A 115,343-nucleotide genomic window follows, 5' to 3' on the forward strand; every position below is an offset into this window, starting at 1 on the left:
CTGACGAGGCTGCTAAGTCCACCGACGCCAAGAGCAACTCCTCTGTCACCGAGCTGAAGGACAAGGCCAAGGGCAAGCTCGAGGGCTCCTCCGCCTTCCAGAAGCTCGAGGGCTCCTCCGAGGCTAAGGCTGAGGACAAGAACACCAAGGCTACCGCCGAGACCGAGAAGAAGGATCCGGAGACCAAGAACCTCTTCGGTTCCTCCGAGAACGGTGAGTTCAACTGGGGCAAGAAGCTCGAGGGCGACAAGGCTGTTGACGGCCGCACCGTTTACGGCTCCACCAAGGGCGAGTTCGACAAGCTCCCCGCTTGGGCTAAGCTGCTGCAGGTTGGCTCCATCGCCGGCGTGATCTCCGCTTTCCTCGGCCTGGTTGTCTTCCCGGTTTACAACTTCCTCAAGTACAACGGCTTCATCCGCTAAGCGGACCAGTCACCAACTCATACCTCTTCGAAAGGATTCACTTCACATGAAGATCCGTAACGTTGCCCTGGCTGGCATGACCGCTGCTGCCGTTGCCCTGGCCCCCGTCGCTGCTGCTAACGCTGCTGAGAACACCACCTCCAACCCGGCCGTCGTCGACGCAGGTGGCAACACCGGCGACTTCACCGCCGACCTGTCCTCCTACCTGGATCAGTCCAAGCCGGGTTCCTCCGCTTGGGGCGACCGCTACCAGGGCGACCGCGAGGTCAAGGGCATCGACCTGTTCGGTGAGCAGAAGAACTGGGACGCTCAGGCTGAGTGGGCTCGTATCGCATACGGCGTCACCGCTTTCGGCGTCATCGGCACCGTCATCGGCGCCATCATCGCTTACTTCAACCAGCTGAAGAACGTCGGCGCCATCATCTAAGTTGGCCCGAAGCTTCAAGGACGTGACCTAAAAGTCATATCCTCACGCTTGGTAGAGTCCTTCCCCGATTTTCGGGGAAGGACTCTTTTGCGTTCTTAACTCCCCTCCCCCACCACAGCTCGGCCCACAATGCCTGCAAGCTAGGGCTATAGGACAAAAAGTGTGTCTGTAAGTATGTTTTTTCAAGTGCTGACCTGCGATAAAGGCGTTTTTCATCTCCTGACAAGGAGCTAAACCAGCCTCAGGTCAAATATCCCCGTTTTTCAAACAACATGTGGTATGCGGGGTAAATGCCAACATCACCTACTTGCCCCATCTGCCAATCACCCACAAAGAAAAACGGCTCAACCAGCAAAAACCGCCAACGATGGCGCTGCAAACACTGCGGACACTCCTTCACACAAACAAATACAGCCCACACACAACTCGTTCGCTTCACACTGTTTTTGTCCTGGGTCCAATCCACCCAATCACTGGCAGACTTCGCCCGCCACCACCAACTCAGCCGACGCACACTACAACGCTGGTTCGAACCTTTCTGGCTCATCCCCATCCCCACCCCCACAGGCGACAACAACTACGACGAACAAGTCTTTATCGACGCCACCTACTTCAACAAACAGCAATGCCTGCTCATCGCATCAACCACCAACAAAGTACTGACCTGGCACTGGTCGCACAGCGAAAACACCCGGGCATACCAACACCTCCTCCACCGAATCCAACGCCCCCGACTGATCACCACAGATGGGTGCAATGCCGCACTATCAGCAATCAACGACGTCTTCCCAAACGATCCAGCCACCCCACAAGCCCACACCCACATCCAACGCTGCCTGATCCACATCAAACGCAACGTCCAGCGATACGTCACAACACGCCCCCAATCCAACTGCGGCAAAGCCCTACGCGCCCTATCGCTAAAACTGCTGAAAGTCACCAACAACCAACAAGCAGCACAATGGGTCACTCTCTTTCACCAGGTCAGCAACCAATACCGCGACTGGCTGGATGAAAAAACCTACATCGACAGCTGCCCCAAAGTGCTTATCCCCAACAACAAAAGGAAAAACAAGCACTACTGGTACACCCACGACCGTGCACGCAGCGCCCACCGCATCCTGATGGAACAAACCCGGCGAAACCACCTGTTCGCCTTCATCGAACAATCCATCGCGGTCATCGGCACAGACACCGACAGCCCCGACACCATCTACGAGGCGATCTACCAATCCAGCACCAACAGCCTAGAAGGCGGCATCAACAGCCCCTTGAAAGCACTGCTGCACGCACACAGAGGACTACCCGCAGAACGCCAAAGAAAACTCTGCGAATGGTGGCTGCTAAGCAGAACGAAAAAGCCTGGCGACCTCATAGAAATCGCCAGGCAACACGACTTCGGGACTAACCAACTCGCCAAAGTTAAAACAGTCACCGAAGCACTAACCGACAGCAACCCCACTGGAGCTCCTGCCGAATACGACACCGGTATCGACACCGGCTACACCCACTCTATAGGAATCCGTGCAGAGGCGCATGCCGGAGTAACGCGATTCGCACTATCTGGTAACACCGCATACGGACATGCATCACCCCCGCACCCGGTGAACTTTCACCGGTGGATGCGGGGGTGATGCATGGGGGTGGTGGGTTATTGCCTGCGTCGGTCCGTGCCGTTGATCGCGACAACGATCGGGGGCTTAAGCAACCTGCTGAGGATTGCTTCAGAAAAACCCGGGTTGTCGAACGCGCGGTACCAGTCCTGTGGCTGCAGTTGGCTGGCCAGCACGGTGGCGGAGCTTTCACGACGGTCGAGCACGTCAGCGATCGCGCGGGTGTGGGCATCGGCGTAGCTGCCCAACGCGAAGTCATCGATGATGAGGACATCAACGGTGCTGAGGTCGTCGATGAGCTGGTAGTAGGCGCCGGTGTCGTCGGTGACTTCTTCGATCGCCCTGATCAGCCCGTGGTGGGTGTAGTAGCGCACGTCGTAGCCGTTTTCGCAGGCAGCCAGGCCGAGAGCTTTGACGATGTAGGTTTTGCCCACACCGCAGGGGGCTTGGACAATGACGTTGGTGCCGTGGCGGACCCAGTCCAGTTGTGCCAGCCCATCGATGGTGGCTTTGTCCAGGTCACGATTCGAGTCGTAGTGAATGTTTTCCACGCATGCGGTCGAGGTGTCCAGGTGTGCGGCTTTGCGGCGTTTTGCCAGCCGGACGTTGTCGCGGTGGTGTTTGAGACTGTGCAGGCCGTAGCGGATGATTTGGGATCCGGTCAGACCTGCGGTGGCTGGGTCTTCCAGAAGGGTGCGGATCGCTTCGCCCATGGCGGTGATGCGGAACTGTTTAAACAGCTCGTAGTCGTCATCGCTCATGGCCGGGAACGCGGTGTTCGGGCTAGTCATCGTGGTTGTCCTTGGCTTGGTCGGCGGCGGGGTTGGTGTTTGCCGTCGGCTGTGTGGTGGGCAGTGTGAAGGCGTCGGCACCGCGCAGGCCATGGTGGAGGGTGCCGTGGCGGTTGGCTTTGCCAGCCTGGGGGCGTGGGCGCGCAGCCGGTGGTGGGGTGGTGCGTCGCATAAGTGCGTCGATGCGGGTAAACGACGCTGGGGTGTTGGTGGCGATGAGGTCTGCGCAGACGTCTTCAAGCCTGTGCAGCTTTTTGTTGCGGCCAAGCTTTAGGATGTTGTCGCAGGCGTGATACGCCTGTGCTTCGTGGTCGACACCATTGAGAAGTTGTGTGATCACAGCTTCGGTGTGGGGCCCGAAACGTCGTGCACGTCCGATAAGGCTTTTCCTAGACCAGTGGGAGCGAGTCTGTTGGTGAGCATCCGGCATGTGTGCGATGTCGGTGGTGAAGCTGCCTTGCCGGCCGGTGCAACGGCTGTGCCGGGCAACTTCACTGCCTTCGCAGTAGATGGTGATGGTGGTGTCGGTGGCTTGGATTTTCACCGTTTTGCCCACCAGTGCGTAGGGCACCGAGTAGTTCTGCTTGTCGTAGCGGATGTGATAGTTGTGTCCGACGATGGCTTTCGCCCAGGTGCAGTTGGTCCAGGCGATATCGGGTAGCCGGCCAAGGCTTTCGCGTTCGAAGTCGTCGAATAGTTCAGCCCTGCTGATGTTGTTGGTCATGGGCGTGGTGTTAAGGTCGTCGACTAGAATCCGCAGCCGGGTGTTGAGGTCGTCGAGGGTGGTAAACCACTGTTGTTGCAGGACGGCGATGATGCGTGTGGTGACGATTTTGACGGCGTTTTCCACGTGCCCTTTGTCGGTGGGGCGATGCGGCCTGGCGGGGGTAATGCCGAAGCCGTAGTGGGCGGCGAACGCTTGGTAGTTGGGGTTGATCACCCGTAGGCGTTTGTCCGCGGCCCACATCAAGGTGGCGGTGCTGGTGTTGTCTGGGGTGACGGTGGCAGGTACCCCGCCGATGTATTCCAGTGCTTGCCGGTGGCAGTCTAGCCAGGCGGGCAGTTTTTCGTCTTTCGTGGCGGTGGCGAAGATCAGGCCGGAGTGTGGGAGGCTGGCGACGAAGATGCTGGCTTTTGCAGGATCGTCGAGGTGTCCGTAGAGGATTTTCGTGCCGGCCCAGTCGACTTGGAGTTCAAACCCTGGTGCGTGGGTGAGGGTTTGGGTCAGTTTGTTGACGTCGACGAATGCGGTGACTTTGCGGCAGAACTGCGCGTAGCTATATGCCTTGCATCCTGCTTTTTCGGCTTGGTGGAGGTAGGTTTCCCACTCGTAGCGCAGGGTGAAGGTTTTGTCGTGCTTGGCCGCTTTGCGGTGGATGGCTTCGACGTCTGGGGGCAGGTAGCTGTCGTTGGTGCGGGTGCGGCGTTTGTCTGGCAGCAGCGCTGTGATTTCGGCGTCGCTGAGGGCGGCAATCTTGTCGGCGGTCAGGTTGTGATCGTCGATGAGTTGCTTGCAGTTTTGGATGGTGCGCGGCGAGCACTGGAATGCTTGTTGCATTTGCCTGTGGCTCATTGAGCCGTCGTAGACGGCGGTCAGTAGCCGCTTGATGTTGGATGCCATGATGAGCGTCCTTTGCGGTGTGCAAACGTGTCACCGGTGGCACAAGCCGCGCCACCGGCCGCTTGTCATTCAACCGGGTGCCGGACGTTTTGGCAGGGGGCTTGGCCTTTGATTCGGGCGTGATCCCACATCGCGGTGGATGCATTACCCCCGTTGTTGAGCGTTACCAGATAGTGCGAATCGCGTTATCCGATGATGCGATTTTGCAATCCGAAAAGGCCAACCCCGCTAAAACCGGACACACTTTTTGTCCTATATCCACGACACGCCGTGCAGACACACATTTTGTCCTATAGCCCGCAAGCTACACCTGACACGCAGCACACAAAAGCCCGCCCCCAAGAAGGGACGGGCAACGCCTTGTTTAAGCTGCGCTAGGCCTTGAAACCAAACAACTTCGCCAGCCACACAAATGGAGAGGCAAAAGCCTTCACCAAGCTTTCCAACGCCTCAAAAGGTGTCTTCAACATTGCGATCTGATCTTCGCGGGCTTTTCGGTCTTTAGCCGCCTCAACATCAGCCTTCGTGATCGGCTCAGTCACACACGGATAGTCATAACCGAAGTACTTATCGATGACCATGCGATCCTTGTAATAGTCGACGCACTTATCGATGTCTTCCTGGGTGGTCACGCCATAGTGCAAAATCGTGCGATCACGATGCTCCCGGGCGAACTTTTGCTCCGGGGACTCCGCCTGCGCGGGCGTAGAAACCGAAGAAATCACCGCTAGCGGACCAGAAAACACCGGCAGGGAATCCGCAGATGCCGGCGCGGTGAGCGAAACAAAACTCAGAGCAGTGCCCAAGGCAATAGCAGCCGTTGCTCGGGGTGTACGCCGTGCCATACCCATGATCCTGTTCTCCTCGATGTAGCCCACCAACTTCACCGGCCTGCTGCCCTTACATAGAGCAAGCAACACAGCCGCGACTGGTGATGACATTTAATTGCTCGTATCTTAGCGCGAAAAAGCCCCCGGCGGGAAGTGTTCACTTCACCGCGGGGGCAACGCAAAAATCAGCGGAGGTGGACAACCGCCACTTCAACCCGCACGCTTAAGGTCTAGGAGCTAGCCAAGAAGTTTTCGCGCGCACCCCGAATGCCATCCCACAACCAATTGATCGGCAGCATCAAAACGCTGAGCACACCAACAATGACGGCCACCGGGGCGAAGAAGGCGCGCTTGGCGAACTGGTCGCGCTTGGCGTTTGCAATGTCCCGTTCAGTAATCGGCTTTAACGGGCACGGGTAGTTGTAGGGGAACTCCATCGCCACAATTGGCTTGCCGGCGTATTTCGCCACGCACTTGTCGATATCTTCTTGGGTGGTGACACCGTAGTGCAGCACCGAGTGCATGCGCTTGTTTTCCTGGTAGGCCTCATCGCGGGCCTTTTGGTTTTCCGGGGAATCAGGGTCGTTGCCGCTGGCCGAAGACCCGGACTCAAGTGCCTCAAAGAACAAAATATCCAGAGACTTATCGAACTCGTTGGGAATATCGGCATGCGCTGGGGTCACGGCCCCAGCCAGCAACGCGCAAGAGCACAGCCCGGCAATCAGACGACGGCGTGTTTTCAACATTTCTTTTCCTTTTCCATTCAGCGCCACCACATCGGCGTGCACGGCTGCAATAGTGCTCGCCGCAGGCGCGGGATGCGGATTCACCATACTGGGGGATTACCCCCTATTTGCCCCTCAGTGTAGACCTTTCACCCCGAAAAAAAAAGGCATACTTATAGCGGAATTTACCCCAACCGCACCCCCGCACGCCTGCAAGGATAGTTATGAATAAAGCCATCGTCGCCAGCATCGCAACGCTTGTCAGTTTGAGCAGCCTCGGCGGCTGCCACGGCGAGCCTGAACACGTGGACGCGATCGGGAAGCTGGTGCGTGCAGGCGCCCCCTTCACCCTTAACGATGTCTATCCCGGCGTGGTCGCCAAAGGCTATTTCTTCTGCCAATACTCTGATCCCAGTGAGGCAGCCCCCTACGGCTTTAGCAAAGCCCAGTTCTACACCGCGGATAATGACGTCCACATGTGGGAGACCGCCACCGCCGTGGGAGTCACTTTCAACGATGGTTCAGCGCCGATCATCGAATGGTTTCCTGCCTCCGAGGTCGACGCCTGCGACGACACCAACAATCGCGGCAAGACAATCGAGCCCGATCAGGTCATCACCATCACCCAGGTGAACAAGGATCTGGGCCCGCAGGGAACCCGCATGGTGCCCACTTTGCGGCTCACCTAGCGGCCAGTGGCGGTTTTTGCGTAGTTGTCTCAGTGGGTGGGGTCAGGTCGTGGCACACAACTGTTGCTCGCAGCTGGTTGGTATAGGCATGCACTAGGCTTAACGCAGACCCTTTTCGCCTGCATGCTGCTTGGAGTGTGCGGGGAGAAGAATACTTTTTTGCCGCTTAAACGAGTTACGCGAGTTTGTCCTGTCATGACTAGTCCTTCCCCCACTCCAGCTATGGCTGTCTCTGCGCGCAGCGTGTCCGTCACCTATGGCCGGGGCCAGGCCGCTGTGAGCGCATTGAACAATGTCAGTGTCGCAATTCCCCGCGGCCAGTGGACAACGCTGATGGGGCCGAGTGGTTCCGGCAAGACGACCTTGTTGCACGTGCTATCGGGTCTTATCACCCCGGATTCCGGCAGCGTGACGCTGCACGCCTCCCCGGGCGGGCAACCGGCACTGCAGCTGCACAGCCTCTCGGAGGCGAAGCGTACCCAGCTTCGGGCCTCCCGCATCAGTTTGGTGTTCCAGGACTTCAACCTGGTTCCAGTACTAAACGTGGCGGACAACATTAGACTGCCCAGCCGCCTATCCCACCAGAAGATCGACAAGGCTTTCTACGAGCAGCTCGTGGAGCGTCTCGGGTTGGGTCCGCGATTGAAGCACCTACCCCACGAGCTTTCCGGCGGGCAGCGCCAGCGGGTGGCGATTGCGCGCAGCGTACTCAGCCGCCCAGATGTGATCTTTGCGGACGAGCCCACCGGGGCGCTTGACTCGGAGACCGGCCAGGAAGTGCTGTCGCTATTTCGGGAAATGGTGTCCCAGTGGGGCAACACGGTAGCAATGGTGACCCACGATGAAGACGCCGCCCGCCAGGGCGATGCGATTGTGCGTTTGAAGGACGGCCAGATTGTGAGCGCTTCGTGATTCGTGTCGCCCTCGCCCAGCTTCGTCGTCGCCCCGGCCGATACATTTCCCTGTTTTTCGCGATTGCAGTGGCGGTCGCACTGACTGTGGCGACTGCGGCTATTTCGCTGTCACTCCAGCACACGGTCAATAACCTGTTTGCTAAGCCCTACCAGGACACCGCAGCAGTAGTGATGGTGCGTGGCAACCAGGACGATATCCAGCGCACCATTGATGTGTCCTGCACTCAGCCCGGTGTGACTGACTGCTCCTACGATCGCCTGCTCCAGGTCGCCATGCGTGGCGAGTCCGGGGTGTACCAGTCGGTGTTTTTGCAAGCCATTGATGAGCATATGCAATGGCGTGAGGTTGAGGCGGGTCAGCTTCCCGTTGGCCCTGGCGAAGCAGCAACTGCCGACCCCACAGTTCCGTTGGGATCCCAAGCTAGCGTCGCCGTGCCTGGCCAAGCATACGATCACGTGGTGACCATCGTCGGGCATGTGGAGCCTTCAGCTCGGGAACGTTTGATGGGGGCGGATACCTTGTTTGTTTCCCCGGCCGCGTTCGTCGATTGGGGTATCGGCGGCGGTGCTGGGGAGTTGCGTGTGGCGGCACCCGCCGAACAAGCCACCACCATCGTCGACAACATCAAGCAACAGCTTCCCGATACCCAGGTAGTTGCTGGCAAAGCCTGGATCAAGGATCAGGCCAATCAGTACTTAGGATCCCGCGACCGCTATTTCCTGCTGCTGCAGCTTTTCACCCTGACCGTCGCAGCGGTGGCAGCCCTGGTGATTGTTTCCGCTTTTAGCGTGGTGGCGGGTTCCCGCCGCCGCGAGTTCGCGCTCCTCAAGAGCATCGGTGCGACACGAACCCAGCTGTACGGCAGCGTCTCCACGGAGGCGATTCTTCTGGGCCTCATCGGTGGCGTGATCGGTGCGCCCGCCGGCCTGTGGCTGGCGGGGATTGCTGGCCGCAACGCAGACAAGTTGGGTATCCGCGTGCCGCTTGAAAATGTGCACCTGGATCCGGTTGCAATGGTCCTGGTCGGCATCGCGGGTGTGCTGGTCACGGTGGCAGCTGCTCTTCCCGCTGCCCGCGGTGCTATCAGGTCCGATGTGGTCAGCTCCCTGACGGCAAATGCCGCCAATGGTCGTGGCTCGGCCGCAGCAACCACGGCGGGCATCATCGTTGGGGTACTGCTGATGGTTTGTGGCATCGGCGCGAATACCGTCTTTTCTTTCAGCGGCCAAAAAGCCATCGCCGTGGCGGTTGGTGCCGGCGCGCTGATCATCTTGGGCCTGGTGTTTATCGTGGCTGCCCTGCTACCGCGCCTGGTGGCGTTGGTCGCGCCACTAGCGCGGGCACTTCCAACTGTGCAGATTGGTTTGGCATTCGTCGGACGCCAATTGGGGCGTGCAGGCGCGATTGCCGGCATCATCGTCGCCGGCACCGCCCTGATTGCCTCGGTGTTGGCAGGCCAATCCACCATCAGCGAGCATCTCAACGCTAAAGCTCAAGGCCAGTCCTCCTCCGATGTCACGGTGAGCAGTCTCGAAGGTCCCTTGCCGGAGGAGCTCATCGGCCAACTGGCCGCCACTCCAACTGTCGGCTCTCTGGTGGCTCCATCGGTCGTTCCGGTTTCTCTTCCGGGCAACGATCGCCCCGCCGATAAGGCCTATGTGTTGTCTCGCGATGAGGCGGCAGCGTCCTTCCGCGGTACCGGTGGCGCGCTGCCCGGGGAGTTGGTGTTGAGCAAGTACTCCTCCTTGCGCGGGAAAGCCAAGGATGGGGATACGTTCACGATCGAGATTATGCGCACCCCGGTCACTGCCACGGTGCGCTACTCAGAGGGCACGAACACCTTTATCGATCCGGCGTTGATTCCCGATCTTGGTGTCCCCCTGCCGCCAGCAACGACTGCGTTCATGCAACTTGAGGGGCCGGCCGTACAGGCAGCTAATAATGAGGGGCTTCGCGCGGTGGAAGATACGATTCGTGCCAACGGGGCGCGGGTATCACTGGCGGAGAGGTTCACCGCCCGCCAGGACATTTTGGATTCCACCGATCGCATCCTGACGTTGTCGACGTTGATGACGGTGATCGCTGCTTTGGTCGCTGCGGTGGGTGTTACGAACACCGTCATTTTGGCGGTGCGTGAACGCGCCCGCGATCACCAGTTGCTGCGCAGCGTCGGAATGACCCGTGGGAAGCTTTCGGCCGCGCTGCTGGTCGAGCTGACCGCATTGTCGCTGCCGTCAAGCCTCATCGGGGTGCTGGCCGGCGGGGTGGTGGGCCACTCGGTGGCTACCACTGTCACAGGAACAAACGGCAGCACAGCTTCTGCCTTGGCCCAGTCGGCGACCCTGTTCGCAGCGGTTGTCGCTATTGCCATCGTCGGCGTTGCGACCATTGGGCTCTTCGTGAGCTTGCTTCGCCACAGGGAGGACTAGATATAGAACAAGTTTCTCCTTGGACTATGGCCAACAAAAGCTATGGTTACCACCGGCCGAGAAATCCAGGATTTATCACACCAGCTCTCAATAGCACATGCAAGACCCCTCCTAGGATTCCAAGAACACTCAACAAAACGAGCATCGCTTGCCCTGGAAGCGAAGATCCATCTTCCGCAGGATCCCCTCCATCCACAGAAGGCTCCGGGGCTTCTTCGAAAACACCGGGTTCACTATCTGACCGCTTCTCAACCTGAACAAGTACCTCATCGATGAGGAAGTGCTGCTCAGGGAAATCTTTTTGTGGATCAACGTGGGCCACCCAGGGCATGGCGCCGTCTCGTTCAACCAGGTTGTTCAAAATGAGATGCCACGGTTGATTTAAAACTGCCGAAAAGCGGCCCTCGTTGAGATAGTGCGAATCTTGTGCAGTGACAGGTAACCCAACGGGTTCCCCATCAAAGGTGTAAACAATTTGCCCATCGAAGACCTCAACGCCCCAAACATGCCAAGAATCAAACATGTTTTCCACACTTTTCCGGCGCATGATGTTTTCGGATCCACCTGAAGGCTTGTAGCACCCCAAATGTGTAGCAGAGTAATTCGTCGTTGCCCGCGATGTGTAGAACTCAGTGATATCTAATTCACCGTAGGGGCGCCGAATCCCCTGCGAACAGTAGGAGGTATCGTTCTGCATCCAAATACTTGGCCGCAGCCCGTCAATTTGCGATTCAGCTGTAGCTTTCGCACGCACCTGGACACGAAAGTTTCCTGCGGGAATCTTAGGTCCGTGGATCCGCGCACCCGAAAACTTCTCTACTTCGCCGGGGTCGCATGGACTTTCACTGACGTTTTCTGGCGCCTGCGTTTCCGAGCCGGAAAGGCAATGCCTACGCGTCACAATGTCGAGTACACCATCGTGAATGGTTACATTCTTCCTAGAGAGTTTTTGCGCGGGGTTTAGCCAGGAGTCCCGCTCAAAAAAGTGCCAATGATCGATATCGGATTCTGCATCGAAGTGAGAACTCGAAGCAGCATCTTTTTCCAGATACGGCTCTCGTTCGATGCGCTCCAAGGTGTACGAAGTTAACGGATGGCTTTCAAGGCGTCCGGGTGTAGCCCCCGAGCGATTGGCCAGTTCCCCGCCTAGATGTTCCCGTGTTTGGGCTTGCGCAGAGACAGGCCCCAAGGGGGATCCGGACATCAAGCCAAAAACACATGCCACAGCCGAAGCCGTCTTCAGACTCTTATTCATTATCTAACTTTTCTCGCCTCGTCATTGACGAGCACTAACCCTATTGGTTTAGGCGGCTAACGCAAAAAGGGAGCCGAGCCCTAGCCCGATCACCCTTTCACGTAACAAACAGTCGCGATTGAAAATATTCTGGACACAAACCCCTCAATCGCAAAGCCTCCAGTACCGGTTCACAGCAATTGACTACAGTGAGATCGACCTCCTCGAGGATCTCATCAGTAGCGTCATCCAGAACTCCACTGATCGCGCACTGACACTGCCCACAATGACGACGAGAGACATGGTCATCATTGCAGCGGCCGACATGACCCAACACGTTTCCTTAAGAATGGAAAATGTTCGGGAACCGAAGCCTTCGCGATGCCGGGATGAGTCCCAGCGAATTTCTGACAGCCTACCCGTTGATAGGTATGCCCCTTTCACATTTTCTAGTAATTTCGAAATATCAGCGCGCGTTTTCGAAACGACACACAGCTTGGAGCACTAGCAGCTCAGAGCCCGAATACCTTGCCTTCCGGAATCATTCCGCCCCCACCCGATCTACCTTCACTCCTTTTGCTTCAGCAGTTTTAGAATGTGCCCGTCCATACCACTTGCTACAACGTCGCATGAAATGACACTAAGTTGACTCCCCCATGCCACAACCACACGGCAAGGCGTCTTTGAACCCTAATCGTTCTCTAGAGAGGCCCCTCAAGGCTTATACTTATTTTTCGAGCTTTCTTGCGCCGTCGAAGCTGAAAACAACCCTAAAGAAAGGATCGGGGAAGTAATCCCACGCTATGCACATCCTTCTTATCAGCCACTATTGGGAGCCCGAGCAGGGCGTAGTTCAGCGTCGCTGGCAGTGGTTGTCTGAGGCTCTACGCGGCGCGGGACATCACCTCACAGTGATCGCTCCCCCACCCCACTATCCGGGGGGAAAACTCCTGACGGACGAGCCGCGGTGCCAGACCGGCGCTATCGATGACAGCAAGACCGGTCTAACCATCTATCGGACTGCATTCACGGAACACGACCAGTCGATCGTGAGCAGAGTTAGTGGCCAAGCGAAAGTTATGCAATCACAACTGGCTTGCGCAGCCAAAGCAATTCGCAGAGCTCGCCGTCAAGGACATCCCGTCGATGCTGTATGTTGCACAGTCCCAGCCCTTCCTTCCGCAGTCGTTGCCTATCTCGTAGCAAAACGTCATGCCTTGCCTTTTATCCTTGAGCTTCGCGACGCCTGGCCGGAGATCCTTGATTATCTAGATCAATGGTACGACCACGACAAGTCAGTGTCACTACCCATGCAAGCCAAACTCAGCTTGTTCCACATTCTTATGAAGTTGGGTGGAAAAGCCCTAGGGGTCATGATCAAAGACTCCGATGCAGTCATTACAACCACCAAGTCTCTAGCCCGACTGGAAAGAGCGAAGGGCTGTCGAAATGTGATTACCGTGCGAAATCGGGCAAACTCGGGCATTCCTAATTGCAACGAATACCCCCAACGAGAAACAGGTCCCCTACGAATTCTCTACGCCGGCACAGTTGGGCGCGCGCAAGGAATCGAAAGTGCCATTGAAGCCCTTTCACTTGCGCAGCAATCTGGAACCGAAATCGAGATGCGGGTTGTTGGCAGTGGCGCGCACCTAAAACCGGTACGCCGTAAAGCACTTGATCTTAAAGCACCCGTCGAATTCTTCGGCAGAGTGTCCTTCGATGAGGTCACCAACCATTACCGGTGGGCGGATTCTGTACTAGTGCATCTCCAGGACTGGGAACCCATGGAATACACAATCCCGTCAAAACTTTTTGAAGCGATGTGGGCCGAAAAACATGTAACAGCGGCAGTTGCCGGCGAGGCTGCACAAATCGTCGAGACGTCTCAAATAGGAGACGTGGTTCCCCCGATGAATCCCGAAGCACTGGCGCAGCTTTGGGCCAATCTTGCCCGCAACCGTGACAGACTGAATGTCGACGGCAACGGTTCCGCATGGTTTGCGACCAACCAAAGCCTGGAGCAGCTCTCAGAGGAGTGGATGAAAGCGCTTTCCATTGCAGTAGAAGAGCACCGCAGCCGTTCACATTCCCTAAAGAGTCGCGTTGTACGACTCCTCAAGAAGTAAAAACAGACGCCAACTAATTAGGTCGCCGGCACACTTTTATAGTCGAATAATGTTTGACTGGCTTACTAAAAGTTTCGCCAATTCGGCCGCTTCCTTTGGCGGAACCACCGCTTCCTATTTCCCTGCTGCCAAGAACTTTATCGCGACGAAGCTAGGCGGTGGTTCCTGTTAACCTCATTGATCTCCCGAATCATGTCGTTGCCCGCCCATCGCCAGAAAATCGTCTCGAAAATAACGTTTGTTCGATTGCGACCGTCGGGCAAATGCACCAATTCGTCTTCGATCCGTTGACTATCCCAGGTTATCCCTGAGGTACCCAGGCTTTCTTTGCAAGCGTCCATGAAGGCGTCCTTGTGAGAGTGTCAGATGGTTTGTGTGTGACGTGTTAAATCACCAGCCATCGAGGAGGATGCTCCACAATGACCACCATGACCACCCGCGACCCGCAAGACAAAGCCCGGCTTAAACAACTAGAGAAGCGACTGATGTCCAGCCCTGAACTCGCCGAGATCCTCAAAGAGTTCGCCACATCATCAACCGACATCAACGACATGGTGCGTTCGATGATCCAGACCGGGATCAACACCGCACTGCAAGCCGAAATGGACGCCCACCTCGGTTACCAAGCAGGAGACCGCACAGGCAAAGCCCGCCACGGCACGGCCGACAATCACCGCAACGGCTCCTACAACAAAACCGTCCAGTCCCAGTACGGGCCTATCGACATCACCGTGCCCAGGGATCGCAGCGGCAGCTTCACCCCACGGATGGTGCCCAAAGGAGCCCGCAGGATCACCGATGTCGACGACCTGATCATCTCTCTGTATGCCGCAGGCACCAGCCTTCGTGACATCCAGCACCACCTGGCCACCACGTTGGGTGTGGATTTGTCGCATGAGACGATCTCCCAGATCACCGACCAGGTCCTAGATGAGGTACTTGCCTGGCAGCACCGGGACTTAGAGGAGTTCTACCCGGTGATCTACCTGGATGCTTTGCGCATCAAAATCCGTGATGGTGCCCGGGTCGTCAACAAGGCCTGCTATATGGCGGTCGGCATCACCATGGAGGGTACCCGGCAGATCTTGGGGCTGTGGATCGCAAACAATGAGGGCGCGGCGTTTTGGGCCCAGGTCTGTGCGGAGTTGGCTAACCGTGGGGTCAAAGATGTGTTCATCGTCTGCTGTGATGGGCTGAAAGGTTTCGAACAGGCGGTGCAGGCCACCTGGCCTGATGCGATGGTGCAGACCTGTGTGGTGCACCTGATCCGCACCGCACTGCGGTGGGTGGCGGCAAAGGACCGTAGCGCGGTCGCGGCTGCTTTGAAGAAGATCTACACCGCTGCAACGGCAGAGCAGGCGCTTGCGTTTTTGGACGAGTTTGATGCCAGCGACATGGGGCTGAAGTATCCGCAGGCGGTGAAGGCTTGGCGGGATGCGTGGGAGCGTTTCATACCGTTTTTGCAGTTCCCGCCGCAGGCGAGGAAGGTTGTCTACACCACGAATGCGATCGAGTCGATGAATGCGCAGTTGCGTAAAGCGACAAGGAATCGGGGGCAGTTTCCTAATGATGCTGCCGCGGTCAAGGCGTTGTGGTTGATGATCTGCCACATCGAGGACCGGCAGGCGGAGAAAACGAAAAAGAAGGCCGGGCGTGCCCGTGCGGGAACGAGCCGGTTTGTTGAGGGGGTGCGTGTGACTGGGTGGGTTGCGGCCATCAATCAGCTGTCAGCACATTACCCGGATCGGTTCGAGCCTTACCTGTAAGCCGAAGTTCACACACAAAAAACTTGACACACTCGTCCTTGTTGATTTCCCAGTAGGCAGGCTTCAAAGTGACCTTATTTGTCAAAGACGGATCGGTTCCGACAGCAAGTTCATGAAAATAGGGCACTTCCGACCACTCAGGAATCATTTGGTTAGTCATATCGCGTAGAGGCTGCCCCGACTCTTTCGCCTTCGGGTCTTGCCAGAAAACAGCGCAAGCCATTGCCGCAGTTGCCATGGGAATAACCGTGTTTGGAGGTGGCGTAGGGGGCCTACGGCGCATCCTACTGTTCATGTATTTGAAATCAAGGGCGTAAAAGCCTGAAAACCCGTCAGCTAAAACGTTAAACAGATCCTCGACATGGATCGCCCGGCCCTTTTCTCGCAATTCGTTCGGAAGAAGACTGCGATACTTCATGCATTTATCGACATAGCGATGAAGTGCACGACTCGCATCGCCACCCTCAGCTTCCTGAGCTAGGTAATAGTGACCACGCGTAAAATCGCCCAGCGCACCCGAGGCATTCCTCCGCGCCTCACCTATTCTCACAGGCGGTTCGATCCCATAACGCATGAAGGTGGACCAGCAATCACCACCGACGTGCCTAAACCATGCAGCTGCCCTTGGCAAGATTGGAGTATCTGGCATTAAAGCCCCACGCGTAGACGTTGGGCCATCCTTCCGAATCTCTCTAGAAGTAGACCAGCGGTCTTCAAGCCCTGCAGATTTCACGAGCTTTTGAGCAATTTCGCCCTCGAGCTCCGGCGGAACGAAGGTAAATGCTTCGAAATCGACTCCTGAAGTCACGGCAGCTGCAGTAACGAATCGCGAGTCTCTTCCGCCCGAAAGCCCGATAAGGAGGGGCTCTTCGGCCCCCTCCACACAATCAGCGAGCGCACGCTGCGCTGCCTGAACAGCTACCTCATAATCAGGGCGTTCATTTTTTACGGCAAGCAATCGTTCTTTAATCGAATGCCCAACTCGCACCCTGAATAGATCTGGGGTCAGCGTCACCATGGCCCCTGGAGGCACTGTGGTAATTCCGTTGATTGCTGTGTAATTTCCAGCCGGATACCCCATAGCTTGCAAGGAAGACCAGTATTCATCTGACTCAGTGCAGCTACCACGCCACAACAAAGCCAACGCCTCAATACTGCTAGAGACCGCAGGGACCTGCCCCGGAACATCTAATACATATAAAGAACCAACGCCAAAACAGTCGTTAATAGCGTAGATGACTTGTTGGGATTTTTTATGGATGAGATAACTAATCGGCCCCGCAATCTCGTACAGCTCCTCCCTGCCTGCAGCGCTGATTACTCGCGAAAAACGCTTTATGCCAGCGGAATTCTTCTTATTCAGCGCAGCTTTTTCGTAGATAGCATGGGCCGTAATGCTGACTGAGGTTTCGTCATCGTAGTACCAGGACTTCCCTAGAGGCTCCTTAACCCCCTCAATGAATACCGTCGCAAGCGCACCCTCATCCCAAACCTTAATGTCCCGTTCGTGGACATGAAAAAAATCCGAGAGTCGATGTACATAGGTTTGCACGTCGTCTTGGCACTGAACCCGAAAAGAGCAAAATACTGGCTCACGCCGGTTGGCAAAAGCGAGTTTTTTAGGCAAGTGAACACCTTAAAAGTAACGGACACTCGAGCGAGTGTGGGCCTCGAATGAGGGGATCTGAGTGAGCCTCAGCAGAATCACTCAAACTCTAATTTAACCCACGCCCAGAGACTGATTATTCCGTTGTGAGGCCCACAACAAGCAGTCGAACGTCTCCCACAAAGATTTCGCAATCCGAGAGCCACCAAGACCAAAAGGAGCACATAGCTTCCCCCACGCTAACAATCTACGTGTTGTGTGTTCCAACCTTTCGATTCCATAACACTGTTAGCCATCAACTCTGCATCACTGACCGCCCAAGTGTGTTTCTGCAGACCTCGACGTTGCATGAAGTTAAACCGGTCTGCCGAATACAACTTTGCCCCTTGGCCCATCAGGCTTTCAAGAAACGCTGAATCTTCCCCAGTCGTGCGCGACTCAAAGGGAGTCGAAACAAAGGTTTCTTTCGGCCCAGTCAGGGTTGGGCCTGCTAAAAATGAAGTCCACTGGTGCTCAAACCCAGCGTTCCTCAGAACAATGGCGTCGAGCGCGGCAAGGTAGGCATACGAACTCCGTTTGCCTACGAGATCAGCACCCGAAAAGTAAAGAGCGTTCAACTGATCTCGGAGATAAAACTCACCATAATGATCATCGTCATCGAACTTCGCGATGATCTTTCCGTCAGCTTGTGAAACACCTAGGTTGAGACAATCACCCAATGCCTTTTCTTTTCCCGCATGAAGGATATTCAAATTCTCCACACCAAGTTCCCTTGCTCGGTGCCGAATGCTCGAATCGTCCACTTCCTGAGCATGAACTACTAAATTTAGTTGCAGATCAACATCTCTTTGGGATGCAACGTTTCTCAACAGCTGGTCAATATTTTCCTTGCGATTAGTGGAGCACACCACGGTCACAGGCTGCTGACGAATATCCTGCGCCACCGCCGGAATTTGAGCAGCAGTAAGCACCTGGACCGCGCGGTCTGTGTAAGTATGTTCATTCCAGATCTTCCGCTGAGCTCGATGCACCGTCCGGTCACGCAGCTGCTTGGAATTTAACAAACCCCGCAAAGTCCACTCAGCATGTTCCATACTTTTCACCGTCGGCAACTCATTGGGGTCAAATAGACCTGTAATTGCCCGGGAGGGGGTGGAAACAACTGCCGTGCCGGCGGCCGCAATTTCAAACACTCGCCGGGCACACATCGTGGGACTATCGACTACGGAATTTACGTTGAGGAAAATGTTGTATCCACGGTATGCCGACAGCATTTGAGAATAGGGCAAAGATCCCCGCACGAAAGGTTGGAATTTCGCCGGGAACTGATACCGCTTATCTTGTCCGGCAAAACGAGAAAAAATATCAAAAGTCGCCCCATGAACGCGCGCAACAGACTCAGCTGCCCCCAGGAGCGTGTCCATCTGCTCTCTACGCTCGGGATATTTTTCCGTAAAGTACATTCCCGCGAAAGCGATATCTCGCCTCTCGGCTGCCTGCTTGTCCATATTTACGGGACTGTGAAACTTTGGCTGCGCCGCAAAAGTCATGGTGCCCACGGATACGCCAGAGGGCAACGCAGCCTTATATGCCTCACATTTGTTCAGATCACTAGTGAAAACGTGATCAAAAATGCATGCAGTTGCCAAGAAATCGTTGAAATGTGGAGGATCCTCTTTGTTCCAAAAGACCGTCGGGATCCCTTGCTGACGACACCACTCAACAAGCGCCTTCAACTCTTCTGATGGCGCGTTCGATCCGGCCAGTTTGTACTGCCAGGCGCCGTTGTTTCCGTTCCAAGCACTTTCAACAAAAAGAAGATCTACCCCGCCCGCCGCAGAAATCTCTTCCCGCCACTGCTGTGGAGAAACGACTACTAACTCAAACTCGGGCTGCCAGGCAGCCAAAGAAAACTCGTCAGCAATGATCGCGACGCGAACGGCTTTGAACGCCCCCTCATAGTAGGCGTTACCGACAAACGTTGGGAACGCAGGCTTCCATTTTCCGGCCGCCTGCTGCGCTAAGACAACGCCCTTTTTTGCCAGGTAACGACGCGTATAGAACCACGCCTGCCCCACACCACCATCCTGGAGATGCCAAAGACCTTTTCGGATTTTCTTTTCTGCAGCAGAGAAAGATTTCATCACTCAAATTCCCGTCGATTCGCCTGGGGCTTTGCACCAAGGCACTAGGCAGATTATACGCACTCAGCTACCCCTACCGACGCTACTTAGCTCCGCTTCCCAGGGGTAGCGCGCTATGATTGGCCTTTAGCCGATTGCTGGAAGAAAGGATGCGGGACATGGAGGCCAACGAGGAGGCTCCCGAAGTCACCAAAGAGCCTTCAACTGATGGGCCGCCCCTGAGGCACATCACGCGTCGTCAACCTATACCGACATATATCGGCCAACTCTGGAAACGCAGATTTTTCATTAAGGCCGAGGCTCGAGCGAAGGCTTTTTCGAGCTACCGCAAGACACTCTTAGGGCGTATTTGGCTGGTCTTAGCCCCCCTTCTCGATTCTGCTGTATACGGTGTCATTTTTGGCTTAGTCCTCAAGACTTCTCGCGGCATTGAGCACTTCCTCCCATTCCTCCTTGTCGGCGTTGCATTCTTTGGATTCAGCAGCAAAGCCCTCAACGGAGGCGCAGGACTGATGCAAGGCCGCAGGAACATCATTCGAGCATTTGCTTTCCCAAGGGCAGCAATTCCCCTTTCCCATTGCCTCCGCGACTTCTACGATTCCCTCCCCGTTATTGTGATGACCATGGTCGCAATTACCTTAGTTCCACAGGGAGTCGCCCCAACGTGGACATGGTTTTTGATCGTCCCCCTAGTTTTGTTGCAATTCATTTTTAACCAGGGATTGACTTTCCTCGTCGCCTATCTCACTGACATCGTTCCCGACCTCAAAACCGTATTGTCGTACGCGACACGGTTTTGGTTCTACGGGTCAGGTGTTTTCTTCAGCGTAGAACGACTGCTTCATAACCCCGATGCTCTCGCAATAGCCCAGGCAAACCCGGCATATATCATTCTCGATCTAGCCCGCAGCGTCCTGGTCTACGAAAGAATTCCCGCGCTGAATCAATGGCTTGAGCTTGCGGCTTGGTCGTTCGGCACCCTTGCAGTTGGCTTTGTACTTTTCTGGACGCGTGAGGTGAAATATGCCCGAGGCTAAGCAAGAGGAAAAAATCACAGGCATCGAGGTCCCTCTCGGCGATACCTCAGTTTCTGTTCGCGACGTCAGAGTTCGCTACAAAGTTCAAAGCACAAGCAACCGCCACAACCACCGCCGGTCAGGTCGATTCGATAATTTGTCTTCCCGCGTTGCCGATTTAATGGGCTATAAGCGGAAAGTCGTGGTCCGCGCTTTGCGCGACGTTTCTTTCGACGTACGTTCCGGAGAAGCCGTAGGACTTGTCGGTCTTAACGGATCAGGGAAATCGACTCTCCTTCGTGTCATCGCTGGCCTAGAGACTCCCGCCTCAGGCGAAGTGCTGGCAACCCATCAGCCCGTTCTTCTTGGCGTTTCGGCGGCCCTTGAGCCATCACTTTCCGGAATCCAAAATGTGCGTCTCGGTTGCCTCGCGATGGGATTGACCCCCGCCGAAACCGAGGCTGCCATTCCAGATGTCATCGAACTGTCTGGAATTGGAGATGCTGTCTATCTGCCAATGGAAACTTACTCGTCAGGCATGAATTCCCGGCTTCGATTTGCCATCGCAACCGCAGCCCATCCAGAGATCCTCTTGATTGACGAAGCGCTAGCTACCGGTGACGCCGCCTTTAAAGCACGGTCAGAAGAAGCAATGGCAGATCTCCGACGTGATGCTGGAACGATGTTCCTCGTTTCGCATGCCGCCCAAACGATCGAAGAAATGTGCACCCGAGCAATTTGGATCCACAAAGGACGGGTTATTGCGGATGGGACAGCATACGACACCGCACGTGACTACCGACAGTGGGCATGGCACCTGGCTCAAGGCAAACAGCGGCAAGCTGACGAGCTCATGGCAACCATCGTCGCAGACAGGCTCTCATGAACCAATTATTCATTTACGGTTCATGCGTTTCTCGCGACACCCTCGAGTTCATGAGGGATCGCAACCAAAACTGGAGCCTCGAATACTATGTCGCCCGCCAGTCACTGATTTCTGCACAAACCACAATTCCCTTCGAGGCTCTCGGAATCGAGCCTCCGAAGAGTAAGTTCCAGTTCCTTAAGCTTTGGGAAGACTGCGTAGGACGTGGTTTTAGATCGATGCGGGAGCACTACGGAAAAGCTGACCTATTTTTGTGGGATCTGTGCGATGAGAGATTGGGCGTTTTTGAGTTCGCCGATGGGAATTTTGCCACTCGCACGGTGGAGTATCTCGCCGCTACCTCAGCGCAATCGGTGCCCGAAGGAGCCCGCCTGATTGAATTCGGAACAGACGAACATTTTTCGCTATGGAAAAATAAGCTGGAATTAATGAAAGAAAATCTCCAGTATGCGAACTTCACACGTCGCGCTCTACTCAAAATACCTTGGGCGTTAACGACCCGCGATCACCGCGAAACACCATCAAGCTTTGGACTTCTTCCAGAGGCGGCAAATCATCTCTATGACCGGTACTACCAGGCTGTAATAGAGACCATCGATATCGATGTTGTAGAACCAAAGGGAGTGCGCGTCTTTGCAGACGCCAATCACAAATGGGGTTTAGCACCTTTTCATTACGAAGCTAGCGTCTACGAATATGTAGCTTCGCAATTGGAACGAATAGTCTCCAGGTAGCCTCCAAGCGAGACTCATCTCAGCTATTCAGTGTAAGCGCCCACGACCATTCTTTCCAGTGCGAACAATAATCCCACCGAAGCCCATATCGACGCCAAGATTCGCTTTCTGCATCAAAGCTTTCACGGGATCGCACCGAGAGTACTTTTTCCACCGCCTCATCCAGGGTATTCACGACAGCTTTTTCACCAAAAATTTCTTTCGCGCCCGGACGATCCCAAACAATGGGAATAGCTCCAGAAGCGATTCCTTCAGCACAACTGAGGTGAAAAGTCTCTGCAACACTCGGCGATAGGATGAAGCCTATTCGGCGCATCCAACTGCCCATATCCGCACCGAATGGTTCGAAATGAACTGCTTCGGCTAGATCCGAATCTTCGCGCAGCCTTGCAAACGTATCCAGATAAAGCTGCCTCTGCAATGGATCTTTCCACTCCCAGGGATACTCCCAGGGCAGCCTGCCACGGACCACCAATTGGTAGCGCGAATCGTATTGCCGAAGACGCTTGAGCAAGTCGAGGGCACGATCAAGACGCTTTCCAAAGCCCACAATTCCTGCCATGCCTAGAACGAATCTAAAGTCCCCAACTTTAGGCCGTTGCAGATCGCTTGCATCAATGACGTTACTTATAACGGTAATCCGGTCTTCGAGCTCAGGAAGCTTCTTTTTCACCTCCTCGGCATAGAAATCCGACACAACGATGCATCGATCAATTTCGCGAAGCTTTATGCTGCTAAGCCAAGGGGCCCTAAGCTCGAAACCATGTAGACGTGTCACAAGTACAGTGTTCTGTTTCTTGTTTTTTGAGCAGTAGGCCAGAGCCGGTCCTGCCCATTCGCAAAAAACAACATCTGCCCATTCTAATAATTCTTCACTCTTATCAATATCGTGATCGTGGAGTGATTCCCATGCGTCAAATTTCAATTCGACGTCGTCACGCCCCCTGAGCCAGTCGACGACTTCTCCGAGGAATTTTGCATCGTGTGTGACAATCAAGACTTTCTTCTTAGGAAGGTTTCCGTCCTCATCAAACGCTCTAGCGAAATACCTGCGAAAACGTCGGGCCGCCGCATCCATGGAATAGTCTGCTACCGCAGCCCTCACTCGAGGGACTAACTCGTTTCTGCGTTCAAGCAATCGCTTGATAACCTCTGCCAGTTCTCGGATATCCGATGTAGCAGAAACAAATCCAGGGTAATCATCCCCAAAAATCACGCGATGGTCTGCCGTATCATTAACAACCGGCAATGTTCCTGCCGCCGCGTACTCCAAAGCCTTTGTGGAAACTTCCAAGCTGTCGTCGAGCTCCTCCGACCTCCAGCCGATTCCAATGTCGGCAGCCAGCGCCTCTTGCAGCGCCCGTTCCCGAGTCACCCCTCCCAACCACTCAACACCAGAGCCTGAATCTTGAGATAGGGTGTGGAGATTTCGCTCCATATCTGTCGCCCAGCCGGGACATTTCTTATCATCCTGAAACTTTGAACCCAGAACCTTCAGCTCAAGATCCAACCCGATCTCCCGGGCATTCGCAGGAAGTTCGAGCATTTCAAGGGTGCGCCACATCCGCGCAAATTTTCCCGAATACAAAACAACAGGCTTCTCCCCTGATGCTTTGCCTCTATTTCCTTCATAGAAATCGTCAGCAATCATTGGTGGCAAGAGAATCGTCTTGCCACAAGCTTCGGGCACTAATGCTTCCAAGTAGCTACGCGCAGCTTCGGTTTGCGCAAACATCCGACGAGCAGACTGCGCAACCTCTCCCAGTTCCACAAGATCTTCGTCTCGAACTGCTGTCACCGGGTGCGGTAGATCGGTGATGTACGCCCATAGTTTCTCAGCCAAACTGGAATGTCTGACCACAGAAAGACAAGCTCGCCGGCCCCTGACGATCAGCAAGTCAATTTGATTTGTGGAAGCGTACTTATCTAATGCATAAGCGGCTTGATCGGTAGTAAGTGGCATCCCATCAGCAGGTTCCAGCAGCGTCACGCTATCAATATCTTTACGGAGAGATTCGACAAGTACGTCGTTTTCCACCGGCGCTTTTAGCTGCACTGTCACATCACAACCAGCCTTTGCAAGCGTTTGTGCGATCGATACTAACCACACTGACGATCCGTCAATGATGTTCAGGTTTACGTCACCATAAAGCAGTACTCGCATTAGCTTTCTTTCTGACTTCCAAGCCTCTTGTTGCGGTTACTCGAAGCTGAGTGAACTAGCTCGGGCAATGCGTCACCGAATTTTTCATGCCACTCAGAACCTTGATAGTGAAGGGAAACCGCTTCCCGAATTGCTCCAGCATGGTGTCCTGCTTTGATTGGGCCAACGAACACCGTCAGAATCCCCCTCTCGGACGCCCGCTTCAACAAATCGCACAGACTGAGAAGAGCAGCAGTACCGCTCGCATCAACGACCACGTTCCATGGCGCCTGTTCGAAGGCTTCCTGTGAGATCATCAAAAGACCGACTCCTCGAGGCACCGTCTCAATACTCTCAAAGGGATCTACCTCCACGCAGTCTGCAATTCCAGCGAGGTCACTTTTCAGGTTGTCACCTCGTAGAACTGCAACCAGTGGTGGTGCAGCTTCTGCCTTTAGGAATCCCACAAGTTGATTCCTAGCTTTCAACCCCGAGCCGATATCAGCTGCACCTCGTCCAGGAAGATGGGCGTCGCGCCTCCCCCGTATCCGATCTGCCCGCAGCACCGAAGGATCATTAGCGGGCCTCAACCTCCCGTTCTCACCACGATAGTCAGAATCAGCTTCTTCAACAGTCTCGATGAGCCGATTTATTTCCAACTTGACTTGCTCAAATTTCCTAGGAAGTTCTTCTACCGACTGCAGGTGGGAAAGCCTCCCGGCCGTGGAGCGAGCAAACCTCTCGGTTTGATTTTCTAGACGATGCAATTCGGACAGAACATGCCATTGAAAAATCAATACCGCAACGGCAAAAATTCCACCGACAACTGCGTGGAGAACTCCATACTCAGCGAGTAAGAATACTGATAGCACCAGCAACGCAAATCCATTGCAGGCGAAGACAAAAGCTTTGCTATAGAGAAGACCACGCATTTTACTCATCAGCGCCACAGGCCCTTCGTGTCGATGACTTTCTTCCCCTCAAGCTGACCCAGAGTGACTGACTTGAAATCATTGTGATCAACCAAGAGCAACACCACATCGGCGTCACGAAGTGCGTCTTCCATAGTGGCCTTACGTATGTTGGCCCAATTCATAGACTCGGGCAGTTCTTCGACATGCGGTTCGACGACACGGATATCGGCACAGGGTAGCTTTTCTGCCAGATTCACCACGATGTCAACAGCAGGAGACTCACGAAGATCGTCGATGTCTGCCTTAAAAGCGACGCCCAGAGCTGCAATCTTGGGGTTTTCAACCTCTCCGATTGCTGCTACGACTTGCGATTCGACAAATTCGGGTTTCGAATTGTTCACTTCACGCGCAGTACGAATCAACCGGGATTTTGCTGGGGCCGCTGACACGATAAACCATGGATCTACAGCAATGCAGTGTCCACCTACGCCCGGCCCCGGCTGCAGAATATTGACGCGGGGATGATGGTTAGCGAGCTCGATCAACTCCCAAACATCAATGCCTAAGTCCTCACAAATGATGGAAAGCTCATTTGCAAAGGCAATATTGACGTCTCGGAAGGAATTTTCAGTGAGTTTCGCCATCTCCGCGGTAGTGGCATCCGTTTCGAGCATTTCACCCTCACAGAAACTTCCATAAAGGGTCACTGCCAACTTGGTGGATGCGGGTGTTAAACCACCAATGACACGCGCATTGTTGCGCATTTCTTCCATGATTTTTCCAGGCAAGACCCGCTCAGGACAGTGTGCATAGAAAATAGAGTCTTCTGCGGACAGATCGGGGCGCAGTTTCGAAACGAGTTCCGCAACATGCTTGGTTGTGCCCGGAGGAGAAGTAGACTCCAGCACAATTAGCTCCCCACCTTCCAAAAAGGGAGCCACCGACCTCGTGGCAGCATCAATGTAAGACAGGTCCGCTTCGTAATCACCCTTAAAAGGTGTAGGCACAGCTAAAATGAAAGCTTTCGCCGAGGTCACATTCGTTTGCGCTGCTAGCCTGCCACTATTCACCGCATCAGAAAGGAATTGTTCAAAATTCGGCTCATGGAAAGGAACAATAGCCTTATTAATTTGTTCCACGTAGCTGGGATTAATGTCAACCCCAATTGTTTGTAGTCCTGCATTCGCGAAAAATGCGGCCGTTGGCAAACCGATGTACCCCAGGCCAACTACACACACGTCAGCTTTCGCAGCTTGAACTTTTTTAACATCGTCCATGAGGGGCTCTTTTCTCTAAATAATTTTAACTGAAGGATCGCACTTTACTTTAATGGGTGCGACTTTTTAATAGCATTAAGGCGCTCTACCGTCCGAATGCAAGAATATTGCCAGAAAAGGAATTCGAAACTGTAGTTCGTCGCAGCACGACCGTCAGGAACTGTGTCGATAGTCGCTTCAAGCTCTTTATTCGACAAGTTAAGGAACGTATCCTTTTGCATCGCGCAAGTTGCGGCTTCGAGAAATTCCTCCCTATTAACTTCCCAATAGGTTGGCTGAATGGTCACCTTGTTAGTTTCTTCTCGAGCGTGATTTTTTGCAGCCTCTGCGTAATAAGGTACATTGCGCCACTCAGGAACCAGGCGGGCAGTGGCCTCCTTGAGAACCGCTGCCTGATATTTGTCTTGCGCTGATCCTTTAAATGTTTCCACGAACAGCTTGGGAAGCACCTTTAAGGCCATTGTATCTGCATCGGGGACTGGAAAACCCCTCCGAAAACGGGAGTTAAGCCATGCAATACCCAATGCTTGATAGCCGTCGAATCCCTTAAAAAAAGCATCTAACAAAACTTTTTCGTACAGCGAAGTACCTCGCTCCCTCACCGCTCGAGGCAAGTAGGCACGCTTCTCCATTCGCGTCGACACATAACGGCGCAATGCAAATTCAGGTGTCCCCGCCTCCATATCGGAAGCAATGATAGCCACCTGACGATCTAAACCGCCTCCGATACCAGTGATAAAGAAATTATCGGTAGGTTTCGGTTGGAGATGGGGTGACTCAAACCGCAACGATGTCGACCAGCAATCACCGCCCGTGTATCGAAACCATTCCTCCGCGCGGGCAAGAATCGGCGTATCCGGCATACTCGGAACACCACGGTAGAAGGGGGATTCTGCATCACGAGCTCCCAACGGGATCACACTGTGAGAATCTTCTTTACCGATGGTCGCCATCAAATCTTGAGCAATGGTTGCCTCTAATTGAGGTGGGACCCGAGTAAAAGTCTCAAAATCAAGGCCCGCGGCTAATGCGCAGGCGACAACGAAGCGGGAATCCATTCCGCCCGAAAGCCCGATATCTGTCTTTCCATCAAGGTGAGCCTTGCAATCGCCAAGGACGCCGACCGCCGCCTCTATGACTCCCTCAATATCAGCGGGTTCATCAACCTTTTCCTCCAGAAGGCGATCATACGATCGCACATCCGAAACAACAAAGGTTTTTTCACCTAAGGACACCCGACTTCCTGGAGGGACCTTCTCTACGCCTTTCATGGAAGTGATATTTCCGATACCACAACCAGCGACGTAATAAGCCGACCAGTAATCGTCCGAAATCTGAGTAGGAATGTCTTGGGCTACAGCTATCGCTTCAATTGAGGTTCCGAACGCGACGAAATCCGGAGCAGTGGATATGTAGAGGGAACCAAACCCGAAGACATCGTTCACTGCGTACGCGATGTCTTGAGGTATTTTGTGCAAGATATAGCTCAAAGGGCCCGAGAGCTCTTGGATCGTCGTGTTGCTGTCACTAACAGCAGGAGCAAATCTTAGAAGACCATTGACATCACGCTTGTTCAGCGTCGTCGAGGAAAAGATTGTATGCGCGCTGACAGCCACTTTCTCACTGGTTGTGGAGATCCAAGTTGCCCCAGCTGGTGGTTGGGCCGGCTCAATGTAAAAAGAGGAAAGACTTTGCCCTCTCCAATGCTGAACCGAACCGAGCTGGACTTCGAAGAAAGACGCTAGTCTTTTACGAATTACCTCTGCATGTTCTGCAGAGGAAAGCCTTGCCACCAAGAAGACGGGTTCTCGGCGGAAGGCCCTATCCATTTCGGGTTCAGCATCATGCATCCCGAGTAACTCCTCTGTGTTGAACTATCGCAAGTCCAACTTTAGAGCAGAGACCAACAAGTCCGTAACTTTTTCAACGCTGTGGTTCTGACGCGCATAGTCCAAGCTGGCCTGACGTCCAGAAGATAGCATCTGGGAATCGGATTGCAAGCTTTCCAAATCCTCTCGCAACCTTGAAACGGAAGAGTTGACCCAGGGGCCGTGGATGTCATCCATCGACGCGAGCGGTTCAGCTTTTCCAGTCATATCGTTACCGGCAGACCCCACAATGACCACTGCGCCAGCGGCCATCGCGCGCAAACCAGTCTCAGTCGGAAAATCCTCGCTGAGTGCATCCACCACGACGTCGCACGCTGCAAGGTCTTCCAGGGTCGAATCCTTGTTTAATTCGACAGCGTTGAAATTGCCCTGCAGGCTATCGATAGCGAGTTCTTCAACAACGCTCTGCTCCGGTGCACCTCTCCGAACGTCTCCAATAAGTCCGATGGTGATGTCGCCATCATGGTTCGGAACGGAATCGACAAAGTCCTGGACGAGATACGGCAGGTAGGCGGTGTTCTCTCCGAAACTGATGGCGGTAATCGGATCACGAGTCAGAAGCGACTGATGTCCTTTAGTAATCAGGTTGCGGCTACGGCGACACTGTCGGTTAAAACGATCGTATGCCTCCTTACCCAGGGAATTAACCCAGTGATCCGGGTAGCGCGCTGCAAGAGCATCTACATCGCGCAAGTTGCGATCTCGGAAAATGCGTTGGGTCTGGATCCCGGCACCAGTCAATAGCCCTGAGGAGTGAATGTTCGGCCAGCGTTCGACAATTTGCAGTTCACCGGTGTACACCACACCCGCAACGTCTGCATAGTTGGCTTCGAAGAAGCCTTGGAAAGCACGACCATCAGGGGTCTCAATAAAACGACCGTTTCCTAGGGACCCAGCCATCTTGGGCATTTGGGGCAGCTCATTGCTGACCTTCCAACCACGACGGGCCAACTCTTCTTCTATGGCTACGAGTTCGCCTGGATCAGCAAACATGCCCGGACGCTCAGGAGTATCTCGAGAGTGGTCCGCCACGAAGATTATCCGATCCGACATTGGAATCTTCTGTGGCTCAGGCGGCTCCATGCCTTCGGGAAGCAGCGCTTCCCAGTGCTCCTTCATGACATTCTCGAAAAATTCCCACGAGTTTTCGTAAATGACCTGATCCGTGTAACGGGCAACGATTTCGTCATGGTTATCAAGGCAGTACTGGAACGCATCTGCGAGAGCCTCTGCGTCTCCAGCCTTATACACCTGTCCAATGCCCAAATCTCGCACGAACTGAGACTGCACCCGCATATCACTGACGACACAAGGAAGCTTTGCATGGACGTATTCACGCACCTTGGTCGGTGCAGCCTGATGGTGTGCGGGTGTCGGCAGCAGAGGAGAAACGCCAATATCCGCAGTAGAAATGTACGTGGACACTGCCTCCGCAGAAACATAGTCCAAAATATGAACGCGATCAGAGACGCCGAGCTCGAGAGCCTTGTTTCGGATCATCTCACGAGAACGCGGATCCTTAGCGGCAAGGTAAGCCACGTGCATTTTCGGTAAATACTCAAGGGCTTCCACCATGGTCAGAACGCCACGACGCTCAGCGATAGCACCGACGTAGACGGCCAGAGGCTCCCCGTTTTCAATCCCACAGTCCGTACGAATATCCAAACGGCCCGCATCTCGAGTACCCCACGCTCCCTTTCGAGGAGCATTTACGACCACACCCGGAAGAGTCTTCAAGTTGTGTGTTTTTTGGAAATTATCCGCAAGTTCAGGCGACACTGTGATGATGGAATCAGCACCACGGAGCAAGTCTCGCTCAGAATTCACCCATCCCGCTGTGTGTCGAGACGGGGGACTGAACACCTGCCCAGGCAACCATTCGTGAGCATCGTAAACCCATTTAACCGGAGGCTTATTGGGATTGAGGGCGTTGTGCTGGGTGACATATTTCTGTGCACCGGCCATGGGGTGGCGATCATGAACGTGAATCAAATCCGGCTGCAACAGGGTGAAAGCATCAAAAAAGAGCTTTTCGTAATCCTCGATCTGCGGCCATAGTTTTCGCCATCCCTCGGGCAACATGGCAGTGAAGTTGTGCCGTCTCTTTTCGACTTCAGTCAAAACAGCGCTCTTCTTTTCGAAGGCGGTGTACTTCAGCTTCCTGCCTTTGAGGAGTACGGCACCAAAACGATCTTGCGGCAAGGGTTTGGATGAAACGCCATTTCCGGCTCGTTCAACGATGCCCTCGTACTCAGCAACGTCGCTTTTAAGTTCGCTGAGTTTTGTGTCATTTTCCCGTAGCTCTGCAATCTCTGCTTTAACGGTTTCCGCGATTTTGCTGTGGTTTGCCGAACCCAGCGCAATACGTACAACTGGGATATTTCCATCAATAAAAGAAACCGGGAAAACGGTGCGGTGAGATACACCAACAACCGTGACGCGGTAGCCGAGATCTCTTGCGGTCATCGCAGCCTTTTCCACGCGGGAATCACCCACAACGTGATTTCCAACTGCCATTACCATATGCGGACGATATTTCATCTAAAACACTCCTTGCTCTGTATTTGGTTTTAGTTTTTGAAAAACTTACTAACGGCTCTTAAGGTCATGTGCCACTGAGTCCAGCCTCGCTTCCCAACTCATCGACTGATGGATCTGATCCCACTGCAGAGGAACCGAATCCTGATTCGCCGACCAATTTTTAATCAACTGGGCTAATTCACCTGACTTATCCTCAACAGCGACACCCACATCGCTGGCTGTCACGAACGAGGAAACTGCTGTTCCGGAATAACACAAGGGAGTTATGCCCTTCTCGATGTAACTCATTACCTTGAACGGAAAACTGTTCCTGGCGTAGTCGGACTCTAGAAGAACCAGACCCACGGTGTGTTCCTTCAGCGGAATAAAGTCACCGAAGTTTCCAGTCCTGATAGAAACTCGCCCCGGGGGCAAATCCGACGTATCTTGTCGTACCTTTTCTTCATCTTCGGGCCGGATAATCATCGTCAGAGACCAGTTACCTGAATCTCCGCGTAGTTCCTCAAATAACTTGGGCATCGTGTAGATCCCGCCATAGCCACCTGAGTAGACCAATTCCACGCCCCCCTCTTTAGGCAGGGCAGCCGTATTCAACGCATTCGCTGCGGCAACTGCTGGTGGCAAGAATCGCCACTCAAACGCGGATTGGAATGAACTGGAATCTAGAAGCTCATCAAAAATCTGCGCAGATTCCCGCGATGGAGCATAGACAACATCAGCAACATCTTTTATTAACTGAAGCTCTGAAATCCCTCGCCCAATTAACGCACCGCGAATCTCCTCGTCGATGGGAGCTTCCTTAGACAGCCAATGCAGGTCACGGACGAACCATGCAATCTTGAGTCCTTGCGCCTTCCAGGACCGGAACAACGAGGAAACCAGTCGACTTTGTTGCTCCAACATAGGCGAAGTGGAGTTCTCTAAATAGGCCATCCCCAGTTGCGCACCTGACAGCAACATGGCGTTTATTGCTCGCCCACGGCGCTCTAGGATGCGCTCGTTCGAAGTCAGCCTGACTGCTGACCACTTCTGAGTAGCTGCTTCGGCCATTGAACGGATTCGCATCGGGCGCGCCCCGTTTGTACGGTTTTCGATCGGCGCTGCGGAGAAAAAGACGTTGATCTGCTCAAAGGATGGTTCACACTGCGTCTGCTCGTACCACCAAGGCAGGTTGTTTTCTTTCGCTTTCTCGATAGCCTGCAACAGCGATGTTGGCGCAGGGGTTTCTGAAACATCGCACGCATCTTCTAGCCCGTAGGAATATTCCGCAATCTTGATAGCAAGCCGTTGATCTAGAGCAGCGCCTCTACCCCTTTGTTCTTCTGGAATACCTAAGCGGTTTGCGACGTCTGCGTTGCCAAGGGTTTCCTCAACGAAAACTCGGTGGGGATGCGCCACATGGAAAGCCGCCAGCATGGTAGCCGAAGCGGGCGCGTCGCCGTAAAAAATCGCGTGGGTGCACTCTTTTGGCACCCGGTACTGCAAGGCTCCTGGAAACCCCCTTCCAAGGGATAAATCTCCGCGGGTATAACCGACGTTCATACGAAGGGCTGTTACGTCAACGGAAATATCTGACAACTCGAGCAGGTGGTTTCGGAGTTTTTGAACGCGATGCTCGACGGCATCCGGTGTCCAATCATCTGGGAAAAAAGCTACTACGCTAGGGGAGTCTGCACCTTTAAGCACTCGGCTCTTGAGCACTGCTATGGGGGTGAGCAAATGGGGTTTCGTGGACCCTTGCGCGACCGCTTTATCCATTTCATAGGTGTCGTCAAACCATAGACGATCAGCTCCGTCGACGACGCGATGAAAACGATCCGCTAAATTTTTACGCCGTGGGCTAAAGTCGCATTCACCTCGAGAGAGAACTACATCGATCTCAAGACCTAGCCCCAAATTAGTTGCGGCATCTGCAGCAGACAAACCTACTGCAATTACGCTGTCCAACTCGTTTTCAGCAATGAGCTGTTTGAAAAAACGCTTTTGAAGAGTAGGGAATCCGTTTTCCTGGTTAGCTGCCCACGACGGTAACTGGATATCTGCGTTGAGCGCTCGAAAATCGGGCGTCACTGCCAAAACTATGGCACCATTCCATGTTTCTCTGGCCAAGGTGGCAAAGTTACCAGCCACAGGGCCATAACGATCGATTACAACTAGCGGCTTTATCAACTCCTCACCCCCTCTGAAAAGCTCGGCGCGATAACGCTGACTTCACGGGAAATAGTCTGCAGAAATCCGCACTGAGACCTCACGCGTGCAGCAGCACGTTGAGACATCTTCAAAAAGGCCTCCGGGTTTGCCATAAGCGCCTCGGTCTTAGAAACCATCTCGTCGACATTCTCATGCCCTGCAAGTATCGCGCAGTCATCATCAACGAACTCTGGTACTGCAGCCACATTGTTGGTGATTGGTACCAATCCAGAACTCATTGCCTCATCCCGAGAAACACCCTGAGAATCAAGCCGCGTCGGAACTAGAAAGAAACCATGATTTTTGTGAAGCTCCGCGATTTCTTCTTGGGACGCGAATCTTCTTTCAACGCGTACGCGGCCGTCGTTCACGAATTCCTTTTCAAATAGGTCAAAGTGCTGTCCATCTCCAATGATGGTGGCGGTAATTCTGGGCCCATAGGGCCCCGCTAGAAGCCTTTTCAGAGTTTCCGTTGCCAGGTCAGCGCCGTACCATCGAGCAGCAGCAGAGCGAACCCACAAGATCCGGAACCGATCATCAGCGACCTTTGAGTGGTACTTGAAGACCTTTTCGTCGACTACGTTATGGATGATGTGTGTGGAATTCGCAGGAAAGACCACGTCCATATCTTCTTCCACCGCGCGGTGGAAGTATTTCGAAACGAAGACGAAGCTGTCGAACTCTTCCGCTTGCTCAACCACGGTTGACCAGAATTGTTGCAAAATCACTGTCCGCTCAATCGCAGCTCGCAGTTCATGCGATTCAGGCTGTGTCTGTACACGACGAATCCACCTGGATGCTTCGTATCCGTGTACAAAAGTCGTGAGGGGCAGTTTTTTATACTGCCTCGCGGCACGCAGCGTCTCGAATTGAATCGGATTCAAAAAATGTGCTGAAACCGAGTCATAGTTCCTGAGCTGTAGCAGTGCTGCTAAGTCATAAGCATTGCCAACATGAACTTGGACGCCGTCGTATTCGTACGAGTAGCTGTCCGTGCGTCGGGGCATCGCAAGTACGTCAACCTCGATACCCAAACTTTGGTAGGCCTTTACGCGTCGGTGAACGAAACCATTTCCGTATTCCGCGCCGTAATTCGGGTAGGTGTTAGCGATTACTAGGTGACGGGGTTTAGTCCCGCTTTTAACCGGAAAGAGCGTATGGAATCTCAGCGCTGCTGAGAAATGAGACTCTTCCCGAATCTCAGAAAATGACGGAGGCTGCACTGCCTCGGCGAACTGGGTAGGGCGTCTTTGTTCCCGCAGGATTTGATTTTCCAGATATAGAGCCGAAATCAATTCTTCTTGGGTATATGTCGACCCGATCAGTTCGATCGGAACAGCACAGCCATCCAACATTTACACTTGCCGATCTAGCCGGCGGCGCCGATGACTCGTCGCTCGACACCGGGCCACTTGTTGGCGTCGGTCACGTTGCGGCCGTCCACGATGGCCTTAACGCCAGCGAAGGTGTCGGGGCCGAATTCCTTGTACTCCGGGTGATCAGCCTGAATGATCAGGACATCAGCAGACTGTCCTTCTTCGGCCGCAGTAAAACCGAATTTCTTCAACTCGTCCGCGGTGAACATCGGATCGTGAACGAAGACTTCTGCGCCTTCAGCTTCGAGAAGCGAGACCGTCGGGAACACGCCAGAGAAGGCAGTTTCCTTCACCTTGCCTCGGTAGGAGGCACCGAGAACGATGACCTTCTTACCGGACAGGGATCCACCGATGGCGTCCTTGGCGAGAGCAACTGCGTGAGCAGGCATGGTCATGTTGGCTTCACGTGCGGTACGGACGATAGTGGCATCGGGATCCGTGTGCAGGTATAGGCGCGGGTAAACTGGAATGCAGTGTCCACCAACGGCAATACCCGGCAGGTGGATGTGGCTGTAGGGCTGTGAGTTGGAAGCAGCGATGACCTTGAAGACATCGATGCCCTTGGACTCAGCGAACTTGGCGAACTGGTTAGCCAGACCGATGTTCACGTCTCGGTAGGTGGTTTCCGCGAGCTTTGCCATTTCAGCGGCTTCAGCAGATCCCATGTCCCAGACACCGTTCTTTTCCGGTGCGAGGTCAGGGCGGTCATCGAAGTCAAGTACAGCTTCATAGAATTCGATGGCCTTCTTGGTGCCTTCTTCGCTCAAGCCACCAACGAGCTTCGGGTAGCGGCGAAGGTCCTCGAAAACGCGGCCCGTGAGCACGCGCTCCGGGGAGAATACGAGGTGGAAGTCTTCGCCTTCCTTGAGACCCGAGATCTCCTCGATCATCGGCTTCCATCGGTTGCGCGTGGTTCCTACGGGGAGGGTGGTTTCGTAAGAAATCAGCGTTCCCGGGGTGAGGTGCTCGGCCAACGAACGGGTGGCGGCATCCATCCAACCGAAGTCCGGCTCCCAAGTGTCATCGTTGACGAATAGCGGAACGACCAGCACGATGGCGTCTGCGCCGGGGATGGCCTCGGCGTAGTCAGTGGTCGCGGTAATGTTGCCAGCTTCGCGTGCTTCCTGAAGCAGTTCTTCGAGGCGATATTCGCCGGGGAATGGTTCTTTTCCTGCGTTGACCGAGTCAACAACAGACTGTTGTACGTCGACGCCAGTAACCTGGTGACCCTTCGAAGCGAACTGCACCGCCAGGGGCAGGCCAATCTTGCCGAGGGCGATAACGGTGATCTTCATATTTCTCCCAAAAAAGTTGGCGTTAGGCGCCGATAGAGATGGTTTTTGCTGTCTTGGCCGACTCAATCATTGCTTCACAAACGCGCAGTACGCTTGCGCCCTGTTCGGCAGTCACGATGTCAGCATCTGCTTTTCCGAGAACGGCATCGCGGAACTGTTCATGCTCCAGACGAAGCGGCTCGGGCTTCGGAATGGCGAAACGCGTCACATCACCTTCGGCAACGCCTCGGAAGTGTGACATCTCACCCCAGTCGCTGGGTACTGAAGCATTAGCGTAGAAGGTCAGATCCGCGGTAAGCGTGTCAGCTATAAACATGCCACGCTCGCCGATAACGACGGTCTGACGCTGCTTAACAGGAGACAGCCAGTTCACGGTGTGGTTAGCAATGACGCCGTTTTCAAGAGTTGCGGTTGCGATAACCATGTCCTCGTGAGGACGGCCGGACTTGTGCGCGGTACGGGCGCTGACGTCCTTGTAACCGGAGCGCATGACCCAAGAGGTCAGGTCGATGTCATGGGATGCCAAGTCCTTGACGACTCCGACGTCCGCGATGCGGGCGGGGAAGGGCCCCTGGCGGAACGTGGAAATTTGGTAGACGTCGCCAAGTTCGCCATCGTCGATGCGGCGACGCAGCTGCTGCAGGGATGCGTTGTAACGCTCGATGTGACCGACTGCTGCGATCAAACCGGCGTCAGAGAACACCCGAGCCAAATCTTCTGCGGATTTTGTGGTCTCGGCGAGAGGCTTCTCGATGAGTGCATGGACTCCGGCGGCAGCCAGCTTTGTACCGATCTCGTGGTGCAAGTGCGTCGGCACTGCCACGACACAGTAATCCAGCTTCTGCTCGATCAGTTCCTCAACGGAGCTGAACAGAGGAGCATCGCCGGCCACGCCGTGCGGATCTCCCTGCGCGTCGGCAACGGCAACGAGATCGACGCCATCTAGGGCATGGAGGTTTCGTGCATGGTGGCGACCCATCATACCCAGGCCAATGAGGCCAGCTCGCAAATTAGCCATTTTTAAGCACCGGCCTTGGCGACAGCGTTAACAGCAGTGATGATGCGGTCAAGATCCTGGTCGGTCAGAACCGGGTGAACCGGAAGAGACAGACACTCAGCAGCAGCCTTCTCGGTGACCGGAAGGTGCAGATCCGGAGCAAAGTGCTCCAGAGAAGGCAGACGGTGGTTCGGAACCGGGTAGTAAACGCCAGTGCCGACACCGTATTCAGTCTTCAAGGCTTCAGCCATGCGGTCGCGTTCTTCGGGGGAGGCGCCGTCGAATCGGATGGTGTACTGGTGGTATACGTGCACGTAACCTTCGGGAACGTGAGGTACCACGACGCCCTGCAACTCAGCAGAGAGGCGGGATGCGTTGGCCTGACGCTGTTCGGTCCAGCCGGAAACCTGCTCGAGCTGGGCACGGCCGATAGCTGCGTGAACGTCGGTCATGCGGTTGTTGAAGCCGACTAGTTCATTTTGGTAGCGCACTTCCATGCCCTGATTGCGCAGCAGACGCACGTTACGAGCGACCTTCTCGTCACCAGTGGTGACCATGCCACCTTCGCCTGCAGTCATGTTCTTCGTCGGGTACAGAGAGAACGCAGCGAAGGTGCCGAAAGTACCGACCTTGTTGCCGTCGATCTCTGCCAGGTGAGCCTGCGCAGAATCCTCGAACAGCATCAGACCACGCTTATCGCAGATCTCACGAAGCGCCGGCATATTTGCAGGCAGGCCGTAGAGGTGCACCGGCATGACAGCCTTGGTCTTATCGGTGATAGCAGCCTCAACAGCAGCCGGGCTGAGGTTAAAGGTATCCAGATCAATATCCGCGAAGACGGGGGTAGCACCGGTCAGAGCAACGGAGTTTGCGGTAGCCGCGAAGGTAAAGGAAGGAACGATCACTTCATCACCCGGCCCGATTCCAGCGGCGAGGAGACCGAGGTGAAGTGCAGAAGTACCGGAGTTCACTGCAACAGCAACGGCTCCAGGCGACATCAAGGCTGCGAACTCTTCTTCAAATTTTGCAACCTCAGGGCCCTGTGCAATCATGCCGGACTGAAGAACACGATCGACTGCGTCACGTTCAGGCTGGCCAATAATCGGGGATGCTGGGGGAATGAAGTGATTAGACATTATTTTTCTACCTCTACGAGTTTCTGGCCATCTTCGATTTCTTCGAAAAGATCACCGGTTTTGGGGTCACGGAACTTGCCGTCTTCGACAGCCTCGAGCGGGAAACCACTCTTTCCGACCCACTTGATACGACGCGCCGGAACACCTGCGACAAGCGCAAATGCGGGAACATCACGAGTTACGACAGAGCCTGCAGCGACGGTTGCCCACTCACCAATCGTTACGGGGGCAACGCACACAGAACGAGCACCAATAGAGGCACCCTTGCACACATGCACGCCGACGGCTTCCCAGTCATCACCGGACTTCTGGGTGCCATCCGGATTGATCGCACGCGGGAAAGTGTCATTGGTCAGGACCACTGCCGGACCGATAAAAACACCATCTTCAAGCTCCGCAGGCTCGTACACCAGCGCGTAGTTCTGAATCTTGACGTTGTCGCCGATCTTCACGCCGGTGCCAACATACGCACCACGGCCAACGACAACGTTTTCCCCGAGGGATGCCCCGCCACGCACCTGCGACAGGTGCCAAATTGAGCTTCCGTCTCCAATCTCGACGCCTTCATCGAGATCCGCTGACGGCTGAATGCGTGGTTCCATGCAAACTTCCTAACCTGAGGAGGACTGCCGTGCAAGGCAATCCTGGGAATCTAGCTTCAATCTACCCATCATTGGCCGAAGCGCGCAGACCATAAGTTCTGACATGGGCAAAGGGGGCTCAAAATTCCTGAATATTTCCTGAAAATCCTATCACTATTAGGAACCACGTGCAGATTCAAACAACTTCACTCACCGGCTTTACACCTAAAAGTGCAGCAAATTCATAAGCTAAACGAAGGACACAGGCTTGGCCCCCAAGTGCATGCTCATGAAATTAGATTACATTCCAGCAATGGATTGCCCTGGGGATTTTCCGGACCGAAAGAGCCCATCAAAATGGGGACAGCGAAATTTCACCCCTAGCCCTAAGCTAGAACCCAGGAAGGCAGCACCCCCTCACCCTTAACCCCAACACCTCGGTTCGGAAGGAATCAATGTCCAGCCCAAAGTTAATGACCGTTTACGGAACACGGCCCGAAGCCATTAAGGTTGCACCTTTTATTCGAGCAGCAGTAAACGACGAAAGATTTAAAACCGTAACGGTTTCAACAGGGCAACATCGGGAAATGCTCGAGCAAGTAAACACAATGTTCGGCATTTCACCTGATTACGATCTCGCAATCATGGAGCCTGACCAATCCCTAAACCAAGTTCTTGGTCGCGTTATTAAGGGGCTAGACGAGATCCTCATCAAAGAAAAGCCCGACGTCGTCATCGCACAAGGCGACACGACCACAGCAATGGCTGCAGCAATCGCCGCATTCAACCACGGCGCACGAGTTGCCCATCTGGAAGCCGGACTTCGAACCGGCGACATTTTCTCACCCTTCCCAGAGGAGGCAAACCGTCGACTGATCTGCCAAGTATCTTCGCTTCACCTAGCCCCAACGCCCGAGGCTAAAGAAAACTTGCTGCGCGAAGCTATCCCCGAATGCGACGTAGTTGTCACTGGAAACACTGTCATCGATGCGTTAGTAGAAGCCCAAAAATGGCAAGTAGAATTCAGCGACTCAAAGCTGCAAGGACTCACCGCCGATCAAAAAATTGTCATGGTCACGACCCATCGCAGGGAGAACATCAAAGCCATGGCTGCAATCGGCCGGGCTATGCGAGCCCTTGCCATGCATTTCCCCGATGTGACGTTGGTGCTTCCAGCTCACCTCAACCCCAAAGTTAGAGCAGCTGTTTTCCCAGAGATTCAAGGATTAGACAATGTCATCGTCACCGAACCTCTTCCCTACGACCAGTTCACCAAACTCATGGGAATGAGCACCTTAGTGCTCACGGATTCGGGCGGCGTCCAAGAAGAAGCCCCCAGCCTTGGCAAACCGGTTTTGGTTATGCGCGAGAACACAGAGCGCCCCGAAGCAATTAACGCGGGTACCGTCCGCCTGGTTGGCACTAGCCAAGACAAAATCGTTGAAGAAGCAACCCTCTTGCTCAGTGACAAGAACGCTTACGACAAAATGGCGAACGCCGTCAATCCCTACGGAGACGGCAAGGCAACAGACCGTATCCTAAACGCACTCGCTGAAATGTTTGGCGTTGGCCAAAGAAGCCCCGACTTCAGCGCAAGCTAAGCAGACGGTGGTGCCGATCTAAAGATTCGGCACCACCGTTCAAGATCCGCACTCGAGCCTAACTAGCTGCCAGAACTTCCGACTCTCGAATGAAGCCAGCTAGCATCTCGCTAACTTTATTTTGCCCACGCACATTGAGGTGCAGTTCGTCATAAAAGTTTTCGGCTTCGGAAGCCACGAGCTTCTCAAGATCTAGTACAGGAACCCCCTCACGCGCCGCCACTGCGCGCGCATCTTCCTGCAAACGCTCCATGATTTCTTTCTTACGCTCATAGTTGGCACGGTTCCGCTTGTACATGGCCCGGAACCAGCCCTCCGTACTGAAATCTGCCTTTCGGAAGGGCGATACCACCAAGAGAACTTCAAGCCCCAGGGCACGGCAAAAGTGGAACGCGGTACTTAGCAGCGGAACCACATCTTCCGCCCATGAACTCGGTTGCCCCTGCACTCCGGGAACCAGTGGCGCATAACGCTCACTTGCGTTCCAATAGTGTCCCGACTCAAGCAAAGCCGACCCATCAGACATAGGCAAACAAATAACAACAACGTCGCCCGACTTGGCCAACCCGGCAATTTTGTTGATCAAAACAGTAAGAAGCTGGAGGGTAGTCGTTCCAGAGTAGCCCGCGTTGAAAACGTTAGCTTCGGGAATCAACCTAGCAGCCTGAGCAACAAACCTGACTTCCGGATCGGCAAAGGTGGATTCCACAAAAGAATCCCCCAGGACGAAAATACTCTGAAGATCTTCCTTGATAGGAACACCGGTTTCAATGAACCGATTGGAATCCAAAGTAAACCCATAGCGCTTCTGCTCGAGAGTACCGTCCGAAAGCTCTAAGTGCCTCTCAGTGGGCTCCCAAAATTCACTAGAACTGGATTGCTCTTTCAGCCGCACGAAGCGTTTAGAAATAGTCATCTTTTCATCATCCTAGCTCCAGCAAGAGTTCACAACTTGAGAACCCCACATTGACGAATGTCAACCGATTTAAAATGCGCAAAAAAGCTCGAGATCGCTCAAACCTGCTTCAAGCAGCAGCGCTGGATCTCATGATAGATCCAAATCGCCTATACAAGCCCGCGGCCATTACCCACCACCCCTTTACTGAAACCACCTCAACGATCACAAGCAACCGTGGATCTTAAGAACGAGTTCCCCAGCCGCTTCCCAGGTGCGACCGTTCGCAAATTTCCGATAAATAACTGCCTGATGCTCCCTTACATGCCCAGACTTCTTACTTTGATTCACAATCGCCTCAGCCCAGGCATCCGCCCCCTGCCCTACAACAAGCCCCATATCAGGCGGAACGGTCTCCACCAAAGCAGGCAAATCACTAACCAAAACAGGAACTCCCTTTGCCAAAGCCGGGATTCCTTTCAAAGGCGTTACAACCCGAGTCACTTCTGTGTCAATCCGGGGAATACAGAAAAGGTCCATTGCCTCGTAATACGCATCAACCTCTGCCACAGGAACTCTTCCAAGAAAACGAATATTCTTCAGCCCTAGTCTCTGCGCTTCAGCTTGCAGTTCGGGTAAAGCTGGCCCATCCCCAACGACAACAAAATGAATATCAGGATTCGATTCCTTAAGCCTTCTGGCTACCTCAACCAAAACAGACAAGCCTTCATAATCAACAACGGATGTAATCGTCCCGACAATGAATTTCCCCTGATCCCACCCTAACCCAATCCGAGACTCTTCCTTTCCCACCGTTTCCTGCAGAAGTCTTTCATTCACACCGTTAAAAGCCACGTCAACGGGGGAGCTCACCCCTCTTGCCTGCAACGAAGCCTTTTGAGTTTCGGACAGCACAACCACACGACAAGCATCCTCGGCAAGCTGCGCTTCCAATTGCATCAATGCTTCAAACCGCTCAGATTTTAGAGCTCTTGCACGCCAAGAAGGCGGCAGGGAAGCCACCCACGTTTTCTCCCTCTCGCCGCGCATTTCGTAGACCCAAGGAATCCCTAGGCGCCTAGCTGCTGCTCGCGCCGCGATTCCATTTTCAAAATCGGTCGTCGAGTGGATAACTGTTGCCCCGATTTCTAAAGCTTTCGCGACGATCGCATCCGTATACGCCTCAAGCCGTTTACTCAAAAGCGGATGATACAACTCTGGAATACAACGATGGTAGACCACATTATCAATGCGTTTCTCCTGGCTATCCAGGGTTCCGATGATCGCCGGATAGCCATAACGCGTAAGTGCATTAACCGGCACCGACGCCCTAACGCCTTGATCTTGAGCCCCCACGCGAGCAACAGCGTCAAGCAGATGCTGCGAACGCTGGGCGTATCCGGCCGTGGAATACGGAAAAGAATTAGTCAGAACGAACAATGGGCAATACCGATTGCCAGTCTCAGATCCATTGTGATTTTGAGACCATCTATTTCCGTTAGTCGGCGTTGTATCTGGCCATCTATTACCTTTTAGCACCTCCATTTCATCCCGATAGATTGCAGCCAACAATCCCCGCCCGCGCGCCGGCGCAAAAGATCCAGTCGCCCACTGCAGCCGCTTACGAGCAGGCGCAAACCTCAACTCGTCATCCAGCCGAGCTGCCAGGGCAACGCTATCCCGCAGCGGTGTAAGAAATCCCCCCCGGCAGACGGAGAGCTTTTCTCGGGCCTCACTAGAACGATCGGCCAGGACAAGTCCCGTTACAGCCACTACGTCATTGCTACTTTTGATCAGTGGCGCCGTTAGTCTGTCTCGCAAACCGGACGGCGTTTTTCGAGCAACATTTGTGGCCAAGGAAAAGGGATCCAAAAAACTAGACACAGCAGCGTAAGACAGCAGTGTGGTGATGGAACGAATCGAAGGGGCCATAACTATCTATTGTTCCTTGTTTCTTTATCCCCCGCCTGCAATTGCGCGACCACAAGGCTTCAGGACTGACCGAACAATGCAAAAGCTCGCCAGTCTTTTCCTCAGACGGGCGAGCTCTCAGGCGACGAGTATCGCCTAACGAATAGTCACCTGGCGGGACTTGATGTTCTCCAGGCGACGACGCTCCTCGCTGGTCAACTCAGCATCGTTATCAATCTCAGCGGCAACAACCTTGTCCAGCTCAACCAGCAGCGGACCATAGGTGGCCGGGTCGACAGTCGGATCCAGATCGAAAACCGGAACGATGATGCCGTGGGTACGGAACACACCAGCAAACTTGGTGTCCTCACCCAGGTTCAACGCATCCTTGGCCGCCACACGAGCGAGAGCCTTCAGCAACTTGTCTTCATCGTCGGTACGAATCCAACGGATGTGAGCCTTGCCGCCGGCATCAATCCACCAAGCAACCCCAGTGAAGTCACCCTCAACCGGAACAGACGGCATCACAGAATCATTCGCAGCCTGCATAGCCTGGGCGTACATCGGGTCGATGGCGGAGCCTTCCGGAACCCACCAATCGAAGTTCTGGTAAACCTCAACCTCAAGCTCGGCCTTGGGATCCAGCAACTCATCCAGCTTTGGCTCAGAACCATCAGCGGTAGTGCTGGTCAAGGACTCGCCTGGCTTGGCACCCTTAACCCAGTTGAGTGCGTAGGCGAGATCGCGACCCGGGTTGTGGGAGTGCGAAGCCACCTGCAAACCAACCAGTGCGTCGCCGCCAAACTCTTCATCGCGAACAACTGCGGCTGCGGCGCCCGGCAAAACGGTGCAGATGTAGACATCGCGGTCGACACCCTTCACGTTGACCTTGGCACGTGCGCTCGGCACGAACTCCTGCAGTGCAACCAGATCAGCCTCAGCGGTGAAACCACCATAGGGGCGGGGGTCACGCTCGAGGGCTGCGCGCTCAGCGGCGCGTGCGGCAAGCTTTGCCTGACGGCGGCTCATACCCTCGGGGAGGTTTTCGTCCTTTTTCTTCTTTTTACCCATGGCGAACATCGTACCCTGTTACCTGCACGAGTAAGGACCACTACACATCACCACCGAACAAAACTCTGTAAGTAGAGTTACATCGCCCGGAATACGCTTCAGCCGCCAGGTTTTATCCACACCAATTCAGTTTTATGAAGTTTTTAGGGCAACCAGACTGATAGTCTCTTCCATTAGATTCGTGTCCCCAAGCCAAAGGCAACTAGTCAACTGGAAGGAAACTGTGGCCGGAAGACTTCATTATCGTTTATCAGTTCCCGGTGCGAGAAGTTGCCATAACATGTACGTTGAGCAGGGGATCTTGAGCCAAGCTTCCGAAGCCCCACCATACGATTGGAACGAGTGTGTCAAGTTTTTTGTGTGTGAACTTCGGCTTACAGGTAAGGCTCGAACCGATCCGGGTAATGTGCTGACAGCTGATTGATGGCCGCAACCCACCCAGTCACACGCACCCCCTCAACAAACCGGCTCGTTCCCGCACGGGCACGCCCGGCCTTCTTTTTCGTTTTCTCCGCCTGCCGGTCCTCGATGTGGCAGATCATCAACCACAACGCCTTGACCGCGGCAGCATCATTAGGAAACTGCCCCCGATTCCTTGTCGCTTTACGCAACTGCGCATTCATCGACTCGATCGCATTCGTGGTGTAGACAACCTTCCTCGCCTGCGGCGGGAACTGCAAAAACGGTATGAAACGCTCCCACGCATCCCGCCAAGCCTTCACCGCCTGCGGATACTTCAGCCCCATGTCGCTGGCATCAAACTCGTCCAAAAACGCAAGCGCCTGCTCTGCCGTTGCAGCGGTGTAGATCTTCTTCAAAGCAGCCGCGACCGCGCTACGGTCCTTTGCCGCCACCCACCGCAGTGCGGTGCGGATCAGGTGCACCACACAGGTCTGCACCATCGCATCAGGCCAGGTGGCCTGCACCGCCTGTTCGAAACCTTTCAGCCCATCACAGCAGACGATGAACACATCTTTGACCCCACGGTTAGCCAACTCCGCACAGACCTGGGCCCAAAACGCCGCGCCCTCATTGTTTGCGATCCACAGCCCCAAGATCTGCCGGGTACCCTCCATGGTGATGCCGACCGCCATATAGCAGGCCTTGTTGACGACCCGGGCACCATCACGGATTTTGATGCGCAAAGCATCCAGGTAGATCACCGGGTAGAACTCCTCTAAGTCCCGGTGCTGCCAGGCAAGTACCTCATCTAGGACCTGGTCGGTGATCTGGGAGATCGTCTCATGCGACAAATCCACACCCAACGTGGTGGCCAGGTGGTGCTGGATGTCACGAAGGCTGGTGCCTGCGGCATACAGAGAGATGATCAGGTCGTCGACATCGGTGATCCTGCGGGCTCCTTTGGGCACCATCCGTGGGGTGAAGCTGCCGCTGCGATCCCTGGGCACGGTGATGTCGATAGGCCCGTACTGGGACTGGACGGTTTTGTTGTAGGAGCCGTTGCGGTGATTGTCGGCCGTGCCGTGGCGGGCTTTGCCTGTGCGGTCTCCTGCTTGGTAACCGAGGTGGGCGTCCATTTCGGCTTGCAGTGCGGTGTTGATCCCGGTCTGGATCATCGAACGCACCATGTCGTTGATGTCGGTTGATGATGTGGCGAACTCTTTGAGGATCTCGGCGAGTTCAGGGCTGGACATCAGTCGCTTCTCTAGTTGTTTAAGCCGGGCTTTGTCTTGCGGGTCGCGGGTGGTCATGGTGGTCATTGTGGAGCATCCTCCTCGATGGCTGGTGATTTAACACGTCACACACAAACCATCTGACACTCTCATTGGAACTTCCCTGAAGAGTTCTCCAAAGATATTTTGTTTTCGTCTTCCCCCAACGCATCTACTCAAGAGTTGTTCGCTAAGTTTCTTAGGAAAACTGAAAGGGCCAGCAAAGGAGAGCTGACTTTCGGACGCGGTCATCGATTCGACGTAGACGAGATGGTGACACACAAAGACATACTCGAAATTAAGTACCGGGATCTCCCAATTGAATGCGAAAAACAGGGACAATGGGTCAGGCTCTACTTTTCCGAGCCCGAGGCCCACAAGGGAATACTCCTAGGTCTTACCCTTAGGCTAAAGAAGGTCGGTTCTCCCGACCTGCAGACACAAGACGCCCGTGAGGCGTTTCAGATATTGGAACAGATGATGGGTGAGTGACATGAGCAACTTAGAAAAGCTCGCGAAAATATTTAACATCGACCCAAATGACGACTTGACCAAGTTGAGCATCAAGCAAGTGTCCAATGACTCCAAGATGCTTCAAACACTGATCAAACTGCGCAAAGAAAAGTTCGCGGAAATCAGTGATTTCGCCACTCACACAGGCCTGACTGAGGACAGCATCGAATCATTCGAAAACGAACCGGTTGACTTCAGTCTTCATTTCGTTCGCGTCTACGCCCTCGGGGTTGAAGCGGAGATCGCTCACCATGTTTCGCCCATTTCCAAACGTCAATGCAACGAACTCTGGGACCGCGACTGGGCCCGTGGGGCCAATAACGTTTGGTCACTGCATGCCACCAAAGGTGGTCCAACTAAATCTGTGACTACTACCAAATCAGCAGGATTCACAACTTTCCCTATGCGGGGAAAAACCTTGACCTACCCAGAGACCAAGGATGCAATCTTGTTCAGGCAACTTCTCAAAGAGTTCCCAAATCCCACCTCATAGCGTTACGGAAGGCTCCATTTTTCGAAAATGTTCAAAGTCCCGAGTGGTTCTCCCCGGAGATGGCTGAAGAAGTCTCAAGTCTTAAACCACGGATGATTGGTCTACAGACCGTCCGTTCCTCAATTTCGAACATCGACACGGTTAACGAAGCAGAAGGACTACCCGAAACCATCGACCCGGATTTTTCCATTTCGGTTTTCTATGATCCCGAATCACCCGAGAACACCCTTGTTGTTGGAGAAATCGTCGCTGTATACCGGGATCTTCTTGCCGGTGTCAGCATGTCAAGCACCATCGAAATAGATCCGAGAGCTCAGGTCACAGAGCGCCAAGCGTTAGCAATCGGCTATTGGGCAGCTCACCTTCTTTACGATTCCACAAGCGCCGCCTGGCGAAATCTAACCTCAGGCAACTACTTCTTCAGCACCTTCTCTCTGCCCCAATCCCCGAATACATCAACATGAGCGCTGTTAAGCCGGAGAATGACTGCACGAGCGCCGAAGGCGAAAGCTAATTTCAACTCCTGTCCGGCAGTCACCCGTGTTCGTTTCTTAAGCGCTTATAAGTATCGCGGAAAGCTAGTTTGCCTCGGTGACGGGTTGAAAATTCAAGGCATCGAAAAACTTTCCAATCCCGCGGATACCTCTTGAAAATTTATTCGCATATATAGGTTGAAGGTCCGGGCCAGAAAACGCGGGATGTTGACCCCCAAGCCTCCAAACCATCTTCCTCTACCAGGTTTCTAGAAAGAATTGCTCCGACTGGCCGGCTGGGCACTTCTGCGCAACGACACCCCATATACAGGTAAGTACCGAATGGCGTGGACGATAGATTCACCAAACCTGGATTGAATTATGCCGGGCAGGCGACTATCTGCAGGTAGCACCCCTGTGAGAATTATGGCGCTGCACATGCTGCGTGAGCGCGCCCTTGGCACACCAACTAGTAACAATCACCCCACTCAAGCAACGCTCGTTCAGCTCTCCCCTGAGAGGAGAAACTTCTCACTTTCACATGTCGCTTTTACGCGAAGATTTGCAATGGCCTTAAAAGATAAGAAAAGTTGTTTCATCAAAGCAACGTTGCTGATAGCGTCCTTTACCAGAGGAAAGTTTTGACTGAACGTCGCCGCCGACTGGCTAGCCGTCAGTCGAAACCCCTACCCCTCGATCTTCCCTTAGGTTGCCCCGGAAAATCCGGATCGCTTTGCCTTTGTTTTCGAGTTTCAAGGATTGCTTATGAACACAACAACTACCCAGCAGCAGCAGCAGCGGCTGGTGAAGATCCTGTTGTGCTTGGTCGTCGCGGTGAGCTGTGCACTAATGTTTGTGCGCGCCCCAGAGGCACAAGCACAACAAGTACCAGCACCTGACACCGCAATTGCACAGTTTGAAGGCGCTGACGAGGCAGACAGCCTGCCTTTGGCGTCGCCTATTTCCGATGTGTTGGAGGGCTACGCTCCGATCAACCAAGCCATTCCCGGACTGGGCAACCTGCCCGTTCCCCCGCAGCTAATGCCTGTCATTGGTGCTGTGGGCGCGATCATCGTTGTTATTCTCGCAATGGTCGGACTGAACAAGGGTGGTGGCTCCTCCGAGAACGCGGGCGGAATTTCTACTCCAAACAAGGGCTCGCAGAAGTTTTCCGGCACCATCCGCGACATGAGTGGCTACCAATTCGCCAAGGCCTACCCGAAGAAGATGGCAAACCCGCCTTACGCTGGGCAGCGAGTGCTGTTCCTCGAGTTGGATAAGCCGAGCAGCATCACCGCCGATCAATCCGGCAATCTTGGAAAGTACCGGACTGATACCACCACGATGATTCGCCTTGGTCGATCTTCCGGTGGCAAGTTGAAAAGCGCCTACCTCGGGCGAAACGGTGAGCATGTGACGATCACCGTGAATCCCAAGATCTGCATGTGGCCGTCTGATACTGCTGCACCTTTGGGCGCCCCCAACTGCAAAATCTAACCCAACCCATCCGTTGAGACTTCTGTAATCCGGTGCAGGTTAGTCCTCGCGCCGCAACAATGCTCTGCTTTCCCGGCTAGCTTTCACGTAGCCGGGAAAGCAGAGCATTGCGCATTTTGCCCATCCGCTTTTAGGCCAGGCGCAAAATAGCCCTGGCTTGTTGCGGATAGTCGGTGGCCAGATAGGACACTCCGATATCGCGAGCTGCCTCGATTTGTTCTTTTGTGTTTGCGGTATAGGTGTAGACCGGGCTTTCAGCGATTTGCGCGCACTCGCCGTTTTTCATCATGACATCGATGTTGGCGCCGTAATTGTGCGCGTTGACCCTGTGGAGCTTCTCGCTGGCGGGGGCATACCAATCGCGGTGCAGCCACGTGGTTTCGATATTGGGCAGAAGCTTTTGCGCCCGGTATAGGGAGACAATCGAGAAACTGATGATGTGAATGAGTTCGCTTGATTGCAATCCGCGGCGGCTCAGTGCTTTCGCAAGATGCTGTTCAACCTTGGCGCCGTAGCGGTTGGGGTGTTTGGTCTCGACAAACAGGTGGGTGCCTTCGTGTTCTTGATGAATGTCGAGCAGTTCTTCGAAGGTTAGGACCGGCCAGCCGTCACCGAAGTCGAGTTGTTCAAGTTCTGCCAGCGTCATCGTGCTGACTCGCCCCTTGCCATTGCTTACGCGATCCACGATGGGGTCGTGGATGCAGACAAGATGCCCATCTTTAGTGAGTCGAATATCGCATTCGATGCCGTCTGCACCCTGTGCGAGCGCAGCGCGCATCGCCCGGCTGGTGTGTTCGGGATATTCCCCGCTGGCGCCCCGATGCCCAATGATCAACATAAGTACAGATTATGCCGAAGGATTGCAGCCGCGCTTAATGAGACCAATTCCACCAAGCAAGAGGTTTTATTGAACGCGCTGTGCTCAACCCAATCGCCGTGTCAGGTCGGAAGATTTGTCACTTTTACAAAGTTCTGGAGGGTTTGTGAAGAACTTTTGTTACCTTGCAGTTTTCTGATTGGCACACAGGCACACGAGCGCGGTCCCTCATCCTCCAAAAGCTTCTAATGCTCTCCACGAGCTGGTTGTTTCTCTCGTGTGTTGCGACCAACCGGACTAGCCAGCGACGACGCCGAACAACGACGACGCCGAACAACATTGTCATCTTTACATTCTTGTGTGGTTGAAAATGTAATCTTTACATTTTTATCTCCACGCTTTACCGACGACTGTGGATCATTTCGCAAACACACGTGAACCCTTCTGTTCGAAGACTCGAATTCGAACAGAAGGGTTCACGCTTTAGCGCACGGAATAACGCATGTGTGGTCAACGCACTCCGGGCATGCTTTTATTATGACCTACTTGGCAGGGAAGAACTCTTCCTGGACTGCACGCAGCGTCTTGACGGAGTGCTTGAAGCGATCCATTTCGTGCTCGGTCAGTTCGAGCTCAACAGCGCGGCGGATGCCCTTGCGACAAATGATGGCCGGGGTGCCGATGTAGATGTCTTCTTCACCGTATTCGCCCTGCAAGAGGGTGGAAACCGGGAGTGCGACGTCCTGGTTGTGCAGGATGGCGCGGGTGATGCGCGCCAGACCCATTCCGATGCCGTAGGAGGTGGAACCCTTGGCGTCGATGATGGTGTACGCGGCGTCGCGGGTTTCTTCGAAGATGCGCTCGAGTCGGCCTTCGAGCTCCGGATCCTTTTCCAGCTTCTTGCGCATGGAGACACCGGCGACGGTAGCGGAGGACAGCACGGGAAGTTCGGTGTCGCCGTGCTCGCCGATGATGTAGGCGTGAATGGAGGTCGGTGCGACGTCGTAGAGTTCGCCGAGCATGTAGCGGAAGCGGGCGGAGTCGAGGACGGTACCGGAACCGATGACCCGCTCGTGGGGCAGGCCGGAGTACTTCCACACGGCGTAGGTGAGCACGTCAACCGGATTGGAGGCCACCAGGAAGATACCGTCGAAGCCATTGGCCATAACCTGGTCGACGATGGACTTCATGATCTTCATGTTTTTGTCGACCAGCTGCAGGCGGGTTTCACCGGGCTTTTGGGCGGCGCCGGCACAAATAACAACCATGGCGGCGTCTTTGCAGTCCTCGTAGGTACCCTTGGTGACCTTGGTGCGCGACGGCGCCCACACGACACCGTGGTTGAGGTCCATGACATTGCCCTCGAGCTTCTTCTCATCGATGTCGATGATGGCGAGGTGATCGCAGGTGGACTGGTTAATGAGGGCGTATGCGTAGGCGACCCCGACGTCGCCAGCACCGATGAGGACTACTTTGTTTCCGGTGGGGTTGTACACGGTGGTACCGATCCTTTGTTCAAGACATCTCCCCACTGAATGGTGGTGTCTTTTACGAGCCCGGTGGGCTGTGCAGACGTCTAGCCATCTGTTGTTCACGGATGGTTCGGTGCAGTGAGGATGCTGGTGGTTTCGTCGCGGGCGCCGGGGCGTGGGCGGCAAGAGTACCTCGTATGCCCGTTTCAACCACCAGTATGCCCGAATGTTCCTATTTATGCCCGAATTGTGTGGGATTTCTCAATGCGTTCATGCACCACCACGGCCTTTTCCGCCACCTCCCAAAGATCATTCACAATCAACCGGGCATGTGGCCTTTAGGGCGGCATCCCCCACGGCAGACCACCCGGTTGCCGCATTGGCAAGCTCTACGGCGCGACCCCACTCGACCATGGCGACTAACGGCACTGTTTTTCACACGTTTGGATTAGTAGTGCGCTGGTGTTGCGGATAACATCACCTGCATGTTTGCTATGACGACTTCCCGGCGCGCCGTCGCCGCTTGCGCCACTGCTGTGGCGGTTTGTGTTTCTGTTCTTCCTTCTCCGGCGTCGGCTGTGGGTCCGGATTTGTCGAAGCCGTTTTCTTTTGTGGAGGAGTTTGATTCTCCTTCGGCGTTGGAGGGGTGGACTGTTTTTGATGCGCCTGATTACAACTCGCCGGATGGTCGGATTCGGTGGATGCCGCGGAATGTGTCGGTGGAGGGTGGTCATTTGGTGGTGACGACGCAGCGGCATTGTGTGTCTGGTGCGGATGAGTTGCCGAGTGATGACAATGTGCATCCGGATCCGTGTCCGGCGGGGATGGTGACGAAGTATTCTTCGGGTCGGGTGCGTTCGCCGCAGGTTGCTGCTGGTGCGTTTACGGCGAATGTGAAGGCGCGGTTGGATTTGAATTTGAAGGGTTCTCCGACTGGTCGTCCGGTTTCTGGTGTGCGTACTGCTCTGTGGATGCAAAATGATGAGAAGTCGTGTTCGACTCCTGGGGTGACGGAGTATGGGGAGTTGGATTTGTTGGAGCATTACACGGCCAGCATTGGGTATGACGGGATGCCGCGGTGGGCGTATATTCCGGCGAATACGCATGTGGGGTGTGGGGATCGGCGGAATCATCGTGCGGAGCGGGATTTGTTTTTCCCGAATACTGCTTTGGGTCAGGATGTGACGTACACGGTGAAGACGTCGGAGGATTCTGTGGCGTATTCGGTGACGACGCCGTCGGGTTCGACGTTTAAGGTTGATCGTCCTTCGGGTAAGCGGAAGGCTGATGCGATTGCGGATGCTGGCCCGGATTCGATGGGTTCTTTGGGGCGTGACAGTGTTGATCCTGCACTGTTTCGTAATGTGTTGGCTCGCCCGTGGACGTTCACGTTGAATCAGTATGTGACGACGTTTGATTGGCAGGGTTTGCCGGATGACTCTGCGCCGTTCCCGACGGTTCGTTTGTTGGTTGATCGGGTTGATGTGGAGGGCACGCCTTTTGAGCGTGTTGATGTCGATCCGGGTTCGGAGGGTTCTGCGTCGGATGTGTCGAGTAAGCCGGGTTCTTCGGCTGGTTCGGCTGGGGGTTTTGTTGGTGTGGTGTTGGCGCTTGCGGGCCTGGTGGGGGTTGCTGGCTGGTTGTTGGGGCAGGCTGTGCGTTTGGGTTTGGTGCCGCAGCAGGTGGTTGATGCGTTGCCGGTGGGGTTGCGCGGCTAGCCGCCTGTTGGGTGGGCTTCCACTTTTCCACCTTGTGGGAGCCCACCGGCTGTTTAGCGTGCTTGTTTTCCATCGCGATGAGCGCTGCTTGTTTTTTAGGCTGCCGAGGATTTTGTGCCGTCAGGTACTTCTATTGGCGCCATTGATGGTGGGCGCTCGGGGCGCCTTGCCTGTGCGAGGCTCGATTGTTGCGGGGGTATCCAGATAGGTGGTGGAAGTTGGCTTTCTGGAGCCGCTGGTTTTCTTCGGAAGGTGCGCCAGGTCTCGTGCGGCATGCCTTTGGGACGGGATTGTCCGCCTGCTTCTCCACGTCACGATGAGGCTTGGGCGACATCATGACCGCTAAAAAGAATGGGCCCCCAAGAGGCGCATCAGCCAAGATGGCTGAGAGGCGTTGGGGGTGCTGTTGGAAGCAACAATAGTGCGTGGCTGGGAGAAATCTAGTCAGCACGCTTATTCGGGGGTAGTGAAATTCGGAGCTGCTGGTTTTTGTCTCTGACCACCCATCCTCCCTCTTCCGAACCCTGTGTAACGCTTTTGGTTGCTTTCTCTTGTTCCGCAGCGAGCCTTTTCTGAAAGTAGGACTAGCGGAAGCGGTGTGGGGTGAGATAGGTTGAAGTCACCCGCAAAGCTGCCCCGGAGCTGTCTGTTTCCGGCTAGTTTTGTAGGAAATGGCCCTTTGCTTTCCTGGCGTGTGTTTACTGCGCGGGAGGGGGAAGGTCTGTGTTTGTGTTGTCGCTTTCTCGCATTGTGCGCTTGTTTGGCGCATTACCTAAACACCGCGTGGTGTTGTGGGGTGTGCGAGAGGTCGCCGTTGCATCTATTTGGACAAGAGAGTTTTTTATGCCCCCCGAGATTCGTATTCCTGGCCTTCCTCCGATTCAGACCGTGGATATTCTCCGTGGTGTTTTCAGCCTGCTGCCGGTGCTGATCATTGTGTTTGGCATGTCTGATGGGCCTTTGGGTAGCTCCGGCCCGACCGATGAGGGCGATGATGGTTATGTGGTTGTGGCCCCTGTTGATGGCTACGATCCGGCGTTGAAGAGCCAGGTGAATAAGTCTTTGGCTTCGGCGACCCGCCCGGTGTTGATGCTGGAGAATTCTTCTTTGGCTGATGATGCGCAGAAGCAGGCTGATCGCGATGCGAAGAACAACCGTGTGGATGGCACCCGGGATAACACTGTTGCTTTCGCCATCAAGAAGGCTGATGTGTCGAAGTCGAAGATTGTCGACAAGATCACCGCATCGGATGAGTTCAACGATGAGAACAATCAGAAGTTCGGTTTGGGCATTGCTACCAGCAAGGACTATGTCTTTGTGGTGGTGAAGTTCGGCGCTATCGACGCTTAATTCTGGCGCGTTCTGTGCGGTGCGCGCATTTGGCGTGCTGCTGTAGGCGGTTTCTGAACTGGGTTTTGGTTCCGCTGTACATGCCAACAGGTCCCCGTCACTGGTGTGGCGGGGACCTGTTGATGTGTGGGCCCCCTTTTTTGTGGGGCCGCAGGTTGTGGTGGCGGGTCGGGGGTGGGTTGTTAGGCGGGTGGCATGCACACGCCGGTGCCGTGGTGGGGGCAGTAGCCGTCGGGGTTTTTGTCGAGGTATTGCTGGTGGTAGTCCTCGGCCAGGTAGTAGGCGCCGGCGGGGGTGTCGGCTAGTTGTTTGACTTCTGTGCGAATTGGCCCGAATCCGGCGTTGGCTAGTTGTTGGCCGTAGCGTTGCACCAGGGTGTTGGCGGTGTCGAGGTCCTGGGGGTTGGTCACATAGATGGCGGAGCGGTACTGGGTACCCACGTCGTTGCCTTGGCGGTTTTCTTGGGTGGGGTCGTGGGCTTCCAGGGCGGCGGTGAGGATCGACTCGAGGGTGGTGGTGTTTTTGTCGAAAAGTACTCGCACAATTTCGGTGTGTCCGGTGCGGCCGGTGCAGACTTCCCGGTAGGTGGGGTTGGGGGTGTAGCCGCCGGCGAATCCGACGGAGGTGGTGATGACCCCGGGGTGGTTCCACATGAGTTTTTCGGCACCCCAGTAGCAGCCGATCCCGATGAATACTTCCCCCATCGTCTCGTCGGCGGGGGTGTCGATTGCGGTGCCGAGGACCGTGTGCGGTTGGGGGTTTTCCAGCACGGGGTGTCGGCCGCCTTTGAGTGCGGTGTTTTTGGTGACTGGTTCTGGGGTGCGTCCGAACATCCATCCCATGGTGGGGGGTCCTTTCTTAAGGGTGTGCTGTGGGTATCTTTTTGGTTGTGTTTTAGCTGTAGTGACTATTTAACGTCGTGTGGCGCGGTTTTGTGCCGGGGTGGTTGGGGCTTGCGGTTGGGGTGTGGGAAGAAATATGTGGCGATGGCGGGTGTGGGGTGTGGTTGCGGGGTGCACGCTACCCGGGGTGGGGCGGGTGTCTACGGCCGTAAAGCCCGGGGGTGTGTGGGATGGGGGACGGCCAGGGCGTGTGGGGTGTGTTGGTTGTGCTGGCGGTGTGGGGGGATAAGTGGTGTGGCCGGTAGAGAAGATGCCGGGTGCCCGGCGCGCCGAGTGCGGCGGCGGTGTGGGTGTGCCACAAGGGGCTTGTGGGTGGGGTGGAAACGGTAATCATCATGGCTTTTCCTGCACGAAAGCCCCAAGTTCACCTATAGTGGTCTGTCACATGCCCCTTGGTTGCGTTTGTGACGCGCTGACAAGCGTGTTGAGCCCAATGTGTTTTAGGCAGTGGGTCGGCGCCGGGGGACACGTGAAGCCAAGTGAAAGGACTTGAATACAACATGGCTGTCTACGAACTTCCCGAGCTCGACTACGCATACGACGCGCTGGAGCCGCACATCTCTGCTGAGATCATGGAGCTGCACCACTCCAAGCACCACGCTAACTACGTTGCTGGCGCTAACGCTGCCCTGGAGGCCCTGGAGAAGGCTCGCCAGGAGGGCAAGATTGGTGCTGAGGTGACTGCACTGTCGAAGAACCTTGCGTTCAACCTGGGTGGCCACACCAACCACTCCATCTTCTGGAAGAACCTCTCCCCCAATGGTGGCGGCGAGCCGACCGGCGCTCTGGCTGAGGCCATTAACCGCGACTTTGGTTCCTTTGAGGCTTTCAAGTCTCACTTCTCTGCTGCTGCGCTGGGCCTGCAGGGCTCCGGTTGGGCTGTGCTGGGCTACGACCACGTTGCTGATCGTCTCGTGGTTGAGCAGATGACTGACCAGCAGGGCAACCTGTCGATCAACCTGACCCCGCTGCTGATGCTGGACATGTGGGAGCACGCTTTCTACCTGCAGTACAAGAACGTCAAGGCTGACTACGTCACCGCCGTCTGGAACGTCTTCAACTGGGATGACGTTGCCGCTCGTTTTGAGGCTGCGTCTAAGTAACCTCCGCGCTTTTGCTTGCGTGCTGTATTGTGGCAGGTAAGTGATGGCTTAAGAGTCGCCCGGGTGAGTTTTCCCCGGGCGACTCTTTCTTGTATTCCGTACCCCTCATTCACAATCCGGGGTTTTGAAGGACTTTTAGGTCTTCACCCACATCCCCTTGAGAAGACAAACCCTCCACACGTTGGATTGTGGTTCACTGAAGCGTATGAATGCAGAACTCGATGACGCTTTCCTTGCTGAGTAGGCGAAAGCCGAAAGCGGAAAAACTTTCGATCATCGGCGGCAGCTTTAGCGAAGTAAAGTCTTCGACATTCCTCGCAGCCTTAGATCTATCCGTCGCTGGGCGGCTACGTCGTCCCGCCGATAGCGAAGCGCCGGATATCCGAATCTCTATCCACGGCCCTGACAACGCCGAGGATCCGCAGGTGGATTTTACTTTCAGGCTCGAAGACTCAGAAGATGGCTCGGAAGACGCAGTGCAATACGACGAAAAAGTAGGCGCCGTCTTCGCGTTTAGGGGCCCAGTCTTTCTCCAAGAACCTGGACTCTACACCCTAAAAATCTATGTCAACGGCACTTTTGTGCGTCGTCTCGCATTCGAAGCCCTCTGCCATAACTGGAATCCCATTAACGTATTCGCCCCACGCACAACAGCGGATGCGACAGCGAAATATTTCCACAACTGATGTTGAAAAGGTGTTCGAAAAGCCCGATATCAGCTACCCAAGTAAGCCGAATAGTAATAGGACTGTCCATTAAAGGAAGCTAGAAAAGGCTATCTGCGTTGTTGCAGTGGATAATTCAAACCCTTCGATAGTCGTCACTGTGTACTGCAAAGAATCTCTGTGAGGAACAATGTCTTTTCACGTGACCCAGAACACTGAGCTGGACGTTGCCTACATTCAGCTCAATTCGAATCCCATCGCCCAGTCGCGCGAAATCGGCCAGACCCTGATTGTTGACGTCGATAAATTCGACCAAGCAGTGGGCGTTGAGCTGCTGTCCCTTTCGCATATTCCTCTGCCTGAAGACATCGAAAAGCTGGCGCATGTGAACAAAAATGACGTCGCCCAGCTAAAGATGGGTTTGCAGACGATTCAGCGTTCATCGGTTTCTTCAGGTTCTCCCACGAACCGATCCCGGGTTGACGCAACCACCCAAACACCAACTCTGGACCCCTGTTAACCCTTCAACGCGTCCTGAAAACAACACAACTGCTCCTTATAGCACCATTAACACAGGACGGATTGAAAACAGTTTTGTAGGCTGTCACTCATGACAACGGACGCCAACACTTACCAAGGCCTTGAACCGGGGCACCCCGATTACAAGCGGGCAGTGTTGGCGTTACTCGCGGCAGGACTCGCCACCTTCAACGCGTTGTACACCACCCAGGCGATCCTACCGACGTTGAGTCAGGCGCTGGGTGCGAGTGCGACCACGGCCGCTGGCACCGTGTCCGCAGCGACCGGCGCGCTGGCGCTGTGCATTGTGCCTGCCTCCATCCTGTCGGAGCGTTTCGGCCGCAACCGGGTCATGATGGTCTCCACTGTGGCGTCCACCGTGGTGGGGCTGTTGGTGCCGCTGGCGCCCAATATTGAAACGTTGATCGTGTTGCGTGGCCTGCAGGGCGCGATGTTGTCTGGGGTTCCGGCGGTGGCGATGACGTGGCTGAGTGAGGAGCTCAGCCAGAAGGCAGCACCCCGCGCCATGGGTTTGTATATTGCCGGCACCTCCATCGGTGGTTTGTCGGGGCGTATTATTCCGGCGGTGGTGGCGGAGTTTTTCAGCTGGCGGGTCGCTTTGTTTGCGGGGTGTTTTACCGCCTTTGCTTGCGCGGCGGCGATGTGGAAGATGCTTCCCCAGCAGCGCCGTTTTACCCCGAAGAAGCTGAGTTTCGCCGGTGAGGCGGCCGCCATGTTGGGTCATTGGCGCCACCCGAAGACCGCCGCGATATTCGCCATGGGGTTTGTGTCTATGGGGGCGTTCGTGTCGATGTATAACTACTTGGGCTACGAGCTGTCCACCACTTTTGGTTTGTCCGAAGGTGTCGTCGGTTCGGTGTTTGTGTTGTACCTGTCGGGCACTATCAGTTCGGCGCGGGCGGGAAACCTTTCGGGCCGCTTCGGCCCGTCGGTGGTGTTGTTGTTTTCTGTCTCGTTGATGCTTGTCGGTTTGCTTTTGACCTTGTCCGGTCATTTAAGCGTCGTCATTGTGGGGCTGCTGATTTACACCGCTAGTTTTTTCGCCACCCATTCCACCGCCAGTGGATGGCTGGGGCAGGTGGCGACCAAGGACCGGGCGGAAGCTTCCTCGATGTATTTGTTGTGTTACTACACCGGTTCTGCGGTGGTGGGGTGGCTGGCAGGGTTTGTGTTCGGCGATGACCGGTGGGGGCTTTTGGTGGCAGCGCTTTCACTGTTGGTCGGTGTCGGAATTTTGATTGCGTTCCTGTTGTGGTTTTTCGGCCGTAAACGCCACGGCGCGCACCAACCCCGCTAGCATTTTTGCCGCGCCGGTGGCCGAGGATGCCTTGAGTTTTGGTAGGTATCCCACTGGCTTGCCGTCCCCTGGCCTGCCCGCCCCGGTGGCTAACAGTCGGGTGTGTCTTTTTGTGGGGTCTGCTGTGGCCGTCCGCCCCGGCGGTGATGCGGTGCACTATTTTTTCCGCCCTCGCGTTGAGGCACTCACCGCTAAATTCATGGTCGTTGATCCCGGGGGCAGACACGGGTGCAGACAGAGAAAAGCCGCCGCCACTTGTGGTGTGGCGGCGGCGAAGGTGTTTACCCGTCAAAGGCGGGGGATTCGCGCTGGTTTAGGCGCGGGGGAACACCACGATGCCCTCACTGGCGCCTTCGCGACCGATGAGGTACTTCTTGCCGTCCTTGGACACTGCAATCACCATCGGCCCGCCGTCGAGCAGCTTGTTAGCAGTTTTTAGGTTTTCGTGGTCGTTGATGCCCACCAGCGTCTGAACAACACTTCCGATTTCGAATGCGCCTTTATCACTCATCTTCACAATGGGGGCGCTGCCGCTATTGGTGTCGATTGTTTCGTACCACCGGCCGATTCCGTCCTCAGTGTCGTTGAAGTCGGCGGAGATCTCCAGCGGGAACCTGTTGTGGGCCTTCAGGCCTTTGCTCAGGATGTTTTTGACTTCTGCGGGGTCGGTGACCAGGGTGTAGCCGTCATGAGTGAAAGAGGCGGTTTCCAGGGGGGTGTGCTGGTGGCCGAACGCGCCGTGGGAAGAACCCACCTGAGGCGCATCGGAGGACGAGGACACACCGAACAGTCCGGCAAAAAGCATGATCAGTGCGCCCAATGCGGCAACGATGTGGTGTACGGGGATGGCTCCCATGGGGTGAACTCCTTTGTGTGTGCGCCCGGTGTCCTCATAGCAGTTGCTGTGGGACTTAAAAGGTGGGCGCGGATGAAACGGTGGCTTAAGGGTTTGCCCGCTGTTTTTATGATGCGTTGTCACCGCGGTGCGTGTCGGCGCGCCAAGGATGGGTGTGGTGCCCCATCCGGGTCATGGGTTGACTGGTGTGCCGGTTCGCGTGGGTGACGTGGCGGTACCTGGGTGGCTGTACGTGGCCCTGTGCAAGGTGTTGTGCTCGCAGTGGGGCCAGGTGGCCTGCAGGTGGTTTCATCTTATAGGCGTAGGCCTTTTTTCGCTGCGCTTTGTGGGCGGTATTACTGGACTGCGGGTGCGGGGTGTTAAAGCTGCGGGATGCCGGGTGCGCCGGCGGCGAGCCATTCGCGCACGGCGCGGGTGGCGCGGCAGTCTTCCTCGTTGTAGGTGAGGATGCGGCCGGCAAGGTGTGGGTCTTGCCGGGCGGTGAGGAAGGCGTCAACACTTCCTTCGCCGGCGAGTTCGGTTTCGTGGAAGGTGAATCCGGCGTGGGGGGCGACGTCTTTAAGCCCGAGCCCGTAGGGGCTGACGAGGTGTTGGCGGACGTGTTTGAACACATCGATCCAGGTGGGGCTGGAGATGAATTCGCGAATCTCCAGTGGGGTGGGGCAGGCAAGCCCGTCGGGGGTGATGTGCCCGTTGAAGCGGCGGGCGCTGGTGGTCAGCCAGTGGTTTTCGCCGTGGTTGGAGTAGCAGTAGATGCCGATTGAGCGGCCGGTTTCTTCGGCGTGTTCGCGGTGGTTTTTAAGCCAGTGCCAGAAGCGGGTGAAGTTGTTGGCTTCCTCTTCCCCGCCGAGCTCCGTGAAGGTGGCAAAGGGGGTGTAGGTGGTGCCGTCGAATCCGCCCCACAGGTAGGCGCCGTGGTCGAGGAAGGCTTCCATGTCGATGTCGATTTCGATATCGAAGCGGTCGATGGTGGGCGTCGTATTGGGGGCTATAAGCAGGGGAATGTTGTTGCGCCAGGCATCGGCGAGTTTGTTGTCGGGAAAGAAGCTGGAGTCGATGAGTCCTTGGACGGTGGTGATGCCGGCCTCGCGGAAACGGTTGGCGGTATCCCCGGGCAGGTAGAGGGAAATATCGTCGGTGCGGGTCAGTTGTTGTTCGCAGTCGGGGCTAAACCGGCAGGTGCGGCATTCTTTGGTGCGGCGCGGCCCGGTGGCGACCGGCTGGTTCAGGGCGCGTTCGAGGGCCTCACTTAAGGCGGTGGTGTCCACGATGAAGCAGCGGTCGGTGTCTTGTCCGATGGCGCCACCGATGGGGGTGTGATGGTCGGTGGCGGCGAGCCCAACGTGGTTGAGGAAGTGTGCGCCGATGGCCAGCCGGTAGCCGTCGGCGGCGTGGTGGCGCAGTTTATAGGGCGCTTCCACGATGCTGCCCAGCCCCAGGCGGCTGGTGGCGATCATGGGGGTGGTGTGGTGGTGGCTGGGCCGGGCGACGCGGTGGGTGGAATAGATGATCGGCAAGTAGGTGCCGTCTGCTTGGCGGGCCAGCAGGTCAATGGTGGCACACAACGGCCCCGCGGTCACCTGGGCGTTTTCGATAAGGGTATGGCCGGCGGCCAAAGCTTCGAGGGTGTCGAATTCGTTGGTGCAGGTAATGCGGGAGAAGTTTTTGTTGTCGCCAATACTGGGCCGGGTGGGCAAGGTCGCGGTGATGGTGGCGACTTGGGCGGCGTGGCGTTCGGCGCGGCCCGCACTGGTGGGGGTGCTGGGGACATGCGGGTAGGTGAGTTTTTGAACCAGCCGGTAGCGGCAGCCCACCAGATCGTGGGGTTCGGCAACACAACCGGTGTGGCGGGCGGAATCTTCCCCGGGGACGGCGTCTTGGGTGGCGGCGTGGGTGAGCCCCTCGGCGGCGGCAGTGGTGATGAGTTCTTCGACGGTGATGGTTTCCCCGTCGGCGATGCGCTGCAGGATGGGGGCGGTGATGGGTTGCCACACGCCAGCTGGGCTGGTGTGGGGTTGGGTGTGTGCCGCAGCACCGACAGCTGTGGTGGTGTGCGGGCTCGTGTCCTCCTGTGAGGGTGGGTGTGGGCTGGTCACTAGCGTTTAACAGTAGCGCCGGGGCGGGGGTGTTTTCCACTGGGCGGCAGGTGCGGGTGACCTAGATGACCCAGAGCAGTGCGAAAGGCGGTCGCGTGTCAGGGCTTGGGGTGTTGAGCCATGATCGCTTGGGGGCGATGGGATAAGGCGCGCGAGGGCCATCCCCACGGCTGAGGCGGTGCGGTGTGAAAGCCGTAGGCGTGGCTGAGTCTGTGTGATTGTTCAGGCAGTGCAGTTTGAGGGGCAGCGTGGCTTTGGGCCAGTGCTTTTTAGAGAGCGCGCCTCAGGGAGCGCGGTGGTCACTGGGGCCGGTTGCGGTGTGGCGGCTGGTGTGACGGATGGGTTGGGGCGGCGGGTTGTGGGGCCAATGAGTGACTAAGACGATGGCCGCGACTACGAGCAGGATGGACACGCCGGTGATGTAGGAGGAGTGCGCGATGGCGTATCCCGCGGCGGGGATAGCGGACACGGCAAGCACAGCGGAGACAGTGCGCAGATGGTGCATGGTGATTTTTTCGGCTCGGTTGTTTAGCGGTTGGGTGTGGCGTGGGTGTGTTTCAAGCTACCGAGCACACGCTGTGTTGGTTGTGGTTTTCAGCAAAGTTTTAACAAAATCTGCATATATAATTATGCTCCTATCACTTCCTACAAAAGTGCAGTTCACAACGCCTGCGATTCACCCTCCCGGGTGAGGCTCCCGATGGCCGTTTTGCTATCTCCGAACCACCCGCAGGGCGTAAGTCCCGGCCGCTTGTCTGCACGGCAGCACACATCTTTTTCTTAGAGGCGGGCAACCAGTGCCGATCGGGCACGAGGGTGCTGTGGGGTTGGTGTTGGTTGGTGTTTGTTGGTTGGCGTTGGTTGGCGCTGGGGGATGTTGGAGGATGCTGGGGGTTATTGGGTGATGCTGGGGGATGTTGGGCAATAGTGGTGGGTGGGTGTCGGCAGGTGACGGTGATGGTCGGTGTTGGTGGGTGACGGTGATGGCCCATGATGGCGGGTGCTGGAGGGTGCTGGTGGTGGTTAGCGATGTTGGGTGATGCTGGCGGTTGGTGATGTGTGAGGGGTGATGATGATGGTGGTGGTGGGTGCTGGTTATTTGATGGTGTTGCGTGGCGGGCACGCTGTGGGTGCGGGCGGATAGAGCAGCACCGGTAGTGGTGATGGTGGGCGCTGCAGTCAAAGCGGTGGGCGGGCCTTTTATGCTTTCATCGAGGGGGACAACGGTGGTTTAGCGCAACGGCTTTGCTGCCGGAAGGTAATGTTGGGGGCATTACCGCGGGTGAAGGGCTCACCTCCTATCACCTGCGGCCGAAAACAATTGTGTCTACGCCGAACAAACACTTCTATGCCCATCTGCCCGCCCTCTGTGGCCGGTAGTGAGGCTCGAGGTGGTTAGGAAAACGAAAAGTGTCTGTGCTGAAGAAGATCCTGAAGAAGCGTCGCGCCGCAAAGCAGGCCGCCAAGACTGAGGTCAAGGCCGCCCAGGCGCGCGCACGCGCCCAGGTCAAGGCCCGCGCCCAGCTGACCAAGAGCCAGGCGAAGCTTTTGGAGCGGCAGGAAAAGAAGCTGCGCAAGGCCGAGTCGAAGGGACTCAAAGCCAAGCGCAAGCACGAGCGCAAGCTCGCAGAGACCAAGCTCAAGCAGCTGGAGGCCGGCCGCCTGAACAAGGCCACCGTTAGCCGCTTCCTAGGCGTCGCCCGCCTGGCCGCCCCGGTGGTGCTGCCGCTGCTGTACCAGGCCATCACCAAGGCCCGCTCCGTGGGCGTGTCCGCCCAGGCGCAGCGCCTGGGTGTGTCCGCACAGGCACTCGGGGAGCACTCCGGTCACGGCGCCCCGCTGAAGGCCCGCATCGATGGGGTGAAAAACACCCTGAAGGAATCCTCCCTGCCGGCCGGTTTCGTCCGGGACGCCAACAATCGTCTAGACAAGCTGGTTGAGGCCGTGGATAACGCCGAGTTCCTCACCCCGGATCAGCGCCGCCGCGCCTACCGCAGCATCAACGGCGACATCGATGGTGTTGTCGGTGAGATCCAGGATCGCCACCACAAGGCCTAAACACCACCTTTTTGGTGCGGCCCCTTTTCGCCGCGCCGGCGCCGTAGCGCCACCTTGGGGCGTGTGCCCCGCACCCAAATGCTGCCGGTGCGGGTCACACGCCCCAGTCTTTTCCGCTTTTCTTCTTCCGCCTTTTTCCGCTTTCCCCCTTGTCGCTCTCCCCTGTGCCGTCTTCTCCTGTGCCGCTTTCCCCAGCGCCCTAGTCCCCCACACACCACCCAGGTGCAGCGCCCATCGTGAGCACCCATCGTGCCGGCCACCCATGGCGGGGGTCGAAAGAAGTTTTGGGGGGTGCTGCGGGGGGCATAAGCACAAGCGCAGCACCATAATTTTCGGTAGCGTCCCACACAAAGGTGTGGCAACGCCCACACCCTAAGGCGCACCCCCCGATGGTTGGTGCGCACACCCCGCACCAACCCCATCAACCCACCCACCACTTGTGCAGGAAGGCACCAGTTACCCCATGAGCACCACCGCGAGTTCCCGCACCGGCACCAACCTCACCCGGCGCACCATGCTCAAAGCCAGCTGCGCCGCCGGTGCCGGAGTCGTCGCCACCCAGCTCGGCCAGGCACAGGCCCAACCGGCCCCCACCCCGGCCGGGCACGCAGTGTTCCAACACGGCGTCGCCTCCGGCGACCCCTACCCCCGCAGCGTCATCCTGTGGACCCGCGCCACCACCACCCCCAACGACGCCCCCGGCGCAGGCGCCGGGGTGGCCACCCCGCTGGCCTGGCAGCTTTCCCGCGACCCCGAATTCCGCCACATCGTCGCCTCCGGGCAGGCCCTGGCCCAACCGGAAAGCGACGGCTGCATCAAAGTCGAAGCCCAAGGCCTTGAGCCCCACACCAGCTACTACTACCGCTTCACCGTCACCGGTGGCGCGTACGCGGGACAGACCTCCCCGACTGGGCGCACCCAAACCGCCCCCAGCCCGGGCGCGAAAGTGGACTCCTACCGCATCGCTTTGCTGTCGTGCTCCAACTGGGAGGCAGGCTTTTTCCAGCCCTACCGGGATCTAGCGACCCGCGGCGACATCGACATCGCCCTGCACGTCGGCGACTACATCTACGAGTACCCCACCGGGGAATACGCCGCCAAAGGCGGCCGGGTCATCCGCCAACACCACCCGCTGCACGAAATCGTCACCCTATCTGACTATCGGGCCCGCTACGGGCAATACCGCACCGACCCGGACCTGCAGGCCGCGCACGCCGCCTGCCCCTGGGTGGTCACCTGGGACGACCACGAAATCGCCAACGACGCCTGGGACACCGGGGCGGAAAACCACGACCCCGCCACCGAAGGCGACTACCTTAGCCGCCGGGACGCCGCCATGCAGGCCTACCTGGAATGGCTGCCCATCAGGGCCCTGCCCTTCGCCAACGGCGGGCGCATCTACCGCACCCTCGGGTTCGGGGAGCTCTTCGAGCTGAACATGCTGGACCTGCGCTCCTACCGCAGCGAATACGTCGAAAAAGCCGCCGCCGATAACCCCGACCGCACCATGCTCGGATCCGAGCAATACAGCTGGCTGGCCGGGAAACTCACCAGCGGCAACACCACCTGGCAGCTCGTCGGCAACTCCGTGATGATCTCCCCCATCCTGCTGCCGCCGCTCGACCCCGCCATCGCCCGCGGCATCACCGAGCTCACCGGGCTGGCCCGCGACGGCTACCCCTACACCACCGACACCTGGGACGGCTTCACCGCCGAACGCTGGCGCCTGCTCAACCTGCTCAAGAGCAACAACATCAACAACGTGTGCTTCCTCACCGGCGATATTCACACCTCCTGGGCCGGCGAGCTCCCCCTCGTCCCGGCCCGCTACACCCCCGGCGACTACGCCGCCGTCGAATTCGTCGGCCCCTCCATCACCAGCGCCAACATTGATGAAATGTACAACCTGCCGGACAATTCCCCCCTGGCAGCAGCCGCAGCAATGGCACTAACCGGAGTAAACCGCCACCTGAAATACTGCGACCTCGACCACCACGGCTACTGCGTGCTGGAAATTGCGCCCGAATACATTCACTGCGACTGGCTGTTTACCCACAACAAGGACATCCCAGACAGCTCCATGTATGTAGCAAAATCGATGCGCACCACCAAAGGCCACGGCATTTTCCCCGTCAATTTTGCCCTCGACCCAGCCGGCCACTCCCCCGCCTAAAACAGGCACGCAAGCGCAAAACCGCGCACACAAACACCGGCCACCACAAGGCCGCATTTTCACTAAGCCCCGGGGCAAACACACAGCTAGATGCTGTAAACCCCCCGGGGTTTTCGTGGCTTTTACCCCGCCATTCAGGGCGCAAGTTTGGGGTTTATCGCAGCGTAAAAGCAAAAAAGAAAGCCCGCGTTGGGGTGTTGAGTTTCACCGGGATTGGATTGTTTAAAAAGCGCTGACAGAAAGCTGGAAAACACCCCGGGGGTAGAACAGAGGTAAAAGGCAAAAATTTGTTTGTTTATTTTTCCTTTATTGCGCTACACTCTCGTATTGAATCCAGGCAACGACTTTTGCACGAAATGATTAAAGGAGCATAAGCGATGGCCCAAAAGCAGGTCACTCAATATTTCGACGATATTGACCACACTCCCCTTTCCCAGGACGAAGTCCACGTCGTCCGTTTCGGCGTCGACGGCACCAACTATGTTCTCGAGGTGTCCGAGGCCAACGCGCAGGCCTTCCACGACGCCATCGCCCGCTTCGTCGAGCACGCCCAGCCCGACACCACCCGCACCACCACCAGCACCCGCTCCAAGCGGTCCGGCAGTGGCAGCACCAACTCCACCGGCATCCCCGCCAAGCGGATCCGCGAATGGGCGCAACAAAACAACATTGAGGTCAACGATCGCGGCCGCCTGCCCCAGGAAGTCGTCGACGCATACCGCGAAGCCGGCGGAACCTTCTAAAGGCTTTCCCGCACCACACCCGCCCCTTAACAGGGGCGGGTTTTCTCATGTTCACACCATGGGCACAAAAGGCAGGGCGGTCGGCTGCCGGCGGCCCCCACAAAAAAATGATAGTAAATAGTGCATAAAAGTATTCCGCACCCGCCATAGAATTACGCCAGCAATGGGCCAGCTGGGATGTTCATATATTGAGCTGAAATCTTTTCAAATAGTGAGACTTTCTCTTTTCCCATACGGTTTTCTTAGTGAAACTTCCCCCACCCCCTCCCCGCTTAAAGGTAACACCTTATAGCGGATGAGCAGCACAAATGCGCCATACCCCCACCGGCATAGCTCTTTCAATAACGGCGCCGCTCACCCAACAAAAAGCCCCCGCAGCACAGCCACACGCAATTGTTTCACAACTAAATGTTTGCGCCAGAATGGAAGAAAAAATGTCCCCAAAAAGTCGCATATTACGAATCTCTTATGTACAGTAAATCTGGCGTCGCCCCACGGGGCTAAAAAACCAACGGCACAAAACACCCCACCGCACTGATGAAAGGAAAGGAATGGACGTCCTCCAAGAGTTAGCTATCTTCGTCATAGCCTTAGCTCTACCCACCGCAGGATTTTTGGTCTCCCACGGATCCTTTCCCATCGGTGCCGCCATTTTGACCATCGCCACCGTTTTCGTCCTCGTCGCCTTCTGGCCCACCTGCTGCCTAAAAAGCGGCGACATCCACCCGACGACAAACCCCACCTAATTCCGCCGCAGCGCCCCAGCTCACGCGGCCTAAAAACCCCAAAAGCCCTGCCCTTTAAGCCCACACCGTGGAGATAAAGAACAGGGCAATTTTTTTATGCCTGCAAAAACCTAGAGCACACCCTGATCGCGGGCTGCCGCCACCGCAGAGGTACGCGAGCGCACACCCAACTTGTCATAAATGTGCACCAGGTGAGACTTCACGGTGGCCTCCGACAGGAATAGGATCTCCCCAATATCCCGGTTGGACTTACCCGAAGCCACCAGCTTCAACACCTCCAACTCGCGGGGAGTCAAAGAGGTACGGGGGGTGCGCACGCGCTCCATGAGGCGATTAGCCACCACCGGCGACAGCGTCGAGTCACCCTCGGCGGCCGAACGCACCGCAGCGATCAGCTCTGCCGGCGGGGCATCCTTCAACAGGTAACCCACCGCACCGGCCTCAATGGCACCCAAGATATCGGCGTCGGTGTCGTAGTTCGTCACCATCAACACGTTCGGGGGGTTTGCGGCGGTGGCCTTAATCGCGGCGGTCGCATCCGCACCGGTAGACACCCGGGTGCCTTCTGCGCCGGGGCCGAAACGCAAATCCATCAGGATCACATCGATGCCACCGGCCTGCGCCGCGGCAATCGCCCCCTCAGCGGTGGAGACCTCACCGACTACCTCAATGTCTTCGGCGTGCTCCAAAACGGCACGCAAACCAAGGCGAACAATCTCATGGTCGTCAGCGAGAAGAACGCGGATCATGTGTGGGTTTCCCATCGGTGAAAAATAAAAGAGGTTTCAACTAAATCTATTGCACTAGCAGTGCGCCAGCAATGTCGCAGGCGCCCAGCGGGCGCCCGCGAAAAGGACACACTAAGTTGCCTATCCCCTAAGAGTAGAGCAAAAGCCACCAACGCCGGTGGCCATAAGGCCTAGAGGTCAAGCTCCGTACGGTGCGCTAACTGTTCCAACGTCTTCAAGCTCGCAATGGTGCCCGTGGGTGATTGCTCCTCAATCGGGATCGCAATCGACACCGCGGTACCCCGGCCCGGGGTGGACTCCACGGTGACCTCACCGTGCTGTTCAGCGGCGCGCTGCTTCATCGCATCCAACCCAATATGCCCCAAGCCCGCCGGGCGGGCCGCCACCGTCGCCGGATCAAAGCCCACCCCGTTATCGACCACATCGATCCGCACCTCGTCTTCGCCATAGGTCAACGTCACATGGCAGGCCTCGGCGTGGGCGTGCTTGGCAACATTGCCCATCGCCCCCTGGGCGATGCGCAGCAACGCGGCCTCAGTCCGCATCGGCAGCTGCCGTTCCTCACCTTCCACATGGATGTGCACCTTTGGTCCTACGATCTGGCCGGCCACGCGCTGTAATGCGCCTTCCAGGGAGGTTTTCGACAGGGCCGCCGGTTGCAGTGCCGCGATCATGGCGCGGGCTTCCTGCAAGTTATCGCCGGCGGTGGTGCGGGCCAACTCCAGGCGTTTGAGGATGCCCTCCAGCTGCTCATCATCGACCGGCAGGGCTGCGATGTCTTGCTCGGTGACGCGCAACAGCATCTGGATGCTCGACAAGCCCTGGGCCAAAGTGTCGTGAATTTCGTGGGCGATGCGCTGCCTTTCCGCGGCCACGCCGGCGGCGCGTTCACTTTTCGCCAACTGGTGGCGGGTCGCCAAGAGTTCTTCAATGAGCGCCTGGCGCTCATTGTTGACCGCAATCAAGGCCTTGAAGGCGTAGTCGATGCCGATGGTGACCAGGGCCGCCACCGTTGGTCCCAGCACACCACCGGCGGTGATGTTGGGGTACAGCGATCCGATACCGATGGTGGTGGTCACTACGATCGCGACGATGCCCCGGTAGTCCGGCAACACATGCAAGTACAAGAAGAACAGGGGAAACAGCATGTAGATGGCGGTGGGGCTGATCGGCAGCATCGCCACCCAGACCGCCGTCAACGCCACCAGCCACCCCTGTGCGGCAAAGGAACCCACCGGGTGCTTGGCCCGGTCGCCCAGCACATAGATTCCGGCATACAGGCCACACAGCCCGGTGGTGACCAGCATGCCGATCACATCGCCACGCAAGCTGGCGGCGATGACCACCAACAGCAGGATCGTCGTCAAGATGTGAATGCCCTGGCGAATAGCGTTTTCGCTGGGGGCCGGCCGGCGGCGGGCGCGCAGGGAGACAGATTCCTGCTGTCCTTCCTCCGCAGCCCGCGGTGGGGTGGCCGGAAAAGTTGCACTGGTGTCCATGCGCACCAGCCTAGCGGTCGCAGACCACCTCACCCGGCGCGAGCGCCAGGGTGGGCGCCGGGGTGGGCGGCAGCCTCATGGGGCTGTGCCCGCTAGGCTTGGGGTCATGAATGTTGGCCGAGTTTTCTCCCCCACTGTCCGCCGCGCTACCGCCGCGAGCCTCGTTGTCGCCGGATGCGCGCTTGGTGCGTGTAGTGCCCAGCCGGATGACACGGCGGCGTCTCCGACTGGCCCAGAGTTGGCCAGCACCACCCCGCCTGCGGCTGAGCAGCCGGCCGCGGATGAGGGTTTGCCTTTTGATACTTTGCCGATGATTCCGGCAGGCCGGGAGGATTTCACTGACTGCCCGTATTTGGACACCACGTTCGTGGCGGATACCAATGGCCAGAAGGTGACCGGGCAGGGTATCGATACTCGCTTTGATACCCCGGCGTGCGTGTTTTGGTCTTATCCGGAGGAGCCTCAGTTGACGGTGTTGGTGCGCCATATGCACACCCCGCAGCAGGCTAAGGAGGTGGTGGACTGGGCGGCGCCGGTTGATGCGACTAGTCCTGCTTCTGAGCCGCAGGGCTGGGATGGTGGCCGGGGTTCGTTGGGCCCGGAGTCTTCCGTGTATGCGGTGTTTAAGGACACGGTCGCGGTGGTGGTGTTTTCTAATCAGCAGCAGTCGATTAAGCCGCAGTTGGTGGCGGAAAAGGCGATTGAGAACCTGGGTCTTTAGGGCTTTGTGTTCCCCCTGCGGGTTTGCTCGTGGGGATAGCTGGGATGCGACAAGCACCCCTGGTGGCCTGTGCGTGTGTGCGGGCAGGCCACCGGGGGTGCTTGTGGTTTTTCACGGCGCTTTTTATACCCGGCGCGCCGTGGGTGGGGTGGGTTTAGACGGCGACGTCGTTGTAGGGCATGAGGGTGGAGACGTAGGGGAAGACGTAGGCCATGAGGAGGTAGAAGATGGCGGCGAGGATGGCGAGTGCGAGGATGGCTTTGACGATGACGGGGCCGGGGAGGTGGTTCCAGATGAATGCGTACATGTTATTTCTCGTTGAGTTCGGCGGGGGTGTAGCCCGGTTTTTTCTCGTCGGTGCGGACGAGCATGGCGTGGAGGATCATGCGTTCTTTGTTGGAGAACTGGGGGTGGCAGGTGGTCATGGTCATTAGGCCTTCTTGGGTGTCGGCTTGTGCGACGTCGAGGCCGGGGATGGGGTCGATGGTGGTGACGTCGCCGGGGAGGGTGATTTCGCGGCCGGGGACGTGGGAGTAGTCGCCGCTGGTGACGCGTTCGACTTGTTCGGGTTTGAGGCATTTGGCGGCGGCTGCTGCGCGGTCGTCGGTGTCGACGGGGAGCATGCGGTAGATGTCCCAGCTGGTTTCGGTTTCGACGATGACGGCGTCGCAGGATTTGAGGTTGCCGAGGTCGTTGAAGGGGGCGCCTTTGCCGACGCGGTGGCCGGCGACGGCGAAGTTGCCGGGTTTGCCGGGCATTTGGGTGTCGACGTAGCGGCCGGGTCCGGCGAGGAGGTCTTCGTCGCTGGTGCCTTCGACGATGGCGAATTGGAAGTCGGGGCCGAAGGCGGGGATGTACATGCGGGCGAATGCTTCCCCGAGGGCGGGGGTGCGGTTGACGCGGGCGTTGCTCAGGTCGCCGGTGGCTTCGTCTTTGTTCCAGCGGTCTTCCATGCTGGCTGCGACGCGGTCTTGTTCTCTTCCGGCTTCGATGTTGGTCCAGAAGGATTCGTAGAACGCGAACAGGAGCAATAGGGCTCCTGCGGTGAGGAAGATTTCGCCGAGGACGGACACGAAGGTGGCTTTCGTCTTGGGGCGTTTCTTCGGCGCAGGGCGTGCGGGTTGGGTCATGGTGGGAAAGTGTAGTCGAAGCTGCTGTGGGGCTTGTGTGTGGTTGTTTGGGGTTGTTCGGGGGTTGTTTGGGGGTTGTTCGGTTGAGGTGGGGGTTGGTGGGGGCAGGGTTTAAGCTGGATGGCGTTGTCGCGCAGGCGCCGCTGGTGAGTGTTTTTGCGGTGTGTGCGCCTGTGCGGGCATGCGGTTTTGTGTGCTGTGTCGTTGCGAAAGGGTTGTTTGGCGTCATGGAGTGGATGATTTACCCGGTGTCCGGGGTCATGAAGCTGTGGTTTTTGGCGCTGCATCATGGGTTGGGGCTTTCCACTGGGGTGGCGTGGGTGGTGAGCCTGTTTGGGTTGATTGTCACGGTGCGCAGTGTGGTGTTGCCGTTTTCCTATATTCAGTATCGGGCGGGCCGCATCATGGTGAATTTGCGGCCGGTGATGCGCAAGCTGGATGAGGATGCCCGCTATGTGGATACGGGCGTGGCGTTGCGGGAGTATGAGCAGGCGAAGAAGCAGGCGCAGAAGGATGCGGGGCATCGTCCGGCGGCGGGGTGTGTGCCGGCGTTGATTCAGATTCCGGTGTTTATTGGTTTGTATCAGGTGTTGTTGCGGATGGCGCGCCCTGATGAGGGGATTGATGCGGCGGTGCATCCGCCGATTGGTTTTTTGACTAGTCAGGATGTGCAGAGTTTTTTGGCGGTGCGTGTGGGTGGCATGCCGTTGCCGGCGCATGTGCGGATGACGGCGCAGCAGTATGCGGAGTTGGGGGTGAGCCACGATGAGGTGTTGCGTTTTGTGGCGCCGTATTTTGTGGCGGCGGCGGTGTTTTCGACGCTGAATATGTTGTATTCCTTGTACCGGTCGTGGTTGACGATGGATTTCGCGTCGCGTAATTCGCGGATCTTGTACCGCACGTTTATTGCGATGGCGATTGTGACCCCGTTGTTTCCGTTGTCGTTTGGTTTGACGGGTCCGGCGCCGGTGGCGATTGCGTTTTATTGGTTTGCGAACTCGTTTTGGACGATGGCGCAGATGGTGGTTCTGAATGTGGTGTTGGATCGCCGGATGCCGATTAGTGCGGAGTTTAAGCAGGTGCGGGATCGGGAGCATGAGGAGTTTAAGGAGGATGTGCGCGCGAAGCGGCGGTATAAGCGCACGCTGCGGCTTAATCGGGTGAAGATGCTGGTGATGCCGCACCGGGTGAAGGATTTGCGGGAGCATTCCGCGCAGGCGGTGGCTGTGTGGCAGGAGCGGCTGGATGAGAAGCGGCAGGAGCGGCAGCGTTTCCAGGAGGCCCGGAAGAAGGCCCGTAAGGAGCTCACGGAGTTGCAGAAGGCGGAGCGGGAGGCCAAATCCGCTAAGGGGGCGCATCGTGCGGATGACGCCGCTAAAGCGGATCCTGAGGGTGGGTCAGCTGAGCTGGATCCTGCCCAGGGCTTTGATGGTGCCGATGGGGGCACCGATGAGCAGCGTTCGGCCGCGGATAGTTAGCTGCTTGGGGCGGGAATAACGTTCGGGGCGGGGTGTTTGTAGCTGACCAGCGGCCACGCGCACTGTGTGTTGGTGCGTGTGGCCGCTTGTGCGGTGGGGGCTTTTGTTCGCATCCCGCTGGCTCGCCTGCGGCGGAGCGGGGCGGGGTGGGGGTGCGCCTTCGTGCGGGGCGGGGTGGGGTTAGATGGAGTAGTCGGCTGGGGGTGCGGACAGGAGTTGTTTGGCGAGATCCCGGGCGGTGTGGAGTGGCTCGAGGGAGCGGCTGAGTCGGGAGCCTGCTAGCCCGCCGTCGAGGAAGACGAGGAGTTGGTTGGCTTGGGTGGTGCCGGGGTAGCCGTTTTTCTCGGTGAGCAGATCGGTCATGGTTTGGTGGCACCAGCGGCGGTGTTCGCGCACGGCGGCGACGATGCCGCGCTCAGAGTCGGTTTCGGGGCGCGGGTATTCGTTGGCGGCGTTTTGGAAGTGGGAGCCCCGGTAGTCTTTGGCGGGTTCTTCTTCGATGCACTGGTCGAAAAAGGCCAGGATTTTGTCTTCCGCGCTGCTCAAGTCTTTGGTGCGGGCGTAGTAGTCGGCCCGCCATTTTTCGTCGAGTTCTTGCAGGTAGGCGATGACCAGGGCGTCTTTGCTGCCGAACAGGGAGTACAGGGAGGCTTTGGCGACGTCTGCTTCGCGCAGCACCCGGTCGATGCCGATGACGCGGATGCCTTCCGTGGTGAACAGGTTGGTGGCGGAGGCTAAAAGGCGTTCGCGGGGACTGGGGCGGTCCCGCCGGCGGCTGGGTTTTTTCCCCTTCGCTTTGGAAGCATCAGCTGCCACAACAACCCCTTTACCTTCGCTTGAAAACTCTGCCCACAACCCCAATGCGCGACACCTTGAAGCCCAGGTAGGGGCAGGTGGCGCCGGTGGGGTCAAGACACCAGGTGCCACCGGGCGGTGGCACACATGCACTCTCATTCTAGACAAACCGGTTCATACTTTTTAGAACAACCACGCTCAAATGATTTTTTCCTACCCCCAAAACCTCCACCGGGCCGGTAAGTAAAAGGGGTTGACGCATGCAGCCCACTTTCCTCGGCCGCACGGGGGATGAAAAGCGGCACTCAACATCCCCCGCATGCCCCACAGCCCGACCGGCGGAGCGTCACAGACTCCTCAACTTCGCTACCGGTTCTTATGCCGCTTGCGCCGGCGACGTGAATCCGCGCCGGGGTGGCATAAAAAAATTCCCCCGGGCACACCACCCGGGGGAAACTTCTTGTCTGCAGGCCCACGCGCTTTTTGTGCGCGGGCCGGACAGCTATGGGTTATTTCTTGCTGCGGATTGCCTGCAGGATGGTTAGCAGGATGACCGCACCGATGACACAGGTCACCAGGCTGAAGATGAGGCCGCCGCCGGCAACGTCGAAGCCGATGAGGCTGAGAATCCAGCCACCGAGGAAACCGCCGATGATACCGACGATGATGTTGGCGAGCAGGCCCTGCTGTGCGTCAGTGCCCTTGATCTTGGAGGCGATCCAGCCGGCGAGGCCGCCGATGATGATCCAAGCGAAAAATCCGAGAGTGGGGGTCATGTTTAGCTCCTTTGTGGGTCTGTGAACCTCGCAACGAGACGTTGCGGCCCGCGGGGATGCGGTGAAGGTTCGCGGGCTCCACGTTTTGGTAGCCCGTCGCTCGCCGGCGCTGTCGCCAGGTGCGACAACAACAACCCGTGCGAGCGTATGCATTTATTGCAACATCCACGTTATCTATTTATTCCCCACAGGGCTAACCGCTTTTTAAGCAAACACACAAAAATCATGCATAAACCCTCATCACACCCCCGCAGAGTGTGATGAGGGTTAAGTTTTTGGGCGCTAGCACCCAGCCAATGACTCCCTCCTTTCGCCCGTTAGGACGACAGGGAGGACAAGGCAGCGCTACCCATCGGAGTCAGTCCTTCGGGGGCGTTACCCGTCCACTCAGGCTCACTCGGGACTGCTGGCGCAGGTGCCGGCGCGGGTGCGGGTGCGGGTTCTGGGTCGGGCTTGCGGAAGGCATTGCACTGCACGCCACGGGTGAGGGTGGCTTCAAAAACCTCGGCGTTCATCGCAACCACGGCCGCGTAGTTATCCGCATCCAGTTGGGAGCGCAGCCCAGCAACCAGGGCCAGGTCCAAACCCTTGTCCTTAAGGATTGCCCGCCACTGCGCTTCGGTCTTGGTGCCGTCTCCGAACTGGGCCCGCACCTGCTCACAGTCGCGCTTGAGCTCGGCGGCTTTTTGTTTTTCGGAAAGCTTTCGCACCTGCTCCACGATCGGGGCTTGCTGGGCCTGGTCGGCGTGAGCCGGCAGGTTGGCCGCAAGCAGCGAGGCGCCGGAAAGTGCGCACACAAGGGCAACAGTCGAGATGTTCTTCATGGGGGTCCTTTCTCTACCCGATGCGTTCACCAGGAGATCAACAGCCAAAGCCACGCGACGCGGCCCGCAGGCGCATGCCGATAGGCCACAGGCTTGGCTGTTTTTGCCTGTCTAACCTCACGCTAGAAAAACTGACATGGAGGTTCAATGGTTTTTTGAAAAATACCTCCAGGTGGGCTACCCGTTCAGCTCATAGCGGTTGTGCCAGCACCCGCCGCGCTGCCCACAGGGGCCTGCAGCAGCATGCCTAGCGCAACGCCCCAAACCCACCACCGCCGTCACTGTTGGCCGCGCAGAAAAGACCACGAGCCCCCACCGCCGCACAGGAATCGACGATGGGGGCTTGGCGCTAGATCCAGCTGATCTGGCCGGAAGAAAAGCTTGTTCCGGTCTCAGGCGCTGGGTTAGGAGGACAGGGAGGAACCGCCGAAGCTGCCGGCGGGGGCAAGTCCCTGCGGGGCCTTACCCGGGGTATCAGGCTTGCCGGGCTGCGCGGGCTTGGCGGGCTTTGCGGGCTTTGCCGGCTTTGCCGGCTTGGTCGGCGTGGTGGGCTTGGTGGGCTTGGTCGGTGCGGAGCCCACGAAAACACCACACTGGCGGGCGCGCACGAACATGGCCTCGAAGACGTCCTCGTTCATCTTGACGACCTTGGCGTAGTTTGCCGGCGACAGCTGCTGCTGGGTGTGGGCCACCAGGCTCAGATTGGCGTTGTTCCGCTTAAACTCTGCGCGGACCTGCGCCTCGGTCACCTTGCCGGCGCCCATATCCTTGCGCACCTCAGCGCAGTCGCGGTTCAGCATTGCGGCCTTCGACGCAGCGGTGACATTGCGCATCTGCTCGACCAGCATCTGCTGCTGGGCTTCGGGAAGCTGCGCTTGGGCGACCGAGTTCGCGGAGAACATCGTGGCGCCAGCCAGCACGAAGGCTGCGGCGACGGTGGAGATTTTCTTCATGACACACCTTTCGTGTTTTCGAGCCGCCAGCCGGAAGAGAAAGCGCCTTGCGGCGGTGCGCCCCACCCCTAAAAAATGTGATGAGCGACATGTTGTGCTGGCGTAGGCTCATGCTAAGAAAGCCCCACAGGCATTTTCAAAGGTTTTTTAAAAAAGCTTTTCACCTGGGCTACCCGGGTGGGTGAACCTTTCTTCCAGTTCATTGCGCACCCCAAGGTGTTAGTTTCCGCTGTTAACACCCCTTGAGGATTTAGCCCACTGGGGTGAACTCGCCTCCCCGCACCCTTACAGCCACAGCGGGGTAGCACTGGGAGCTCACCCCGGGGGGAAGAAAACAGTCCTAGGGCGAAAAGATCCCCCGCCCCAGCGATGGCGGGTTATGCATGGCGGACGGTGGAAAGCCCGGCGCGCCCCGGCAGCCGGGTGCAGTGCGCGCATGACTAAAGCCACCGCCAAAGGCGGTGGCTGTGTGTCTTATCTGCGCTGTGTGTGCGCGACTAGTGGGTTTAGCTGTTGGGTCGCACCACGACCAGCGGGCAGGGGGCGGATTGCAGCAGGGCGCGGGAGGTGGAGCCCAGCAGCATGCCGCGGAAGCCGCCGCGGCCGTGGGAGCCGACGACGAGCAGCTGGGCGCCTTGGGCGGCGTCGGCCAGCGCCCTGACGGGGCGGTCGCGGGTGATGACTTTTTCTACCTCTACGCCGGGGTATTCGGATTGGTAGCCGGCGAGGCGTTCGGCGAGGAGTTTGTGTTGTTCTTCTTCCACCACGTCCCATTCTTCCTGGGCGGCCGATAGGCCGGCCAGGGATGCCTGGACTTGCATGTCCATCCAGGTGTGGACGGCGCGCAGCGGCACGTTGCGGGCTTGGGCTTCGGCGAAAGCGAACTCGACGGCTTTGTCGGACACCTCGGAGCCGTCCACACCGACGACGATGGGGGCGGTGGTGCTATCGGCGGTGGCGGTGTCTTCACGGACCACCACGACGGGGCAGGAGGCGTGGGAGACCACGGCCGCGGACACGGAGCCCATCACCATGCCGGACAGGCCGCCCAGGCCGCGGGAGCCCATGGCGATCATGGCTGCGTCTTTGGATAGCTCCAGCAGCATGTCGATGGGGGATCCTTCGGCGACGGTGTGGCCGATTTTGATGTCGGTGGCGATGCTGCGGGCGTGTGCCTCAGCGGCGTTGATGGTTTCCATCGTTTCGGCGAGCAGCTCGTCGAAGAGTTCCTGGGGCGGCACCATGCCTTCCGCGTAGAGGAATTGCGGCATGGTGTAGGAGGCGGCGAGCCGCAGGTCGAGGCCGCGGGCCTCGGCGGTGCGGGCCGCCCATTCCACGGCCGCGGTGGAAGCTTTGGATCCGTCGACGGCGACGACGACACTATTTTCACGGGCCATGGGATCTTCTCCTAAAAAACACGGTGGTTTGTGTGGTTGCACCACCATTGTCCCCCAAACTTCACGCCCGGTGGGGGCGATTCGTTGGATTCCTTTCGGTGTGATGCGAAACCATCACACCGAAGAGGCGGTGGGTTATTCGGTGGGCAGGTCAGTGGGCAGGTGGGCTGCCGGGGCGTTGGCCGGGTAGGAAATGGAGTACATTACCTTCAGCACCTGGCCGACGATCTGGCCAAAGGTGGTGGAGAAAAATTCGGTCAGAGAGTTAGCGATAGCGTTGAGATCCATGGAGCAGAGGATAGTACATCGCGCGCGCAAGCGTGGAGGAATGCTTCCCATTAAAAATGGGCTCAACCCATCCCGCGTTCGGGTGCCCGAACAATGGGCTGGACAGACGGTGGAAGCACTGTTGCGGCACTTGATTGATACGCAACGCTACCGCGCCCCAGAAGATGATGAGGCGGCGCTGCAGCGCCGCTTTGATAGCGGGGAGGTTGTTGATGGGCACGGGGTGGTGCTCGCGCCGACGGATGTGCTCCGCGTGGATCAGGATGTGTGGTTTCACCGCATGCCCGCCCCGGAAGATCCCGTCCCCTTCGAGGTGAAGATCCTGTACCAGGATGAGGACATCGTGGTGGTGGATAAGCCGCACTTTTTGGCGACGTTTCCGCGGGCCAGCCACATCACGGAGACGGTGCTGGTGCGTTTGCGCCGCCAGCTCGGCAACGATGAGCTTTCCCCCGCCCACCGGCTGGACCGGATGACGGCGGGCGTGCTGCTACTTACCGCCCGCCGCGAGGTGCGCGGCGCCTACCAGGAGTTGTTTGCCCGCAGGCAGGCCAGCAAGACCTATGAGGCCATCGGGGCGTATCTGCCCGACCTGCAGGAGGGCATGGTGTGGCGGCACCGGATGGATAAGACTCATGGGGATGTGCGCGCCCGCGTGGTTGAGGGCGAGCCGAATGCGATCACCCGGCTGGGCAGCATCACTCCCCTGGATGCCGCTGAGCAAGCCCACCTAGAGGCCGCCCACGGGCCTCAGCCGCCGTTGGCTAGGTATGTGCTGCACCCGGCGACGGGCCGCACCCACCAGCTGCGGGTCCACATGTGGTTGGCGGGCGCCCCCATCCTGGGCGATCCGGTTTACCCGGTCTTTGACCGGCAGGCCCACAACGACTTCGGCAAACCGCTGCATTTGGTGGCCCGCACCCTGGAGTTTTGTGACCCGTTGAGCGGGCAGAACCGTCGGTTTGTCTCCCAGCACACCTGCACTGATTGCGTGGTTCCGGATAACGCCTGCTAGCTTCGGCCGCCAGGGCCCGGGGGGTGGGCCCCAGGCGCGCCTCGGACAGTGGGGCGCGTGGGGTGCTGCGGGGAAGTGTGGGGGTGAGTGGCGCGGGGTGCCAAGGGGGTGGGGGTGTGTGGTCGACTGTGTTGTGTCGATGGCGGGGGATAACGTGGAGGTGATGGAACGTTGCCCACTATCGGGCCGTTATCACCCATAGGGCGTCTCTACTTTCGCGACCATCGGGTGGGCGGTGTCGCCCACCGTCGCCGGGTAGGTGTTGATGCACCGTGTGACGCATTTTTGTCTGTTTACGCTTTTTGGAGGATTTATGACCGACACGCCAACTGCTGTGGCACAGGACGCTGTGCCCGGCCCCGTTGCGGCCCGCGCTATCGGATTGGTGAAGGCCTACGGGCAGGGTGATACGCAGGTGCTGGCGCTGGACCACGTGTCGATCGATTTCCGCCGCGGCGAATTCACCGCGATCATGGGCCCGAGTGGTTCGGGCAAGTCGACGCTGATGCACACGATGGCGGGTTTGGATACCGCCACCGCGGGGCAGACGTTTATTGGGGACACGGACTTGTCGAAGTTGAACGATAAGCAGATGACCACCCTGCGGCGCGACCGTTTGGGGTTTGTGTTCCAGTCTTTCAACCTGGTGCCGACGCTGACGGCGCGGGAAAATATCACTTTGCCGGTCGATATTGCGGGGGGCACCGTCGATCAGCAGTGGTTTGATGAGGTCGCCCGCCGCTTGGGGCTTACCCAGCGTTTGTCGCACCGCCCCAGTGAGCTTTCTGGTGGCCAGCAGCAGCGTGTGGCGGTGGCGCGGGCGTTGATTTCGCGCCCGGAGATCATTTTCGGCGATGAGCCCACCGGCAATTTGGACTCGAATTCTTCGGCCGAGGTGCTCAACATTTTGCGCACTTCCGTTGATGAGTTGGGCCAGACGGTGGTGATCGTGACTCATGATGCCAAGGCGGCAAGTTTCGCGGATCGGGTGGTGTTTTTGGCGGACGGCCGGTTGGTCGACGAGTTGTATCACCCCAAGGCTGAGGACATTTTGAACCTGATGGCCCGGATTGAGGACCTGTAGGAAACGATGGCGAAAAATGCAATGCGCACGATTAGTGTGCGCACGATTGTGGCGCACAAGGTGCGCCTGTTGTTGACGATTTTGTCGGTGGTGCTGGGGACGGCCTTCATTGCGGGTTCCGCAATGTTCACCAATAGCTTGTCCAATAGTTTTGAGGGCATCGTTGCCACCCAGTTCGACAAGGTGGATGTGGCTGTGATGGGCCAGGTGCCCATCACGGAGGTCCAGCGCCTGCGACAGGACGCCGATGTTGATTCGGTGGAGGTCAGCGCGCAGGGCGCGAATGTGATTGTGGCCGGCCCGGATAAGAAGGTGATTTCTTCCGGCGGTGCGCCCAGCATGGCCTTGGCGATGGCCCCCGGCCAACAGGAATTGTCCACCCAGGGCAAGGTGGTCTCGGGCCATTTGCCAACCGCCGATGGTGAGGTGGCTATTAACAGTGAGGCCGCTAAAAAAGGTGGGTTGCAGGTCGGTGATGAGCTGACGATTGTCACCCCCACGGAGCGCATCACCCGCACCTTGAGTGGCACTTTCCAGGCCGCCACCAGTACGGGCGGCTGGATTGGGGTGGCGTTCCCGGAGGACGATTACCTGAAGTTGTTCACCGATGGCTCGAATGTGTCTACCGCCCAGGTCAGTTTGATAGATCACGGCGAGGAGCACGTCAATGAGGTGCGTGATCGGCTGCGCCAGCAGTACCCGGGGATGAATATTGAGTCCGGGAAGGTGTTGGCCGAGGAGTTCTCCAAGACGATTAAGCAGCTGTTGAGCTTTATTAATTATTTCTTGTGGGCGTTTGCCGGTATTGCGCTGCTGGTGGGCACGTTCATCATTTCCAATACCTTCTCGATGATCGTGGCGCAGCGCAACCGGGAGTTTGCGCTGCTGCGGGCGATTGGTACCTCCAGCAAGCAGATCACCCGCTCTGTGGTGTTTGAGTCCGTGGTGGTCGGTGTGATTGGTTCCGCTATCGGCATCGTTGCCGGTATGGGCTTGGTGAAGTTGTTGACTGGGGCAATGAAGTTGGGCGGGATTGGCCTGCCCGATGAGGGCTTGGCGTTGAACACGACCAGTGTGGTGGCCCCGTTGCTCATCGGCACGGCGGTGACGGTGTGGTCTGCGTGGGCGCCGGCGAAGCGGGCGGGCGCGATCCGCCCGGTGCAGGCGATGCGCCAGTCCCAGTCTTCCGGCTGGGAGGGTTTGGCTGGGCGCACGATTGCCGGCACGGTGATGCTGTTTGCCGGCGCGATGGCGTGTGTGTTGGCCGGCTCGATGGATGGTGGTGTGAAGCCGCGCGCTATTGGGGTGGGCGTGGGCGCGGTGCTGCTGGTGTTGGGCCTGTGGTTGGCCGGCCCTGCTTTGTCCATCCCGGTGGTGGGTTTCTTGGGCCGGGTTGCGGGTGCGCCGTTTAGGGCGGTGGGTCGCCTGGCGGCCACGAACTCGGACCGCAACCCGCGCCGCACCGCGGCGACTGCGTTCGCGTTGACGTTGGGTCTGATGATGGTCTCCAGCATCGGTATGTTGGGGGCGACGATGCGCGCCAGCCTCTCTGAGATGCTCGATAGCTCCATGAGAAGCGACTATGTGTTGACTGGCCGCCAGGAGATGGGCATTTCGATTCCCGCGGGCGTGGCCCAGCGGGTTGAGGAACTGCCCGATGTCACAGAGACCGCCTCCTTAGGCCTGGCCCCCATCACCGTTAATGGTTCCACCATGGTGGAGTCTTTCGGCCCGAAAATGTCGACCGTTTATGAGGGCAATATTTCCCAGCTGGTCGATATTGATTTCACCAGCGGCGGCCTGCCGAGCACCACCGATGATGCCGGCAGCACAGCAGACAGCGGCCAAGCCGATGCTGCCGAGGGTGAGCAAGACGCTCAGCCTGGTGCAGCAGACAGCCCCATCCCCGCGGCTGATGCCGCTGATGGGGGCGCGCCTGCGGTGGTCATGTCTTCGGGTTTGGCCAACCGTTTGGGTGTGAAGGTCGGCGAGGAAGTCACCCTAGCTAACGGTAATCGCACCGCGAAAGCCCCTGTGACCGGTATTTATCAGGACAACCCGGTGTTGGGTTGGGGCATGCTCAACCGGGCGGCGGCCACCATGGTCGCCAACCCCGGGGAGATCACCACAGCCACCATTTTGGTCAATGGTGGCCGCAATAAGCAGGCCTTGCGCGAGGAGCTGGAAAACGCCGTCGCGGAAGACCTGGTGGTCAGCGTGAAAAACAAGGAGGAAGCCAAGGGGGAGCAGACCGCCAGCATTAATCAGATGCTCGGCATCCTCTATGGCCTGTTGGGACTGGCGGTCGTTGTGGCGATCTTGGGCATCATCAACACCTTGGCTCTCAGCGTCGTTGAGCGCCGCCAGGAGATCGGTATGTTGCGCGCAGTTGGTATGCAGCGCCGCCAGATCCGCACCATGATCTACATCGAGTCCGCGGTGATCGCGGTCTTCGGCGCGTTGACCGGTGCGGCCGTTGGTTTGGGTGTGGGTTACGCCTTCGTGTCCACCTTGGCGCAAAGCGGCCTGAATCAGATTGTTATTCCGTGGTCTCAGGTGGCTGGCATGCTGGTGGCTTCTGCATTCATTGGGGTGTTGGCTGCGGTGTTCCCCGCCGGGCGTGCCGCCCGCACCCGCCCCCTGGAGGCGATCACCGAGTAGCCCAGGGGCGCCGCAGGCAGGCAACCGCACCGGCCCTTAACCCACACACCACTGTGGGTTAAGGGCCGGTGCTTTTTAGATCGTCTTCTATGGCCCCACCCCGAACCGCCAAGAAGCTGGACCCCCGCGTGCCCCAAGACTTTAAAGTCTCATAATTTTCCCTTTAGCCCCACCTGCCAGCACGCGCCAAGGAGCAAGGCTTGTGCGTCCCACACCTGGCCCGGATATGAAAGCAAGCTCCGCCCCACCCCGGGAGCAAGCAACTGTAGCCCCACCCCGCTGTGCATCGGGACCCCCAAAAGCTATCTATAGCCAGTCGCGAATAGCAGGAAACCAGGCAGCTGGCAATAGACTGAAAACCAATAGGCTCCTTGGCGGTGTGCTGAGCAGCCGCACAGCCCATCACACCCTTGGGCTGCGGCACAGACCCGCATGAGGCGCACAGGAATTCAACGTAGTGATAAGGGCGGCACGAATCGTCATGAAGATCGACTTCTCCAAGGAAGACGAACAGCTTTCCAACCCGCGGACCGGATGGTTTTTCACTATCCTTACAGTGGCGTTTACCATCGCCCAGTTCATTCCTGCGTTAAACACTACCCATGAAGGGTTCACCGGGATGAGCACCTGGGGGTTGGTCGCATTGATGTGCGCGTTGATTTCGGTGATCGTGGCGGTGCGGGTGCGCAACATTCCCATGGGAGTTATCGCATTGGCAGCATCGGTGGTCGCCAGCCTGGGAGCATTTCTCAGCTAGGCACGCTGCCCGCCCAAGATCTAAGTATTCATCCCCGTCACGCCCTGCCACACGGCGCGTGCACGGGGAAGCTTTTTATCCCCCACAGCTAGCTGCCCGAGGCACTAGGACCCAATGGCTTCGCAAGACTCGGCAGCAGTGAAACAACACAATTTCCCAGCGAACTCCTTTGGCAAACGGTAATTAAAGCAAAAGGGCAGAGATCAAAAAGGGGGAGGCGCGGCATTTTTTCTGTCAAGCACCCAGTCCTCATGATGAGGATAGAGAGCTTACATCCGTTGTTACAGCCGGCCGCGCCTCCCTGGGCCTATCCTAACGCTTCGGACGAACGTGTGAGGCGAAACCGACGCAAGCTTGCACCGCCTGCCAGCTACTACTGCCCCACGCCCAAGCCAGTACACAGCCTGGCAGCACCCGAGATAGGCAATAAACGACGAACCGAAACCCCCACAGCTAAGACGCCCCGCCGTTGCTTGGTTGCACCGGGCAACCGATAGTCCCCGATAACCCCCTGGCAGCTGCAACGATCCTTGGAGCCTTCCCCCGATCCCCTTTGGGTATGGGTGAAGCCCCCCACGCTATCACCACTGTTGGGTGACAAGCCTGGGGGGCTTCATCATCATTATTCAAGTTTAGGTCGGCAGTGTCCTACTCTCCCACACACTCCCGTGTGCAGTACCATCGGCGCAGGTGAGCTTAGCTTCCGGGTTCGGAATGGGACCGGGCGTTCCCCCACCGCTAAAACCACCGACACAATCAACACTGTGTGACACGTGTGCTGTTTCTAACACTGCATAGTGGACGCGAACCTATATGTTCTCTTTGTTGTTACGCTTTTTAAGCTGATTATCAAGCAGTTCTAGACAACCACCACACACCCAACAATCAGGGTGTTTTGTGTGGTGTGTTCGGTGAATTAGTACCAGTCACCTCCACACATTACTGTGCTTCCAGATCTGGCCTATCAACCCCATAGTCTCTAGGGCACCTAATAACGAAACCTTATCTTGAAACGGGCTTCCCGCTTAGATGCTTTCAGCGGTTATCCCTTCCGTACGTAGCCAACCAGCCATGCCACTGGCGTGACAACTGGCACACTAGAGGTACGTCCGTCCCGGTCCTCTCGTACTAGGGACAGCCTTTCTCAAGTTTCAACGCGCACGGCGGATAGAGACCGAACTGTCTCACGACGTTCTAAACCCAGCTCGCGTGCCGCTTTAATGGGCGAACAGCCCAACCCTTGGGACCTACTCCAGCCCCAGGATGCGACGAGCCGACATCGAGGTGCCAAACCATCCCGTCGATATGGACTCTTGGGGAAGATCAGCCTGTTATCCCCGGGGTACCTTTTATCCGTTGAGCGACACCGCTTCCACAAGCCGGTGCCGGATCACTAGTCCCTACTTTCGTACCTGCTCGACCTGTCAGTCTCACAGTCAAGCTCCCTTGTGCACTTACACTCAACACCTGATTGCCAACCAGGCTGAGGAAACCTTTGGGCGCCTCCGTTACTCTTTGGGAGGCAACCGCCCCAGTTAAACTACCCACCAGGCACTGTCCCTAACCCAGATCATGGGCCGAGGTTAGATGCCCACTACGATCAGAGTGGTATTTCAACAACGACTCCCACACCACTGGCGTGATGCGATCACAGTCTCCCACCTATCCTACACAAACCGTAGCAGACACCAATACCAAGCTATAGTGAAGGTCCCGGGGTCTTTTCGTCCTGCCGCGCGTAACGAGCATCTTTACTCGTACTGCAATTTCGCCGGGCCTGTGGTTGAGACAGCAGGGAAGTCGTTACGCCATTCGTGCAGGTCGGAACTTACCCGACAAGGAATTTCGCTACCTTAGGATGGTTATAGTTACCACCGCCGTTTACTGGGGCTTAAATTCTCCGCTTCGACCCACAAAAGGGGTCTAACAGGTCCTCTTAACCTTCCAGCACCGGGCAGGCGTCAGTCCGTATACATCGACTTATCGTCTTCGCACGGACCTGTGTTTTTAGTAAACAGTCGCTTCCCTCTATTCTCTGCGGCCACAACACGCAACCATCCCGCAAAAGGACGGCACCCGCCGTGGCCCCCCTTCTCCCGAAGTTACGGGGGCATTTTGCCGAGTTCCTTAACCACAGTTCACCCGATCGCCTTAGTATTCTCTACCTGACCACCTGTGTCGGTTTGGGGTACGGGCCATACACACACATCGCTAGATGCTTTTCTCGGCAGCAGAGGATCATCAACTTCACCCAAAAGGGCTACGCATCACGCCTCACCCACAATGCAGGACCGGATTTACCTAGTCTGCGGGCTACACGCTTACACCACAATCCAATAAGTGGCTCAACTACCTTTCTGCGTCACACCATCGCTTGGCTACTACCACATCAGGTCCCACGCACGCACACAACAACACAATCAAAGAAAGCATCATCATGATTATGGGCGGTTAGTATCAATGATTCACCATGGGCGCATGTGCACGGGTACGGGAATATCAACCCGTTGTCCATCGACTACGCCTGTCGGCCTCGCCTTAGGTCCCGACTCACCCTGGGAAGATTAGCTTAACCCAGGAACCCTTGGTCATCCGGCGGATGAGTTTTTCACTCATCATTCGCTACTCATGCCTGCATTCTCACTCGCACAGCGTCCACCACTCGGTCACCCGGCGACTTCACACGCTGCACGACGCTCCCCTACCCACCCCAACAAGTGTTGGAGTGCCGCGGCTTCGGCGGTGTACTTGAGCCCCACTACATTGTCGGCGCAGAACCACTCGACCAGTGAGCTATTACGCACTCTTTCAAGGGTGGCTGCTTCTAAGCCAACCTCCTGGTTGTCTTCGCGATCCCACATCCTTTTCCACTTAGTACACGCTTAGGGGCCTTAGCCGGCGATCTGGGCTGTTTCCCTCTCGACTACGAAGCTTATCCCCCGCAGTCTCACTGCCGTGCTCTCACTTACCGGCATTCGGAGTTTGGCTGATGTCGCTAAGATGTTGGTCCCGCTAAACCATCCAGTAGCTCTACCTCCGGCAAGAAACACACGACGCTGCACCTAAATGCATTTCGGGGAGAACCAGCTATCACGGAGTTTGATTGGCCTTTCACCCCTACCCACAACTCATCCCCTCAGTTTTCAACCTAAGTGGGTTCGCGCCTCCACAGAGTCTTACCTCTGCTTCACACTGGCCATGGGTAGATCACCCCGCTTCGGGTCCAGGACATGCAACTAAAACATCACCCTCGTTAGGATTCGCTTTCGCTACGGCTACCACACAACGTGTTAACCTCGCCACATGCCGCTGACTCGCAGGCTCATTCTTCAAAAGGCACGCCATCACCCCCAAAAAGAGGCTCTGACGGATTGTAAGCACACGGTTTCAGGTACTATTTCACTCCCCTCCCGGGGTACTTTTCACCATTCCCTCACGGTACTAATCCGCTATCGGTCACACTAAGTATTCAGGCTTACCGGGTGGTCCCGGCAGATTCACAGCAGATTTCACGGGCCCGCTGCTACTCGGGAAACAACAACAACTATCGCGACATGCTTTCATGTACGGGACTCTCACCCTCTCCGGTAGGCGACTCCACACCACTTCCACTAACACGCGCACACAGAAGCTAAGACCGGCAGACCTTAGAAACATTGCTCCCACAACCCCACGCACGCAACCCCTGCCGGGTATCACACGCACATGGTTTAGCCAACATCCGCGTTCGCTCGCCACTACTAACGGAATCACTATTGTTTTCTCTTCCTACGGGTACTGAGATGTTTCACTTCCCCGCGTAACCTCCACACACCCTATGTATTCAGATGCAGGTGACCGCCCATAACGACGGCCGGGTTTCCCCATTCGGACATCCTCGGATCAACGCTTGATTGACAACTCCCCGAGGCTTAACGCAGCCTTCCACGTCCTTCATCGGCTTAGTGTGCCAAGGCATCCACCGTGTGCCCTTACAACACACAACACAAAAAATGGTCACTAGATACTTGACAATCACCAACACACACCAACAAGTAGTGCGTGCTGGCAGCAAACAAAAAGAATATAAGAAATTACATACAAAACAACCAACACACACAACCATTACAAGGCCATGCGCATCAACCGTTTGATGCTCGCGTCCACTATACAGTTCACAAACAACACACACCCCACCACCAACCACCACAGCACAACACAGTTGCGCCACAACAGCCACCAGCAAGGCGTCACACACGAGCACAAATGCCCGAGACACCCAACAGTGCACCAACATACAAATCAAAGGTTTTCTACAGCGTCTTCACCATGCAATAAACGTGTGCTTCCACGTCAAAAAAATCAAACAGTCACACACAACAAACAAACCAAACACCAACAAAACAGTGCCGGCCGGTGTGCAACCAGCAAAATAATAATGCTCCTTAGAAAGGAGGTGATCCAGCCGCACCTTCCGGTACGGCTACCTTGTTACGACTTCGTCCCAATCGCCGATCCCACCTTCGACAGCTCCCCCCACAAGGGTTGGGCCACTGGCTTCGGGTGTTACCAACTTTCATGACGTGACGGGCGGTGTGTACAAGGCCCGGGAACGTATTCACCGCAGCGTTGCTGATCTGCGATTACTAGCGACTCCGACTTCATGGGGTCGAGTTGCAGACCCCAATCCGAACTGAGGCCGGCTTTCAGCGATTAGCTCACCCTCACAGGCTCGCGACGCGTTGTACCGACCATTGTAGCATGTGTGAAGCCCTGGACATAAGGGGCATGATGATTTGACGTCATCCCCACCTTCCTCCGAGTTGACCCCGGCAGTCTCTCATGAGTCCCCACCATAACGTGCTGGCAACATAAGACAAGGGTTGCGCTCGTTGCGGGACTTAACCCAACATCTCACGACACGAGCTGACGACAACCATGCACCACCTGTATACAAGCCACAAGGGAAACTACATCTCTGCAGCGATCCTGTATATGTCAAGCCCAGGTAAGGTTCTTCGCGTTGCATCGAATTAATCCACATGCTCCGCCGCTTGTGCGGGCCCCCGTCAATTCCTTTGAGTTTTAGCCTTGCGGCCGTACTCCCCAGGCGGGGCGCTTAATGCGTTAGCTACGGCACAGAAACCGTGGAAGGTCCCTACACCTAGCGCCCACCGTTTACGGCATGGACTACCAGGGTATCTAATCCTGTTCGCTACCCATGCTTTCGCTCCTCAGCGTCAGTTACTGCCCAGAGACCTGCCTTCGCCATCGGTGTTCTTCCTGATATCTGCGCATTTCACCGCTACACCAGGAGTTCCAGTCTCCCCTACAGCACTCAAGTTATGCCCGTATCGCCTGCACGCCCGGAGTTAAGCCCCGGAATTTCACAGACGACGCGACAAACCACCTACGAGCTCTTTACGCCCAGTAATTCCGGACAACGCTCGCACCCTACGTATTACCGCGGCTGCTGGCACGTAGTTAGCCGGTGCTTCTTATCAAGGTACAGTCACTAGCAAGCTAGCTTCGTCCCTCGCGAAAGAGGTTTACAACCCGAAGGCCGTCATCCCTCACGCGGCGTCGCTGCATCAGGCTTGCGCCCATTGTGCAATATTCCCCACTGCTGCCTCCCGTAGGAGTCTGGGCCGTGTCTCAGTCCCAATGTGGCCGTACACCCTCTCAGGCCGGCTACCCGTCGACGCCTTGGTAGGCCATTACCCCACCAACAAGCTGATAGGCCGCGGGCTCATCCTGAACCGAAAAAACTTTCCACCACACACACTAAAGTGCGGTCCTATCCGGTATTAGACCCAGTTTCCCAGGCTTATCCCAGAGTTCAGGGTAGATCACCCACGTGTTACTCACCCGTTCGCCACTCGAGTACCCAAGCAAGCTTGGGCCTTTCCGTTCGACTTGCATGTGTTAAGCACGCCGCCAGCGTTCGTCCTGAGCCAGGATCAAACTCTCCACAAAAAATCAGACATAAAATCCACTAATCAAAGTGCAAGAGTCCAAAACCTGAACAAAACAAACAACCAGCACACAACACACAAAAAACTGCGCATCATGTTCTAATGTTGTTGAATCCAAAAATTACATGAACAAAAACCAGACCCCATCCCGACGGGGATAAGCGGGGCCCGGCAACAAATTTTCTACAAAACCTGTCAATCCGTTCACATGAAAAAACTGTCACCACAAAAACAGTGGTGTTAAAGGGACAAGCAGCCCCCGACAGCACACACATGAAAAGACCAACTGTAAAAAACAAGTACATTGGTACACTATTGAGTTCTCAAACATCGTGCGCACAAAGTCAACTAGTAGCTTGTGTTAATCAGCTACTTGCTGTTCTTTGGCGTGATTTCGTCAGGCTGTTTTCTTACCGCCACTCAAGCTCTTGGCCGGGGCGTTGTCGGTCGCGCTGACTCGTTATAAGTTACACACCTCCAGGCAACTACACAACTCTGCAGGTCAAAGCGCATTTTTTAGCTCCTCGTTTAAGTGTTGTTTGCGTGTTTTTAACGCGCACTTCGCTTCAACCGCCTTTTCCCCTGGCTGCTTCGCGTCTATATCCCAGACCTGCATGCCGCCCTCCCGCTAGTTCGTTGAATGCCTTGGCTCTCAACGCAGGATTCTTCCCTTAAAGCTGCTTGTCTTTCGGGCGCCTTCACTAATCACCCCAGCCCCTAATGCGCTGCCACTGTTTCACAGCACTCTTTCAATGCTTCGTCATCCCCCTAGATACCCGCATCATCCCCACCCCTGTGCCCGTGCTTGCCCGCGCTAGCTGAGTACCGCACCCCATAACTTCCTAATTTCCGAAGGCAGTCTTATTGGTGCTGCTGTAGTCCCCCGCCGTGCTTGTGCGGCCACCTGGGCGTGTCAGGGCCTGCACCTAAAGACACATAGATCTCATAGGACTTGGAAGGACTGAGAACCTCGCGCGCTTCCAAGGATCTCCCCTCGGAGGAAGCTAGTGGCGCAAAGCCGTAAACATTGCATCTGAAAGCACTGCATCTATTGCCGGAACCGCCAAGCCGTTTTAGTCGCCTTGGGAGCTGTGAATTGCGGAATCCACGCTGATTCACGCGGACCCACGCACTCATCTAGAAGGCCACTTTCCCACGTTTCCCAACCCTTATTGCCGCCGACGCCCACAACAACAAGCTGAAAAGGCTGACCAAAAACTTCCCTCGCCTGCCAGAAGACGCCCAATCTTCTGTGAAGTTTCTTCAGCACCCCTCAACCCCAGTGCGCTGATGCCGGATTTCAGGCACACTGTAGAACACAACTGATTATTTAGAACCTAACTGAAACGGATACATAGGAGCCATGCTTGAACGCACACAGGTTTACGTCGATACCTCTTATTTGCTTGCCAGCTTTTACAACTCATGGGCAACAGGAGCACGAGCCCAACTAGAAATCGATTTACCCGCGGTCGTCGCCACCTTAGGCGGCATGATCGAAGAACAACTCGGACAACCAATCCAACGCCAACTCTGGTACGACGGCATCCCCGACTCTGGCCCGCACCGTTATCAGCGGGCCTTGCGCACGTGTGATGGCGTCCAACTCCGCGCTGGGCAGCTCATCGAATGGGGCGAACGACGCACCCAAAAAGCCGTCGACACCCGCCTAGTGGCCGACATGGTGGTCGCAGGTTTACGCCGCCAATGCAGCGATATCGTCCTGGTCAGCGGCGACGCCGACATGATCCCCGGCGTGCAGGAAGCAACAGCAGCCGGCATTCGCGTGCATCTTTACGGCTTCGGTTGGGACTCCATGTCCTCCGCACTGCGCCACGCCTGCGATTCCACGATGATCCTCGACCCGCGCGAAGACTTCCGCGACTGCATGCAGCTGCAGGTCCTGGAAGGACCGCTACCGCCGAACATCCCAACAAAACCGATCGGCGATGCAGAACCCATTGACGAGGTCGGGCCTACCTCCGTTCCCTCCCTGGTTCCCAAACCGGACAAAAAGGACGAACAGTCCGACGCTGATAGCTGCGAAGCCGACACCACTAGCGAGGAACTTTCCAACTCCGGCAGTGGCGAACAATCGCAAGCGCAAGACATCGCACCCGACGCGGTCGAGAACAGCGCAAACCCTTCGGATACCAGTGATGCCAACAACCAGGCAGCCGCCTCCGAGGGCCCCGCAGCAGCCGCAGCTACCGACCCCGGTGTAGCAGGAGAATCCGAAAAGGAGGAGGGCGACAACGGCGAAAACACGGCCAGCCCCGCCGCGCCACAAACACCGACGCCGCCCAGCCCAGCCACCCTGGCCGCGCAACAGCCCACCGGCCCCGCAGCCGCCGGGGCCCAGGCAGCAGACGCTGCCGCCGCGCGACCAAAACCCGCGCCAACACCGGCAACCGCCGCCTCCCGCAGCATGTCCGTCACCGCGCAACAAACCCGCCTCTCGGTGCGCGCCGACTCCAACGGCATCCGCGCCGAAGAAGAAACCGTCGTCGAACGGATCTCCGTCTCCCGGGGCGAACCCACCATGCCGGGCAAACCCGACCAGCCGGTCAACAGCCCCAGCGCCCGAGACTCCATCTCCCAAGACACCAAACACGAGCAAGAGCGTCATCTCGCGATGAACGACTCCGAAAACACTCGACCCGATGCCGTGGCAGATGACGAGCGCGAAACCCAACCGGCCCCCAAAAAGCCGGCCCCCAGCCCCTCCATGATGGCCCCCCGCCGCAAACTGCGGTCCCGCTACGTCCCCCTCCCCAATGAGGTATGGGCCTCCGCCGGGTTTCAAACACCCTACGACGTGGGACAACAGTACGCGACTTGGTGGTACACCAACGCCGCCACCGCCGAACAACGCGACAACGCACACCTCCTCTGCGGCGGTGGCCTACCCCCCGAAGTAGACCGCCCGCTACTGCAATTCGCGTGCGAAACCCTCCACGAATACACGCTCAACGAATCCCAACGCGTCGCACTACGCGACGGATTCCACTCCGGTATTCGAGCAGTCCTCCTCCACCGGGACAGCAACTAACACACGAACCAACGCACAAGCTGGGGCCTGCCGACAACCCACGTCGGCAGGCCCCAACTCCTATCAGCAGCCCAAGCCCGGAATAAGCCCCAAAGACACGTGGCCCCACACGCGACAAACGTGTGGGGCCACACCGCTCGGTCACACCCAGCGGGCAAAAAACTACTTCTTATCGGTGCTTTCGGAATCTTCCTCAACCTCAGCGTCCTCAACCCCGGCACCATCCTTGCCGGCACCAGAAGTCAACTCGCCGGCCTTAGCCGCACCCAGCTGAGCGCGAATCTCCTCCAAACGAGCCGAAGCCTTCAAATCATTACCCGACTTCACAATGCCCGCCATCTGATCACCAATGGTGGACTCCACCAGCTCCTGGGCACCCAAAGCGTTAGCGTAACGAGCCTCAATCTTCGCACGCACCGAATCCAACGTCGGAACCGAATCATCGACGCTGAGCTGCTGCATACGATCATCAGCCGCCATCGTCGCTTCCTGCATATTGGCCTGAGTCACCTGGCCACGCAGCTTCTCCGCCTCAGCCAAAGTCTCCTTCAACCGGGCATCAGACTCCGCCACCTGCTTCTGCGCCTGCTCGGCAGCAGAGACCGCAGCCTTATGCGCAGCCACCGTCTCCTCAAGCTGCTGCTCCACAGAGACCAACTGAGACGCAAAAATCTCCGCAGTATGCGCCAAATCCACAGACTTCGACTCATCCCCACTGGCAGCAGCCTGATCAGCGGCATTCAAAGCCTGACGAGCCTGATCCTCAAGCCGATCACGATCAGCACGCATACGATCCAGCTTCATCTCCAGCTGATGACGATTGCCCGCCATCACGGCGGCCTGATCGAAAATCTTCTGATGCTGAGCCTTCGCAGCACTAACCGCCTGCGAAATCTGCACCTCCGGAGAAGCGTTCTCGTCGATCGCCTGCTCCATAGCAGCAGTCAGGTACTTCCAGCCCTTGACGAACGGGTTCGGCATAAGGATGCTCGCCTTCTGCCCCTCCGCGAAACGCGGCAGGAGCGGCTCGTGCACGACAAACAACTTCAGCAGGAAACTCCCTCAAAAGCGTCGTGCATCGGATCACGGTCACGCCACCCAGCCCGCAACGCCCCAACCACAAAACTATGGTTGGCAGCGCTGAAACTGTGCAGCACTTTCTACATCACAACCTTAGCCACTAATGGCATGGGGTGAAAGGGCTAACACACCCCCCAGTGCGACATAAGCCACAAAAAATCCAGTACAGATAAAAAACTCCCCCCGGGAAAACCCGAGGGGAGCCAGTCGAACACCACAGCACAAACAGCTGTGGCCTCATTCATCATTCATCGCGGGCCTAAGAACAAACCTTTAGAACTCCACCCCAACCGGGGAAAAGCCCGACAGCGGCGAAAGCGCAAACTAAAACCCGCACACCGCGCACGACCGAAGCTCAGGCTCCAGCCCCACGGCCAGCCAAAACTTAGGCCTGCTCATCGCCTTGCTGCGCAGCAATCTGAGCGCGCACATCCTCCATATCAAGGGCCGCCACCTGGGAGTACAAATCCTCCAGTGCAGCAGCCGGAAGAGCGCCAGCCTCGCGGTACACCAGGATGCCATCGCGGAACACCATCAAGGTGGGAATGGACTGGATCTGCAGAGCAGCAGCCAAACCCTGGTTCGCCTCGGTATCCAGCTTGGCGAAAGTTGCCTCCGGGTGCGCGTCAGAGACCTTCTCAAAGATGGGGCCGAACTGGCGGCACGGGCCACACCAGGAAGCCCACGCGTCGACGAGGACAATGCCCTCCTTGGTAACAAGATCCTGGAAAGTGTCTTCAGTGACGTTGATCGTTGCCATGGTTTCTCAAACTCCTTGCGTATCGCTTTGTCTAAGTCCGGGGCGCCTAAGCACCCGCGGGATTGCCCACAGCCTACCGACGACGCCTCCACTTCGGGCGAAGATCGACAAGCACATGTGGTTTTTATCAGGCGTGCTGCCTTCATGAGCAGTCAACAGAACACGCAAAGTTTCTATTCCCCACAAAGGGTTTACCGCCAATAAAACCGCCCAAGCCAACCCCCATCCAACCCGAAAATGAAACGCATCGCTGCAGTTAAAGGGCTACTTTTGCGGAAAGGGGCGAAAATCACATCACAGATTCAGCATTTATGGTGCGGGGCTAAAGACAGGGGCGAAATAGCTAACTACGGTTGGGTGTTATATCGTGTTGCCGCTGAACAATCGACAACCCCCAATCCACCCCTAAAAAGGGTGAAGTTGTGAGGTTCGTAGTTCTTCAGCCGCAATGGGTTTCCTCCCTTGCCGATACCGCAGCGGTATTCAACGCTTCGGCGCTCTGACCACAGCCTGTGGGAAGAGATCTACACATCAGCGAAGCCCACTATCCACTACGAGAATAGGCATCTGTGACATGGTTAAGAACTACAAAGTAAACGGCATGACCTGCGACCACTGCGCCATGAGCGTGACGGAAGAGATCGAAGAGATCGTCGGCGCCCAGGTCGTCAACATCGATGTTCCCTCCGGCATGGTCACCGTATCCGGTGAGGACGTCTCCGACATCGACATCGCAGCCGCCATCAAGGAAGCCGGCTTCGAACTCGACGAGTCCTAACAGCACTCACCCCCGCAGCCCGCAACTCACGGGCTATAGGACAAAATGTGTGTCTGCACGGCGTGTCGTGGATATAGGACAAAAAGTGTGTCCGGTTTTAGCGGGGTTGGCCTTTTCGGATTCCTATAGAGTGGGTCTAGCCGGTGTCGATACCGGTGTCGTATTCGGCAGGAGCTCCAGTGGGGTTGCTGTCGGTTAGTGCTTCGGTGACTGTTTTAACTTTGGCGAGTTCGTGAGTCCCGAAGTCGTGTTGCCTGGCGATTTCTATGAGGTCGCCAGGCTTTTTCGTTCTGCTTAGCAGCCACCATTCGCAGAGTTTTCTTTGGCGTTCTGCGGGTAGTCCTCTGTGTGCGTGCAGCAGTGCTTTCAAGGGGCTGTTGATGCCGCCTTCTAGGCTGTTGGTGCTGGATTGGTAGATCGCCTCGTAGATGGTGTCGGGGCTGTCGGTGTCTGTGCCGATGACCGCGATGGATTGTTCGATGAAGGCGAACAGGTGGTTTCGCCGGGTTTGTTCCATCAGGATGCGGTGGGCGCTGCGTGCACGGTCGTGGGTGTACCAGTAGTGCTTGTTTTTCCTTTTGTTGTTGGGGATAAGCACTTTGGGGCAGCTGTCGATGTAGGTTTTTTCATCCAGCCAGTCGCGGTATTGGTTGCTGACCTGGTGAAAGAGAGTGACCCATTGTGCTGCTTGTTGGTTGTTGGTGACTTTCAGCAGTTTTAGCGATAGGGCGCGTAGGGCTTTGCCGCAGTTGGATTGGGGGCGTGTTGTGACGTATCGCTGGACGTTGCGTTTGATGTGGATCAGGCAGCGTTGGATGTGGGTGTGGGCTTGTGGGGTGGCTGGATCGTTTGGGAAGACGTCGTTGATTGCTGATAGTGCGGCATTGCACCCATCTGTGGTGATCAGTCGGGGGCGTTGGATTCGGTGGAGGAGGTGTTGGTATGCCCGGGTGTTTTCGCTGTGCGACCAGTGCCAGGTCAGTACTTTGTTGGTGGTTGATGCGATGAGCAGGCATTGCTGTTTGTTGAAGTAGGTGGCGTCGATAAAGACTTGTTCGTCGTAGTTGTTGTCGCCTGTGGGGGTGGGGATGGGGATGAGCCAGAAAGGTTCGAACCAGCGTTGTAGTGTGCGTCGGCTGAGTTGGTGGTGGCGGGCGAAGTCTGCCAGTGATTGGGTGGATTGGACCCAGGACAAAAACAGTGTGAAGCGAACGAGTTGTGTGTGGGCTGTATTTGTTTGTGTGAAGGAGTGTCCGCAGTGTTTGCAGCGCCATCGTTGGCGGTTTTTGCTGGTTGAGCCGTTTTTCTTTGTGGGTGATTGGCAGATGGGGCAAGTAGGTGATGTTGGCATTTACCCCGCATACCACATGTTGTTTGAAAAACGGGGATATTTGACCTGAGGCTGGTTTAGCTCCTTGTCAGGAGATGAAAAACGCCTTTATCGCAGGTCAGCACCTAAAAAAACGTACTTACAGACACACTTTTTGTCCTATAGCCCCAACTCACACCCACCCCGTGAGCTGCGGGCTGCTTCGCTATGCGCCACAACCACCAGCCCACACAAACCATGTCCCCCTCGATGGCATCGGGTGCTTCTTATGCCAGGCTAGGGAGTGACAGTGCGTGTGTAAGACACCGCCTTGCACCGACTTCGGTGCAGTTCACGAAATGAAACCGCCCCACTTCTTGTTAGAGCTAGCGTGAGTACCCCAAAGCCTGATTCTGCTTCATCCACAACACTTCCCACCCCCGATGGGTCGCAGTTGACCGCCATCGACCTCAAAGTGTCGGGGATGACCTGCACTTCGTGTTCCTCCCGAGTGCAGCGGAAATTAGGCAAGTTGGATGATGTGCAGGCCGCGGTGAACTTCGCGACCAACACCGCCCACGTCGTCTACGATCCGGCGAAAATCTCCGTCGCGCAACTGATCGACACCGTGGAAAAGGCAGGCTACTCGGCCGAAGAAATAGGCGAAGATCCCACCGGCGGTGAAGATGAACACGCCGACGATGGGTTGAAGCGCCGCCTGGCCGTCGCCGCGGTGCTGGGGGTACCGGTGATGGTGCTGTCGATGGTGCCGGCCGCCCAGTTCGACTACTGGCAGTGGGTGTGTCTCGCACTGGCGCTGCCGGTGTATTTCTACTCCGGGTGGCCCTTCCACAAGGCAGCTGTCGTCAACCTGCGGCATGGCGCCTTCACCATGGACACCCTGATCTCTTTAGGAACCACCGCGGCACTGGCGTGGTCACTGGTTGCCCTGCTTTTCGGGCACGCCGGGCAAGCGGGCATGCGAATGGACATGTCTTTTACGGCCCGGGCATCCCACGGCGGGCTGGGGGAGATTTATCTGGACTCAGTGGCCATGATCATCGTCTTCTTGCTGATCGGCCGACTGCTGGAGCACCGCGCCAAGCGGCGCTCCTCCTCCGCGTTGGAAGAACTGCTAAAAGTGCGGGTACAGGAAGTCACCCTGGCAGACGGGCGCACCATAGACGCGAAGCTGTTGATGCCCGGCCAGGAATTCATCGTCCGCCCAGGTGCCAATATCGCCACCGACGGGGTCGTCGTGTCCGGGGAGTCGAGTGTCGACGAATCAATGCTGACTGGCGAGTCCGTGCCGGTCGATAAGCAGCCCGGTGACGAAGTCACTGGCGGCACGGTGAATACGACCGGTTCGTTGGTGGTGCGCGCAGAAAAGGTGGGGCGGGATACCGTGCTGTCCCAGATGGGGGAGTTGGTCAGCCAAGCCCAAATGGGCAAAGCGCCGGTCCAGCGCCTAGTGGACCGGATTTCCCAAGTGTTTGTGCCGGTGATTTTGGGCATCGCCGCAATAACGCTGGTGGCACACCTGCTGGTGGGGGCGGATGTGGCGTCGGCGTTTGCGGCCGCTGTCGCGGTGATCGTTGTGGCGTGCCCGTGCGCCCTGGGGTTGGCCACCCCAACGGCCTTGCTGGTGGGCACTGGTCGCGGCGCCCAGTTGGGGTTGTTGATTAAAGGCCCGGAAGTGTTGGAGTCGACGCGTCGAGTTGATGTGGTGGTGTTGGACAAGACAGGCACGGTGACCTCGGGCCAGATGGCCGTGGTGGCGTCGAGTTCGGATACCGCGGTGGTGGCGGCCGCCGCCGTTGAATCGGCGAGTGAGCACCCGATTGCCCGGGCGATTGTGCACGCCGGCGCCAACAATGATGTGGCGCTGCCCCCGGTGTCCGGGTTTGAAGCTGTTGTGGGGGAGGGGGTGCGCGCCCGCCTATCCGCCGCAGATGCGGCTGCCCTGGGGTGCGAGGTCAACACCGCAAAGGGGGAGGTTTTGATCAGTGTTGGTCGGCCGGTGTCGCCGGCTGCTGTTGCCGCGTTGGATGAGTACCCGGGTTCGACCGTGGTGGAGGTTTGTGCAGATGATGCGCCCTTGGGGTGGATTGCTGTCGCCGACCAGGTGAAACCATCGAGTGCTGCGGGAGTGGCCGAGTTGCGCGCCTTGGGTCTGGTTCCGCATTTGTTGACCGGCGATAATGCCGCCACGGCGGAGGCGGTAGCCCGGGAAGTCGGCATCGATGAGGTGGTTGCTGGGGTACGCCCGGAGGAAAAGTTGGCGTATATCCGCCAGCTGCAAGACGCGGGCCATGTGGTTGCGATGGTGGGTGATGGGATGAATGATGCGGCGGCGTTGGCTGAGGCCGATTTGGGTTTGGCGATGGCTGGGGGCACGGATGTGGCGATGGCTGCCAGCGATATCACCTTGATGCGTGGTGATGTGCGGGCAGCTGCGACAGCTATCCGCTTGTCGCGGGCCACGTTGCGGACGATTAAGGGCAATCTGGTGTGGGCTTTTGGCTACAACGTACTGTTGGTGCCGGTAGCTGCCTTTGGGTTGTTGAATCCCATGTGGGCAGGTTTGGCGATGGCCTGTTCAAGTGTTTTTGTGGTGACCAATAGTTTGCGGTTGCGGCGTTTCCGGGCAATCGCATAGGTGGTTGGGGTATGGGTCAGGCCCGGTACCGCGCCTAGTGCGTGGTGCCGGGCCTGTTGCGTGTAAGGGTTAGTTTTTGCGGGCGGCGACCATCATGCGGTCAAGGTCATGGAGGACCTCGTCGACGATGGCGGGATCGACGCCGGGTTCGCGGCGGGCGGCGAGGACTTCGTCTTGGGCGGCGGCAAGGGCTTCGACGCGCAGCGCCGCCAGGCGGAGGCGGACTTGGTGGAGTTTCGCACGGTTGGCGAATTCGTTGCCTTCCATGTCGTCGAGGTCTTCGGTGCCGGTTTCTTCGGCGATCCAGTGTTGGATGCCGGAGACGGCGTTAGCGGGGAGGTCTTCGGCGTGGGCGTGGAGGACGGTGTTGGCGGCCTCGCGGGCGCGACGAATGATGCGCTCGCGGGCGATGTCGCCTTGGGCGTCGGGGCCTTGGTCGAGGGAGAGTTTGGTCATCAGCCAGGGCAGGGTTAGACCGGGGATGACCATGGTGCAGGTGAGGACGACCAGTGCGATGACGGTGAGTTCCTGCTGCCAGGGGACGTAGCCGTAGGGGATGGAGAGGACCAGCGCCAGGGTGACCATTCCGCGCATGCCACCCCAGGTGAGGACGAGGACTTCTTGGAGGCGCAGGGGGGCGCTATTTTTCTTGCCCTTGGCGACGTTGTGGCGGTAGAGCAGCATCAGCCAGGCGAAGCGGACGATGATCAAAACGATGGACAGGGCGATGCCGACCCAGATTCCGTGGGTGAGGGTGTATTCGGCTTCGTTGACGGCGTTGCGGACATTGAGGCCGATGAGTCCGAAAGCGACGCCGGTGAAGAGCATTTCGATGGTTTCCCAGAAGGCGTGGCCGGTGAGCCGGTCAGCGGCTTCGACTGTGGCGCGGGAGTGCATTTCGACGGCGGCAATGACGATGGCGATGACTCCGGAGGCGTGGAGTTCTTCGGCGATGAGGTAGACGGCGAAGGGGATAACCCAGGAGAAGGCGTTGCGGGCGACGGTGAGTTCCATCCAGTCGGTGAGTTTGGCGGCGCACCAGCCGCAAACCAGGCCGACGATGACCGCCATGACTGCGGAGTAGACGAAGGTGAGGACGAGCTCGCTGACGTGGAGGTCTTCTTTCATGACGAGCGCGGTCAGCGCGACGTGGAAGCAGACGATGGAGGAGGCGTCGTTGAACAGGCCTTCGGTTTGCAGGGTGGCGATGAGTCGGCGGGGCACGCCGGCGGGTTCGGCGACGGCGTCGACGGCGACGGGGTCTGGGGGTGCCAGGGCGCTGGCCAGCACGACGGCTCCCGCAATGGAAAGGCCGGGCATCAGCCAGAGGGCGGTGATGGCGCCGGCGGCGACGGAGACAAACACCAGCAGCACACTGAGGGTGAGGATCACGAATTTTTGTTGCCTAATCACCGACCAGCTGGTGCGTCGCGCCATGGCCCACAACAGGGGCGGGAGGAAGATCGGCAAGATGAGGTCGGCAGGGATTTGCACGTCCGGGATGCCGGGCACGACGATGGTGCCGGCGGCCAGGAGGGTGAGCAGGACCGGCCAGGGGAGGCGGAGCCTGTCGCCGATAGCGACGACGATGACGGTCGCTGTGAGCAGGCCGATGGTGATGAGTAGAAACTCCACGTGGTGCTCCTTTGTGCAAAGCCTGTGGGTGCGGGTGTTGGGGTGCCCGTGGTGGGGGTGCGGTTGCGGCTTTTGGCAGTGTCCCGGGATTGGTTGCCCCCGTAGTGGGTGGGTGTGTTCCGGGCAGAGGCACCCCTTTTTCCCCTGGTGTGGGGTTGGTGGGGTGGGTGTTGCCAACGCAAGCCTGCAGGGCGCGCACGTCTTTGTCCATCGTAGTGGGTGGGTGGTGTGGGGTTTGGGCTGGGTTTGGTTTCCGGGGCTGGGTTCTGGGGGTGTGATTTTGGGGACTTGTGTGCTGTGGCGGCAGGGGATGGGTGGGGTTCGAACCCCTTTTTTGGGTGTTTGTGCTGGTTATGGGGGGTGGGAAATTTTTTGTGCGTTTTTGTCTCCTGGGGGCGTGGTTTTCGTTAAACTTTCTTCCAAGTTGCACGGCAGGCCATATATGCCGCGCCCCGGCGCACGCCGCGTGTCATCTTTAAGGGTGAGCGGCGTGTTATGTAGGAACGCCACCCCCGAAAAATGCCGGTTGTGTCGCGGCGTCCCCCGCCCACCGGCCGCGTGCAACTAGGGGTGTCCCGTACACCACCACCCACCCCCAAGCGGGGCACCCCGACTTTTAAGCTTTGTTTCCTACCCCTGTGTGGTGGGCGCACCGGCCCTGTGGGGTGGGGTCTTGTGGTTGAGATTTGTGCAATTGTCGCCGCGTGGGGTTGTGGCGGCGGCTGTTGCTGTGGTTTTCGCTTCCGCCGGTGGCGGGGGTGTGTTGTTGTCTCGTCCGGCGTGTCTGGGCGGGCGTTGTCGTTGTGGGAGGGTGATCACCGTGTCGCATTCAGCTGATAAGTCCGGGTTGCAGACGTGGCAGCGTGTTGCGTTTGGCCTGTTTGCGATTGCTTTTGGGGCGAATGTTTTTGCGCCGATGTTGCCGGTGTATAAGCAGCTGGATGATTTGTCGGAGTCTCAGGTCACGCTGATTTTTGCGGTGTATGTGTCCGGGTTGGTGCCGGCGCTTGTGGTGGGTGGTCCGTTGAGTGACCGGGTGGGGCGGCGGGCGTTGATTCGTCCGGCGTTGTTGGCGTCTTTTGCGGGCAGTGTGGTGTTGATTGGTGGGGCCTCGGGGCATGTGGAGTTGTTGGCGGTGGGGCGTTTTGTTGCTGGGGTGGGTGTGGGTTTGGTGATGGCTGCGGGGGCGGCGTGGTTAAAGCAGGTGTCTTCCCCGGCGGCGGGGGCGCGGCGGGCGACGGTGGCGTTGTCGGCGGGGTTTGGTTTGGGCCCGTTGGTTGGTGGCATGGTGGCGGAGTTTTTGCCGCGTCCGGATGTGGTGCCTTTTGTGGTGCATTTGGTGTTGGTGGCGTTGGCGATTCCTTTGGTGTGGAATGCGCCGGCCCCGCCGGTGGTGGCGGGTGAGCGGAGAATGTTTCCGCGCACCGCGGTTGCGCCGCGGTTTTTGTTGACGGTTGCTGCGTGGGCGCCGTGGGTGTTTGGGGTGGCGACGATTTCGTTTTTGACGTTGACGAGTTTGACCTCGGCGCAGACTGCGTGGCCGGTGGCGTATACCGGTTTGATTGGTTCGGTGACGATGTTGACGGGTGTGGCGGTGCAGCCGTGGGCGCAGCGTTTGTCGGCGAAGGCGCGCCCGCATGCGACTGTGTCGCGGGCCCCGGGCGGTGAGGTGGAGGCCGCAGGGGAGTTGTCGCGCTATGTGCCGCCGGCGGTGGTGGGTTTGGGCTGTGCGACTGCGGGGCTGTTGTTGGGTGCTGTGGTGGCGTGGACGCAGGTGGTGTGGTTGGTGTTTCCGGCGGCGGTGTTGTTGGGCGCCAGTTACGGCATCATGATGGTTTCTGGTTTGCGTGAGGTGGAGTTTTTGGCCCCCGCGGAGGAGTTGGGGGCGTTGATTGCGGTGTTTTATTCCTTGACGTATGTGGGCTTTTTTGCCCCGTATGTGTTGTCGATTGTGGGGCCACTGGTGGGGTACGCCACCTGTTTGGTTGCGGGCGCCATCGTCACGGCGTTGTCGATTGTGCCGGTGGCTCGTGTGGTGCAGCGTGGTACTGGTTCGGTTCCGCAGGGATCGTAGGTTGTGTTATGGGTAGTTTAGATTTTTCCGCAAGTGGAACGTATGGGGTGCCGGCCGCGGCGCCGCGGGGGTTGTTTGTGCGGCAGGCGTGTGTAGAGGATGCGGCCGCATTGGCGCAGCTGCATGTGCGCTCGTGGCGGCAGGCGTATCGGGGGTTGTTGCCGGATAGTGATTTGGATGCTTTGTCGGTGCCGGAATTTCACTCCCGGTGGGTGGATAATTTGTCGGTTGTGCCGGCCGATGATCCGCTGCGGCGGGTGTTTGTGGTGACTTCTGCATCCCAGGTGTTGGGGTGGGTGGCTTATGGTGCGGCGCGGGATGAGGTGGTGGGCCCGTGGGTGCGTGAGAATTTTGTGGTGGCGGAGTTGCACAGCATTTATGTGGATCCGGATGCGTGGGGTAGTGGTGCCGGCTATGCGCTGATGGTGCATGCGCTGCAGCATTTGCGGGTGTTGGGCTTTTCGAATGCGTATTTGTGGGTGTTGGCGGGTAATCGTCGGGCGGTGAATTTTTATGAGCGCAATGGGTGGTTTGCGACGGGGTTGTCGAAGTCGGCGTGTGTGCGGGGCAGTGAGGTGGAGTTGCTGCAGTTCGCTATCGCGTTGGGGCAGTAGGTTTTTGTGGGGGTATGGGTAACGCCCGCACCTGGGGTGGTGCGGGCGTTTGCTTGGTGGGGGTTAGCCGCGGGCGAGGTTCGCGAAGCGGGAGTAGTGGAGTTGGTGGGCGACGCTGACGGTGTCGATGGGGCCGCCGCGGTGTTTGGCGAGGATGATGTCGGCTTCGCCGGCGCGGGCGTCGTCTTTGTCTTGGCTGTCGGGCCGGTAGAGCAGCATGACCATGTCGGCGTCTTGCTCCAGGGAGCCGGATTCGCGGAGGTCGGCTAGTTGGGGGCGTTTGTCGGTGCGGGATTCCGGGCCACGGTTGAGCTGGGAGATGGCGATGAGGGGGACGTCGAGTTCTTTGGCCAGCAGTTTGAGTTGGCGGGAGAACTCGGAGACTTCTTGCTGGCGGGATTCAACTTTTTTGCCGGAGCTCATGAGCTGGAGGTAGTCGACGACGATGAGGTCGAGGTCGTGTTTTTGGGCGAGTCGGCGGGCTTTGGAGCGGATCTCCATCATGGTGAGGTTGGAGGAGTCGTCGATAAACAGGGGCGCTTCGGAGATTTCGCCGACGCGGTTGGCGAGTTTGGCCCATTGTTCGTCGGTCATGCGCCCGGAGCGCATGTCGGAGAGTTTGACTTCGGATTCTGCGGATAGCAGGCGCATGGCGACTTCCGATTTGCTCATCTCGAGGGAGAACAGGACGGAGGTTTTTCCGTGGGTGATGGAGCAGGAGCGCATGAAGTCGAGGGCGAGGGTGGATTTTCCGACGCCGGGTCGGGCGGCGATGATGATCATTTGTCCGCCGTGGAGGCCGTTGGTGAGGTTGTCGAGGTCGACGAAGCCGGTGGGTACGCCTTGCGCGAGGCCGCCGTGGGCGGCGATTTCGTCGAGTTCATCCATGGTGGGTCGGATGATTTCGGACAGGGGGGAGTAGTCTTCGGCGGCTTTCTTCTGTGCGATCGCGAAGACGGCTTGTTGTGCCATGTCGACGACGGTGTCGACTTCGGCGCCTTCGGTGCCTTCGTAGCCGAGTTGTACTACTCGGGTGCCGGCGTCGACGAGGCGGCGCAGGATGGATTTTTCGGCGACGATTTCGGCGTAGTAGCGGGCGTTGGCGGCGGTGGGCACCGATTGGACCAGGGTGTGGATGTAGGGTGCCCCGCCGATGCGGTCGAGGTTGCCGCCGCGGTCGATTCGGCCGACGACGATGAGGGGGTCGATTTCTTTGTTTTCTGCGAACAGGTCGATCATCGCTTGGTAGATGATGCTGTGCGCAGGTTTGTAGAAGTCGTCGGGGGAGAGGTCTTCGATGATGTCGGGGATCACCGATGGGCTGAGCAGCATGGCGCCCAGCACGCCTTGTTCGGCTTCGTTGTCGTGTGGGGGTTGGCGCCCGAAGTCGCGGCCGGCCGGCCCGGCGGGCTCTTGGCGGAGGGGTTGGCGGTATTCGCGGCGTTGGGCGGGCGCTTGGGCGGGTGGTTGCGCGGGCGCGGGAAATTCGTCGTCGAAGGCGGGTGCGTCTTCGTCGGAGGGTGGGGGGACGTAGTCGTCGTCGAAGTGTGTTGACGAGGTCTCAGTACTCATGGGGCCCTCCGGGACAACGTGGTTGGGTTGGGTGCGTGTTGGTGTCACGCACGTGTGCACATAGCAGTGTACGCACCGGGGGTGTGGTGTCTTTTACTTATTGGTTGTTTGGGTGTGGATGGGTGGTTGTTTGTGGCGGTGGGGGCTGGGTTTGTGCACACGTTGTGTTGTGGGTTGGCTGGGTTTTGTTGCTGGTAGCCGGGGGTGTGTGGGGCGGTGGTGCGGGCTGTGGGTACCGTGGCGTGTGATGGCCGGGGGTGTTGGGGTGTGGTTATGCGATGCATCCGACGATGGCATCGGTGATGCGTACCGCCCCGTGGGCGTTTGATCGTTTCCACGCCCATGCGCCCCCGATGAGGCAGGGTGCGGTGGCGATGAGTGGGGCGTAGCGGCAGGCTCTGGTGGCGGCACGCAGGCTGGTGGTGATTGCGCTGCTGCTGCGGGTGGTTGCGGTAGTAAGCAGCAGGTGTAGGGGTGGGCGGATGGTGCTCCAGCGGGTGGCTGCCATTGCCCGTTGGAGGGTGGCTGTGGTTTTCAGCAGGATGGTTGTGGTGTTGTTGTGCAGCGCTAGCCCCACAATGGGGCGGGTGATGGTTCTGGGCAGTTGGGCGCTCAGCAGTGTTAGTGCGGTAAGTGCGGTGATTTTTTGGATCGTGGTTGGTTTCACCGGTGCTTGTTTTGTGGGGTGGTCATGGTGGGTGGGTTGTTCGATGTGCACTGGTTGGAGCATCGGTGGGGCGTGACCGTGAATGTGGGGTGCGGGGTTGTGGCGGTGGAGTGGTTGGTGGCCGTGTCGTGTGTGTTGGTGTGTGTGGTTGCGATCATGCTTGCTGCCGCCAGGAGGATGACGACGATCAGGGTGTGGGTTTTGCGCATCACACCACTCCTTTCAGTGTGTCTTGACTGTTTCCCCTTTTGGAGAAGAAACGAATATAGAACGCACTGCCAACTGCATTCAAATTAGGGCACCAAAATTAATTGAACAACAGGTTTGATCGTTTCGCCGCCGACCGATCTCACCTCCGCGGGTACCCCCGTCTCATTCGGCGGCCAACACACATCCCATCACATCATCGCACTACAAAACCCTTTTTAGCCCACACATATCCGCGCGCGTGGTTTACCCCCACCCTTGCACTTTTCGCAGCCGCCGAAATCATCACCATTTTTCATCGAATTCCATTAACTCGAACGAACAGCAACGCACCCACCGCAGACGCTTTAGCACCGCGCCACAGCTCACCCGGCCCTACTCAAAGCACTCACGCCACGCTAAACAACCCCTGCCAATCTCGTAGTCGCTTGTTGAAACCCCTTTGCCGTGTGCGCACTTAGCGATGCTGAGCGGCACGACTGTTGAGCGACACGATAGATTGCACACTCCGCGCCACCAGAAAAAGCGCGTGCCTTTCCTCGTACCCGATCCGTTGAAAAAATCGCACCCTAACAATCCAGCCCGCCCAACCCAGGGCGGTGTTATCAACCCACAGCTTTAACCGCCCCCGAAGGTTCCGGCTGTTGCGGGTTCTTTCAAGCAACGGACTCAACGCGTGCAATCGATCCAGTATTCAATCCAGCTGCCCTGGCACACCGATCCATCATGGTGCAGGCCCCCTGCCTGCTGTGTCCTTCAAGCAGCGTGAAGCTAGCTTCGACATCACCACACACCCTTGAGCGGTGCGCTGTTCGCCGCGTCGCCGGGGTTCGCGTGCGGGGAGTCTAGGTACGCCAACAGCCCGCCACCGCATAAGCGGTAACGGGCTGTTCACGTTTACCCCAAAGGAGAAAGGGGATTACCTGTGCGGGCTTTAAAACACCGCACCGGTGGGGGAGAACTATTAGTCGTTCTCCGGGTGAGCGGAGCTCTCTTCTTCCTCGTTCTCACGTCGCATGATGATCACGAGGCGTGCAATGGCACCGAGCATCAGAATTGCGGAGAGGATTGCACCACCCAGGAGGACAAACATCCACCAGGACCAGTGAGCCTTGACCTCTTCAGGTTCAGTGACGGCCTTTTCTTCGACCGGGTCGAGCGGAACACGCTCGCCGGTGACGAGGAGTCGGTGGGAGTTCACACCGTAAGGAGTACAGGTGATGAGGGTGACCAGGTCTTTGCCTTCTACGCGGCCGAGGGACTCAACGTTGGAGGGCTCTACGATGCGGATGTCGTTGACGACGTACTTCATCGCACGACCGGCGGTGTTGAGGTAGAACGCGTCGCCCTCTTTCACCTTGGTCAGGTTGTCGAACATGGTCGCGTTCGGCAGGCCGGTGTGGCCGGTGAGCACTGCGTGGGTGGAGTCGCCACCAACCGGCAGGGAGGATCCAAACAGGTGACCGATGCCCTTTTGCAGGGTGTCATCAAAGGTGCCGTGGTAGACCGGCAGGTTCACGTTAGCGACAGGAACCTTAACCTGAGACATTGCCGTTGAAACATCAAGCTGCTTCAAATAAGCCTGGTACTGCTCGGAGTCAGGTGCAACGTCCTTGATGAAGGGGTCGAGGATGACGCCTTGTCGGAGGTCCTCGTTATACCGATCAGCGTCCGCCAAGGACTTCTCGAGAGTGTTGCCATCGACCTCGCCCAGTTCGACAGCGTAGCTATTCGCCCGCTTCTGCTGTTCGACGTCATTGTGGCGGGTAGCAAAGACCGGATACAAAAGCAGAGAAATACCAATCAAAACACCCAGCAAGGGGATATAAAGTCGGAATTTGCTTTGCTCCTGCTGCTCTACAGGCTTTTCGGCGGTAGCAACGCTACCTTCAGGCTTGGGTGCCTTGGCGCCATTTTTTCGATCGAAGATCGCCATATTTCTCCTTTGAGGTAAAGACTCCAAAGGGAGGAGAACACTTCGAAAAGTGTTCTCCTCCCCAGGATGTTTCTAGGCTACATCACAATGTAGTCCTAAAGGTGGCTGTTACTTAAGCCTGCTTCTTGCGACGGGAAGCAGCAGCAACGTAAGCACCGGAGCCGACGATCAGCAGGCCGCCAACGACGACCAGCGGAGCGATACCAGCGCCACCGGTGAGCGGCAGGTTGAAGCCGTTGTTCTTCGGAACGTTCTTGACCTTGATGTCAGATGCTTCCTTCAGAGCCTTCTCGGCGTCTGCCTGATCCTCGAAGTTGGTCTTCGGGTCGGTGGAGACGATCTTGGTGGAGTTCTCAGCCTCAGTGCCGTACTTCGGGTTAGCGAGGAGCTGGAACTGCAGAACGTCGGGGAGCAGCTCGTGGTTCGGCGGAGCAACGGTCTCCTTCAGGCAGTAGAAGGAAACTTCCTTCCAGGTGGTGCCGTCGGTACCGTTAACGAAGGTGGAGTTGTTACGGAAGTCGTTGACGAGCAGGCCGTCGATGACAACCTTGCCGCCACCGGTGGACTCGAAGACGTCCTTGCCGTTAACCTTCACCGGGTCAGCGGTGCGACCGGTTGCCGGGTCAGCGGAGATCTCGCGGTTAGCGTTGCACTCGAAGACCTGGAACTTAGCGCCATCCAGGGGTGCGTCGCCCTCGGTGGAAACCTTGGTGAACTCGAGCTTGCCGTAGAAGGTGTCAACCTCGTTGGAGGGAACTCCGGGGGGAGTGGTGGGATCCTCCGGAGGGGTCTCCGGGTCGAACGGCGGGTTCTTCGGATCCGGATCTTCCGGGTCACCGGGGCTGTTCGGATCTTCCGGGTCCTTCGGGAAGTTCGGGTTGGTCGGATCGTCCTTCGGAACCTGAATGTTGGACGCCACGTTGTGGATCTGCTTCAGGCCATTGAGCTCGTCAGCCTGGACGTTGAGGGTCCACTCAACTTCCTTGCCAGCGTTAGCAGCAAGCTTGGTCAGACCGGGCTCGAGGAAGCCGATGGTCACCCAGGTAGCCTTGCCGGGCTGCTTCTCAGCAGCGATGATCTTGTAGTCGGTGCCTTCTTGGAAGACCTCGCCGTCCTTGATCTTAACGACGTCCTTGCCCTTGCCGATGTAGGTCAGCTCAGGAGCGAGGGGGTCGATGACCTGGAACTTAGCGAAGCCAGCTTCACCCGGATCACCAATCTTGGTGTCGACGGTGTACTGGTACTGAGAAGCTTCGGTGGAGCCGGAACCGGGAGCGGTAACGTCCTTGATGGACTTCTTGATACCGGTCTCGAACGGAGCGTTCTTCGGGTAAACGTGAACGTCGTAGTTCCAGCAAGCGGTGTTGGTCTGGTCGGTCAGCGGAAGGGCAACCAGGAAGGGCTTAGCCGGAACAACATCGGCAGGGCTCTTGGTTTCCTTGACCAGGTACAGGCCGGCGTCAAACTTCTTGGTGACGACACCATCCTTGGTGGTCATAACTTCGCCGCTCTTAGCAACAGAAACCTTAGGGTACTCGGTTTCGAAGGTCGGCTCCTTGAAAAGAGCGTCGCCCTTTGCCTTGTAAGCAGCGGTGAGCTTGGCGGCGAGCTGCTGACCTGCGTTGGTCTTCAGATCGATGCCTTCGACCTTGTAGACGGTGAAGTCAACATTGGAGAGCTTGTCAACGCCAGAGGGATCAGCTTCCAGCTTCTTACCATCGTTGGAGAAGCTCTTGGGCTCGACGGGCTTGCCCTTGTACTTGTGGATGGTGAAGTCAACCTGGTCGTTAGTGACGGAGGTCTTCTGGTTATCCTGCGGCTTGCACTCAGCCGGGTTGCCCGGGGCTGCTGCAGAGGTGGTGGCGGTAGCGGAAGTGTCTTCCTCACCCTGTGCGAATGCCAGGGGGGTAGCGCTGAAGCCGAGAGCGGCAACAGCAGCGATCGAGAGGCCCGCGGTAGATACGCGGCCCATGCTCTTGCGGGTCATAGATTTTCTCCTAGATTTCCCGTAATGCGATGAATGTGGGCCCAGACGGATGCCTGAGACCGTTCGACCGACCGTTGCAGCTCAACTATTAGAAGAAGAACGTGCCAACTCGGGGTCGGCTTAGCCCCTTAGGAGAATTCCTTCGGGGGCCGATGAAGTGATGACTTTTGTTCGGCTCTGTCATGCTAGCAAATTCTTAAGAACTTTCTCAGGCTTGGCTGGGAACGTTTTCAGCGTTTTGCTAGTGACTCGACCGCTCAGAAGTCTTAGAGACACCTTAGAGGATTGCCAAAAGGTCAACAACTTCGACACGCAAATTTGTTCACAACTCTGACACTTTGCACTGGTCAAGGGGGAGCATTACCCCTGTGAGATTTTTCTAAGAAACTGTTTCCTTTAACGTCTCAAATTGCCCATAACCTGCAGTTTTGGTGTGACCATCCAGGTACTTTTGCCTATAACTGCATTCCCAGGAATCCATGTTTTTCTAAGTTTCCACCACTTTTACCCCTGCTTGTGACTTGACGCACAATACCCCCACTTGGGGCACCCCACACGTCGCAGCCCCTGAGACATCACCCAAGAAAACGCGCTTTTTATCAGCCCTCTTAGGTGAAAATCTTTTGCGTAAATCACACCAAAATCACCCCCTTAGGTGACCGTGACCTGGGTGAAATGCATGGCGACCACACTATCCTTGGTCGTTTTTCTTAACAGAAAACACCTCGCAACAACCCTTTATTGAATCCCGGCACCACACGCATTTACCCACCAAGACGCCCAATAATCGGCAGGTACAGCCCCTGTGACACGACTTATTGCAGCTAAGAATCCGCTTACGGCACACCCGGTTTTCCCCATGGAGGCAGCAACAGGTCCAATCCCACTGTGGGGAAGTCAAGGCACCTACATATAGAAGGTGTGACGCGGTAACAACTGAGTTTCCAACACCACCCGGCAGATGCGAGCGACACAAATCCTCTGGCATACCGGCCGACACCCCCATCCCGGCGCGCCCCGGGAGGCTGCCCTTTCCCACTGTGGGCCTGCTTTTCGCTGGTGCGCTGCCTCAGCTGAGCTACGGCGTTGTTATGTGTTGTGTTGCCACTTCTTATTTAGTGTTGTGTTTTTGTTGTTTTTCCTTCACCGGGATTGGTTCTGGCGAAAGGCAATCTTGGGGGATCTTTTGTGCAGGTGTGCTTTGGCAGGTGGGGCAGGTTCGCGTATGTGGGTGGCGTGCTTGGCGGGTTTTGTTGTTGGGCGGGGTTGCTGATTGGTGGTGTGCTTGCCCGCCATGGGTGTGGGGTGCTCTTGCGTGGTTGATGGCTTGGGGTGTGCCGTTGAGTGCTGCCGCTTGAAAGCCCGCACCTCGTGTTTGGTGGTGGGGGTTTGGTTTTTGTTGTTTGGTGTTTGGTGTTTGGCGCACCGCTTGGGAGCCCAGCGGTTGCTGGTCTTGTGGGTTGGGGGTTGGTGTCGAGGGTTTATCTTGAGGGTTGGTGGTTGGGGGCTTTTGTTGGGGTTTAGGCGGCGCCCTGGGGGTAGGGGATGGGATACGTGCGTGTTTTCGTGTGGGGTCGGGGCGGGGAAAGCTGTGATTTTCTTAGTAAACGGGTGGGCTGCGGTGATGAGATCACGGACCACACCACACAATGCGGAAACAAAACCACGCCCCACACCGGCCGGAACAGGGCTGCATACACGCCCAAAAGCCAGCCGCCGCCTGCAGCCGCCACCCCATCTGGCGGGTGTTTTCCCCGGTGTTATATAGGTGGCAATCCTTAAAACACGCAAAAACCAGCTAGGCTGGTACCTCGAAACGGCCACGCCCACAGCACCAGCATCCTTTGCGTTGTTCCGCTGCGGGCACACCACGACCCGCGCACCTGTCGCCCCGGCCCAGCTGCACCCGTCCGGCGGTTTCTCACACCCACCGTGGACCACCACGCCCCTGTTCTGCGGAACGCAGCGTGCCACCCACAGGCGCCGCCAAGCACACCACCACAGTGGCAGCCGGCAGCGGCCGAGAAAACCTCACGGTTTTCCCGGAAGGTGTTGGAATCCTAACGCTGTGAAGCACCCGCCCAGCGTGCCCACCTGCACGCACCCAACAGCACGGTGCCCAGCGAACAGCCCGCCGCCGAGCAGCACACCAGCCACACCCCGGCAGGTACAACGCACTGGTGAGTTTTCCTCGAGGACGCTCGAGGCGACTAATAAATAAGGACATGTGACTCAAGTGAGCAACGAAGAAGACAAGATCGGTAACGAGCGCGCAGAGCGTCGCCGGCGCCGCCGTCACCGTCGCAAAGAAACCTCCACCAAAAAGAAGGTGCTGATTGCACTCGCAATCGTCTTCGCGGCGATGATCATCCTCCCGATCGGCGCATTCGCCGTCGCTTACAGCGCGGCAACCGTGCCCACCCCGGGGCAGTTGGTAACCAAACAGGTCTCCAACATCTACGCTTCCGACGGCACCACAGAGATCGCCCGCATCGTGCCCCCAGAAGGCAACCGCGAACAGGTCACCATCGACCAAATCCCCCAGTCGCTGCGCGACGCCGTTCTCGCCGCGGAAGACCGCGAGTTCTACACCAACCGCGGCTTCTCCGTCACGGGCTTCGCCCGCGCCATCAAAGGCCAGATCACCGGTGATGACTCCGCCGGCGGCGGCTCCACCATCACGCAGCAGTACGTCAAAAACGCGGTCGTCGGCAACGACCGCTCTTATAAGCGCAAAATCAAAGAGCTCGTCTACTCCGCCAAAATGGCCAACGAATGGAGCAAAGACGAAGTGCTCCAGGCGTACCTGAACACCATCTACTTCGGGCGTAACTCCTACGGCGTGGCCGCCGCCGCCCAGGCATACTTCGGCAAACCACTAGCCGACCTCACCTTCGAAGAATCCGCAGTGCTGGCCGCCAGCATCCAGCGCCCCTCCTCCCTCGACCCGTGGACCAACCGGGAAGAAGCCGAAGCCCGCTGGAACTACGTCCTCGACGGCATGGTTCAAATCGGGGCCATCACCCCGGAGCAGCGCGCCGCCGCCGTCTACCCGGAAGTCATCGACCCCGCCAACAACCGCGCCTTCACCCAAGCTGAAGGCACCAACGGCCTGATCAAAAACCGGGTCATCGCCGAACTGGCAGAACACGGCATCTCCGAAGAAGACGTCGAAACCCGCGGCCTGAAGGTGACCACCACCATCAACCCCGTGGATCAAGAAGCCGCCGTCAACGCCGTCCACAGCAACCTCGAGCCCCTCAAGCCCGAAACCCGCGCCGCAGTGGTGTCCATCGAACCCAAGACCGGCGCCGTGCGCGCCTACTACGGTGGCGACGACCCCAACGGCTGGGACTACGCCAACGCCGGGCTCCAAACCGGCTCCACCTTCAAAATCTTCGGCCTCGCCGCAGCACTCCAACAAGGCATCCCGCTGTCCCAGGCCTACTCCTCGGCGCCCGTGACCACCGGTGACGTCACCGTCAACAACGTCGAAGGAAACGACTGCGGATTCTGCTCCATCCAGGAAGCGCTGAAGCGTTCCCACAACACCAGCTTCATCCGCCTGCAAAATGACCTGCGCCACGGCCCCCAAGACGTCGCCGACATGGCACACGCCCTCGGCGTTGCCCGCTCCCTGCCCGGCATCGACCAGACCCTGACCGAAAACGGCGCCGAGCCCTACCAGGGCATCATCCTCGGCCAATACCAGTCCCGCCCCTTCGACATGGCCATCGCCCTGGCGACCCTATCCGACGAAGGCGTCTGGCACCAGCCCTACTTCGTCCAAAAAGTCGAAGACGCCAAGGGTGAAGTCCTCTACGAACACAAGGAAAGCGAAGGGGAACGCCGCGTCTCCGCCAACGTCGCCAACAACGTCGTCGCAGCCATGGGCCCCATCGCCGCCTACTCCAACGGCAACGCCCTCGCCGGCGGCCGCATCTCCGCAGCCAAAACCGGCACCGTCCAGCTCGGCGACACCGGCCAAAACAAAGACGCCTGGATGATCGGCTCCACCCCCCAGCTCGCAACCGCCGTGTGGGTCGGCACCGAAGACAACTCCGCCCTGCTTAACTCCTGGGGCGGCCTGATGTACGGCTCCAACACCCCCGCCCGCATCTGGAAAGCCACCATGGACGGCGCACTCGCCGACCAGCCCTACGAAGAATTCCCCACTCCTAAGGGCCTTGGCTTCAGCACCGTCCCCTACGTCTACCAGCCCCCGGCAGCGCCCACCTACAACAGCCCCGCACCCACCGACGAGCAACAACCCGCAGAGGAAGCACCCGTCGAAGAAGCGCCGGCACCAGTAGCACCCGAAGCCCCGCCCGCCGACGTAGAAATCGCCCCCGGACTCGTCATCCCCGGCGACCTCATCCCACCGGCCCTCCAAGCCCCGGCGGAACCAGCCCCCGCTGAATAACCGCCCCACACCCCCAAAGGTGGCCCGCACCCACGTGCCGGCCACCTTTTTCGTACCCACCCGGGAACCCACAACACTTTCCACCTATGGAAGAATTCACCAAAGAAACCACAGCCCAACCACCACAGCCGCGGCACCCCACCCCACCTACCAACTCCTGCGAGAAAACACGTGTCCAACACCGCCCTCATCGTCACCATCGTCAGTGTCTTCCTCGGCTTCGCCTGCTTCACCGGCAGCTTCGCAAGCTTCATGTACAAAAAACCCAAAACCCTGACCTGGGGACTGATGGTCGCCGCCATCATCCTGATCACCCTCATCCCCACCACCATCGCCATCTTCTTCGCGACACTGGCCTTCTAACCCCCAGGCCTAAGAAGAAAAATTCACAACCCTCCTGGTCGGAAATCGACTTTCCCAGTTCATTGGTGTATCTTGGTGGGGTTGCTGACGCAACGACCCTCCTGCCATCGCCACAAGGGTGATGGCCGATTCAACCATTTACTAGACCACAGGAGGTGATGAGGTCCGTGCGTCATTACGAACTGATGATCATCGTCGATCCTAGCCAGGACGAACGCACCGTTGGCCCGTCGCTGGACAAGTTCCTCGAGGTTGTCCGCAAGGAAAACGGCACCGTCGACAAGGTAGACATCTGGGGCAAGCGCTCTCTGGCCTACCCCATCAACAAGAAGGGCGAGGGCATCTACGTCGTTGTCGACCTCAACTGCGAGGCCGACACCGTCCAGGAGCTCGACCGCCTGCTCAACCTGAACGACAACATCCTGCGCACCAAGGTGCTGCGGGTTGATCGTTAAAACGGGACAATAGGGAAAACGCCTTCACCTAAAAGGCGCCGACTCTAACAACAAAAAACTCCAGCAGTTTTTGCCCCACGAAAGGAACGACATGGCTCAGGGAGAGACTCAGATTACTTTGGTTGGCAACTTGGTTGCCGACCCGGAGCTCCGCTTCACCCCGTCGGGGACCCAGGTAGCGAACTTCCGTATCGCTTCCACCCCCCGCACCTACAACGCCAAAACTGGCGAGTGGGAGGATGGGGAGTCCATGTTCTTGACCTGCAATGTGTGGCGCAAGGCAGCCGAAAACGTCGCGGAATCCCTCACCAAGGGCATGCGCGTCATTTTGACCGGACGTCTTCGCCAGCGCTCCTACGAAACCCGCGAGGGTGAGCGCCGCAGTGTCTTCGAAGTTGAGGTCGACGAAGTTGGCCCCTCCCTTCGCAACGCCACTGCGCAAATTCACCGCAATGAGAATCCCGGCCGTTCCGGCGGGTTCAACGGCGGTGGCCAGCAGTCCGCACCTCGCCAGCAGGCACCCCAACAGGGTGGCTTCGGTGGCGGAGGCGGCCAGCAGATTCCTTCCGACCCGTGGAACTCGGCACCAGCTGCTGGTGGTTTCGGTGGCTCGGACGACGAGCCCCCGTTCTAACAATCATTTCCACCAGTTTTCCTCGCTAGCCCCAGCCGCACACCGTGCACACACTTGGGGCGGCAAGCACAACGAAAG

At 57.3% G+C, this 115,343-nt stretch carries 87 protein-coding genes and 3 rRNA genes (1 of these 90 cut by a window edge); 41 read left to right on the forward strand and 49 right to left on the reverse strand.

The window, feature by feature from the left end; all coding sequences use genetic code 11:
* The 3 genes from CAQU_RS11670 to CAQU_RS11680 all read left to right on the forward strand — a co-directional run.
* Positions 1 to 422 carry the 3' portion of a hypothetical protein gene (locus tag CAQU_RS11670; RefSeq protein ID WP_075727953.1) on the forward strand. The gene continues 76 nt to the left of window position 1, outside the view, so 422 of the gene's 498 nt are visible here — the last part of the coding sequence; its start codon lies off the left edge, out of view; its stop codon occupies positions 420 to 422.
* Between the two features lie 46 nt (positions 423 to 468).
* Positions 469 to 849, forward strand: a complete 381-nt coding sequence (locus tag CAQU_RS11675) for a hypothetical protein (protein WP_075727955.1) — start codon at positions 469 to 471, stop codon at positions 847 to 849.
* A gap of 290 nt (positions 850 to 1,139) precedes the next feature.
* Positions 1,140 to 2,483 (forward strand): IS1249 family transposase, encoded by a 1,344-nt coding sequence (locus CAQU_RS11680; RefSeq protein ID WP_157109011.1) that lies wholly within the window; start codon positions 1,140 to 1,142, stop codon positions 2,481 to 2,483.
* Positions 2,484 to 2,500: 17 nt separating this feature from the next.
* Here CAQU_RS11680 and CAQU_RS11685 read toward each other — a convergent pair whose 3' ends face one another.
* The 4 genes from CAQU_RS11685 to CAQU_RS11700 all read right to left on the reverse strand — a co-directional run bounded on the left by CAQU_RS11685 (position 2,501) and on the right by CAQU_RS11700 (position 6,450).
* Positions 2,501 to 3,253 (reverse strand): ATP-binding protein, encoded by a 753-nt coding sequence (locus CAQU_RS11685; protein ID WP_075727012.1) that lies wholly within the window; start codon positions 3,251 to 3,253, stop codon positions 2,501 to 2,503.
* Positions 3,246 to 4,874, reverse strand: a complete 1,629-nt coding sequence (istA, locus tag CAQU_RS11690) for an IS21 family transposase (RefSeq protein ID WP_075727014.1) — start codon at positions 4,872 to 4,874, stop codon at positions 3,246 to 3,248. Before istA ends, CAQU_RS11685 begins: the two co-directional genes overlap by 8 nt.
* 374 nt (positions 4,875 to 5,248) lie before the next feature.
* Positions 5,249 to 5,815: a hypothetical protein gene (locus CAQU_RS11695; RefSeq protein ID WP_157109012.1), complete on the reverse strand. Its 567-nt coding sequence runs from the start codon at positions 5,813 to 5,815 to the stop codon at positions 5,249 to 5,251.
* 119 nt (positions 5,816 to 5,934) lie between these two features.
* The gene (locus CAQU_RS11700; RefSeq protein WP_075727961.1) at positions 5,935 to 6,450 is read right to left on the reverse strand and encodes a hypothetical protein; all 516 of its coding nucleotides are present in this window, start codon (positions 6,448 to 6,450) and stop codon (positions 5,935 to 5,937) included.
* 203 nt (positions 6,451 to 6,653) lie between these two features.
* Between CAQU_RS11700 and CAQU_RS11705 the strand changes: the two genes are divergently transcribed.
* From CAQU_RS11705 to CAQU_RS11715, 3 genes are all read left to right on the forward strand, one after another.
* Positions 6,654 to 7,118, forward strand: coding sequence for a hypothetical protein (locus CAQU_RS11705; protein ID WP_075727963.1), 465 nt, complete (start codon positions 6,654 to 6,656; stop codon positions 7,116 to 7,118).
* Between the two features lie 195 nt (positions 7,119 to 7,313).
* Entirely contained in the window at positions 7,314 to 8,030 is a 717-nt protein-coding gene (locus CAQU_RS11710) for an ABC transporter ATP-binding protein (RefSeq protein WP_075727965.1), read from the forward strand.
* The gene (locus CAQU_RS11715; RefSeq protein WP_075727967.1) at positions 8,027 to 10,462 is read left to right on the forward strand and encodes an ABC transporter permease; all 2,436 of its coding nucleotides are present in this window, start codon (positions 8,027 to 8,029) and stop codon (positions 10,460 to 10,462) included. The genes CAQU_RS11710 and CAQU_RS11715 overlap by 4 nt, the downstream gene beginning before the upstream one ends.
* Positions 10,463 to 10,508: 46 nt before the next feature.
* On the opposite strand, the gene CAQU_RS11720 is transcribed toward CAQU_RS11715, so the two are convergent.
* A complete protein-coding gene (locus tag CAQU_RS11720; RefSeq protein WP_075727969.1) occupies positions 10,509 to 11,717 on the reverse strand; it encodes a glycoside hydrolase family 16 protein in 1,209 nt (402 codons plus the stop codon).
* A 782-nt stretch (positions 11,718 to 12,499) separates the two neighbouring features.
* Here CAQU_RS11720 and CAQU_RS11730 point away from each other — a divergent pair.
* Positions 12,500 to 13,825 (forward strand): glycosyltransferase family 4 protein, encoded by a 1,326-nt coding sequence (locus CAQU_RS11730; RefSeq protein WP_075727973.1) that lies wholly within the window; start codon positions 12,500 to 12,502, stop codon positions 13,823 to 13,825.
* 419 nt (positions 13,826 to 14,244) lie between these two features.
* Positions 14,245 to 15,591 (forward strand): IS256 family transposase, encoded by a 1,347-nt coding sequence (locus CAQU_RS11740; protein WP_075724155.1) that lies wholly within the window; start codon positions 14,245 to 14,247, stop codon positions 15,589 to 15,591.
* Here CAQU_RS11740 and CAQU_RS12765 read toward each other — a convergent pair.
* Both CAQU_RS12765 and CAQU_RS11745 read right to left on the reverse strand, forming a co-directional pair.
* A complete protein-coding gene (locus CAQU_RS12765) occupies positions 15,542 to 17,218 on the reverse strand; it encodes an asparagine synthetase B family protein (protein ID WP_157109013.1) in 1,677 nt (558 codons plus the stop codon). The genes CAQU_RS11740 and CAQU_RS12765 overlap by 50 nt on opposite strands.
* Before the next feature lie 218 nt (positions 17,219 to 17,436).
* Complete coding sequence (locus CAQU_RS11745; RefSeq protein WP_075727977.1) at positions 17,437 to 19,341, reverse strand: glycosyltransferase family protein; 1,905 nt, start codon at positions 19,339 to 19,341, stop codon at positions 17,437 to 17,439.
* 158 nt (positions 19,342 to 19,499) lie between these two features.
* On the opposite strand from CAQU_RS11745, the gene CAQU_RS11750 reads away from it, so the two are divergent.
* Genes CAQU_RS11750 through CAQU_RS11760 form a run of 3 tightly spaced genes read left to right on the forward strand, consistent with a single transcriptional unit; the run spans position 19,500 to position 21,977 of the window.
* Positions 19,500 to 20,378: an ABC transporter permease gene (locus CAQU_RS11750; RefSeq protein WP_075727979.1), complete on the forward strand. Its 879-nt coding sequence runs from the start codon at positions 19,500 to 19,502 to the stop codon at positions 20,376 to 20,378.
* Complete coding sequence (locus CAQU_RS11755) at positions 20,365 to 21,243, forward strand: ABC transporter ATP-binding protein (RefSeq protein WP_075727981.1); 879 nt, start codon at positions 20,365 to 20,367, stop codon at positions 21,241 to 21,243. The genes CAQU_RS11750 and CAQU_RS11755 overlap by 14 nt, the downstream gene beginning before the upstream one ends.
* On the forward strand, positions 21,240 to 21,977 hold the full coding sequence (locus CAQU_RS11760; RefSeq protein WP_075727983.1) for a DUF6270 domain-containing protein: 738 nt from the start codon (positions 21,240 to 21,242) through the stop codon (positions 21,975 to 21,977). The genes CAQU_RS11755 and CAQU_RS11760 overlap by 4 nt, the downstream gene beginning before the upstream one ends.
* A gap of 19 nt (positions 21,978 to 21,996) precedes the next feature.
* On the opposite strand, the gene CAQU_RS11765 is transcribed toward CAQU_RS11760, so the two are convergent.
* The 11 genes from CAQU_RS11765 to CAQU_RS11815 are packed head-to-tail and all read right to left on the reverse strand — an operon-like array spanning position 21,997 to position 38,337.
* Entirely contained in the window at positions 21,997 to 24,141 is a 2,145-nt protein-coding gene (locus CAQU_RS11765) for a glycosyltransferase (RefSeq protein ID WP_075727985.1), read from the reverse strand.
* The gene (locus tag CAQU_RS11770) at positions 24,141 to 25,061 is read right to left on the reverse strand and encodes a hypothetical protein (RefSeq protein WP_075727987.1); all 921 of its coding nucleotides are present in this window, start codon (positions 25,059 to 25,061) and stop codon (positions 24,141 to 24,143) included. Before CAQU_RS11770 ends, CAQU_RS11765 begins: the two co-directional genes overlap by 1 nt.
* The gene (gene wecC / locus CAQU_RS11775; protein ID WP_075727989.1) at positions 25,061 to 26,311 is read right to left on the reverse strand and encodes a UDP-N-acetyl-D-mannosamine dehydrogenase; all 1,251 of its coding nucleotides are present in this window, start codon (positions 26,309 to 26,311) and stop codon (positions 25,061 to 25,063) included. Before wecC ends, CAQU_RS11770 begins: the two co-directional genes overlap by 1 nt.
* Before the next feature lie 44 nt (positions 26,312 to 26,355).
* Entirely contained in the window at positions 26,356 to 28,161 is a 1,806-nt protein-coding gene (locus tag CAQU_RS11780) for an asparagine synthetase B family protein (RefSeq protein WP_075727991.1), read from the reverse strand.
* 24 nt (positions 28,162 to 28,185) lie between these two features.
* Positions 28,186 to 30,741 carry a glycosyltransferase family 4 protein gene (locus CAQU_RS11785; protein WP_075727993.1) on the reverse strand — a complete coding sequence of 852 codons (2,556 nt, stop codon included), beginning with the start codon at positions 30,739 to 30,741 and terminating at the stop codon, positions 28,186 to 28,188.
* A 48-nt stretch (positions 30,742 to 30,789) separates the two neighbouring features.
* Entirely contained in the window at positions 30,790 to 32,871 is a 2,082-nt protein-coding gene (locus CAQU_RS11790) for a hypothetical protein (protein WP_157109015.1), read from the reverse strand.
* Between the two features lie 35 nt (positions 32,872 to 32,906).
* Positions 32,907 to 34,286 carry a glycosyltransferase family 4 protein gene (locus CAQU_RS11795; protein ID WP_075727997.1) on the reverse strand — a complete coding sequence of 460 codons (1,380 nt, stop codon included), beginning with the start codon at positions 34,284 to 34,286 and terminating at the stop codon, positions 32,907 to 32,909.
* Positions 34,287 to 34,300: 14 nt separating this feature from the next.
* A complete protein-coding gene (locus CAQU_RS11800; RefSeq protein WP_075727999.1) occupies positions 34,301 to 35,602 on the reverse strand; it encodes a nucleotide sugar dehydrogenase in 1,302 nt (433 codons plus the stop codon).
* Between the two features lie 22 nt (positions 35,603 to 35,624).
* A complete protein-coding gene (locus CAQU_RS11805; protein WP_075728001.1) occupies positions 35,625 to 36,620 on the reverse strand; it encodes a Gfo/Idh/MocA family protein in 996 nt (331 codons plus the stop codon).
* A gap of 2 nt (positions 36,621 to 36,622) precedes the next feature.
* Complete coding sequence (locus tag CAQU_RS11810) at positions 36,623 to 37,735, reverse strand: DegT/DnrJ/EryC1/StrS family aminotransferase (RefSeq protein ID WP_075728003.1); 1,113 nt, start codon at positions 37,733 to 37,735, stop codon at positions 36,623 to 36,625.
* On the reverse strand, positions 37,735 to 38,337 hold the full coding sequence (locus CAQU_RS11815) for an acyltransferase (protein WP_075728005.1): 603 nt from the start codon (positions 38,335 to 38,337) through the stop codon (positions 37,735 to 37,737). The genes CAQU_RS11810 and CAQU_RS11815 overlap by 1 nt, the downstream gene beginning before the upstream one ends.
* Before the next feature lie 434 nt (positions 38,338 to 38,771).
* Here CAQU_RS11815 and wecB point away from each other — a divergent pair, with 434 nt between their 5' ends.
* Entirely contained in the window at positions 38,772 to 39,917 is a 1,146-nt protein-coding gene (gene wecB, locus CAQU_RS11820) for a non-hydrolyzing UDP-N-acetylglucosamine 2-epimerase (protein WP_075728007.1), read from the forward strand.
* Positions 39,918 to 39,975: 58 nt separating this feature from the next.
* Here the strand turns inward: wecB and CAQU_RS11825 are convergent, their stop codons facing one another.
* The 4 genes from CAQU_RS11825 to CAQU_RS11840 all read right to left on the reverse strand — a co-directional run bounded on the left by CAQU_RS11825 (position 39,976) and on the right by CAQU_RS11840 (position 45,515).
* Positions 39,976 to 40,833: an SGNH/GDSL hydrolase family protein gene (locus CAQU_RS11825; RefSeq protein WP_075728009.1), complete on the reverse strand. Its 858-nt coding sequence runs from the start codon at positions 40,831 to 40,833 to the stop codon at positions 39,976 to 39,978.
* Between the two features lie 204 nt (positions 40,834 to 41,037).
* Positions 41,038 to 42,744 (reverse strand): glycosyltransferase, encoded by a 1,707-nt coding sequence (locus CAQU_RS11830; RefSeq protein WP_084563091.1) that lies wholly within the window; start codon positions 42,742 to 42,744, stop codon positions 41,038 to 41,040.
* A 135-nt stretch (positions 42,745 to 42,879) separates the two neighbouring features.
* Positions 42,880 to 43,794 carry a DUF5926 family protein gene (locus tag CAQU_RS11835; RefSeq protein WP_075728742.1) on the reverse strand — a complete coding sequence of 305 codons (915 nt, stop codon included), beginning with the start codon at positions 43,792 to 43,794 and terminating at the stop codon, positions 42,880 to 42,882.
* A gap of 374 nt (positions 43,795 to 44,168) precedes the next feature.
* A complete protein-coding gene (locus CAQU_RS11840) occupies positions 44,169 to 45,515 on the reverse strand; it encodes an IS256 family transposase (protein WP_075724155.1) in 1,347 nt (448 codons plus the stop codon).
* A 445-nt stretch (positions 45,516 to 45,960) separates the two neighbouring features.
* Here CAQU_RS11840 and CAQU_RS11850 point away from each other — a divergent pair, with 445 nt between their 5' ends.
* The 3 genes from CAQU_RS11850 (at position 45,961) to CAQU_RS11855 (ending at position 48,443) form a co-directional block, all read left to right on the forward strand.
* Positions 45,961 to 46,473, forward strand: a complete 513-nt coding sequence (locus CAQU_RS11850) for a hypothetical protein (RefSeq protein WP_075728015.1) — start codon at positions 45,961 to 45,963, stop codon at positions 46,471 to 46,473.
* 59 nt (positions 46,474 to 46,532) lie between these two features.
* Entirely contained in the window at positions 46,533 to 46,937 is a 405-nt protein-coding gene (locus tag CAQU_RS12770; protein ID WP_157109016.1) for a hypothetical protein, read from the forward strand.
* A 774-nt stretch (positions 46,938 to 47,711) separates the two neighbouring features.
* Positions 47,712 to 48,443 (forward strand): hypothetical protein, encoded by a 732-nt coding sequence (locus CAQU_RS11855; protein ID WP_075728017.1) that lies wholly within the window; start codon positions 47,712 to 47,714, stop codon positions 48,441 to 48,443.
* 130 nt (positions 48,444 to 48,573) lie between these two features.
* Here the strand turns inward: CAQU_RS11855 and CAQU_RS11860 are convergent, their stop codons facing one another.
* Both CAQU_RS11860 and CAQU_RS11865 read right to left on the reverse strand, forming a co-directional pair.
* Positions 48,574 to 49,281, reverse strand: coding sequence for a glycerophosphodiester phosphodiesterase (locus CAQU_RS11860; RefSeq protein WP_075728019.1), 708 nt, complete (start codon positions 49,279 to 49,281; stop codon positions 48,574 to 48,576).
* 521 nt (positions 49,282 to 49,802) lie between these two features.
* Positions 49,803 to 50,756, reverse strand: coding sequence for an L-lactate dehydrogenase (locus tag CAQU_RS11865; protein WP_075728021.1), 954 nt, complete (start codon positions 50,754 to 50,756; stop codon positions 49,803 to 49,805).
* Between the two features lie 461 nt (positions 50,757 to 51,217).
* Here CAQU_RS11865 and CAQU_RS12775 point away from each other — a divergent pair, with 461 nt between their 5' ends.
* Positions 51,218 to 52,450 carry a LamG domain-containing protein gene (locus tag CAQU_RS12775; RefSeq protein ID WP_157109017.1) on the forward strand — a complete coding sequence of 411 codons (1,233 nt, stop codon included), beginning with the start codon at positions 51,218 to 51,220 and terminating at the stop codon, positions 52,448 to 52,450.
* A gap of 843 nt (positions 52,451 to 53,293) precedes the next feature.
* Complete coding sequence (locus CAQU_RS11875; protein WP_075728025.1) at positions 53,294 to 53,800, forward strand: hypothetical protein; 507 nt, start codon at positions 53,294 to 53,296, stop codon at positions 53,798 to 53,800.
* A 182-nt stretch (positions 53,801 to 53,982) separates the two neighbouring features.
* Here CAQU_RS11875 and msrA read toward each other — a convergent pair whose 3' ends face one another.
* Positions 53,983 to 54,642, reverse strand: a complete 660-nt coding sequence (gene msrA, locus CAQU_RS11880) for a peptide-methionine (S)-S-oxide reductase MsrA (protein WP_075728027.1) — start codon at positions 54,640 to 54,642, stop codon at positions 53,983 to 53,985.
* 560 nt (positions 54,643 to 55,202) lie between these two features.
* Here msrA and CAQU_RS11885 point away from each other — a divergent pair.
* The 5 genes from CAQU_RS11885 (at position 55,203) to CAQU_RS11900 (ending at position 58,307) form a co-directional block, all read left to right on the forward strand.
* Positions 55,203 to 55,805 carry a superoxide dismutase gene (locus tag CAQU_RS11885; protein WP_075728029.1) on the forward strand — a complete coding sequence of 201 codons (603 nt, stop codon included), beginning with the start codon at positions 55,203 to 55,205 and terminating at the stop codon, positions 55,803 to 55,805.
* 209 nt (positions 55,806 to 56,014) lie between these two features.
* On the forward strand, positions 56,015 to 56,491 hold the full coding sequence (locus tag CAQU_RS12875; protein ID WP_169836048.1) for a hypothetical protein: 477 nt from the start codon (positions 56,015 to 56,017) through the stop codon (positions 56,489 to 56,491).
* Positions 56,463 to 56,564 (forward strand): hypothetical protein, encoded by a 102-nt coding sequence (locus tag CAQU_RS13325; RefSeq protein WP_169836049.1) that lies wholly within the window; start codon positions 56,463 to 56,465, stop codon positions 56,562 to 56,564. The genes CAQU_RS12875 and CAQU_RS13325 overlap by 29 nt, the downstream gene beginning before the upstream one ends.
* 108 nt (positions 56,565 to 56,672) lie before the next feature.
* On the forward strand, positions 56,673 to 56,990 hold the full coding sequence (locus tag CAQU_RS11895; protein ID WP_169836050.1) for a DUF2283 domain-containing protein: 318 nt from the start codon (positions 56,673 to 56,675) through the stop codon (positions 56,988 to 56,990).
* Positions 56,991 to 57,080: 90 nt separating this feature from the next.
* A complete protein-coding gene (locus tag CAQU_RS11900) occupies positions 57,081 to 58,307 on the forward strand; it encodes an MFS transporter (protein WP_084563095.1) in 1,227 nt (408 codons plus the stop codon).
* A gap of 313 nt (positions 58,308 to 58,620) precedes the next feature.
* Here CAQU_RS11900 and CAQU_RS11905 read toward each other — a convergent pair whose 3' ends face one another.
* From CAQU_RS11905 to CAQU_RS11915, 3 genes are all read right to left on the reverse strand, one after another.
* On the reverse strand, positions 58,621 to 59,163 hold the full coding sequence (locus tag CAQU_RS11905; protein WP_075728035.1) for a hypothetical protein: 543 nt from the start codon (positions 59,161 to 59,163) through the stop codon (positions 58,621 to 58,623).
* Positions 59,164 to 59,522: 359 nt separating this feature from the next.
* Positions 59,523 to 61,157 (reverse strand): TM0106 family RecB-like putative nuclease, encoded by a 1,635-nt coding sequence (locus CAQU_RS11910; RefSeq protein ID WP_245797269.1) that lies wholly within the window; start codon positions 61,155 to 61,157, stop codon positions 59,523 to 59,525.
* Positions 61,158 to 61,542: 385 nt separating this feature from the next.
* Positions 61,543 to 61,764: a hypothetical protein gene (locus tag CAQU_RS11915; RefSeq protein WP_075728037.1), complete on the reverse strand. Its 222-nt coding sequence runs from the start codon at positions 61,762 to 61,764 to the stop codon at positions 61,543 to 61,545.
* A 911-nt stretch (positions 61,765 to 62,675) separates the two neighbouring features.
* On the opposite strand from CAQU_RS11915, the gene CAQU_RS11920 reads away from it, so the two are divergent.
* The 4 genes from CAQU_RS11920 (at position 62,676) to CAQU_RS11935 (ending at position 66,979) form a co-directional block, all read left to right on the forward strand.
* On the forward strand, positions 62,676 to 63,317 hold the full coding sequence (locus CAQU_RS11920) for a DUF6474 family protein (RefSeq protein ID WP_342743327.1): 642 nt from the start codon (positions 62,676 to 62,678) through the stop codon (positions 63,315 to 63,317).
* Positions 63,318 to 63,780: 463 nt separating this feature from the next.
* The gene (locus CAQU_RS11925; protein ID WP_075728039.1) at positions 63,781 to 65,490 is read left to right on the forward strand and encodes an alkaline phosphatase D family protein; all 1,710 of its coding nucleotides are present in this window, start codon (positions 63,781 to 63,783) and stop codon (positions 65,488 to 65,490) included.
* 377 nt (positions 65,491 to 65,867) lie between these two features.
* Entirely contained in the window at positions 65,868 to 66,233 is a 366-nt protein-coding gene (locus tag CAQU_RS11930; RefSeq protein ID WP_075728041.1) for a histone-like nucleoid-structuring protein Lsr2, read from the forward strand.
* A 551-nt stretch (positions 66,234 to 66,784) separates the two neighbouring features.
* Entirely contained in the window at positions 66,785 to 66,979 is a 195-nt protein-coding gene (locus CAQU_RS11935) for a hypothetical protein (protein ID WP_075728043.1), read from the forward strand.
* A gap of 110 nt (positions 66,980 to 67,089) precedes the next feature.
* On the opposite strand, the gene CAQU_RS11940 is transcribed toward CAQU_RS11935, so the two are convergent.
* The gene (locus tag CAQU_RS11940; RefSeq protein ID WP_075728045.1) at positions 67,090 to 67,728 is read right to left on the reverse strand and encodes a LuxR C-terminal-related transcriptional regulator; all 639 of its coding nucleotides are present in this window, start codon (positions 67,726 to 67,728) and stop codon (positions 67,090 to 67,092) included.
* 170 nt (positions 67,729 to 67,898) lie between these two features.
* Positions 67,899 to 69,227, reverse strand: coding sequence for a sensor histidine kinase (locus CAQU_RS11945; RefSeq protein ID WP_075728047.1), 1,329 nt, complete (start codon positions 69,225 to 69,227; stop codon positions 67,899 to 67,901).
* A 106-nt stretch (positions 69,228 to 69,333) separates the two neighbouring features.
* Here CAQU_RS11945 and CAQU_RS11950 point away from each other — a divergent pair, with 106 nt between their 5' ends.
* Entirely contained in the window at positions 69,334 to 69,948 is a 615-nt protein-coding gene (locus CAQU_RS11950; RefSeq protein WP_075728748.1) for a DUF2020 domain-containing protein, read from the forward strand.
* 154 nt (positions 69,949 to 70,102) lie between these two features.
* Here CAQU_RS11950 and CAQU_RS12885 read toward each other — a convergent pair whose 3' ends face one another.
* Together CAQU_RS12885 and CAQU_RS11955 are read right to left on the reverse strand one after the other, a co-directional pair.
* The gene (locus CAQU_RS12885; RefSeq protein ID WP_169836051.1) at positions 70,103 to 70,255 is read right to left on the reverse strand and encodes a hypothetical protein; all 153 of its coding nucleotides are present in this window, start codon (positions 70,253 to 70,255) and stop codon (positions 70,103 to 70,105) included.
* 1 nt (position 70,256) lies between these two features.
* A complete protein-coding gene (locus tag CAQU_RS11955) occupies positions 70,257 to 71,078 on the reverse strand; it encodes a class E sortase (protein WP_075728049.1) in 822 nt (273 codons plus the stop codon).
* 227 nt (positions 71,079 to 71,305) lie between these two features.
* Here CAQU_RS11955 and yidC point away from each other — a divergent pair, with 227 nt between their 5' ends.
* Positions 71,306 to 72,556 carry a membrane protein insertase YidC gene (yidC, locus tag CAQU_RS11960; protein WP_075728750.1) on the forward strand — a complete coding sequence of 417 codons (1,251 nt, stop codon included), beginning with the start codon at positions 71,306 to 71,308 and terminating at the stop codon, positions 72,554 to 72,556.
* Positions 72,557 to 72,736: 180 nt separating this feature from the next.
* On the opposite strand, the gene CAQU_RS11965 is transcribed toward yidC, so the two are convergent.
* The 6 genes from CAQU_RS11965 to CAQU_RS12890 all read right to left on the reverse strand — a co-directional run bounded on the left by CAQU_RS11965 (position 72,737) and on the right by CAQU_RS12890 (position 77,589).
* Positions 72,737 to 73,372, reverse strand: a complete 636-nt coding sequence (locus tag CAQU_RS11965; protein ID WP_075728051.1) for a TetR/AcrR family transcriptional regulator — start codon at positions 73,370 to 73,372, stop codon at positions 72,737 to 72,739.
* Positions 73,373 to 73,860: 488 nt separating this feature from the next.
* On the reverse strand, positions 73,861 to 74,127 hold the full coding sequence (locus CAQU_RS11970; protein WP_075728053.1) for a GlsB/YeaQ/YmgE family stress response membrane protein: 267 nt from the start codon (positions 74,125 to 74,127) through the stop codon (positions 73,861 to 73,863).
* A gap of 317 nt (positions 74,128 to 74,444) precedes the next feature.
* Entirely contained in the window at positions 74,445 to 74,951 is a 507-nt protein-coding gene (locus tag CAQU_RS11975) for a hypothetical protein (protein ID WP_075728055.1), read from the reverse strand.
* A gap of 404 nt (positions 74,952 to 75,355) precedes the next feature.
* Entirely contained in the window at positions 75,356 to 75,904 is a 549-nt protein-coding gene (locus CAQU_RS11980) for a hypothetical protein (RefSeq protein WP_075728057.1), read from the reverse strand.
* Between the two features lie 506 nt (positions 75,905 to 76,410).
* The gene (locus CAQU_RS11985; protein WP_075728059.1) at positions 76,411 to 77,301 is read right to left on the reverse strand and encodes a universal stress protein; all 891 of its coding nucleotides are present in this window, start codon (positions 77,299 to 77,301) and stop codon (positions 76,411 to 76,413) included.
* A gap of 135 nt (positions 77,302 to 77,436) precedes the next feature.
* Positions 77,437 to 77,589, reverse strand: a complete 153-nt coding sequence (locus CAQU_RS12890) for a hypothetical protein (RefSeq protein WP_169836052.1) — start codon at positions 77,587 to 77,589, stop codon at positions 77,437 to 77,439.
* A 40-nt stretch (positions 77,590 to 77,629) separates the two neighbouring features.
* Here CAQU_RS12890 and CAQU_RS11990 point away from each other — a divergent pair, with 40 nt between their 5' ends.
* From CAQU_RS11990 to CAQU_RS12005, 4 genes are all read left to right on the forward strand, one after another.
* Complete coding sequence (locus tag CAQU_RS11990; protein WP_075728061.1) at positions 77,630 to 78,604, forward strand: pseudouridine synthase; 975 nt, start codon at positions 77,630 to 77,632, stop codon at positions 78,602 to 78,604.
* 313 nt (positions 78,605 to 78,917) lie between these two features.
* On the forward strand, positions 78,918 to 79,688 hold the full coding sequence (locus CAQU_RS11995) for an ABC transporter ATP-binding protein (RefSeq protein WP_075728063.1): 771 nt from the start codon (positions 78,918 to 78,920) through the stop codon (positions 79,686 to 79,688).
* Between the two features lie 6 nt (positions 79,689 to 79,694).
* Positions 79,695 to 82,349, forward strand: a complete 2,655-nt coding sequence (locus tag CAQU_RS12000; RefSeq protein ID WP_075728065.1) for an ABC transporter permease — start codon at positions 79,695 to 79,697, stop codon at positions 82,347 to 82,349.
* Positions 82,350 to 82,830: 481 nt separating this feature from the next.
* Positions 82,831 to 83,106: a hypothetical protein gene (locus tag CAQU_RS12005; protein WP_157109020.1), complete on the forward strand. Its 276-nt coding sequence runs from the start codon at positions 82,831 to 82,833 to the stop codon at positions 83,104 to 83,106.
* Between the two features lie 635 nt (positions 83,107 to 83,741).
* Here CAQU_RS12005 and rrf read toward each other — a convergent pair.
* The 3 genes from rrf to CAQU_RS12020 form a co-directional block, all read right to left on the reverse strand.
* Positions 83,742 to 83,858, reverse strand: a 5S ribosomal RNA gene (rrf, locus tag CAQU_RS12010).
* 144 nt (positions 83,859 to 84,002) lie between these two features.
* Positions 84,003 to 87,092: ribosomal RNA gene (locus CAQU_RS12015) — 23S ribosomal RNA — on the reverse strand.
* Positions 87,093 to 87,534: 442 nt separating this feature from the next.
* Positions 87,535 to 89,061 (reverse strand): 16S ribosomal RNA (locus CAQU_RS12020).
* The 16S, 23S and 5S rRNA genes sit together here, the layout of an rRNA operon.
* A gap of 1,362 nt (positions 89,062 to 90,423) precedes the next feature.
* On the opposite strand from CAQU_RS12020, the gene CAQU_RS12780 reads away from it, so the two are divergent.
* Entirely contained in the window at positions 90,424 to 92,112 is a 1,689-nt protein-coding gene (locus tag CAQU_RS12780) for an NYN domain-containing protein (protein WP_075728069.1), read from the forward strand.
* Positions 92,113 to 92,274: 162 nt separating this feature from the next.
* Here the strand turns inward: CAQU_RS12780 and CAQU_RS12030 are convergent, their stop codons facing one another.
* Complete coding sequence (locus CAQU_RS12030) at positions 92,275 to 93,147, reverse strand: PspA/IM30 family protein (RefSeq protein ID WP_211276118.1); 873 nt, start codon at positions 93,145 to 93,147, stop codon at positions 92,275 to 92,277.
* A 430-nt stretch (positions 93,148 to 93,577) separates the two neighbouring features.
* Positions 93,578 to 93,952 carry a thioredoxin gene (gene trxA, locus CAQU_RS12035; RefSeq protein ID WP_075728071.1) on the reverse strand — a complete coding sequence of 125 codons (375 nt, stop codon included), beginning with the start codon at positions 93,950 to 93,952 and terminating at the stop codon, positions 93,578 to 93,580.
* A 574-nt stretch (positions 93,953 to 94,526) separates the two neighbouring features.
* On the opposite strand from trxA, the gene CAQU_RS12040 reads away from it, so the two are divergent.
* Positions 94,527 to 94,730 (forward strand): heavy-metal-associated domain-containing protein, encoded by a 204-nt coding sequence (locus tag CAQU_RS12040; RefSeq protein ID WP_075728073.1) that lies wholly within the window; start codon positions 94,527 to 94,529, stop codon positions 94,728 to 94,730.
* A 136-nt stretch (positions 94,731 to 94,866) separates the two neighbouring features.
* Here the strand turns inward: CAQU_RS12040 and CAQU_RS12045 are convergent, their stop codons facing one another.
* Entirely contained in the window at positions 94,867 to 96,081 is a 1,215-nt protein-coding gene (locus CAQU_RS12045) for an IS1249 family transposase (RefSeq protein WP_075724299.1), read from the reverse strand.
* Between the two features lie 349 nt (positions 96,082 to 96,430).
* Here CAQU_RS12045 and CAQU_RS12050 point away from each other — a divergent pair, with 349 nt between their 5' ends.
* Positions 96,431 to 98,698, forward strand: a complete 2,268-nt coding sequence (locus tag CAQU_RS12050; protein ID WP_075728075.1) for a heavy metal translocating P-type ATPase — start codon at positions 96,431 to 96,433, stop codon at positions 98,696 to 98,698.
* Positions 98,699 to 98,767: 69 nt separating this feature from the next.
* Here the strand turns inward: CAQU_RS12050 and CAQU_RS12055 are convergent, their stop codons facing one another.
* The gene (locus CAQU_RS12055) at positions 98,768 to 100,333 is read right to left on the reverse strand and encodes a cation:proton antiporter (protein ID WP_075728077.1); all 1,566 of its coding nucleotides are present in this window, start codon (positions 100,331 to 100,333) and stop codon (positions 98,768 to 98,770) included.
* An 820-nt stretch (positions 100,334 to 101,153) separates the two neighbouring features.
* Between CAQU_RS12055 and CAQU_RS12060 the strand changes: the two genes are divergently transcribed.
* On the forward strand, positions 101,154 to 102,407 hold the full coding sequence (locus CAQU_RS12060) for an MFS transporter (RefSeq protein WP_075728079.1): 1,254 nt from the start codon (positions 101,154 to 101,156) through the stop codon (positions 102,405 to 102,407).
* Between the two features lie 8 nt (positions 102,408 to 102,415).
* Positions 102,416 to 103,021, forward strand: coding sequence for a GNAT family N-acetyltransferase (locus tag CAQU_RS12065; RefSeq protein WP_084563103.1), 606 nt, complete (start codon positions 102,416 to 102,418; stop codon positions 103,019 to 103,021).
* A gap of 63 nt (positions 103,022 to 103,084) precedes the next feature.
* Here CAQU_RS12065 and dnaB read toward each other — a convergent pair whose 3' ends face one another.
* The 4 genes from dnaB to CAQU_RS12090 all read right to left on the reverse strand — a co-directional run bounded on the left by dnaB (position 103,085) and on the right by CAQU_RS12090 (position 109,390).
* Complete coding sequence (gene dnaB, locus CAQU_RS12070) at positions 103,085 to 104,593, reverse strand: replicative DNA helicase (protein ID WP_075728083.1); 1,509 nt, start codon at positions 104,591 to 104,593, stop codon at positions 103,085 to 103,087.
* Positions 104,594 to 104,864: 271 nt separating this feature from the next.
* Entirely contained in the window at positions 104,865 to 105,260 is a 396-nt protein-coding gene (locus tag CAQU_RS12075; protein ID WP_075728085.1) for a hypothetical protein, read from the reverse strand.
* Between the two features lie 1,171 nt (positions 105,261 to 106,431).
* Complete coding sequence (locus CAQU_RS12085; RefSeq protein WP_211276119.1) at positions 106,432 to 107,403, reverse strand: class C sortase; 972 nt, start codon at positions 107,401 to 107,403, stop codon at positions 106,432 to 106,434.
* Between the two features lie 112 nt (positions 107,404 to 107,515).
* Entirely contained in the window at positions 107,516 to 109,390 is a 1,875-nt protein-coding gene (locus CAQU_RS12090; RefSeq protein WP_075728089.1) for a SpaH/EbpB family LPXTG-anchored major pilin, read from the reverse strand.
* 2,257 nt (positions 109,391 to 111,647) lie between these two features.
* On the opposite strand from CAQU_RS12090, the gene CAQU_RS12100 reads away from it, so the two are divergent.
* From CAQU_RS12100 to CAQU_RS12115, 4 genes are all read left to right on the forward strand, one after another.
* The gene (locus tag CAQU_RS12100; protein WP_425429709.1) at positions 111,648 to 113,813 is read left to right on the forward strand and encodes a transglycosylase domain-containing protein; all 2,166 of its coding nucleotides are present in this window, start codon (positions 111,648 to 111,650) and stop codon (positions 113,811 to 113,813) included.
* 171 nt (positions 113,814 to 113,984) lie between these two features.
* On the forward strand, positions 113,985 to 114,176 hold the full coding sequence (locus CAQU_RS12105; RefSeq protein WP_075728095.1) for a hypothetical protein: 192 nt from the start codon (positions 113,985 to 113,987) through the stop codon (positions 114,174 to 114,176).
* Between the two features lie 158 nt (positions 114,177 to 114,334).
* Positions 114,335 to 114,631, forward strand: coding sequence for a 30S ribosomal protein S6 (rpsF, locus tag CAQU_RS12110; RefSeq protein ID WP_075728097.1), 297 nt, complete (start codon positions 114,335 to 114,337; stop codon positions 114,629 to 114,631).
* Between the two features lie 91 nt (positions 114,632 to 114,722).
* Entirely contained in the window at positions 114,723 to 115,265 is a 543-nt protein-coding gene (locus CAQU_RS12115; RefSeq protein WP_075728099.1) for a single-stranded DNA-binding protein, read from the forward strand.
* Positions 115,266 to 115,343 lie beyond the last annotated feature (78 nt).

It is taken from the genome of Corynebacterium aquilae DSM 44791 (genome assembly GCF_001941445.1).
GTDB lineage: Bacteria > Actinomycetota > Actinomycetes > Mycobacteriales > Mycobacteriaceae > Corynebacterium > Corynebacterium aquilae.

Coding starts and splice junctions, on each gene's coding strand:
- CAQU_RS11675 (WP_075727955.1), top strand. CDS start 469: ATGAAGATCCGTAACGTTGCCCTGGCTGGCATGACCGCTGCTGCCGTT.
- CAQU_RS11680 (WP_157109011.1), top strand. CDS start 1,140: ATGCCAACATCACCTACTTGCCCCATCTGCCAATCACCCACAAAGAAA.
- CAQU_RS11685 (WP_075727012.1), bottom strand. CDS start 3,253: ATGACTAGCCCGAACACCGCGTTCCCGGCCATGAGCGATGACGACTAC.
- istA (WP_075727014.1), bottom strand. CDS start 4,874: ATGGCATCCAACATCAAGCGGCTACTGACCGCCGTCTACGACGGCTCA.
- CAQU_RS11695 (WP_157109012.1), bottom strand. CDS start 5,815: ATGTCATCACCAGTCGCGGCTGTGTTGCTTGCTCTATGTAAGGGCAGC.
- CAQU_RS11700 (WP_075727961.1), bottom strand. CDS start 6,450: ATGTTGAAAACACGCCGTCGTCTGATTGCCGGGCTGTGCTCTTGCGCG.
- CAQU_RS11705 (WP_075727963.1), top strand. CDS start 6,654: ATGAATAAAGCCATCGTCGCCAGCATCGCAACGCTTGTCAGTTTGAGC.
- CAQU_RS11710 (WP_075727965.1), top strand. CDS start 7,314: ATGACTAGTCCTTCCCCCACTCCAGCTATGGCTGTCTCTGCGCGCAGC.
- CAQU_RS11720 (WP_075727969.1), bottom strand. CDS start 11,717: ATGAATAAGAGTCTGAAGACGGCTTCGGCTGTGGCATGTGTTTTTGGC.
- CAQU_RS11730 (WP_075727973.1), top strand. CDS start 12,500: ATGCACATCCTTCTTATCAGCCACTATTGGGAGCCCGAGCAGGGCGTA.
- CAQU_RS11740 (WP_075724155.1), top strand. CDS start 14,245: ATGACCACCATGACCACCCGCGACCCGCAAGACAAAGCCCGGCTTAAA.
- CAQU_RS11745 (WP_075727977.1), bottom strand. CDS start 19,341: ATGAAATCTTTCTCTGCTGCAGAAAAGAAAATCCGAAAAGGTCTTTGG.
- CAQU_RS11750 (WP_075727979.1), top strand. CDS start 19,500: ATGGAGGCCAACGAGGAGGCTCCCGAAGTCACCAAAGAGCCTTCAACT.
- CAQU_RS11755 (WP_075727981.1), top strand. CDS start 20,365: ATGCCCGAGGCTAAGCAAGAGGAAAAAATCACAGGCATCGAGGTCCCT.
- CAQU_RS11760 (WP_075727983.1), top strand. CDS start 21,240: ATGAACCAATTATTCATTTACGGTTCATGCGTTTCTCGCGACACCCTC.
- CAQU_RS11765 (WP_075727985.1), bottom strand. CDS start 24,141: ATGCGAGTACTGCTTTATGGTGACGTAAACCTGAACATCATTGACGGA.
- CAQU_RS11770 (WP_075727987.1), bottom strand. CDS start 25,061: ATGAGTAAAATGCGTGGTCTTCTCTATAGCAAAGCTTTTGTCTTCGCC.
- wecC (WP_075727989.1), bottom strand. CDS start 26,311: ATGGACGATGTTAAAAAAGTTCAAGCTGCGAAAGCTGACGTGTGTGTA.
- CAQU_RS11780 (WP_075727991.1), bottom strand. CDS start 28,161: ATGCATGATGCTGAACCCGAAATGGATAGGGCCTTCCGCCGAGAACCC.
- CAQU_RS11785 (WP_075727993.1), bottom strand. CDS start 30,741: ATGAAATATCGTCCGCATATGGTAATGGCAGTTGGAAATCACGTTGTG.
- CAQU_RS11795 (WP_075727997.1), bottom strand. CDS start 34,286: ATGTTGGATGGCTGTGCTGTTCCGATCGAACTGATCGGGTCGACATAT.
- CAQU_RS11800 (WP_075727999.1), bottom strand. CDS start 35,602: ATGAAGATCACCGTTATCGCCCTCGGCAAGATTGGCCTGCCCCTGGCG.
- CAQU_RS11805 (WP_075728001.1), bottom strand. CDS start 36,620: ATGGCTAATTTGCGAGCTGGCCTCATTGGCCTGGGTATGATGGGTCGC.
- CAQU_RS11810 (WP_075728003.1), bottom strand. CDS start 37,735: ATGTCTAATCACTTCATTCCCCCAGCATCCCCGATTATTGGCCAGCCT.
- CAQU_RS11815 (WP_075728005.1), bottom strand. CDS start 38,337: ATGGAACCACGCATTCAGCCGTCAGCGGATCTCGATGAAGGCGTCGAG.
- wecB (WP_075728007.1), top strand. CDS start 38,772: ATGTCCAGCCCAAAGTTAATGACCGTTTACGGAACACGGCCCGAAGCC.
- CAQU_RS11825 (WP_075728009.1), bottom strand. CDS start 40,833: ATGACTATTTCTAAACGCTTCGTGCGGCTGAAAGAGCAATCCAGTTCT.
- CAQU_RS11830 (WP_084563091.1), bottom strand. CDS start 42,744: ATGGCCCCTTCGATTCGTTCCATCACCACACTGCTGTCTTACGCTGCT.
- CAQU_RS11835 (WP_075728742.1), bottom strand. CDS start 43,794: ATGGGTAAAAAGAAGAAAAAGGACGAAAACCTCCCCGAGGGTATGAGC.
- CAQU_RS11840 (WP_075724155.1), bottom strand. CDS start 45,515: ATGACCACCATGACCACCCGCGACCCGCAAGACAAAGCCCGGCTTAAA.
- CAQU_RS11850 (WP_075728015.1), top strand. CDS start 45,961: ATGAGCAACTTAGAAAAGCTCGCGAAAATATTTAACATCGACCCAAAT.
- CAQU_RS12770 (WP_157109016.1), top strand. CDS start 46,533: ATGGCTGAAGAAGTCTCAAGTCTTAAACCACGGATGATTGGTCTACAG.
- CAQU_RS11855 (WP_075728017.1), top strand. CDS start 47,712: ATGAACACAACAACTACCCAGCAGCAGCAGCAGCGGCTGGTGAAGATC.
- CAQU_RS11860 (WP_075728019.1), bottom strand. CDS start 49,281: ATGTTGATCATTGGGCATCGGGGCGCCAGCGGGGAATATCCCGAACAC.
- CAQU_RS12775 (WP_157109017.1), top strand. CDS start 51,218: ATGTTTGCTATGACGACTTCCCGGCGCGCCGTCGCCGCTTGCGCCACT.
- CAQU_RS11875 (WP_075728025.1), top strand. CDS start 53,294: ATGCCCCCCGAGATTCGTATTCCTGGCCTTCCTCCGATTCAGACCGTG.
- msrA (WP_075728027.1), bottom strand. CDS start 54,642: ATGGGATGGATGTTCGGACGCACCCCAGAACCAGTCACCAAAAACACC.
- CAQU_RS11885 (WP_075728029.1), top strand. CDS start 55,203: ATGGCTGTCTACGAACTTCCCGAGCTCGACTACGCATACGACGCGCTG.
- CAQU_RS12875 (WP_169836048.1), top strand. CDS start 56,015: ATGCAGAACTCGATGACGCTTTCCTTGCTGAGTAGGCGAAAGCCGAAA.
- CAQU_RS13325 (WP_169836049.1), top strand. CDS start 56,463: ATGCGACAGCGAAATATTTCCACAACTGATGTTGAAAAGGTGTTCGAA.
- CAQU_RS11900 (WP_084563095.1), top strand. CDS start 57,081: ATGACAACGGACGCCAACACTTACCAAGGCCTTGAACCGGGGCACCCC.
- CAQU_RS11905 (WP_075728035.1), bottom strand. CDS start 59,163: ATGGGAGCCATCCCCGTACACCACATCGTTGCCGCATTGGGCGCACTG.
- CAQU_RS11915 (WP_075728037.1), bottom strand. CDS start 61,764: ATGCACCATCTGCGCACTGTCTCCGCTGTGCTTGCCGTGTCCGCTATC.
- CAQU_RS11925 (WP_075728039.1), top strand. CDS start 63,781: ATGAGCACCACCGCGAGTTCCCGCACCGGCACCAACCTCACCCGGCGC.
- CAQU_RS11930 (WP_075728041.1), top strand. CDS start 65,868: ATGGCCCAAAAGCAGGTCACTCAATATTTCGACGATATTGACCACACT.
- CAQU_RS11935 (WP_075728043.1), top strand. CDS start 66,785: ATGGACGTCCTCCAAGAGTTAGCTATCTTCGTCATAGCCTTAGCTCTA.
- CAQU_RS11940 (WP_075728045.1), bottom strand. CDS start 67,728: ATGATCCGCGTTCTTCTCGCTGACGACCATGAGATTGTTCGCCTTGGT.
- CAQU_RS11945 (WP_075728047.1), bottom strand. CDS start 69,227: ATGGACACCAGTGCAACTTTTCCGGCCACCCCACCGCGGGCTGCGGAG.
- CAQU_RS11950 (WP_075728748.1), top strand. CDS start 69,334: ATGAATGTTGGCCGAGTTTTCTCCCCCACTGTCCGCCGCGCTACCGCC.
- CAQU_RS12885 (WP_169836051.1), bottom strand. CDS start 70,255: ATGTACGCATTCATCTGGAACCACCTCCCCGGCCCCGTCATCGTCAAA.
- CAQU_RS11955 (WP_075728049.1), bottom strand. CDS start 71,078: ATGACCCAACCCGCACGCCCTGCGCCGAAGAAACGCCCCAAGACGAAA.
- yidC (WP_075728750.1), top strand. CDS start 71,306: ATGGAGTGGATGATTTACCCGGTGTCCGGGGTCATGAAGCTGTGGTTT.
- CAQU_RS11970 (WP_075728053.1), bottom strand. CDS start 74,127: ATGACCCCCACTCTCGGATTTTTCGCTTGGATCATCATCGGCGGCCTC.
- CAQU_RS11975 (WP_075728055.1), bottom strand. CDS start 74,951: ATGAAGAACATCTCGACTGTTGCCCTTGTGTGCGCACTTTCCGGCGCC.
- CAQU_RS11980 (WP_075728057.1), bottom strand. CDS start 75,904: ATGAAGAAAATCTCCACCGTCGCCGCAGCCTTCGTGCTGGCTGGCGCC.
- CAQU_RS11985 (WP_075728059.1), bottom strand. CDS start 77,301: ATGGCCCGTGAAAATAGTGTCGTCGTCGCCGTCGACGGATCCAAAGCT.
- CAQU_RS12890 (WP_169836052.1), bottom strand. CDS start 77,589: ATGGATCTCAACGCTATCGCTAACTCTCTGACCGAATTTTTCTCCACC.
- CAQU_RS11990 (WP_075728061.1), top strand. CDS start 77,630: ATGCTTCCCATTAAAAATGGGCTCAACCCATCCCGCGTTCGGGTGCCC.
- CAQU_RS11995 (WP_075728063.1), top strand. CDS start 78,918: ATGACCGACACGCCAACTGCTGTGGCACAGGACGCTGTGCCCGGCCCC.
- CAQU_RS12000 (WP_075728065.1), top strand. CDS start 79,695: ATGGCGAAAAATGCAATGCGCACGATTAGTGTGCGCACGATTGTGGCG.
- CAQU_RS12005 (WP_157109020.1), top strand. CDS start 82,831: ATGAAGATCGACTTCTCCAAGGAAGACGAACAGCTTTCCAACCCGCGG.
- CAQU_RS12780 (WP_075728069.1), top strand. CDS start 90,424: ATGCTTGAACGCACACAGGTTTACGTCGATACCTCTTATTTGCTTGCC.
- trxA (WP_075728071.1), bottom strand. CDS start 93,952: ATGGCAACGATCAACGTCACTGAAGACACTTTCCAGGATCTTGTTACC.
- CAQU_RS12040 (WP_075728073.1), top strand. CDS start 94,527: ATGGTTAAGAACTACAAAGTAAACGGCATGACCTGCGACCACTGCGCC.
- CAQU_RS12045 (WP_075724299.1), bottom strand. CDS start 96,081: ATGCCAACATCACCTACTTGCCCCATCTGCCAATCACCCACAAAGAAA.
- CAQU_RS12065 (WP_084563103.1), top strand. CDS start 102,416: ATGGGTAGTTTAGATTTTTCCGCAAGTGGAACGTATGGGGTGCCGGCC.
- dnaB (WP_075728083.1), bottom strand. CDS start 104,593: ATGAGTACTGAGACCTCGTCAACACACTTCGACGACGACTACGTCCCC.
- CAQU_RS12085 (WP_211276119.1), bottom strand. CDS start 107,403: ATGGCGATCTTCGATCGAAAAAATGGCGCCAAGGCACCCAAGCCTGAA.
- CAQU_RS12090 (WP_075728089.1), bottom strand. CDS start 109,390: ATGACCCGCAAGAGCATGGGCCGCGTATCTACCGCGGGCCTCTCGATC.
- rpsF (WP_075728097.1), top strand. CDS start 114,335: ATGAGGTCCGTGCGTCATTACGAACTGATGATCATCGTCGATCCTAGC.
- CAQU_RS12115 (WP_075728099.1), top strand. CDS start 114,723: ATGGCTCAGGGAGAGACTCAGATTACTTTGGTTGGCAACTTGGTTGCC.